Raw genomic sequence first — 87203 nt, forward strand, 5'->3', positions numbered from 1 at the left:
GGCCTGAACCAGCAGGTGCAGGCGATCAAACAGCGCGGCGGCCAGGGGTTTGCGCTTGGTGAGGTCTGGCACGCGTTGCAGGGCGATGATCGCACCCAGCACCATGCCGATCAGCAAGGTCACGAACATGTGCGCGGCGTCTTTGCCCACCAGCTGCAATTCGCTGAGGTGCTTGCTCAGCCATTCGCCGATGGCCACGCGGAACTCGGCGGCGCTGGCCGGCAGGTAGGCGTCGAGAAACGGCGGCAACTGGCCTCGCGCACGGTCAACCACGCCCATGAATTTATCGAGGGAAGCCCCCGGGTTTTCCGCTTCGTGCAACAGGAAGCTGATGGCCCCGGCAAAGATCAGGGTCAGGATGCTGACGATCAAGGTCCCCAGCAACGCCACCGCCAACCAGCGCGCACGCCGGCCTTCGATCAACCGCTGCAACTGCGGGGTGAGCATGTTGACCAGCTCATACACCAGCAATCCGGCCAGCAGGCTCGGCAGCAACTTCAACGGCAAAACCAGCAGCAGCCCGCCAAAAATAAGCACGCAACTGACCAACAACAACACGTGACGCTGAGAAAACGTTGGCATACAGCCTCAAAACGAACGGCGTTAAAGGATGCGCAGGAACGAGCATGCTCGCTCCTGCAGAGGGCTGTGTGCGAGTGTCGCAGCCTTCTATGGCACCCGGCTATTATTTCTTCAGGCAGGTGCTCATAAAGGTTTTACGCGCATCACCGGTCAGCGCCTGGGTTTTCGCCGTGGCGTTGCAGTCTTTCATCTTCTGCTGCTGTGGCGTGAGGGTCTTGGCGTCGTTGGCGGCCGGAGCGGCCTTGAGGCAAGTACTCATGAACGCCTTGCGCTCATCACCGGTTTTGCCACTGGTCTTGGCTTCGGCGTTGCACGTGGTCATTTTTTGTTGCTGAGCCGTCTGTGCGGCAGTCGCGGCAAAGCCTTGGGAACACAGCAGCAGGCCCATCATCAACAGCGGAATACGCAGCATCTTCATGGAGTTTTCTCCCTGTTACCGTGCCGAGGGGCACGGCCTCCCCAGCAGTGTAGTCAAACCCTGTTACACCTTCCTACTGCGTATATTCGTTCGGCGGTACTGCTCCGGGGTACAGCCGGCCTGGCGCTGAAACATCGCGATAAACGCCGAGGCGGTGCTGTAGCCCAGGTCAAACGCCACTTCCTGCACGCTGCGGGGGCTGTCCAGCGCCTCGATGGCCGCCAGGAATCGCAGGCGCTGGCGCCATTCGCCGAAGCTCATCCCCAGGTCACGCGCAAATTGCCGGGCCAGGGTGCGTTCGCTGACATGCACCTGCTCCGCCCATTGAGCCAGCGCGCGGTTATCGCCGGGATCGGCTTGCATGCCCTCGAGCACACTGAGCAACCCGGGGCGGCTGGCGTACGGCAGGAAACAATCATGCACCGGCGCCTGCCTGAGCTGGTCGACCAACACTTGGGCCAGCCGTACATCGGCTTCACTCTCGGGAATATTGACGTCACGGTCGGCGAAATCACTGAGGATCGCCTTGAGGATATCGCTGATGGCCAGGGTGCACGGCTGCGGCGGCAATTGCTCGCACAGCGCCGGCCCCAGGTACACCGAGCGGTAGACAATCGCCTGGGCGTTGTAGGAACTGTGTTGGGTGTTCGGGGGGATCCACACCGCGTATTGCGGCGGCGACATGAAGCGACTCCCGGCCACTTCAAAGCGCATTACGCCGCGGGCCGAGTAGTCCAGGGAACCCCAGGCATGCTGGTGCGCGCTGGCGTGGGTGTCAGCCTCGAACTCCGAATAACGGAAGTAGACCGGGGACGGCAACTGGTCGAAATCGGGTAGGTTGATGTACTTCTTGAGCATGTTGTCTGGATACAAAGGTCGGATGGCTGGATCGAAGTATAGGCTTCGATCCAGACAAAGGATAATTGCCCCTCATAGACGCAACTGGTTCTTCTCGATGCAATACGCTTATCCGTTATTGGCCATTTTTATCTGGGCCGGCAATACCGTGGTCAACAAACTGGCGGTGGGGACGATTTTCCCCGCCGAGATCGGCTTTTATCGCTGGCTGTTGGCCGGTCTGCTGTTTACCCCGTTCATGCTCAAGCCCGTCATCGCCAATTGGCCGCTGATTCGCCCAAACCTGGGCAAGATTTTCATCCTTGGCGTACTGGGCATGGCGGTGTATCAGAGCCTGGCGTATTACGCCGCGAACCTGACCTCGGCCACCAACATGGGCATCATCCTCTCGTTGATGCCGCTGATGGCCCTCACCGCCGCAATCATCAGCCTCGGCCAGCGCCTGACCTTCGGTGCCCTCACCGGTGCCGTGCTGTCGTTCGCCGGTGTGGTGGTCGTCGTGTCGGCCGGCAGCCTCAGCGCCCTGCTGCAACACGGCCTGAACCTGGGTGACGCGATGATGCTGGTGGCCACCCTTGCCTATGCGGTCTACAGCACCCTGCTGAAAAAATGGCAGCTGCGGTTGCCGCCGCTGGTATTGCTGTATTTGCAGGTGCTGGTGGCGGTCGTGGTGCTGTTTCCGCTGTTCCTGTTCTCCGACAAGGCCGGCCTTGGCTGGTCGAACATCCCGCTAGTGCTGTATGCCTGCCTGTTGGCCTCGATGCTGGCGCCGTTGGCATGGATGCATTCGGTGAAGACCCTGGGCCCGAGCCGCACCACGCTGTTTTTCAACCTGCTGCCGCTGATCACGGCGCTGATTGCGGCGGTGGTGCTGAAGGAGCAGTTGGCGATGTATCACCTGGTGGGTGGACTGCTGACGCTGGGCGGGGTGATTTTGTCGGAGCGTTGGACAACCCCGGTCAGGCCAGGCTAAACCCCGGCCTCCTTCAGGCGCCGGGCATGCTCGACAAACAGCCGGATCGGCTCGGCGCCCTTGCCCACCAGTCCCAGGGACTGGTTGACGATGTCGAAGTGGTCCAGGGCGTAGTCATCGCCAATCACTGTGCCCAGGTGCGAGCTGCAACGGCCGACCATGCCGTCGCACTGGCCCTTCTCCCGCACAAAGGTTCTGGCGAACAACCGACAACTGCGATTCGTCCCGTCCAGCAGGTTGCGCCCACGGTCCGTCTTGCCCGGTTGCAAGGTGCCGGACCAGGAGTAATAGCGCACGCCATTGACCTCCCCGGCGCCCTGCCCGCCCCAGATGTCCGGGATGCCCTGGGGATACTGGCGATTGAACAAGGCCACGCCTTCGCTCGTCAGTGACTGGTGGGACGCATGAATGTCCGCCGCAAAACGCGGGCCGCGGTAGCCGGTTTCCAGCAGGCCCATCAGCACGCCGACCAGCCGCAGCAACACACTCAGGATACGCCCCCTGGCGCTGTGCGCCGGGTAATGGGTGTGGAAGTAATCCGCCAGTTCCGAACCATGGTTGGGCCCGGCCACCGAGGTCACCGACGCCACCCAGTCCGGGCGTTTGGCCGCCGCATACCGCGCCGTCAGCGAGCCCTGGCTATGGCCGATCAGGTTGACCTTGTCGGCTCCGGTTTCCCGGCGAATCGTCTCGATCTGCGCCAGCAGCTGTTCGCCCCGCACCTCATTGGAATTGAGCGGAGCCACCTGTACCGCAAACACCTGCGCCCCGCCGGCACGCAGCGCCGGGACGATGCCGTACCAATACGGGTACAGCACCAGGCGCACAAACCCCAACATCCCCGGCACCAGCACCAGCGGATAACGTGTAGCCAATGACTGCGGCATGGAGCGAACGTCCTTGAAAGCGAGGCGATGGACCCATCCTAGACCAGCCTCCGTGACCAAGCCATGACGCTACTTGAGGCCCACCACGCCAGCGACGATCAGCCCCACCGACACCAGCTTGATCAGCGTCAGGCTCTCCCCCAGCAACGCAAACCCGAGAAACACCGTGCCCAGCGAGCCGATGGCGGTCCAGATCGGGTAGGCGACGCTCACCGGCAACTCACGCATGGCCAGGGTCAGGAAGTAGATCCCGCCCACGGCCGCGATGACGGTGATCAGCGATGGCCACAGCCGGGTGAAACCGTCGGCGTATTTCATGCTCATGGCAAAGGTCACCTCGAACCCGGCCGCAATCAGCAGGAAGAGCCAGGACACGTCAGAAGCTCCCTGCCAGGTCCCGCAACTGACCTTCGACCGCATCGCAGGAGCGGCGGAAAACGCTGGGGTCGGACTCTTCACCTTCAGCGGCAATCACCGTGACGTCTTCGATGCCGATAAACCCCAGGGCCGTTCGCAGGTGCGGGTCGGCGTGATTCATCGCCTCGTTTTCACCGCCCGGGCCAAAGCCGCTGCCGCCGCGACTGGTGATGATCAATGCCTTTTTGCCCAACAGCAAAGGCTTGTACTGGGCGATGCCCTGGCTGTCCTGGGTGATATCCACCGTCAGCCCCATACGCACGATCTGGTCGATCCAGGCCTTGAGGCCGCTGGGAATCCCGAAGTTGTACATCGGCACGGAAATCACCAGCAGTTCATGCTCGACCAACTCGCTGACCAGCTCATTGCTCAGTTGCAGATCCGCGTGCATGGCCAGGGGCATGGACTGGGGTTCGGGGTGGAAGCTGGCGGCAATAAACGCTTCGCTGACATGGGGAATCGACGCACGGCCGACTTCGCGGCGGGTCAGGTGCGCGTCCGGGTTGGCGGTGTGCCAGGCGGCCAGAAACACCTCCGCCAGGCGCCGGGAATGGGAACGTTCGCCACGGGGACTGGAATGGATCGCAAGCATTTTTTTCATCTGTAAGCCTTCACGCGCTAGACTCGGGCAACCTGAATGGCTGCCTCTCTTGCGCACAAATCTAGAGCCGGGCCGCCGGCCTCACAAATGAGCAATAGTTGCTTTGGATGAAATAATTTCATCCATGGAGCCCCACATGTTTGCCTCGCTGCCCCTGACCGCCCTGCGTGCCTTTGAATCAGCCTCGCGCCTGCTGAGCTTCAAGGCTGCCGCCCAGGAGTTGTCGGTGACGCCCACGGCGGTGTCCCACCAGATTCGCTCCCTGGAAACCTGGCTCGGCGTGCCATTGTTCGAACGCCTGCCGCGCCAGGTCCGCCTGACGGAGTGTGGCGAGCGATTGTTCCACAGCCTGCATGGCGCACTGCTGGACGTAGCGCAAAGCATCGACACCCTGCGACCGCAGCGCAGCGCCGGCCATCTCACCTTGTCCACCACGCCCGCGTTCGCCGCCTTGTGGCTGGTGCCGCGACTGGGACGCTTCTATGCCGCCCACCCGAACATCAACCTGCGCCTGGACACCAACTGCGCCGTCGTGGACTTGCAGCAAGATGCCAGCGTCGATTTGGTAATCCGCTACAGCCTGGACGACTACGCGAACCTGCATGGCTTGTGTCTGTTCGACGAGTGTTTTGCGGTGTACGGCTCTCCCGAACAGGTCGCCCTGGCCAGCCAGCGCACCCCGACCTTGATCAGCGTGCGCTGGCACAACTCCAGGCTCTACGCCCTGGGCTGGCAGGCCTGGTGCGAAAAGGCCGGGGAACACTGGCTGCAATCCGCCTCGCCATTGCGCGAATACGATGAAGAACACTATGCCCTGCAAGCGGCGATCGCCGGCCAGGGCCTGGTGTTGGCGAGCAATATCCTGGTCTCGGAAACACTCGCCAGTGGGCTGCTGGTGCCCTACCGGCCAGAGATCCGCGTCGACGGCGCCGGCTACAGCGCCCTGTGCGTACCGGGCCGCGAACGGCACCCGCCGGTCCGGGCGTTTTTTGAGTGGTTGCAGGAGGAAGCACGGCTGTCGGGGCACGCGTTGTAAAATCCGATAAAACTTTTTGCGTTGCCTGGGACTCACAACTTGGAGCGATCACGCCGGCAGAGCGTGGCGCAAAACCGGATTAGTACCAGGAGAATGAGATGACTGACTCACATTTGTCTGACGTAGCCACCTTACGTGAGCGCGCCCGCAAGAACGTCGAAAACGGTGCCGTAACCGAAGGCTATGACGCCGACCGCCAGGAAATCCTGCGCTTGCTCAACGAATCGCTGGCCACCGAGTTGGTGTGCGTGCTGCGCTACAAACGCCACTATTTCATGGCCAATGGCGTCAAGGCGCATGTCGCCGCCGAGGAATTCCTCGAACACGCCACCCAGGAAGCGGAACACGCCGACAAGCTGGCCGAGCGCATCGTGCAGCTGGGCGGCGAGCCGGAGTTCAACCCCGACCTGCTGTCGAAGAACTCCCACGCCCAGTACGTGGCCGGCAATACGCTGAAGGAAATGGTCTACGAAGACCTGGTCGCCGAACGCATCGCGGTAGACAGCTATCGCGAGATCATTCAGTACATCGGCGATAAAGACCCGACCACCCGCCGGATCTTCGAAGACATCCTGGCCCAGGAAGAAGAACACGCCGACGACATGGCGGATATTCTGCAGGACCTGTAAGCAACCGCCGCACAAAAAAATGGGAGCCAAATGGCTCCCCTTTTTTTAGCCTTTCACCGTCTTCGGTGCCTTGCCTTCCCTCATCTGTTGCAGCAACGGCGCACACTGGTTCGGCTCATCGCCGCTCGGTGCCACCAGCGCCAGCAAGCCGGCCGCCGGCCCGGCAATAACCCCCAGTGCAACCATGCCAGCGCCACGCAACATCAACGGCACGGCTTTCACCCCGGCATTGGGCTTGATAAACGGCCCGTTGACGTACAACGGCGAGCGCAGGGAGAACAGGCGGAAGCCCTTGGACTCTGGCGTGATGGTCAGGTCCAACTGCTCGCTGGCCATGTTCGCCGTGCCATCGATGTAGATGATGGCGTTCTCGGTATCGAACACAAACAGGCGAGTCGTCGCCAGGCCGGACTTGATGCCAAAGTCCGCGGCCGCGCAGTTGATCTTCACTTCCTTGTCGCCAAACAGGCGGCCGACCACGTAGTTGCCGACGTTAAGCCCGGCGATTTCCATCAGGCCGCGGCTGATGGCGCCGTCGTTGATCAACATCTTCAGATCGCCATTCGACGTTCCGAGCAACGCCGCTACAGAGTTGCCGCGCCCGGAAATGTCCGCGTCACCGTTGAGTTCACCAAAGCTGGTTTTCATCGGTTCGAAGGTTGGGAACAACTGCTTGAGCTTGAAGTTGCGCGCGGTGAGTTTGGCCTGGCCTTCCATCGGCGTGGTACGCCCGTTGAGGCGAATCTGCGCGTCTAGCTTGCCGCCCGCTACGCCGAAACGCAGGGGTTCGAGGCTCAACTGACCATCGTTCAGCACCAGGTGGGTGTAGAGGTCAGTGAACGGCAACTCGGCACTGTGGACGATGCGCTTGCCGGTGAATTCAACATCGGCATCCATGTCGCGCCAGCGCTCGGTGCGGAACTCTTCCACCGGCAGCACTTTGGTTGCCGGCTGCTTGCTTTCGCCGCCACGGGCTTTTTGCTTGGCGTTGGAATCGGCGCCAATCAATGGCGCGAGGTCAGTCATCAGCAGTTGGTTGGAGACCAACGCGCCCGTGAGCTTGGGCCGTGGCTGGCTGGCGACGTAACCGAGGTTGCCGTGGATATCACTGTTGCCGATCTTGCCGTTGAAGTTTTCATACTGGAACGACGCGCCGCTGGCTTCGTGCAGCTTGGCGATCAGGTGGCCGTCGGTGGAATAGGCCGGCGAATCCGGCAGCGTCACGCCGGTGAGCGGATACAGGTTGCCCAGGCTGCTACCCGAGAGTTTGAGGCGCAGGTCGAGGGCGCCGAGGTTCATTGGGTCGGTCAGGGTGCCGGCCAGCGCGATGCTGGTGTCGCCGATCCTGGCCTGGGCTTGCAGCGGGAACGGCTTGGCCGCGTCCTGCAATGCCAGCAGGCCACCGATCTTGCCAGTGCCATCGAGTTTCTGGCCGTGGTATTGGCCTTTGACCTTGAGCCCGAACGCGTAGTCCTGCGGCGCCGAGCCTTTTTCCAATGCTTTCTTGGCATCAGCATCGCCGACGATTTCGCCGAAGGGAATCGGCTTGCCGAGCAAATCGATCACCACGTCGAGTTGGGTCTTGAGGGTTTGATCGTCGAGGGTCACGTGGCCTTTGTCGAAGCCGATCGCGCCGATGTCCACCACCCAGCTGGACGGTTCGGCGTCGGGGTCCTTGGGGTCGAACTTGAAGGTCCAGTTGGCGCGGCCGTCGGCCAGGCGCTGCAACTGTGCACTCGGCTCGGTGAGGTCGATCCGCGGAATCACCACGCGCTGGGCCAGCAACGCCAGGGGCGAAATGCGCAGCTCCACGCGTTTGAGGGTGACCATCTGCGGGGCTTTCGACCAGTCGGGGTTGCCCAGGGTCAGGTCTTCGGCAATCACATGGGGCCACGGAACCCAGGCGCGCCAGCCGCCTTCATCGGGCTCGCGCTGCCACACCACCGCCAGGTTGCCGTTGATGGCAAAGGCGCGGTGCAGCTCTTCGGAGACCTTGGCATTGAGCGGCGGCTTGATCCGGTTCCAGTCAAAGAACACCAGGACCAACACCACGATGGCGATTAACAAAACGAAGCTGGCGCAGCTCCAGGCGAGAATTTTACGAGTGCGCGTCATTGCACAGGACTCCAGGTTACGACTGAGCGGGCGCCTTGCGGCGCACGTTTTGACTACAGCTTATATGGCTACGACTGACAAACGGCGCGGGGGTTTAACCCCATTGAAGAATTACCCGTAAAAACCGCGTTTCCTGACCGACTCGACAGTTTCTATCATCGACGGCGCACCGTTGTTACCCACGATCGTGTCGAAAATACCCATCACAGTGCAAAAGCGCGGGCTTGAGACCTGCGAGATAGAGCCCTCGCCGAGAACAATCAATTCTGTTGATTATTACCATTGTGTTTATGAACTTTTATATCGACTTATCAAGAGTAGCATTAGCCCTGTACCCAATTTATCGCCCTCCCAAGGAGCAACCCATCATGAAACGCCAATTACTCGCAAGCTTTGTACTTTCCGTCCTGGCCACCAGCGCATTTGCCCTGCCAGCTGCTGAACAGGCCACCCCACAAGTGAAAGCCGATGCCTCCCACGTTAGCCAAACCCTGGCTCGCAGCGGTGCTTCGGACAAGAACAACACCGATTACAACGGCAGCATCACTGAAAACGGTTCGGACAACGCCAACAAACGTGCCTACACCGAAGGCGTTGTAGAAAACGGCCGTAACCGCCTGGAACAGAAAGGTCTGGTTGAAGGTGGCGCTGATCGCCTGATGGAACGCAACGCTGTTGCCGAAGGTGGCCGTGATCGCCTGGAACAGAAAGGTCTGGTTGAAGACGGTTCGAGCCGTGCCAACAAACGCGCCTATGCTGACGGCGTAGCGGAAGGCGGTGCTGACCGTCTGCAAGAACTGCATCAAGCACAGAGCTAAGCCCGTGCTGGCCCTGGAAAAAAGCCCGATCACCCGATCGGGCTTTGACTTTGTGTGAACCGCAACGCCCTTCTCCCTTTTGCAGTTCGACGCTGGCAAAGCTGATTTGCTAGAGTGCGTCGCTGTCCTTGTCCACAAAGCCCGCCTGCCAATGCTGCCCCGTGCCGAACAGAAGCAACAGACCCGACTCGCCCTGATGGACGCAGCCCGCCATCTGATGGAGTGTGGCCGTGGGTTTGGCAGCCTGAGCCTGCGTGAAGTGGCCAAGACCGCCGGCATCGTGCCCACCGGTTTCTACCGTCACTTTGCCGATATGGATCAACTGGGCCTGGTATTGGTCAGTGAAGTCGGCCAGACCTTTCGCGCGACGATCCGCCTGGTGCGCCACAATGAATTCGTGATGGGCGGCATCATCGATGCCTCGGTGCGGATTTTCCTCGATGTGGTCGCCGCCAACCGTTCGCAATTCCTGTTCCTGGCCCGTGAGCAATACGGTGGCAGCCTTGCCGTTCGCCAGGCCATCGGCGCCTTGCGCGAAGACATCGCCAGCGACCTCGCCGCCGACCTGACCTTGATGCCCAAGCTCCAGCACCTGGATGCCGACGGCTTGCACGTGATGGCCGACCTGATCGTCAAGAGCGTGTTCGCCACCCTGCCCGACATCATTGACCCGCCCGCCGAAGCGCTGCCGTCCCATCTCACGCCCCAGGCGAAGATCACCCAGCAACTGCGCTTCATCTTTATCGGCCTCAAGCATTGGCAAGGCCTGGGCAGCACCGAATAACTCAGCGCACCGCGTGAAACCGCTTGGCGGTGGTGTAGTTCCTGTTCCAGTAAACGTTGGCCAGCGAATCGATGCGCACGCTTTTACCCGTACGTGGCGAGTGGATGAACTTGCCTTCGCCTATATAAAGGCCGACGTGGCTGACCTGGCCGCGCCCATTCCCCCTGAAAAACACCGCATCACCCGGTTGCAGTGCATCGCGCTTGACCGTGGCTGCCGTTGAGCGGTGCATCGCAGCGGTGGTGCGGGGCAGATGAATATTGGCTTCGGTCTTGAACAGGTACACCAGGAAACTGCTGCAATCGAAACCCTGGGCCACTGACGTCCCGCCCATCCTGTAAGGGGTGCCCAACAGAGAATGGGCGCGATCAATCACGCTGGTGATGGAAGGTGAAGCCTCCAGTGAGATCGGGCGCTGGAGGTTGGCCGAGGCGGATGAAATGGCCAACGACAGGCTGACAATCAATAAACAGAAAAATGACTTGTACATGGTGGAAACCGCTGTGGATTAAATACGGAGCGGAATCCTAATGAAGCAGCACGTAATCCAATGAACTCCGAATCCTTTAACTTCGTGGGAAAAATCCGAAACAATTCGATTTCCCTAAAGATGAAAGAAATTTCACGCGCCGCTTACTGCAATTCAACGCCGAACGCCCGAATCCAGTGCTATAAATCCCGTCACGCACCAAAATGAAACATTTTGGAATAATTTCCTGCGCCATCAGGTGGCACAAGCCGCCTGCCTACAGGGAATTCCCACTCCCCGCGTGGTTGGCAAGACCCTTGCTCTAGCTTGCTTATCGCTCATAGCTGGAAGCTTTCTGATGCTGGTGATCCACCGCCGAATCGCCCCCGAACCCGTCTGGGCCGCTGAGTTGCTGCTGAACTTCGAAGCCCGCAGCAAAAGCCGCCTGCGCTGTTTCAGTGCCGACGGAGAAGATGTCGGCCTGTTTCTGGAGCGCGGCCAACCGCCGCTGCACGACGGTGAATTCCTACAGGCCGAAGACGGACGTGTCGTACGCGTGTGTGCCCGCCCTGAACACCTGCTGCACGTCACCTGCAGCAGTGCCTTCGAACTGACCCGCGCCGCCTATCACCTGGGCAACCGCCATGTGGCCCTGCAAGTGGGTGACGGCTGGCTGCGCCTGCTCGATGACTACGTGCTCAAGGCCATGCTCGAACAGTTGGGTGCGACGACTGAAACCATCGAAGCGCCGTTCCAGCCGGAACACGGCGCCTATGGCGGCGGCCATCATCATTCCCGCCATGGCGACGAAGACTTCAACTACCCGCCCAAGCTGCACCAGTTCGGCGTACGTCTATGAACCCAGCCTGGGCGCTGTTGCGTCTGGCCAGTCCGCAGCTGCCGATTGGTGGCTACAGCTATTCCCAGGGCCTGGAAATGGCCGTGGAGCAAGCGCGTGTGACCGACCCGGCGAGTGCCGGGCGCTGGATCAGCGATCAACTGCTGTTCAATTTGTCGCGCTTCGAGGCGCCGCTGATGCTCGCCCACTGCAAGGCCGCAGCCGAAGAAGACTGGCCGCGCCTCGCGCAGTTGTGTGAAGAGCACCGCGCCAGCCGCGAAACCCGCGAGCTGTATCAGGAAAGCCGGCAGATGGGTTATTCCCTGGCGCAACTGCTCAACGGCTTGCCGGAGCTGGACGCCGCCGCTCGAGATTTTCTGGCGCAACGCGGCGAACCTCATCTCGCACTCGGCTGGGCGCTGGCCGCCCGCGCCTGGCAGATCAGCCCCGACGACGCCCTGGCCGCCTGGCTGTGGAGCTGGCTGGAAAACCAGTTGGCGGTGCTGATGAAAACCCTGCCCCTGGGCCAGCAAGCCGCCCAGCGCCTGACCAGTGAACTGCTGCCGCTGCTGCAACAGGCCCAGCAGGATGCCAGCCAACTCGACCCCAATCACTACGGCAGCGCCGCGTTCGGCCTGTCCCTGGCGTGCATGGCCCATGAGCGCCAGTACAGCCGCCTGTTCCGTTCCTAGGAGAAGCATATGAACACACAACCCCTGCGCGTCGGCATCGGCGGCCCGGTCGGCTCCGGCAAGACCGCCCTGACCCTGGCCCTGTGCCTGGCCCTGCGCGACCGCTACAACCTGGCGGTGGTCACCAACGACATTTATACCCGCGAAGACGCCGACTTCCTGGTGCGCAACCAGGCCCTGGCGCCCGAGCGCATCATCGGCGTGGAAACCGGCGGCTGCCCGCACACCGCAATTCGCGAAGACGCCTCGATCAACCTCGAGGCGGTAGACCAACTCAACCGGCGCTTTCCCGGCCTGGACCTGATCCTGGTGGAATCCGGCGGCGACAACCTGTCGGCCACCTTCAGCCCGGAACTGTCGGACCTGACCATCTACGTGATCGACGTGTCCGCCGGCGACAAACTGCCACGCAAGGGCGGCCCGGGGATCTGCAAATCCGACCTGCTGGTGATCAACAAGATCGACCTGGCACCACTGGTGGGCGCGTCCCTGGAGCTGATGAACAGCGACACCCAGCGCATGCGCGCAGGCAAACCCTTTGTCTTCAGCAATCAGAAAACCGGCGTCGGCCTGGAAGAAATCGTCGCCTTCATCGAACGCCAGGGCTTGCTGACCGCAGCCTGACCACCCCCAACAAGGAGCTTGTCCATGCGCCTCAATACACTTCTCGCTGCCGCAGCCATGCTGCTCACCCCCGCCCTCGCCTTCGCCCACCCCGGCCATGGCGACAACGGCCTGGTGGCCGGTATCAGCCACCCGCTGGGCGGCATTGACCACTTGCTGGCGATGGTCGCCGTGGGCCTGTGGGCCGCCCAGCAAAAAGGCGCGGCGCGCTGGGCGCTGCCGTGCACCTTTGTCGGCACCATGTTGATCGGCGGAATGCTGGGTTTTGAAGGCCTGGCATTGCCGGCGCTGGAAAGCGGGATTGCCGCGTCGGTGCTGGCGCTGGGCCTGGCGGTGGCGCTGGCGGTGCGTCCGCCGTTGTTCGTGGCGGTCGCAGCGACGGCGTTGTTTGCGCTGTTCCATGGCGTCGCTCACGGTTTGGAGCTGCCGGACATGTCCAGCCCTTGGGCATATGCGGTCGGGTTCGTCGGTGCGACGGCGGTTCTGCATGCGGCGGGTTATGCCGTGGTGCGCTTCCTGCCGGCGGCCGCAGCGCCGCTGGTGCGGGTGGCCGGGGCGGCTTCGGCGGCGACTGGGGTTTGGTTGCTCGCTGCCTGAGATTTACGGCGTTTCCAATGGCCTCATCGCGGGCAAGCCCGGCTCCCACAGGAGTACTCATTCAACTGTGGGAGCCGGGCTTGCCCGCGATGACGGACTCACAGCCACCACCTACCTCAAGCCTGATACCATGTCGCGCAAACACCCCTGCCGTGACGACGCCAGCCGATGCCCATCGCTCCAAGCTCCGCCCTCAAGCCTCAATTGACCGCTGTGTTGACGCACTTCCACGACCTGATCGTGCCGCTCTGGCAAGGCCCGGGCTGGAATGCCGACCTGGCGCTGCCCTATGAAGCCCTGGACGCCGATCATCGGCCTTTGCCGCCGCAACGCTATCGCGCCATGGCCTGCGCCCGGCAGTTGTACCTGTTCGCCAGCCTGATCGGCGAGCCCGGTGCCGCCTTTGCCGAGGAGCGCGCCGCCGCGCTGTTCCGGTCCCTGCAACGGCACTTCCACGACGCCGAACACGGCGGCTGGTTCTACAGCATCGACGCCCACGGCAAGCCGCTGGATAAACGCAAAGACCTCTACACCCACGCCTTCATCATCTTCGCCTGTGCCCACTATTGGGCCAAGGTGCGCGAGTCCTTGGTGGAGTCGGTACTCGATGCGGCCCTGGAAGTGGTAGCCGAACGCTTCGCCACCGGCGACGGCCTGTACGAAGCGGTGCTGGAGCGTAACTGGTCATCCCTCAAGTCCGGCCCGCTGCAAAACCCGCTGATGCACCTCGCCGAAGGCTTCCTCGCAACGCTGGCCGTGCGTGAAGACGCCGTGACGCAAGACGCATTGCTGGACCTGGCCAACGCCATGCAGAAGCGCTTCATCGACCGCCAGCACGGCGTGATGATGGAAAAACCCCTGGGCGCTGTGGATAACTGGTTTGAGCCGGGGCACCAGTTCGAATGGTTCTTCCTGCTGGAGTCTTCAGACTTGCTGCGCGGTACGCCGCTGCACGCCTCTCTGAACAAGGCGTTCACCTATGCCGAGCAGAAGGGTGTGGACAACGCGACGGGCGCGGTCAGCGGCATGCTGGCCCTGGACGGCAGCGTACGCGACGGCACCCAGCGTATCTGGGCCCAGGCCGAATACCTGCGGGCGCTGACCTTGCGGCCCAACAGTGAAGCCGTGCTGCAACGCCAATTGCTGGCGCTGCAACAGCGCTTCCTGCACGACAAAGGCTGGAATGAATGCCTGGATGCCAAGGGGCAAGTCAGCCGACGGGACATGCCGTCGACCACGCCCTACCACTTGGCCACGTGTTACCTGGGCCTTACGCAATCCATTTGCGGTCCCCGGTAAAGCTGATCGTCAGCCAGCGCGCCGCGTCAGGCTTGCCAAGCCCTGTGGATATCTCTTCGCGCAGCCCGTCCAGGGTGGCGACGTTATCCACCGGGTAATCCGCCGGCAACACCACATGAATCTCGATAAACCGCGCCCGCCCGTGCTTCTGCACGTAGGACACGTAGTCGTCGAAACCATGTTTGGCCTGGGCCGCGTCCATCACTTCGCGCACTGTGCCGTCCAGTTGGTCCGGCACAATCCCCAGCACGTCCCGTAGCGCCGGGCGCAGGATCTTGAAGGCCGGCGCCAGCATGCTCAACGCCAGCAGGATCAGGATCAACGGGTCGACATACACCGCCCACTGCCCATAGCCCTGGGACTTGAGCAACAGCGCCGCCAGGAAGCTCACCAGCAGCCCCACCGACAGCATCGCGTCCACCAGCCAGCTGATGTTGTCGAACTGGATCAGCGACGATTTGAGCGTGCGGTTGCGATAGCGCACATAGAAGAAATAGGCGAACTCGACCACGGTAAACACCGCCGCGTAGATGATCACCAGGCCCAGCTCGATATCGCGACCGCCATTGATAATGCCGAACACACCGTTGAGAAACGCGTAGATGGCGATCAACAGCAAAAAGCTGCCTTCGATCAGCAGCACCATGGGTTCCAGGTGCCAGTAGCCGAACTGGAAGCGTTCGTTGCTTTTCTTGGCGATCAGCTTGGCCGTGATCAGCATCAACACCTTGATGGCGGTGGCGATCAGCGAGAAAAAGCCGTCGAATAAAATCGATTGGGCGCCCGACACCACACCCGTGACAATCCCGGCGATCGCGACCGCGAACATCAGAATCGTCGATTGTTTGAGCAGCGACTGCTCACCTCGGTTACTCACATATCCTCCTGTCAAAACCTTAAAACCGCACAACGCGGCGGGGTTTTCAGGGGTGGAGTGTACCTTATGTCCTGTTTTGGCCGATTTGCCGCATTTTCCGGGCTGACAAAAACCCTGTGGCGAGGGAGCTTGCTCCCGCTGGGGCGCGGAGCGGCCCTGGCTTTTTTGGGGCCGCTTCGCAGCCCGGCGGGAGCAAGCTCCCTCGCCACAAAAGCTCGCCGTACTTAGCCCTTGGCGCCACGCTCAATCGCAAACCCGGCCCAGGTCTGACTCACCGGCATCAGCTCCAGGCGGTTGATGTTCACGTGCGCCGGGGTGTTCAGCACCCAGAAGATCGTGTCCGCAATGTCCTGCGGCTGGATCGGCTCGGCACCGGCATAGGTCGCGTCATAACGCGCCTGGTCACCGGCAAAGCGCACCAGGGAGAACTCGCTTTCGCACAGGCCCGGCTCGATGTTGGTCACACGCACGCCGGTGCCTTGCAGGTCGCACCGCAGGTTCAGCGAGAACTGTTTGACGAAGGCTTTGGTGCCGCCATACACGTGGCTGCCCGGGTACGGGTAGCTGCCGGCGATGGAGCCGAGGTTGATGATGCCGGCGCCACGGCCGTGGGCGATCAGGCGCGGCAACAGCAGGCTGGTGGTGGTCAGCAGGCCCTTGATGTTGGTATCGACCATGGTTTCCCAATCGTCGAGGCTGCACTTGGGCGCAGGGTCAGTGCCCACTGCCAGGCCGGCGTTGTTGATCAGCCCGCGCAACGTGGCGAAGGACGGCGGCAGGTTGGCGATCGCCTCTTCCATGGCCTTGCGGTCACGTACGTCCACCACCAGGCCGTGCACTTCGGTCTGCTTGGAAAGCTCGGCACACAGGGCGTTCAGACGCTCTGCGCGGCGGCCGGTGAGCACCAGTTTCCAACCGGCTTCGGCAAAACGCCGGGCACAGGCTTCGCCAAAACCTGAGGTCGCGCCAGTAATAAACAGCGTATTGGACATGGTGTTCTCCTTGCAGGGCTACGAGGTAAAAAATCAGCCAGCAGAATGCCCGGCTGCCGGGCTGGCGGCAACTGATACACGCTGTGGGGAGAGGTGAACGCCTCTCATGTTGTACGAAATTCAACCAATCACTTGAAACCCATACGGGCCGTGGCGTGCAGCCATGTGCGCGCACCTTATCCACAGCCCCGTCCACAGTCTTTGGGGGCAAGTGCAAAAGCTGAAAGCCGCGGTATACAAGGCTTTCAGCGCGATTCAAAAAGTTTTTTGCTTGACCTGAGCCAAGCCCTATGTAGCCCGGTTCAAAACAGTGCAACCAGGACGATGGCTCCAGGCCAGTCATTCCGGCCCCTGCGGCAGTCTTTCCAGAGTTTAGTCACAGACTTATCCACAGGATGGAATGACATATTCCGGTCATATACCTGTGTCTTTAAACAGGTTGACAAACCCTTCGGGTGGTCGCGAAAAAACCGCTGATCAAAAAACAATCACCACGCTGCAAGCCACGAAAACAAAGGCCTCCAGCCAGCTACTCCCACGTTACCCACAGCCGGTTCCACAGTGGTTGGGGACAAGTCAAAACTGTGACAAAACAGGGATTTGCGGCGGCTATATGTCGCGCTTTGACAGGTGCCTGGATTTGTTGTCCACAATTTCGGGAAAGCACTGTGGATAGCCAAAAACAAGTGTGGGAGCCGAAGCTCCCACACAGGTATTACCGCTGGATCAGCAATCAATGCCCGCCCAGATAAGCGTTACGCACCTCCTCATTCACCAGCAGCTCCTTGCCGGTGCCTGTGAGGCGAATCTCGCCGTTGACCATCACGTACGCCCGGTCCGACAAGCGTAACGCATGGTTGGCGTTCTGCTCCACCAGGAAGATGGTCATGCCGGTAGACGCCAGCTCCCGCAACGTGGCAAAGATCTGCTTCACCACAATCGGCGCCAGCCCCAGGCTCGGCTCGTCCAGCAGCAACAGCTTGGGCCGGCTCATCAGCGCACGGGCGATGGCGAGCATCTGCTGTTCACCACCGGACATGGTCATCGCCCGCTGGTTACGCCGCTCCTTGAGCCGCGGGAACAGCTCGAACATGCGCTGCATGTCCTCGGTGGCGAACTTGTCGCCAATCGGGATGGTGCCCATCAACAGGTTTTCCTCGACGGTCATGTCGGGGAACACCCGCCGGCCTTCCGGCGACTGCGCGATACCGTTGGAGGCGATGTAGTGGGACGACTTGTGGGTAATGTCCACGCCGCGGTAGATGATCTGCCCCGACTCGGCCCGTGGCTGGCCGAAGATCGACATCAGCAGCGTGGATTTACCCGCGCCGTTGGAGCCGATCAGGCTGACGGTTTCGCCTTCTTTGATGTGCAGCGAGACTTTCTTCAAGGCCTGGATCGGGCCGTAGAACACGTCCAGGTCTTTCAGTTCGAGGATTGGTTCACTCATACCAGCTCCTCTTCATCAGCGCCCAGGTAAGCCGCGATCACTTTAGGGTCGTTACGGATCGCTTCCGGGCCGCCTTCCGCAATGACGTTGCCGTGGTCCAGCACCACGATGTGGTCGGAAATACTCATCACCATGCCCATGTCGTGTTCGATCAGCACCACCGTCAGGTCGTGTTCGTCCCGCAGCAGGCGAATCATCGCGCTGAGGGCTTCGGTTTCCTGGGGGTTGAGGCCGGCAGCCGGTTCGTCGAGGCAGATGATCTGCGGCCGGGTACACATGGCGCGGGCGATTTCCAGGCGGCGTTGTTGGCCGTAGGACAGCTCGCCGGCCAGGCGGTTGGCGCAGTCCACCAGGTCCACCACTTCCAGCCAGTAGAACGCATGGTCGAGGGCGTCGCTTTCAGCCTTGCGGTAGCCCTTGGTGTTGAGGATACCCGCGAGCATGTTGCGGTTGACCCACATGTGCTGGGCCACCAGCAGGTTCTCCACCACCGACATTTCCTTGAACAGGCGAATGTTCTGGAAAGTGCGCGCCAGGCCTGCACGGTTCACCAGGTGGGTGCCGCCGAACATCTTGTAGAACACCCGGCTGAAGAAGCTTTTCGGTGAGACAAAATCGGTGGCCTTGAAGCGCTCGCCGAGTAACTGGATCACGTTGGTCTGCTTGCCGCGCACATTGAGTTCGATCTTGCCGCCGGAGGCTTTGTAAAAACCGGTCAGGCAGTTGAACACCGTGGTCTTGCCGGCACCGTTGGGGCCGATCAGGGCGAAGATCGAGTTGCGTTCGACCTTGAGGCTCACATCGCTCAAGGCCTTGATGCCACCGAAGTGCATCATCAGGTGTTCAACGGAAAGGACGACTTCCTTGCTCATGGCGCCACTCCTTTACGTGGGACGACACCGGTACGGCTGATGCGAATCAGGCCTCGTGGTCGCCAGATCATCATTACCACCATCAACACGCCAAACAGCAGCACACGGTATTCAGAGAAGCTGCGCAGCAACTCGGGCGCCACGGTCAACACGAACGCGGCAATCACCACGCCGACGGTGGAGCCCATGCCACCCAATACGACAATGGCGAGGATCAGCGCCGACTCGAAGAAAGTGAACGACGACGGGTTGACGAAGCCCTGGTAGCTGGCGAAAAACACCCCCGCCAGACCGGCAGTGGAAGCGCCAATGGTGAACGCCGAGAGCTTCACCAGCACGTGGTTGAGGCCCATGGAACGGCAGGCGATTTCATCCTCGCGCAAGGCTTCCCAGGCGCGGCCCACCGGCATGCGGGTCAGGCGGTGCTTGATGTACAGCACCAGCAGCACCACCAGGAACAGCACGATGTAGATGAACAGGAATTTGAAGTTGGCGTTGTAGTCGATGCCGAAGAACTCGTGGAACGGCACCCCGCCATCCTTCGCCTTGCGCACAAACTCCAGGCCGAAAAACGTCGGCGACGGCACCGGCATGCCGTTCGGGCCACCGGTAAACGACAGCCAGTTGTTCAGCACCAGGCGGATGATTTCACCGAAGCCCAGGGTCACGATCGCCAGGTAATCGCCGTGCATTCGCAGCACCGGGAACCCGAGTATGCACCCCGCCAGCGCGGCACAGATGGCCGCCAACGGCAGCACCGACCAGAAGCCCAGACCGAGGTATTGATAACCCAGCGCCAGCCCGTAGGCACCAATGGCGTAGAACGCCACGTAGCCCAGGTCGAGCAACCCGGCCAGGCCCACCACGATGTTCAGGCCCAGGCCCAGCAACACGTAGATCAGCCCGAGGATCACCACGGTCAGCAGGTATTTGTTGGCGAAGAACGGGAAGACGATGGCAATCACGATCAACGCCGGAATGATCCAGCGCAGGCGCGATTTGTAGTCCGGCTTGAGCACGTGCACACCGGAACCGGTGCTCTCAAATCCCTGCAGAATCCGCAGGCCCTTGGGGGTTTGCAGGAACAGGCTCATGGCGAACCGGCCGACCATCACAATGGCCACCAGGATGCCGACACGCGCCGGTTCCAGGTTGAAGCTGTAGCCGTCGAGGACCACGCCGACGATCGGACCGAACACGATCAGCGAAATCAGCCCGGCGAGTACCGCATCGACGACACTTTTCTTGATATCGATAGAGTAGGCAGCAGACATAGTTATACCTTCGCCACGAGTGGGCGACCGAGCAGGCCCTGGGGACGGAAAATCAGAATCACCACCAGCAGGGAGAAACTGAACACGTCTTTGTAGTCAGAGTTGATCAACCCCGAGAACAGCGACTCGGAAATACCCAGGATGATCCCGCCGAGCATGGCCCCAGGCAGGGAACCGATGCCGCCGAGTACCGCTGCGGTAAATGCCTTGATGCCGATGATGAAGCCGGCATAGAAGTCGAACGTGCCGTAGTTCAGGGTGATCAGCACACCGGCCAACGCGGCCATGGCGGCACCAATCACGAATACGTAGGAGATGACCCGGTCGGTGTTGATGCCGAGGATCGACGCCATCTTGCGGTCTTGCTGGGTAGCGCGGCACATGCGGCCGAGCTTGGTGTTCTTGATGATGTAGGTCAGCAGGCCCATGCCGACGAACGCGGCCACCAGGATGAACACCTTGGTGTAGGTCAACTGCACGAACCCGGTGCCGATGTCGACTCTCCAGGCGCCGGCCAGCAGCGTCGGGATGCCTTGTTGCTTGGCGCCCTGGGCGATCTGCGCGTAGTTCTGCAGGATCAGCGAGATACCGATGGCGCTGATCAGCGGTGCCAGTCGGGTGGAATTGCGCAGCGGTTTGTAGGCGACACGCTCAATGACCCAACCGTAAACGCCAGTGACGACGACGGTGAAGATCAGGGTGCCAAGAATGAGCAGCGGGAAGGATTCGATGCCGAAGTAAGCCAGCAGTGCCAGACTGATCGCCGCGAGGTAAGCGGAAATCATATAAACCTCGCCGTGGGCGAAGTTGATCATGCCAATGATGCCATAGACCATTGTGTAGCCGATGGCGATCAAGCCATAGACCGACCCGAGGGTCAGCCCATTGACCAGTTGCTGCAGGAATATACCATCCATAACGCAATCTCACGCAGTGAGAGCCTGCACACCTGTGGGTGTGCGGATCTTCTAGGAGGAAAAAACAGACACAAAAGGGGCTGGCAACCAAGTCCCCGTGTGGGAGCTGGCTTGTGTGGGAGCCGGGCTTGCCCGCGATGCAGACACCTCGCAATGTCAGTCAAACCGAGGTGACGCTATCGCAGGCAAGCCAGCTCCCACAAAAGCCCGGCTCCTACAGGGTCAAGTGGCGTCTAACCAATCGCGCTAACTATTACTTCTGCTTTTCCAGCTGGTGATACTTGCCGTCCTTGTCCCACTGGTAAACCACATAGTCGGAGACTTTCAGGTCGCCCTTGGCGTCCCAATTCTTCTCGCCCATGACGGTTTTGACCGGGTGGGCTTTGAGCCACTTGGCCGCGTCTTCGCCTTTGTTGGACTTGGCGCCGTTGAAGCCGGCGGCCAGGGCCTGGATCGAAGCGTAGGCGTACAGGGTGTAGCCTTCAGGCTCGGTACCGGCCTTGCGGAACTGCTCCACGACGGCCTTGCTGTCTGGCAGCAGGCGCGGGTCGGCGCCGAAGGTCATGTACACGCCATCCACGTACTGCGCACCACCGGCGGTCGCCACCAGTTCATCGGTGACCACACCGTCATCGGACATGAACTTGACGTCTTTCAGGCCGGCTTCACGAATCTGGCGAACCAGTGGACCGGCTTCCGGGTGCAGGCCGCCGAAGTACACGACGTCAGCACCGGTGGAGCGGATCTTGGTGACCAGGGCGCTGAAATCTTTCTCGCCACGGGTCAGGCCTTCTTCCAGCACCGGCTTCACGCCGCGCTTGGTCAACTGCTGTGCAGTGGCGTCCGCCAGGCCTTTGCCGTAGGTGTCCTTGTCGTTGATAACGGCAACTTTCTTGCCCTTGAGCACGTCGACGATGTAGTCGCCGGCCACGATGCCTTGCTGGTCGTCACGACCACACATACGGAACACCGCCGACAGGCCGCGCTCGGTGACCTGCGGGTTGGTTGAGCCCGGGGTGATCATGATGATGCCCGCTTCGTCGTACACCTCGGACGCCGGGATAGTGTTGGACGAGCAGAAGTGCCCGACCACGCCGATCACTTTTTCCTGGTCTGCCAGACGGTTGGCCACGGCCACAGCCTGCTTGGGTTCGCAGGCGTCGTCGCCGGCCACCAGTTTGATCTGCTCGCCGTTGATGCCGCCGGCCTTGTTGATGACATCGGCTGCCGCCTGGGCACCTTTCATGTACTGCTCACCAAATGCCGCGTTGGCGCCGGTCATCGGCCCCGCTACGCCAATCTTCACATCAGCTTGAGCAAACGCAGAAACACCCAGCGCAGCAGCAACTGCGAGGGCTAGAAAACCTTTCTTGTAAAACGTCTGGGACATGAGTGGTGCTCCGAGGTTTTTGTTGAATTGGCACTGCAGCTTCACTTCAAAAACTTTCAGCGAAAGCCCAGAGCAAGCGGCGTGCCATTACGTTTTTATTATTCAAAAAGACACGGTGTCATTGTTATTGCAGGTTTTTGGGCGCCTTTTGATTGGACGTGCAACCGTCTATCTCAATCGGGTGCAACCATTGGATCCATAAAGTGCAACCTGATGGATCCAACACTGCAACCCGGCCATTAAAGGGCCACCCTTGAACCTGTAACAGCGTGCGTAACGGAAGTGCACATTTACAGTGCGTTACTGCTACGACTCGCACCAATACAGATTAGTAGCCGGCTAAGAAAATGCAGGCTTCTGAGCGGTATTTCGTTGATCAGATCACGATCCGCAGGCATTGGCCCGCGTGATACAGCGAGAAGCCCGCCTCATACAGACAGCTGCGCAGGCCCACGCCGGCCAAGGGCTGCATCGGCGCGAACGGGATCGGCAGCGCCTGTGGATCCTGGTGACACAGGTAATCGGCAAACGCCTTGCCCACCACACTGCCAGTAGTCACCCCACGCCCGTTGTAACCGGTGACCGCCACCAGCCCGGGCGCCGGCTCGAACAAACGCATCAAGTGGTCCGGGGTGAAAGCGATACAGCCGGTCCAGGTGCATTCCCACTGCACCGGTTTGAGGTACGGGAAGTAGTGCTGTTGCACCCGATCGGCCCAGGCCTTGAGGAACCACGCGGGTTTCTGGTTGCCATTGCCCAGGCTGCCGAGCAACAGGCGGCCTTCGGCGTCGCGGCGAATGCTGCTGAGTACCTGGCGGGTGTCCCAGGAGCCCTGGCCGCCGGGGAGGATTTGTTGCGCGGCGTCGTCGGTCAGCGGGGCCGACGCGACCTGATAGTAATAACCGGGGAAAAAGTTGCGGCGCAGCTCGGTCCATTCGCCCTCGGTGTAGGCGTTGGAGGCGATCACCACTTGTTCGGCCTGCACCGAGCCCTGGGCAGTTTGCACAGACCAGTGCTGGCCCTGGCGTTCCAGTTGAGTGACCGGGGAATGGTCGAACAACTGCCCGCCCAGCCCGACGGCGGCATTGGCCAAACCGCTGGTGTAGGCCATCGGGTTCAGGGTACCCGCACGCCGGTCCAGCAAGGCGGCGGCGATCTTTTTGGTACCGGTGGCTTGCTCGCATGCCGCACCGGTCAACAGCTCCACCGGGGCGCCACGACGCTTCCACTGCTCTTCACGACTGCGTAAATCCGCCTCGCCCCGGGCGTTGTGCGCCATGTGCAAGGTGCCCTCGCGGCGCAGTTGGCAGTCGATGTTGTATTTGTCGATCAGGCTGAACACCAGGGACGGTGCCGCGCCGAGCATGCGGTTGAGCTGGCTGCCCACCGCAGTGCCAAAACCGGCTTCGATCTCGTCCGGCGGAATCCACATCCCGGCATTCACCAGGCCTACGTTGCGCCCCGAACCACCGTGGCCGGTACGATGGGCTTCGAGGACGGCGACGCTTTTACCTTGTTCCAGCAAGTGAATGGCTGCCGACAAACCGGTGATACCGGCACCGATCACGCACACATCCACGTTGACCTCGCCCTTGAGCGCAGCACGATCCGGCCGGCCAGGCGTCAGTTGTTCCCACAAACATGCTTCGCGTAATGCCATTGCCAGACTCCGATGAGACCTAACAAACCACTATTTTGATGTGCGAACCCGATCAACTGTGGGAGCCAGCTCCCACATTGACCTCACTTCGAGCAGAGACTCAGTCGAAGGTGATGCCCTGGGCCAGCGGCAACTCCAGCGAGTAGTTCACGGTGTTGGTCTGGCGACGCATGTAGCCGCGCCATGCATCCGAACCCGACTCACGCCCGCCACCGGTCTCTTTCTCACCGCCAAACGCGCCACCAATCTCCGCGCCACTTGGGCCGATGTTGACGTTGGCAATCCCGCAGTCGCTGCCCACGGCCGACATGAACTGCTCGGCTTCACGCACGTCGGTGGTAAAGATGCACGACGACAGGCCTTGAGGCACGGCGTTGTTGAGGCGCAGCGCTTCAGCGAAATCGGTGTAGCCCACCACGTACAGAATCGGCGCGAAAGTCTCGGTGCACACCACGTCACTCTGCTCCGGCATTTCCACGATCGCCGGCGACACGTAGTAAGCGTTGGGGAATTTGTCTTCCAACTGACGCTTGCCGCCAAACACCCGGCCGCCTTCGCTCAAGGCCTGTTCCAGGGCGTCCTGCATGTTTTCGAAGCTGTGTTTGTCGATCAGCGGGCCGATCAGGTTGCCTTCCAGTGGATGGCCGATGCGCACCTTGGCATACGCGGCCTTGAGGCGGGTGACGATTTCCTCTTTCACCGACTCATGGGCGATCAACCGGCGCAGGCTGGTGCAGCGCTGGCCGGCGGTGCCGACGGCGCTGAACAGGATGGCGCGCACGGCCATGTCCAGGTCGGCGCTTGGGCCGAGGATCATGGCGTTGTTACCGCCCAGTTCGAGAATGCTGCGGGCAAAACGCGCGGCGACTTTCGGCGCCACTTCGCGGCCCATGCGGGTGCTGCCAGTGGCGCTGATCAGCGCCACACGCGGGTCATCCACCAGTGCGGCACCGGCATCACGACCACCGATGATCACTTGGCTCAGGTACTCGGGGGCGCCGTCGAATTTCTTCAGCACGCGCTCGAACAACGCCTGGCAGGCCAGGGCAGTGAGCGGGGTTTTTTCCGAGGGTTTCCAGATCACCGCGTTGCCGCACACCAGTGCCAGCGCGGTGTTCCACGCCCACACCGCCACCGGGAAGTTAAAGGCGCTGATCACGCCGACCACCCCCAGCGGGTGCCAGGTTTCACGCATATGGTGGCCCGGGCGCTCGGAGGCGATGGTCAAGCCATACAGTTGGCGCGACAGGCCGACGGCGAAGTCGCAGATGTCGATCATTTCCTGCACTTCACCCAGGCCTTCCTGGGTGATCTTGCCGGCTTCCCACGACACCAGCTCACCGAGGTCGGCCTTGTATTCGCGCAACACGTCGCCGAACTGGCGCACCAGCTCACCACGGCGGGGTGCCGGCACCTTGCGCCAGGCGTCGAATGCATGCTCGGCGCGACTGACCTGCTGCTCCACCTCGGCGGCACCTTCCCAGTGCACACTGGCAATCCGGCTGCCATCGATGGGCGAATGCACGGGCTGTTTGCCCGACTGGTACAGCGCCGGGTTTACCCCGAGACGATCAAGCAATGCGGCAACCATGGGTCACTCCTTCAATCTACAAACAGAAATTTGCGCCGCCAGCTGTCGCGGCGATCCAGACCTTATTTGTAGCCGGCCCAAGACTTGCCAACAAACGACGATTAGGCGAGATATCATTCCGTTTATTCATGCTAAGAACAAAAAGAGGCGTGCCGTGCTGAATAAAAGACATTTGCCCTCGATCACCGCCTTGCAGTGTTTCGAAGCGGTCACCCGCCACCTGAGTTTTACCCGCGCCGCCGAGGAGCTGAACCTCACCCAGAGCGCCGTCAGCAAACAGGTCGCGCAGCTGGAAGAACTGCTGCAGCACCTGCTGTTTCGCCGGGTACGCCGCCGCTTGCAGATGACCCCGGCGGGCGATTTGTACCTGGTGGAGGTACGCAAGATCCTCACCCAGGTGGAGATGTCCACCCACTACCTGCGTTCCTACGGCGGCGAGACTGAAGTGCTGCGGGTGTCCACGCCCTACACCTTCGGCGCTCGCTGGCTGGTGCCGCGCCTCAAGGGCTGGCGGCTGCGCCATCCGCAGATTCACCTGGACCTGTGCAACGAACAGGAACCGGACGAGTTGCTGCAAGGCAAGGCCGACCTGGCCTTCTATTTCGGCCAGGGCTCACGGCCCGGCACCGAGAGCCTCAAGCTGTTCAGTGAAGAACTGGTGCCCGTGTGCTCGCCCGACAGCCTGCCCGCACAACCCTTTACCGACCCCACGCAGCTCAGTGAACTGGTGCTGCTGCAAAACGCCTCGCGCCCCCAGGGCTGGCACGACTGGTTCGCGGCCCAGGGCTTTCACACCGAGCACAGCTACCACGGGCCGCGCTTCGAGACCTTTTATATGTGCATCCGCGCCGCGCAAGTGGGCTGTGGTGTGGCGCTGCTGCCACGGTTCCTGGTGGAAGAAGAATTGGCCGAAGGCAAGCTGGTGATCCCCTGGCAGCACGCGATGCCGAGCCAGGATGCGTATTACCTGGCGTATCCCGAGCACTCGGCGGAAGTGCCCAAGGTGCGGGATTTTGTGAAGTGGATGATGGAGCAAGTCGAGTCAGTTTGATTTTTTTGGCCTGCAATACCGCTATCGCAGGCAAGCCAGCTCCCACCTTTTGGAATGCATTCACCTGTGGGAGCGGGCTTGCCTGCGATGGCGTCAGTGGTCCCACCGAAAAAACTGCTGGCAAAACAGCACAGGTCTATGCGCCACTAGCGCCATTCCTTAATTGTGCGTAAAGGTCGGCGCCCATCGCCGACCCGTCTGGAGATTCCCGTTATGAGCGAGAGTGTGTTTGCCGATCGCATCGTGCAGAACCTGCTCGACACCGACTTCTACAAGCTGACCATGATGCAGGCGGTGCTGCACAACTACCCGAACGTGGAAGTTGAATGGGAGTTTCGTTGCCGTAACAGTGAAGACCTGCGCCCGTACCTGGCGGAGATCCGCTACCAGATCGAGCGCCTGGCCGAGCTGAGCCTGAGCCCCGACCAACTGGGCTTCCTGGAACGCATCAGCTTCATGAAGCCGGATTTCCTGCGTTTCCTCGGGCTGTTTCGCTTCAACCTGCGCTACGTGCACACCGGCATCGAAAACGGCGAGTTGTTTATCCGCCTGCGCGGGCCGTGGCTGCATGTGATCCTGTTTGAAGTGCCGATGCTGGCGATCGTCAGCGAGGTGCGTAACCGTTATCGCTACCAGACCGTCATCCTCGAACAGGCCCGCGAGCAGCTGTATCGCAAGTTCGACTGGCTGACGGCCAACGCCAGCGTCGAAGAACTGTCCGAATTGCAGGTGGCGGATTTCGGCACGCGCCGGCGCTTCTCCTACCGTGTGCAGGAAGAAGTGGTGACGGTGCTCAAGCACGACTTCCCCGGGCGGTTTGTCGGCACCAGCAACGTGCACCTGGCCCGTGAGCTGGACATGAAGCCCCTGGGCACCATGGCCCACGAGTGGATCATGGCCCACCAGCAACTCGGCCCGCGGCTGATCGACAGCCAGATCGCCGCCCTCGACTGCTGGGTGCGCGAGTACCGTGGCCTGCTGGGCATCGCCTTGACCGATTGCATCACCACCGACGCGTTCCTCGGCGATTTCGACCTGTACTTCGCCAAGCTGTTCGACGGCCTGCGCCACGACTCCGGCGACCCGGTGCAGTGGGCCGAAAAGGCCATCGCCCACTATCACAAGCTGGGCATCGAGCCGATGAGCAAGACCCTGGTGTTCTCCGACAGCCTGTCGCTGCCCAAGGCATTGGAGATTTTCCGCGCGCTGCGGGGTCGGATCAATGTGAGCTTTGGCATCGGCACCAACCTGACCTGTGATATTCCAGGTGTGGAACCGATGAGCATCGTGCTTAAAATGACCGCCTGTAATGGCCAGCCCGTCGCGAAGATTTCCGATGAAGCGGGCAAGACCCACTGCACCGATCCGAATTTCGTCGCCTATTTGCGCCACGTTTTTAAAGTACCTGCCCTACCCAGCAAGGAGTGAATCATGCAAGCCGTACAGCGCGAGATTGCTGAACAGCTCAAGGTCCAACCGCCCTTTAAGGACCAGGCCGCCCTTGAGGCGGAGGTCGCCCGGCGCGTTACCTTTATCCAGGACTGCCTGCTCAATTCAGGCCTCAAGACGTTGGTGCTGGGCATCAGCGGCGGCGTCGACTCCCTGACCGCCGGCCTGCTGGCCCAACGCGCGATGGAAGAGTTGCGGGCCGCCAAGGGTGACGAGGCCTACCGCTTTATCGCGGTGCGCCTGCCCTACGAAACCCAGTTCGACGAACACGACGCCCAGGCGTCCGTGGACTTTATCGAGCCCGACGAGCGCCACACGGTGAACATCGGTCCGGCGGTGAAATCCCTGGCCAATGAAGTGGCCGCGTTTGAAGGCAAGGCCGCGGTCTCCCGGGACTTCGTGCTGGGCAACACCAAGGCGCGCATGCGCATGGTGGCGCAGTACACCATCGCCGGCGCGGCCGGCGGCCTGGTGATCGGTACCGACCATGCGGCGGAAGCGGTGATGGGCTTTTTCACCAAATTCGGTGATGGCGCCTGCGACCTGGCCCCGTTGAGCGGTCTGGTGAAAAACCAGGTGCGCGCGATTGCCCGGCACTTTGGTGCCCCGGAATCGCTGGTGGAGAAAATCCCGACGGCCGACCTCGAAGACCTGTCCCCGGGCAAGCCGGATGAAGCGTCCCACGGCGTGACCTATGCCGAGATCGACGCCTTCCTGCACGGCGAGCCGGTGCGCGAGGAAGCGTTCCGGATCATCTGCGATACCTATCGCAAGACCGAGCACAAACGGGTGATGCCGTTTGCACCATAAGCCGACGCGCAGTTCATTGTGGCAAAAGCAGCTCAAAAAAAAGCGCCCCGAAGGGCGCTTTTTTTTGCCTGAAGAATGATTACTTCAGGGTCACAGTGCCTTTCATCATAGAGATGTGGCCTGGGAAGGAGCAGAAGAACGAGTAGTCAGTACCTGCCGCCAGCTTCGACACATCGAAGGTCACGGAGTCTTTCTCGCCGGCACCGATGATCTTGGTGTGGGCAATGATGCGGGCGTCGCCGTCTTTCAGGTAGTTCTTGTCGATACCGGCAGCCATGCCGTCGCTGGCGATGCCAGGCATGTCGGCGGTGGAACTCAGCACCCAGTTATGGCCCATGACGTTTTTCGGCAAGCTGCCGGAGTGGGTCAACTCTACGGTGAACGTCTTGCAGCTCTTGTCGATTTCGACGGCCTTGGTGTTGAAGGACATCTGGTCAGTGGAGTCGACAGTGACCTTGCACTCTGCAGCAAGCAACTGGCCGCTAGCCAGAGTCAGCAGGGAAACAGCAACGAGTTTGGCAAACATGTGAATCTCCAGGGCAGGGTTTAAAAAACGCATATTGCGACAAGGGTGCCTGAGTCAGGCAGGACTTCATATGATCTGTATCAACAGATTGTATACAACTTTAGGCTATCAGACTCATCGAAACAATCTACCGGCCAAACTCGCACCGCCGGCCTATGATCGGCTCATCTTCCTTCTGGAGTCCGAGCCATGCACCTCAATAGCCTGTTCCGCAGCCTGCTTGCCGCCTATGCCTGTGGCGCCAGCGGCACCTACGAAACACCTCAACGCGAGGTTTAATCCTTTGAGAGACGCAAGCCAGCCTTTACTCTTTAGCCACAACTGAGTGGAGTCAGGTATGTCCTTGAAGTCTGTTTGTGTATTTTGCGGTGCCAGCAGCGGCACCAACCCGGCCTACCACGAAGCGGCCGTTGCCCTCGGGCGTGCGCTGGCCGAGCGCAAGCTCACCCTGGTGTATGGCGGCGGCGCCGTGGGCCTGATGGGTATCGTCGCGGATGCGGCCCTGGAAGCCGGTGGCGAGGTGATCGGGATTATTCCCGAAAGCCTGAAAGTCCTGGAAATCGGTCACAAAGGCCTGACCCGCCTGGAAGTGGTCGACGGCATGCACGCCCGCAAGGCGCGCATGGCCGAGCTGAGCGACGCGTTCATTGCGCTGCCGGGCGGCCTGGGCACCCTGGAAGAACTGTTCGAAGTCTGGACCTGGGGCCAGCTCGGCTACCACGGCAAACCGCTGGGTTTGCTCGAAGTGAACGGTTTTTACCGCAAGTTGACCGATTTTCTTGATCATATCGTCGGCGAAGGTTTCGTCCGCGCACCGCATCGTGCCATGCTGCAAATGAGCGAATCGCCGGCTGAGCTGCTTGACGCATTGGATGCCTGGCAACCGCTGGTCCTGCCCAAATGGGTGGATCAAAAACCCGATTAACCCTTGGGACGCGATTAAAGGCAGAATACGCGCCGCTCAACCTCACCTTCGACCCCAGAGGATCGCCCATGGCAAAACCTAATTACTCCTTCGCCAAACGTCAGAGAGACTTGGCCAAAGAGCAGAAGAAAGAGGAAAAGCTGCAGCGCAAGAAATTGGCAGCCGATGAAGAAGCCGGTGCACTGAACCCGGATGCTGAAGGTACAGTGGCTACAGACGAAACCGAAGCACCGAAAGATCAGGCGCCGGACGCCTGAGAACCACTGGATTTATGTAGGAGCCGGCTTGCCGGCGATCGGGCCGAATGATCACCAGAGATCTCAAGGTCGCCATCGCCGGCAAGCCGGCTCCTACAGTGGATCTGCACTATTCCAGCGGCATCACCGTCACCCGCACTTCCGGGTCATGGCTCCCTCCTCCCAGAATCACCCCCCGCAACGGCGAAACATCGGAAAAATCCCGGCCCCAGGCCAGGGTGATGTGTTCCAGTGCCGGCTGCACATTGTTGGTCGGATCAAAATCCACCCAACCCGACACCGGGCAAAACACCGACACCCACGCGTGGGACGCATCCGCGCCGATCAACCGTGGCTGGCCGGGCGGTGGCTGGGTCAGCAGGTAACCGCTGATATACCGCGCCGCCAGGCCCCGGGAGCGCAGGCACGCGAGCATCAGGTGGGCGAAGTCCTGGCACACGCCGCGCCGGCGCTCCAGCACTTCCACCAGCGGCGTGGCAACCTGGGTGGCTTCGGCATCGAAGGTGAACTCGCTGAAGATCTTTTGCATCAGCGCCTGCACACCCAACAGCAATGGGCGACCGGCCGGGAAGCAGTCTTCAGAGAACTCGACGAAGCTTTTCTTCAAATGCACATAGGGCGATTCAAATCGATAGCGACACGCCTCGATCACCTCGGCGGATAACGGCTGGCTGCTGTAGGTCAGGCCGTTGCGGGTCTGGTCCCAGGCCGGCGACAGGCTGAAATCCAGCACCGGGCGCGCCAGCACTTCCACCGTCAGCCCGGCGTTCACCAGCAGCTCATCGTGGGGCCGCTCGAACGCCAGCCGGGTGATCGGGTTACCAAACACATCAAGCTCGTCCCGGCGCGAGGTCGGCTCGGGGCTGATCTCCAGTTGCTGCGAGCTGCAGCGCTGCCAGGCACACGGCCGCGGCCACAGGTGCGCCAGTTGCTGGGCCAGGGACACCGGGCTGTCGTAGTGGTAATGGGTATCGTGGAAAATCTGGTAGCGGGCACTCATCACACAGACACCGTTTGCTGGCTGACATCGTCCACATGGGCAAAATGGCGCAAGGCCAGGCGGTCGGAGACTTGCCCGCTTTCATCGGCCACCGCTTGCAGCAGGTCGGCCAGGCCGTCCAGCGCGGCACGCACGCTGGACTCGCCGAACAGCGGGTTCTCCAGGCAACCCAGGTCAAAGCGCGCCAGGCGCTCCACCAACGGCGCGAGCCCGGTTTCCCGGGGCACGCCAAAATCATCATTCAGCCGACGCAGGGTGCGGCTCACCAGTTTCAGCTGGAACAGCACCGCGTGGGGGTTTTGCTCATCCAGCAGCAACAGGTCCAGCACCGGGATCAATTGCGGCACCGCGAGGTAACGCGAGCGATAGGTGATGCTGCTGTTGCCCAGTTCCAGCAACCACTCCAGCCCGGCCTGATCAAACACCGCCACGCCCCGCAGGAAGGCCGCCAGGCTGCTGCTGAGGAACTGCAGGCGCTCGATGCGCCGCCCCATCATCAGGAAGCGCCAGCCTTCGTCGCGAGTCATGTCGTCGAGGGCAAAACCCGACAGCGCCGCCAGGGACATCACTAGGCGGTTGAGGAAGTCCAGCAGCTCGCCAAAGTCCGGCTCTTCGCTTTCCAGCTCCAGGGCTTCGCGTTGCAATTCCACCAGCGCCTGCCAGTTTTCACGGGACAGCTTGCCGCGCACCTGGGACGCCGCCCACTGCAAACGCTGCAGGTTGGCCCGCAGGCTCGACGGCCAGTCATCACCGAGCAAGGCCGCCTGAAGCCGCTCAGGCAATTCGCCCTCCTCCGGCAACAGTCGCAGGTTCTCGCCCAGCTCGACCGCCGCCTGCAACGCCAGGGGGTCGTCTCCATCGACATAGCGGGCGAGGACGATCCGCAGCCAGCGCGCACTGTCATCACAGCGCTCGCAATAACGGCCAAACCAGAACAGGTTCTCCACCACCCGCGACGGCAGGTACGGGTCACGCCGCACCAGGTCGTGGGCGCCGATTGCCCGTTGGGCGCGCCACTGTTCGGTGCCGTGGGCACGCTCGCCGAGCACCCAGGTGTCCTTGCTCGCACCGCCGCGTTGCATCGACACCACTTCGGCATCGGCTTCGGCGGCCACGCGGGTCAGGCCGCCGGGCAGTACCCGGTAACCGTCGGCGCTGGCCACGGCGTAAACGCGCATGCCGATGGCACGGTGTTGCAGGTGATCGTCGACGGTGTGCCAGACCGGCGCTTGCGACAACTGCGCGAGTTCCTGGGCGACGTAGGCGTAGGGTCGCGCCTGCATGCGCTCGGCCAGGGCCTGTCGTTGCTCGTCGTTCAAATCGCGGCCAAACACCGGGGTGAAGCTTTGCGACGGAAAGGCCGGCTTGATCAGCAGCTCCGGGAGTTTTTCCAGGGCTTCGGCCAGCACCGGCGCCTCACCGCACCACCAGGTGGCGATGGACGGCAGGATCAGTTCTTCGCCAAACAGGAATTGATTGATCTTCGGCAAAAAGCCCAGCAAACCCGGGGACTCCAGCACGCCACTGCCCAAGGCGTTGGCCACCAGCACATTGCCCTGGCGTACGGCGTCCAGCAGGCCGGGCACGCCCAGGGCCGAGTCGGTGCGCAGCTCCAGCGGGTCGCAGAAGTCATCGTCCAGGCGGCGCATGATCGCGTGCACCCGGCGCAGCCCGCTGAGGGTTTTGAGGTACACCGTGGCGTCGCGCACGGTCAGGTCGCCGCCCTCCACCAGCGGGTAGCCGAGTTGGCGGGCGAGGTATAGGTGCTCAAAATAGCTTTCGTTGAAACGGCCCGGGGTCAGCAGCACGATCAGCGGCGGCTGGTCGTCGCTCGGCGCCTGGCGGGCCAGGGTTTCCTGCAAGGTGCGGAAGAAACCGGTGAGGTGCTGCACCTGCAAGTCGCGGTACAGGTCCGGGAATGCACGGGACACGATGGTGCGATTTTCCAGGGCATAACCGGCACCGGACGGAGCCTGGGTACGGTCGGCGGTCACCCACCAGCGGCCATCCGGCGTGCGCGCCAGGTCCACCGCGTACAGGTGCAGAAAGGCGCCGTCGGGCGGCTGGATGCCCTGGCACGGCCACAGGAAATTGTTATGGCCAAACACCAGCTCTGCCGGCAGCAAGCCTTCGGCAATCAAGCGCTGCGGGCCGTAGAGGTCGGCCAGTACCGCATTCAGCAGGCGCGCACGCTGGGCGATGCCGGCGGAAAGCTGCTTCCATTCATCGGCGGCCAGCACGTGGGGCAACAGGTCCAGCTCCCACGGGCGATCGGCGCCCTTGGGGTCGGCGTAGACGTTATAGGTCACGCCGTTTTCCTGGATCTGCCGGGTCAGCAAGGCCTGGCGCTGGGCCAGTTGCGCCGGGGTACTGCGTTGCAGGTGATCGAGCAGGCGCTGCCAATGGGCGCGAACCGCGCCGCTGTCGTCCAGCAGTTCGTGATAAGTGCCCGCGGTCAGCGGGTAACGGTCGAGCAAGTCGGGCATGGAACGCTCGGCAGAGGCAAGGGAAGTCAGTATGTAGGAGCCGGGCTTGCCCGCGATGCAGGCACCTCGGTGCATCTGGTGTACCGAGGTGATGCTATCGCAGGCAAGCCAGCTCCCACATTAGAGATTTGTCGCTTTCGGGATTATGTACATTCAATCCTCTGTTTTTTTTGCAAAGCGCCGCAAATCCAGGGTCATCGGCAATTCATCATTGATCACCACGCTCGGCACCGGCAATTTCCCCGGGCTGTGCCCCAGGCGGAAAAACCGCGCCATCCGCCGGCTTTCTGCTTCGTTGGCATTCACCGGCAGGCTGTCGTAATTACGCCCGCCCGGATGGGCGACATGGTACTGGCAACCACCCAGCGAGCGCTGCATCCACGTGTCCAAAAGATCAAATACCAGCGGCGCATGCACCGGGATGGTCGGTTGCAAACAGTTGGCCGGTTGCCAGGCGCGATAGCGCACACCGGCGACAAACTCGCCGACGCGTCCGGTGGGTTGCAGCGGCACCGGGATGCCGTTGCAGGTCAGCAGGTAACGCTGGGGCGGCAGGCCGCTCAACTTGACCTGCAAGCGCTCCAGGGACGAATCCACGTAGCGCACCGTGCCGCCCACGGCGCCCTCCTCACCCAGTACATGCCAGGGCTCCAGGGCCTGGCGCAGTTCCAGTTCGATACCGCTGACGGCGTAGTCGCCGACCTTGGGAAAACGGAATTCCAGGTGCGCGGCAAACCATTCGGCCCGCAGCGGATAGCCGGCGTCGTTCAACTCGACGATCACGTCGGCAAAATCCTGCTCGATGAAGTGCGGCAGCAGGAAGCGGTCGTGCAGTTCCGTGCCCCAGCGCGCCAGCTTCGGCGGCGCATAGGGTTCACGCCAGAAACGCGCCACCAGCGCCCGCAGCAGCAGTTGCTGGGTCAGACTCATGCGCGCGTGGGGAGGCATCTCAAAGGCGCGCAATTCCAGCAGGCCGAGGCGCCCGGTGGCACCGTCCGGCGAATAAAGCTTGTCGATGCAGAACTCGGCGCGGTGGGTGTTACCGGTGACGTCGATCAGCAGGTTGCGCAGCAGGCGGTCCACTAACCATGGCGGGCATTCCTCGCCCACGTCGGGCATCTGGGCGAAGGCGATTTCCAGTTCGTACAACGCATCGTTGCGCGCTTCGTCGACCCGTGGCGCCTGGGAAGTCGGGCCGATGAACAGGCCGGAAAACAGGTAGGACAGCGACGGGTGGTTATGCCAGTAGCTGATCAGGCTGCGCAGCAGATCGGGGCGCCGCAGGAACGGCGAGTCCTTGGGCGTAGCACCACCGAGCACAAAGTGGTTACCGCCGCCGGTGCCTGTGTGGCGGCCGTCGATCATGAATTTTTCAGTGGTGAGGCGGGTTTGCCGGGCTTCTTCGTAGAGAAACTCAGTGCGCTCCACCAACTCGTCCCAGGTGGCGGACGGCTGCACGTTAACCTCGATCACACCCGGGTCCGGCGTCACCCGGAAGTTGCTCAGGCGCGGGTCGCTCGGCGGCTCGTAGCCTTCCAGCAGCACCGGGCAACGCAGTTCTTCGGCGGTGGCTTCGATGGCCGCCACCAGTTCCAGATAATCCTCGACCCGTTCCAGCGGCGGCATGAACAGGTACAACCGGCCTTCCCGCGCTTCGGCGCACAGGGCGGTGCGGGTCAGCCAGTCGGCAGACTCGTCGATCTTCGGGACCCGGTCTGGGCCGGTGGCCGCCTCGCCATGGCTTTGCAGTTGTGAGGTGGTCGGCAGCTCAGCCAAATCCTGGTTGGGATCGACGGGATGCACGAACGGATAATCCGCCGCCGTCACCCACGGCTGTGAGGCGAGTGGCAGGCGATAACCCAGGGGAGAATCACCCGGCACCAGGCGGCAGTGGTTGTCCCGCAGGTACCAGCGCCCGCTCTGCCAGCGGTCATTGGCCGCCGTGCGCGCCAGGGGCAGCACCTGGCCGATGACTTTATCCAGGCCCTGACTGAAGACCTTGCGCAGGCGGTCGCGCTCAAGTTTGTCGTCCAGGCGCGGATCTTCGGCGCTGACGTTTTGCGGCAAGGCGCCTTCGCGCCACAGGTAATAGAAATTGTCTTCGTAGGCCGGGAATACAAAATGCGTAGGCAGCTTCAGGCGTTCGGCGACGCTGGCCAGAAACCGCCCGGCCATCACGCCGTCGGCGCCGTAGCTTTCCTGCTCATCGGCGATCAGCGCGCTGTTGTGCCAGATCGGCACCCCGTCGCGGCGCCAGTAGCAGTTGAGGGACCAGCGCGGCAGTTGCTCGCCCGGGTACCACTTGCCCTGGCCGAAGTGCACCAGCCCCTTGGGCGCGTAGTGCTTGCGCATGCGCTGGAACAGCTCGGCGGACAATCGGCGTTTGTCCGGGCCCAGGGCGGCGGTGTTCCATTCGGCGCCGTCAGGGTCGTCGATGGAGACAAAAGTCGGTTCGCCGCCCATGGTCAGGCGTACGTCGTCCTTGAGCAGGTCGCCATCAATCTGCCGGCCCAGCGCCTGAATCGCCAGCCATTGCTCTTCGGTGTAGGGCTTGGTAACCCGTGGGGCTTCCCAAATCCGTTCTACGGACATCTCGTGGGTAAATTCGCACTCGCACGGCTCCACCAGACCACTGATGGGCGCCGCGGAAGACGGATCAGGACTGCAGGCCAACGGGATGTGGCCTTCACCGGCGAACAAGCCGGAGGTGGCATCGAGGCCGATCCAGCCGGCGCCGGGCAAATACACTTCGCACCAGGCGTGCAGGTCGGTGAAGTCCACTTCGGTGCCGGACGGGCCGTCGAGGGCTTTGACGTCGGCGGTCAGCTGGATCAGATAGCCGGACACAAACCGCGCCGCCAGCCCCAGGTTACGCAGCAGTTGCACCAGCAGCCACGCCGAGTCGCGGCACGAGCCGGAGGCATTTTCCAGGGTGAATTCCGGGGTTTGCACGCCCGGCTCCATGCGGATCAGGTAGCCAATATCCGCCGCCAGACGCTGATTGAGCCCTACGAGGAAATCCACGGCCGGCAATGGCGTACGGTCGATACCCGCCAGATACGCGGCAAATCTCGGGGTCAGCGGCAAGGTTTCCAGGTACGGCGCCAGCTCGCGCTGCTCATCGGCGGCATAGCTGAAGGGGATTTTTTCGGCGTAGGGCTCAAGGAAAAAATCGAACGGGTTGAACACCGCCATCTCGGCGACCAGGTCGACCTCGATGCGCAACTCGTCGGTCTTTTCCGGGAATACCAGACGCGCCAGGTAATTGCCCTGGGGGTCTTGCTGCCAATTGATGAAGTGCTGCTCCGGCAGCACTTTCAGCGCGTAGGACAAAATCCGCGTGCGGCTATGGGCCGCCGGACGCAGACGAACAATCTGTGGGCCGAGTTCGACCGCGCGGTCGTAGCGGTAATGCGTAACGTGGTGCAACGCGACATGAATCGACACGGCGGCCTCCTGCGAGCCAGGGCATGGAAACAAAGCGCGCAAGACTTATGCCAGAGCAGCGGTCATTGCGCTTTATCGTGAGACCCGGTGCAGTACAGCACCAAAACGGCGCGATGGCCGCCGTCGTGGTGCGAGGGTTGCACATATTTGTGGCGGGAGTGTGAGGATGGGTGGTGAATCTACCCAGTCAGGCCGCTTTAGCCGCCTCACGCAGCCGCCGCACTTCAGCCAGTTTCTTCACCATCGACCGATAGCCCTTGCTGTTGATCAGCAACAACCCGAGCAATGGCCAGAACAGGCATTCGCTGTAGATAAACCAGTGCGGACGGTATTGCAGCGTCGGCAATACCACCAGCAGGCACACCACAAAAAACACCACCATGCCCCACACAGCCCACGTGTGCCCGCGCACAACCAGGAAGTTGCTGTTGGTCACGAACAGCGCAGCGAACATCACCACGAACCAGGACACGGTTGCATTGGTGGCCATGGGGACGTCGGCAAAATAGGTACTCGCCGCCAGGGAAATTGCGCCGGAACCGCCGAGACAGCCAGCGAGAATCACACCGATGAACGACGGGAAATGTTCAAGCAAAAACGGCTTTAACGATGGGACGCCACTCATCACTCGGTTTCCTCGTACAAGCCAATCGCAAAAGTTTTGGCCTGCTTGTAGTTGTCTGAGCGCTTCAGCCCCCAAACGCCTAACCCGGCACTGAAAGCATCGCCGATCTGAACGATGGTGGCGTGCTTGAGCTGGGTCGGAGTGAAGCGCTTGGGCAGCTCACCACTCAGTTGCAAGAGCTTGCGCATCTTGGTCGACATCTGCGGGTCGGCGATTTTCAGCAGTTCTTTGGTCAACTTTTCCCGCTCATGACCATTGAGACCTTTAAGCACCTGGCGCAGGCTTTTGCCGGTGGCTGCACGGGTGACATTGATCAGTTTTACAGTGGTCAGGGTCGATGCCCCCACGCCCACCAAAGCGGCGCCATCCATGATTTTTGTGGCGTACTGGTACCACTCTTCGTTATCCAGGTAGTCATTCATGCCCGGGTTGACGATTTCATTGCGGGTACGAAACGCGCCTACCAGGCAGGATGCGGTACTGGCAGTGGCGCTGGCATAGCCGATGACGGTCATGACCGAACTCGCACCCGCAGTAAACGGCACGGCAATGGTGCCGCTCAATACCACCAGCCAGCCAATGATCGCGCCACCACAGGACAGGGTGGTGTTGATGGCTTCGCCAATCAGTCGCCCTTCTCGCGGGTTGTTTATGACCTGATCGGCGAACTGGGCCGGAGCGATGTATCGCTGCGCCTCGCGCACGATGATCCGCTTAGGTTGGATGCTGCAGATCGGCTTGAATTCGCGCAGGGTGATGACGTTGAAATCCGCGTCGATATACACCACGCCCGCGCCAACAATGCCAGGGTCGGCGTCAATGGCGGCAAATATCCGGGGCAGGTTGATTTCACTTTCGATGCGCTGGCGCGCCATGAACTGGGAGCGGTTGGAATCCATGCCAATGCCAAGCAGGGGGCTGCTCATGGGGTGTTCTTCCTTGAAATAATGCTGAGCTGACTGACCCCATCGCGGGCAAGCCCGGCTCCCACATTTGGAATGCATTCTCCTGTGGGAGCCGGGCTTGCCCGCGATGGCGATTTGATGGGCGCCACCTTAACAAACAGGCTACCCACCCGCTAGAAAGCAAAACGCCAGCACGAGGCTGGCGTTTTGCGATTCAGGCGGCGATCAACGCGGCACGACCGGCTTGCGGGCTGGCTTCTTGCCTTTGCCCTTGGCCGCGTCGGTGCGTTCCTTGGCGGCCTGCTTGTTGCGCGCCATGGCCGCGGCCTTGGCTTGCTCGCGCTTGTCCCACGGGTTGCTGCCGTCACTGCCACGCGGCGGCAAGCCGGTGTGCTGGGTGAGGATCTTGGTGGTGGTTTCCTTCGCCACCTTGTGGCTGCCAGCCGGCGTCGAGTTCTTGCGACGGGCGCTCTGGTAGCTGTCGGTGGACGGCTGGTGCAACGGAATCAGTTGCTCCTTGCCCGGCCCGATCAGGTCGGCCCGGCCCATGCGGGTCAAGGCTTCACGCAGCATCGGCCAGCCTTTCGGGTCGTGGTAGCGCAGGAAGGCCTTGTGCAGGCGGCGCTGTTCTTCGCTCTTGACGATGGTCACCGCGTCGCTCTTGTAGGTGACCTTGCGCAGCGGGTTCTTGCCCGAGTGGTACATCGCCGTGGCGGTGGCCATTGGCGAGGGGTAGAACGCCTGCACCTGGTCGGCGCGGAAGCCGTTGCCCTTGAGCCACAGGGCCAGGTTCATCATGTCTTCATCGGTGGTGCCCGGGTGGGCGGCGATGAAGTAAGGAATCAGGTACTGCTCCTTGCCCGCTTCCTTGGTGTACTTCTCGAACATGCGCTTGAACTTGTCATAGCTGCCAATGCCCGGTTTCATCATCTGGTTGAGCGGACCTTCCTCGGTGTGTTCCGGGGCGATCTTCAGGTAGCCACCAACGTGGTGGGTCACCAGCTCTTTGACGTACTCCGGCGACTCGACCGCGAGGTCGTAGCGCAAGCCGGAAGCGATCAGAATCTTCTTCACGCCCGGCAATGCACGGGCGCTGCGGTACAGCTGAATCAGCGACGAGTGGTCGGTGTTCAGGTTCGGGCAGATACCCGGGAACACGCAGGATGGCTTGCGGCACGCAGATTCGATTTCCGGGCTCTTGCAGGCAATGCGGTACATGTTCGCGGTCGGGCCGCCGAGGTCGGAGATGACGCCGGTGAAGCCGGGCACCTTGTCGCGGATCTCTTCGATTTCGCGAATGATCGACTCTTCGGAACGGTTCTGGATGATCCGGCCTTCGTGCTCGGTGATCGAGCAGAAGGTGCAGCCGCCAAAGCAGCCACGCATGATGTTCACCGAGAAACGGATCATGTCGTAGGCCGGGATCTTTTCCTTGCCGTACGCCGGGTGCGGAATACGGGCGTAAGGCATGCCGAACACGTAGTCCATTTCTTCGGTGGTCATGGGAATGGGCGGCGGGTTGAACCACACGTCCACTTCACCATGCTTCTGCACCAGGGCGCGGGCGTTGCCCGGGTTGGTTTCCAGGTGCAACACGCGGTTCGCGTGAGCGTACAAAACCGAGTCACCACGGACTTTTTCCACGGACGGCAGACGGATAACCGTCTTGTCGCGGGTCATGCGCGGGCTGGCCAGGATCTGTACAACCTTGGCTTCTTCCGGGTCTTCCACCGGGCCCTTTTCCTGCTCGATGGCGCAGGCCTGGGTGTCCTGGGTGTTCACGTACGGGTTGATGATCTTGTCGATCTTGCCCGGGCGATCGATACGGGTGGAGTCCACTTCGTACCAGCCTTCAGGCGTGTCACGGCGAATGAACGCGGTGCCGCGCACGTCGGTGATGTCTTCAATCTTGTGGCCCCACGACAGGCGCTGGGCAACTTCGACGATGGCCCGCTCGGCGTTGCCGTACAGCAGGATGTCGGCGCAGGCGTCGATCAGGATCGAGTTGCGTACACGGTCCTGCCAGTAGTCGTAGTGGGCGATGCGGCGCAGGGAGGCCTCGATGCCGCCGAGTACGATCGGCACATGCTTGTAGGCTTCCTTGCAGCGCTGGCTGTAGACCAGGCTGGCGCGGTCCGGACGTTTGCCGGCCATGCCACCTGGGGTGTAGGCGTCATCGGAACGGATTTTCTTGTCGGCGGTGTAGCGGTTGATCATCGAGTCCATGTTGCCGGCCGCGACGCCGAAGAACAGGTTCGGCTCGCCGAGCTTCATGAAGTCGTCTTTGGACTGCCAGTTGGGCTGGGCAATGATCCCGACGCGAAAGCCCTGGGACTCCAGCAGCCGGCCGATGATTGCCATGCCGAACGACGGATGGTCCACGTACGCGTCACCGGTGACGATGATGATGTCGCATGAATCCCAGCCAAGCTGATCCATCTCCTCCCTGCTCATCGGCAGGAATGGCGCAGGACCGAAACATTCGGCCCAGTACTTGGGATAGTCAAATAACGGCTTGGCTGTTTGCATGACGGTGACCGGTGTTGAGATGAAAAATCGCGGGCGCGGAATATAGCACAAAATTTGACCAATTCCGACCTTTGCAGTCGGAATTGGTGGGACGACTATTTACTCGTCTTCGAAGTTATAGCTGCCCGGCGCCAGGTTTTCGAAGCGGGTGTATTTACCGATAAAGGCCAGGCGCGTGGTGCCGATCGGGCCGTTACGCTGCTTGCCGATAATGATTTCGGCGATGCCTTTATGCTCGGTTTCCGGGTGGTACACCTCGTCCCGGTAAACGAACATGATCACGTCAGCATCCTGCTCGATCGCTCCGGATTCCCGCAAGTCGGAGTTGATCGGGCGCTTGTTGGGACGTTGCTCCAGGGACCGGTTGAGCTGCGACAGGGCAACCACCGGGCAGTTGAATTCCTTGGCCAGGGCTTTCAACGAGCGGGAAATCTCGGAAATCTCGTTGGTCCGGCTGTCACCGCTGGAGCCCGGGATCTGCATCAGCTGCAGGTAGTCGATCATGATCAGGGCGATGTCGCCGTGCTCACGCACCAGGCGTCGGGTACGTGCGCGCATTTCCGACGGGCTGATGCCCGCGGTGTCATCGATGAACAGCTTGCGGTCGTTGAGCAGGTTGACCGCCGAGGTCAGGCGCGGCCAATCGTCGTCTTCCAGGCGACCGGCACGCACCTTGGTCTGGTCGATGCGGCCCAGGGACGACAACATACGCATGATCAGCGATTCACCTGGCATCTCCAGGGAATAAACCAGTACGGCCTTGTCGCTGCGCAACACGGCGTTTTCCACCAGGTTCATGGCGAAGGTGGTTTTACCCATGGACGGACGGCCGGCGACGATGATCAAGTCCGCGGGCTGCAAGCCGCTGGTCATGCCATCCAGGTCGGTGTAGCCGGTGGACAGGCCGGTGATGGCGTTGTCGGTGTTGAACAGGGTATCGATACGGTCGATCGCCTTGGTCAGCAGGTCGTTGACGCTGACCGGGCCGCCGGTTTTCGGCCGGGCTTCGGCGATCTGGAAGATCTGCCGTTCGGCCTCGTCGAGGATCTCTTCAGCGGTGCGGCCTTCGGGGTTGAAGGCGCTGTCGGCGATCTCGGTGGCGATGCCGATCAACTGGCGCAACGTGGCCCGCGCACGGACGATCTGCGCATAGGCCTTGATGTTGGCGACCGATGGCGTGTTCTTCGCCAGCTCACCCAGGTAACCCAGGCCGCCCACTTGGGACGTCTGGCCTTCCTTGTCCAGTTGCTCGGCCAGGGTCACCACGTCGATCGGTGAGTTCTGGTCAGCCAGCTTGGCAATGGCGCGGAAGATCAGGCGGTGGTCATGACGGTAGAAATCGCCGTCCGAGACTTGATCCAGCACGCGCTCCCAGGCGTTGTTGTCCAGCATCAAGCCACCGAGCACGGCCTGTTCGGCCTCGATGGAATGCGGCGGCACCTTCAGGGCAGCGGTTTGCAGATCATATTGCTCAGGAGCGGAGATATCGTTCATGGCCACTTGGAATAGTTGGAGAATCAGGGGCTACAGAAAAACAAAAGGCACGACCTGTAAACAGGATCGTGCCCGATGTTAACCGCCCGGCACGCGAGGTGCCAGTCAGTTAGGTACTGCTTAAGCAGCTACCACAACAACGCGTACGGTTGCTTCGACTTCAGCGTGCAGGTGCACGGCTACATCGAATTCGCCAACGTTGCGGATGGTGCCGTTCGGCAGACGAACTTCGCTCTTCTGCACTTCAACGCCGGAGGCGGTCAGTGCATCAGCGATGTCGTGGGTGCCGATCGAACCGAACAGCTTGCCTTCGTCACCGGCGGTGGCAGTGATAGTCACTTCCAGCTCAGCCAGTTGGGCAGCGCGAGTTTCGGCCGAAGCTTTTTTGTCTGCTGCTGCTTTTTCCAGCTCGGCACGACGCTCTTCAAACGCAGCCAGGTTGGCAGCGGTTGCAGCGGTGGCTTTGCCGTATGGCAGCAGGTAGTTACGACCGTAGCCGGCCTTAACGTTCACTTTGTCGCCCAGGTTGCCCAGGTTGGCGACTTTTTCCAGAAGGATCAGTTGCATGTGAAAATCCTCTAACTTTTAACCTTCACCGTTCGCGTTATCGGCGTCTTTCGGCGCCAGACGACCGCGAAAATCAATCAGGCCGTCGACAATGGCCAGGACCACGAGTAACGGATAGATCAGCTGCATGAACAGCAACAGCGTTACGTACAACCCCACCAGCCAGAATCTGCCCAGTCGCTTTTGCGCCACCAGCCCATGAATCAGGGACAGGCCGGCGAATACCAGCGGTACGCTGCACAACGGCACCAACAGCGCCAGGCCAAACGTCGGCCCGACCACCATGAACGCCAGCAGCAACATCGCGGGTCCTGCGGGGATTCTGATACTGCGAAACTCGCGACCAAAACCGCCCGGGTTATACAACAACGCCTGCCAGTAACGCCCAAGAATCAGGCTCAGCACGCTGACGATCTGCAACAAGGCCGCAATCAGGCCGGTAAGCATCGGTGCAATCACTGACGCGAGACGCGCTCGCTCCTCTACCGATAACTGCTGGTAGAGATCCCCGAGGGCCAGCGGCAGGATCTTTATGATCTCCTGCGCCAGCGCCTCGATTTGCGGGCGGAAAGCCGCGCCAAGCGCCAGTGAATACACCAACCCCAATGCCACGCTGACCAGCAGCGTACGGACCCAGGACTCACTTGCGCGTAAAACCAACGCAAGGGTCGATGAACCGAGCAGTACCAGAAGTACCCGTGGATCATCGAATTTCAACCACCAGACCAAGGCCGGCAGTATTCCCAGGGCAAGAACGCCAAGGGCGTCCTTCAAACCGCGCCGCAGGAGCACAAGGCAACCTGCAGCAGCACCCAACCAATACAACAACGGCAATGCTGCACATCCAGCCACTACCAGAGTGGCCTGCACACGACCGCGCATGATGAACTCAGCTAAGGCGCGCATGCATTCAATCCCTTACTACTTGTCGACTGCCCGGTCTCAGCGGCCGTGGCTGTCGGTGTAGGCCAGCAGGGCCAGGAAGCGGGCGCGCTTGATAGCGGTGGCCAGCTGACGCTGATAACGAGCTTTAGTACCGGTGATGCGGCTTGGAACAATTTTGCCGGTCTCGGATACGTAGGCTTTCAGAGTGTTGAGATCTTTGTAATCGATCTCCTTCACGTCTTCAGCGGTGAAGCGGCAGAATTTACGACGACGGAAGAAACGTGCCATTTGATAGGCTCCTTAAAAGGTCCGTGGATTACTCGTCAGCGTTATCGCTGTTGTCGCTGTCATCACTGTCAGCGCTTTCAGCGCCTTCGTGCTCAGGACGGTCGCGACGCTCACGGCGCTCACTGCGGTTTTCTTCAGCCTTGAGCATCTCGGATTGGCCGGTAACGGCTTCTTCGCGACGGATGACCAGGTTACGGATCACTGCATCGTTGTAGCGGAAGTTGTCTTCCAGCTCGGCCAGGGCCTTGCCAGTGCACTCAACGTTCAGCATCACGTAGTGAGCCTTGTGAACATTGTTGATTGCGTAGGCCAGTTGACGACGGCCCCAATCTTCCAGACGGTGGATTTTGCCGCCGTCTTCTTCGATCAGCTTGGTGTAACGCTCTACCATGCCGCCGACTTGCTCGCTTTGATCCGGGTGGACCAAAAAGATGATTTCGTAATGACGCATGAATGCTCCTTACGGGTTGTAGCCTGCCGCTCAAAAACGGTCAGACAAGGAGTGAATGACACTTATGGATCTTGCCGAAGGGAGGCACATGCGTGCCTGCCATGAAGGCAAGGGGCGCAATTGTAGAGAAGGGGGAGAAAGGGCGCAAGGTGATTGGTGATTATTTGAACAGTCACCCCACCCCACAAAAACAAATGTGGGAGCTGGCCTGCCTGCGATGACAATGGCACAGGCAACATCTCTGCTGACTGACACACCGCCATCGCGGGCAAGCCCGGCTCCCACAGGGTCCTGCGTCGTTCTTAAGCCTTATTTCTTGGCTTTGGCCTTGGCGCCACGCTGGCGCTGGGCTTCGAACAGGCAGACGCCCGTTGCGACTGAAACGTTGAGGCTGCTGACGCTACCGGCCATCGGCAGGTGCACCAGGTAGTCGCAATGTTCACGGGTCAGGCGACGCATGCCTTTGCCTTCGGCGCCCATGATCAGGATGGTCGGGCCGGTGAGGTCCTGGTCATAAATGCTGACCTCGGCCTCTCCCGCCGTACCCACGACCCACAAGCCGCGCTGCTGGAGTTTCTCCAGGGTACGCGCCAGGTTGGTCACCGCCACCAGCGGAATCACTTCTGCCGCACCGCAGGCGACTTTACGCACCACCGGCGTCAAGGTGGCCGACTTGTCTTTAGGCACGATCACCGCCAGTGCGCCGGCAGCATCGGCCGAACGCAGGCAGGCACCCAGGTTGTGCGGATCGGTCACGCCGTCGAGCACCAGCAGCAGCGGCGCGCCTTCGGTGCGATCGAGCAGCTCGTCGAGCATCGCCTCGCCCCAGACCTGGCTCGGACTTACGTCCGCGACCACGCCCTGGTGAACGCCTTCGACCCAGACGTCCATTTCACGACGCTCGGCCTGGCCGATAGCAACCTTGTTTTGATTGGCCAACTCGACCAGCGCTTGTACACGCGGCTCACTACGGCCTTCTGCCAACCACACCTGCTTGACGCGTTTCGGGTGGTGACGCAGCAACGCTTCTACGGCGTGAACGCCGTAGATTTTTTCCAGACTCATGACTTGGCCTTAGGTTTGCGCGACCCGCCGCTTTTCGCGGGGGCCGAACCCGCTTTTGGCGGGCCTTTACGGTGTTTACTCGGCTTGCTCGACGGCTTTTCCGCCTCGCGGGACTTTCCCCCAGACGCCGCTTTACCACCGCTTTTGGCTTCGTTGAGCAACTGCTGCTTCAACTCGCGGCTCTTGCGCAGCTCGGCGTTTTTCGCCGCGGCATCGCTAGGGCGGTAGGCTTCGGGGGCCTTGTCCTTGGCAGACGAGCGACGAGCAGGCTTGGCTGGCGCAGGCTCGGCGACCGCTGCTTTCGCAGGAGCCCCTTTGCCTTTGGCGGCCGGCGTTGCAGTTTCGCTGCCACGTTTTTTACGGCCCGTCGGTTCGACAGGCTTGTCTGGCATGCCGAAGTCGATCTTGCGCTCGTCGAGGTCGACGCGCATGACCTGCACTTCCACGGTGTCGCCCAAACGGAAGCTGCGACCGGTGCGCTCGCCCGCCAGGCGGTGATGCACAGGGTCGAAGTGGTAGTAGTCACCCGGCAAGGCGGTGACGTGCACCAGGCCCTCGACGTAGATATCGGTCAGCTCGACGAACAGGCCAAAACCGGTCACCGCGGTGATCACACCCGGGAACGACTCGCCCACGCGGTCTTTCATGAACTCGCACTTGAGCCAGTTCACCACGTCGCGGGTGGCTTCGTCGGCACGGCGTTCGCTCATGGAGCACTGCTCGCCCAGCTGTTCCAGGGCCGCTTCGTCGTACGGATAGATCCGTGCCTTCGGAATGGTCATGGCACCGGCGCGCTTGACGTGCGGGGTGTTCTGCTTGGAATGGATCACGCTGCGGATCGCCCGATGCGTGAGCAAGTCCGGGTAACGGCGAATCGGCGAGGTGAAGTGGGTGTACGCCTCATAATTCAGGCCGAAGTGGCCCTGGTTATCAGCGCTGTACACCGCCTGGCTCAGCGAGCGCAGCATGACGGTCTGGATCACGTGGTAATCCGGACGGTCCTTGATGCTCGCGAGCAAGGCCTGATAGTCCTTCGGCGTCGGGCCATCCTTGCCTTTGTGCAGGGACAGGCCGAGTTCACCGAGGAACGCGCGCAGCTTCTCCAGACGCTCCGGCGGCGGGCCGTCGTGCACCCGGTACAACGCAGGAATCTCGTGCTTCTTCAGGAATTCTGCGGTGGCCACGTTGGCGGCCAGCATGCATTCCTCGATCAGCTTGTGAGCATCGTTACGCGTGGTCGGAGTGATCGCGGCGATCTTGCGCTCGGAACCGAAGACAATCCGGGTTTCCTGGGTTTCGAAGTCGATCGCGCCACGCACGTGACGAGCGCCCAGCAGCACCTTGTACAGCGCATAGAGCTGCTTGAGGTGCGGCACGACATGGCCGTACTCACCGCGCAAGGCTTTGGCTTCGCTGGTTTTCGGCTGCTCCAGGATGGTGCTGACCTTGTTGTAGGTCAGGCGGGCCTGGGAGTGGATCACCGCTTCGTAGAACTGGTAGTCGGTCATTTCGCCGGTTTTCGAGATGGTCATCTCGCACACCATGGCCAAACGGTCGACTTTCGGGTTCAGGGAGCACAAACCGTTCGACAGCTGCTCAGGCAGCATCGGGATCACGCGCTCGGGGAAGTACACCGAGTTGCCGCGCACCTGGGCTTCGTTGTCCAGGGCCGAACCGATCTTCACGTAGCTGGACACGTCGGCAATGGCGACGAACAACTTCCAGCCGCCGGAGAACAGGCGCAGTTTGCCGGGCTTGGCTTCGCAGTAGACCGCATCGTCGAAGTCGCGGGCATCTTCGCCGTCAATGGTGACGAACGGCAGATGGCGCAGGTCGATGCGTTTCTCTTTGTCTTTTTCTTCAACTTCAGGCTTGAGCTTGGAGGCTTCTTTCAGCACCGCCTCAGGCCAGACGTGGGGGATATCGTAGGTGCGCAGCGCAACATCGATTTCCATGCCCGGCGCCATGTAGTTGCCGACCACTTCGACGATATCGCCCTGTGGCTGGAAGCGCGCAGTTGGCCAGTGGGTGATTTTCACCTCGACGAACTGACCGACCTTGGCGGCGCCATTGCGGCCCGGGGTGATCAGCACTTCCTGCTGGACCTTCGGGTTATCCGGCACGACAAAGCCGATGCCGCCTTCTTCGAAGTAACGGCCAACGATGGACTCGTGAGCACGGGACACCACTTCGACGATCACGCCTTCGCGGCGACCGCGACGGTCGAGGCCGGAAACGCGCGCCAGGGCACGGTCGCCATCGAACACCAGGCGCATTTGCGCCGGGCTCATGAACAGGTCGTCGCTGCCATCATCCGGGATCAGGAAGCCGAAACCGTCACGGTGACCGGCGATGCGACCGAGGATCAGGTCGAGCTTGTCCACAGGCGCGTACGTGCCACGGCGGGTGTAGATCAACTGGGCATCGCGCTCCATGGCGCGCAGGCGGCGACGCAGGGCTTCGAGTTGGTCTTCGGTGGTCAGACCGAATTCTTCAACCAGCTGCTCGCGGCTAGCAGGCGAACCCCGATCGGCGAGGTGCGCCAGGATCAGTTCGCGGCTAGGAATAGGGTTTTCATATTTTTCCGCTTCACGAGCGGCCTCGGGATCGAGGGACTGCCAATCGGCCATTAGAGAGTTTTCACCTTGTCTATATGCGGGTTAGTTTGGCATACGCGTATTGAAACGGGAAATTTCAGGTGTCAACAAGCCCGTAAAAGCACTTTGTAGCCCTTGGAATGCACCTTGCGCGACCGCCCACGAAATATTCCAGACTTTTTTCATGGCAGGGCTTTACAGCAGAAAATAGCCTCCGTATAGTGCGCGCCATCGACGACGGCAACGTTGTTGATGCTGCCCAGGTGGTGAAATTGGTAGACACGCCAGCTTCAGGTGCTGGTGATCGCAAGGTCGTGGAAGTTCGAGTCTTCTCCTGGGCACCAATTTCAAACTCAAGGTTCTTCCTCGAGTCTCCAAAAACCCGCGAAAGCGGGTTTTTGCGTTTCAGGCCTTTGATTTTTAACGAGAATCTTGATTTATATTTTTGAATCAGGGGTTTACAGATCAAAAAGCCCTCCGTATAGTTCGCTCCATCAACAGCGCAAGCGTTGATAATGCCCAGGTGGTGAAATTGGTAGACACGCCAGCTTCAGGTGCTGGTGATCGCAAGGTCGTGGAAGTTCGAGTCTTCTCCTGGGCACCAAATTCAGATCAAACCCGCGAAAGCGGGTTTTTTCGTTTCCGAGGTTTGAAAACCTGCCCGCTGATTTCCCCCCTCGCCCGCACTTGAGAAGTTTTATCGTTTATCCTTGTAAGGATTTGTTGCACTCAAGTGAGGAAAACCCCGGATGATGATCCGCGATACCCGTCTCAAGACATCCCTTCTGCGTGGCCTGACCATCACTCTGCTCGGCCTGACCCTGCTCTCGCCCGCCGCCTATTCTGCCGACAACGTCGCCCTGACCCTGTACAACGGCCAACACAAGGAGGTCGGCGATGAACTTGCCAAGGCCTTCGAAGCCAAGACCGGCATCCACGTCAATGTGCGCAAAGGCAGCAGCAACCAGCTGGCCAGCCAGGTCGTCGAAGAAGGCGACCGCTCCCCTGCCGACGTGATCTATACCGAAGAATCGCCGCCGCTGAATAAACTCGGCGAGCAAGGCCTGCTCGCGACCATTGACGCCAGCACCCTCGATGTTTTGCCCAAGGAATATGTAGCCGCCAACGGCGCCTGGATGGGCGTGACCGCACGCACCCGCGTCGTGGCGTTCAACCCGAAACTGATCGCCGAAAAAGACCTGCCCAAGTCGGTACTGGATTTCGCCGGTCCTGAATGGCAAGGCAAGGTCGGTTTCGTACCGACCAGCGGCGCGTTCCAGGAACAGGCCGTAGCGATCATCAAGCTGCACGGTCGCGAAGCGGCTGAAGAATGGCTGACCGGCCTGCGGGCGTTCGGCAAGGTCTACAGCAACAACATGGTTGCGCTCAAAGCCGTGGAAAATGGCGAAGTAGCCACCGTACTGGTGAACAACTACTACTGGTTCGCCCTGAAGAAAGAAAAAACCAATCTGGATTCCCAACTGCACTACTTCACCAACGGTGATGCGGGCGGCCTGATCACCGTGTCTGCCGCAGCTGCACTGAAATCCAGCAAGCACCCAAAAGAAGCCCAGCAACTGCTGGCTTTCATGGCCAGCGAAGAAGGCCAACGGGTCATCACCAACACCTCTGCCGAATACCCGCTGCGCAAGGGCATGGAATCCAACCGTGGCCTCAAGCCTTTCAGCGAGCTGCAACCGCCGAAAGTCACCCCTGCCGACCTGGGCAACGCCGAAGAAGCCTTGGAAATGGAACGTGACGTTGGCTTGAACTGATGAACCCATCGCTCCCCACCCCCGCTTTGCGCGGGGGTTTTACGCCAAGACGCAAGCGCCCTTCGATCGGGTTGCTGCTGCCGGTCCTGCTGCTGGTGGGGCTGAGCCTGTTGCCGCTGGTGTATGTCGGCCTCAAGGCCTGGCAAGCGGGCTGGGCCGAGGCCGTGCACTTGCTGTGGCGGCCTTATGTGTTCGGGTTGCTGCGCAACACCTTGGCGCTGATGGTCGGCGTGACCGTGGCCTGCGGCGTGATCGGCCTGTCGCTGGCCTGGCTGCTGGAACGCAGCAACCTGCCGGGCCGGCGTATCTGGGGAGTGATTCTGTGCCTACCGTTTGCGGTGCCGGCGTTTGTCAGCAGCTTTACCTGGGTTTCGTTAAGCGCCAACTTTGAAGGGTTGGGCGGAGCGATCCTGGTGATGACCCTTTCTAAATACCCACTGGTGTTTCTGCCGGTGGCGGCAACTCTGCGCAATCTTGATCCATCCCTGGAAGAATCGGCCCGCACCCTTGGCCTGAATCGCTGGAGCGTGTTCTTTCGCATCACCTTGCCTTTACTGTGGCCATCACTGCTGGCCGGGGCACTGTTGATTGCCCTGCATATGCTGGTGGAGTTCGGCGCACTGTCGATCATCGGCTTGCAGACATTTACCACCGCGATCTATCAGCAATTCGAGCTGGAGTTCAGCAATGCCAATGCGGCGATGCTGTCGGCCGTTCTGCTGGTGATGTGCCTGACGCTGCTTTGGCTGGAACTGCGGGTACGCGGCAAAGGCCGGCATGTGCGCACCGGGCAGGGCGCGGCACGACACGCCGAACAGGTTCGACTCGGTAAATGGGCGCCTCTGGGGCAGCTGTATTGCCTGCTCCTGGCGATTATTGGGAGCGGCATTCCACTGGGCATGCTCGGTTATTGGCTGGCCGTGGGCAGCTCAGCGGCGTTTCCGGTCGCCGAGATCAGCGAGGCACTGCTTTCCTCATTGGCACTCTCCCTAGGTGGCGCCGCGCTGTGCCTGTTGTTTGCAGTACCGGTGGGCCTGCTGGTGGTGCGCTACAAGGGCCGGCTCGCCCTGTGGGCCGAACGCCTGCCGTACTTGCTGCACGCCCTGCCCGGCCTGGTGATTGCGCTGACGCTGGTGTATTTCGCACTGCATTACGTGCCGGCGCTGTATCAGACGTCGGCGTTGTTGCTGATTGCTTATGCATTGCTGTTTTTGCCGCTGGCCCAGGCGCCGATCCGCACGGCGCTGAACAAGGCGGCACCGCAGCTGGAGGAGGCGGCGAGAACCCTGGGCGCGTCGTCGTTCAGTGCGTTTTGCCGGGTGACGGTGCCGATTATTTTCCCGGCATTGGGTGCGGCGTTTGCGCTGGTATTCCTGGATGCGATGAAGGAATTGACGGCGACGTTACTGCTTAGTCCTACCGGGCTGAACACCTTGGCGACTGCCGTGTGGGCGCACACCTCGAATGTGGAATTCGCGGCAGCGGCGCCCTATGCAGCATTGTTGATTTTGGTGTCGGGGCTGCCGGTGTATTTGCTTACGACGCGGATGTATCTGAGCCGCTGAAGCCGCCATCGCAGGCAAGCCAGCCCCCACACTTGACCGTATTCCAAAACCTGAATTCGATCGAGTGTGGGAGCTGGCTTGCCTGCGATGAGGCCGAAACAGGCGACATCAAGCCCGGAACTGCCCCAGGCTCGCCTTCAACTGCGCCGCCAGCCCATCCAGCACCTTGCCACTGGCGGTAGTCTCCACCACCGCCTGAGCGGCCCGCTCTGCCTGGGCATGGATGATTTCCACCCGCCCACGCACCGCATGCGCGCCTTGCGCCTGATGCTCAGCCGCACGGGTCGCCAGGCCAATCGCCGCATGCACCTGCTCTACCGAGGCCTGCACCGACTGTTGCAGGCGCACGCTGTCGCGCAACACCAGCAAACCTTCGCTGGCCTGGCGCCCGGCCTTGCCGATGGTCTCCACCGCCTCACGGGCGCCTTGCTGCAACGCCACGATGTGGGCCTGGATATCACCGGTAGAACTCTGGGTTTTACTGGCCAGGGCACGTACCTCGTCCGCCACCACCGCAAAACCGCGACCGGTCTCACCAGCCCGGGCCGCTTCGATCGCCGCATTGAGCGCCAGCAGGTTGGTTTGCTCGGCAATCCCGTGGATCACCGTCAAGACCACCTCGATCTGCTCGCTCTGCTGAGCCAGCCGTTCGATCACCCTGGACCCAGCCTGCACCTGCCCCGCCAACGCCTCGATCAGGCTGCCGACTTCGGCAGAAGTACGTGAGTTCTCATCAGTCGCCTGGCGAATATCCACCACCTGCTGCAACGCCGCCTGCATCGCATGGCTTTCCGCCTGGGCCTCATCCGCCATTTGCGACAGCGCCCGCAGGCTCTCCGCAACTTCATCACGCTGCAAGCCGGCGGCCGCGTCGGCACCGGCATTGCGCAAGGTCATCGCACCGATTTCCACGCCGGTACGCTGGGCCACATCGCCCGCCTCACGCACGATCGGCTGCAACTTATCCACAAAGCGATTGACCGCCGAGGCCATGTCGCCGATTTCGTCCTGGCTGTTGATCTGCACGCGCTTGGTCAGGTCGCCCTCTCCCGCGGCCAGATCGTCCATCGCTGCAATCAACAACTTCAGGCGATTGACCACGCGACGCCCGAGCACCACGGCAATCAGCAGCAGCACGCCAAAGCCGACCACCGCCAGGCCCATGCCGATGCGCCAGCGCAACGTGCCCGCCGCTTCTTGCACGGTATGGGTGGTATTGGCGGTCATCTGGGTGGCAGTGGCTTGCGCCGACTGCAAGCGCGCGCCCATGGCCGAAGCGCTGTCAGCTGCGGCCCCCTTGAGGCTGTCGCCCACCAGTTGATCACTGCTGGCAATCAGCGCGGCAAAACGCTTATCCAGTGCGGCCAGGTCGACGTCCACCGAAGCAGTTGAAACCCCCATGATGACCTTGCCGATCTCCACGCCGTTGGGGCTGATGGACGCCTCAAGGTAGTAAACCGACGGATCGTTTTTCGCCGCATCCAGCACCTTGTCCAAAGCACGCTCGCCCTGCCCTTTCTCCAGCAGCGCCGCATTAATCGGGTTTTCCCGGTTCAGGTAGCGGGTGAGATGCTGGCCAGTGGCGTCGTCGTAGACCACGAACAACACATTGGGATTGCGCTGGGCACGCCGGGCGAATTCCGACAGGGTCGGCACGTCGCTGTCCCACATGGCGCGGGGCGCCACGGAAGCCAGCAGCTGCGCCATATCATTGGCGGAGTCCTTCAGGTCTTTTTCCAGGGTCGCACGCAGCTGCTTCTGCTCGTCCTGCAGACGCGTGGAAAGCCCTGCCGTCAGACGCTGGCGGGTGCTGGAGGACAGGCTGTCCAGACTGGAGGTGACTTCCTTGCCAGCCTGGGCCAGTTCGCCGGAGAGTTTCTGACTGTCGACACCCAGGCGATTACCTAAATCAGCTTCCAGCGCGGTGACCGTGCTCCGAGTCAGCGCGACCGCCACCAGCACTTGCACCAAAAGAGCGATACCTAGGGTAACGAACACCGGCCGCAACAGTCGGCTTTGTAACAATGAGAGAACGGCAGACATCGTGAATCCCTCCACCTGGGGTGCCATTAAATTGATAGCACCACGAAAGAGAGAAACACAGCAAGGGTCGTGCCGTATAGCAAACAGAAACGACAAAGGGCCCCCGAAGGGACCCTTTGTGTTTTACATCAACAGCTTATTAAGCGAACGGGTGACGCAGAACGATGGTCTCGTTGCGGTCCGGGCCCGTCGAAATAATGTCGATTGGCGCACCGATCAACTCTTCAACACGCTTGATGTAAGCGCGGGCGTTGGCCGGCAGCTCTTCCAGGGTCTTGGCGCCCACGGTCGACTCGGTCCAGCCCGGCACTTCTTCGTACACAGGCTGCAGGCCCACGTAGCTGTCAGCGTCGGTTGGGGCAACGTCCTTGCCTTGCGCATCTTTGTAGCCGATGCAGATGTTGATGGTTTCCAGGCCGTCGAGTACGTCCAGCTTGGTCAGGCAGATGCCCGAGATGCTGTTCACATCGATAGCGCGACGCAGGATAACGGCGTCAAACCAGCCACAACGACGGGCACGACCGGTAGTGGCGCCGAACTCGTGACCTTGTTTGGCCAGGTGCGCACCGACGTCGTCGAACAGCTCAGTCGGGAACGGACCCGAACCTACGCGCGTGGTGTAGGCCTTGGTGATGCCGAGGATGTAGTCCAGGAACATCGGGCCGACGCCCGAACCCGTCGCAACGCCGCCAGCGGTGGTGTTGGAACTGGTGACGTACGGGTAAGTGCCGTGGTCGATGTCCAGCAACGAACCCTGGGCGCCTTCGAACATGATGTCTTTGCCAGCGCGACGCAGGTCGTGCAGCTCGGCAGTCACGTCCAGCATCAGCGGCTTGAGCAGCTCAGCGTATTCCTTGCACTCGGCCAGGGTCTTTTCAAATTCGATGGCCGGCTCTTTGTAGTAACCCACCAGCATGAAGTTGTGGTAATCCACCAGTTCACGCAGCTTGTCTTCAAAGCGCGGCATGTTGAGCAGGTCGCCCACACGCAGGCCACGACGTGCAACCTTGTCTTCGTAGGCCGGGCCGATGCCACGACCGGTCGTACCGATCTTCAGCTCGCCACGGGCCTTTTCACGGGCCTGGTCCAGCGCAACGTGGAAGGACAGGATCAGCGGGCAGGAGGGGCTGATACGCAGGCGCTCACGCACAGGTACGCCTTTCTCTTCCAGCTTGGTGATCTCGCGCAGCAGGGCGTCAGGTGCAACCACCACGCCGTTGCCGATCAGGCACTGTACGCCTTCGCGCAACACACCCGACGGGATCAGGTGCAAGACGGTTTTTTCGCCATCGATGACCAGGGTGTGGCCAGCGTTGTGGCCACCTTGGTAGCGCACTACGGCGGCAGCATGTTCGGTCAGCAGATCAACGATCTTGCCTTTGCCCTCATCACCCCATTGGGTGCCCAGGACTACGACATTCTTACCCATAACACTTGTCCTCATTCGCGCAAACTTGGTGCCGGCAGTGGCCGGCAGGAAAACTCAAGAAGCCAGTGGCGATACTTGCCAAAGCCCGTTCTGCAGAATCAATTGCCGGTCGCAGTCCGCTTCACGGGCGGCGGCCAATGGCTGCCCAGGCAAGGCCTGGACCACACGTTGACCCTCACTGCGCAACTGGCAAACCTGCTGCCAGAGTGCTGCGTCCGTACTGTCGGGCATCCAGATACCGCCAGACGGCAGCTCGACCTCAGCACGCCCCAGGGTCACCAGGGTTTTCAAATCGGTGGAAAAACCGGTCGCCGGACGGGCACGACCGAAGTCGGCGCCGATATCGTCATAACGACCGCCCTGGGCGATGGCCTGGCCAACACCCGGGACAAACACCGCGAACACCACACCGGTGTGGTAGTGGTAGCCGCGCAACTCACCCAAATCAAAATACAGCGGCAACTGCGGGAAGCGCGCCGACAACTGCTCGGCAATCGCCAGCACGTCGTCCAGGGCTGACAAAACGTCAGCCGGCGCATTCGCCAGGCGATCACGGGCGGCGGTCAATACTTCACGGCCGCCACACAGGTCTACCAGCGCACGCAGCATGCCGGCCAGGTCGGCAGGCACGCCCGCCGTCAGGGCGATCACTTCATCGATGGCCTTGCGTTGCAGGGCATCGAACAACTGTTGTTCCACTTCACCCGACAAGCCGGCCGCACGGGCCAGGCCGCGGTAGATGCCGACATGCCCGAGGTCCATGTGCACATCCGGCACATCGGCCAGTTGCAGCATGGCCAGCATCAGGCTGATGACTTCCACGTCGCTGCTCGGGCTGGCATCGCCATACAACTCGGCGCCCAGCTGGATCGGGCTACGGGAAGACGACAAGGCACGCGGTTGAGCATGCAGCACGCTGCCGGCGTAGCACAGGCGGCTTGGCCCTTCGCGACGCAGGGTGTGCGCATCAATGCGCGCCACTTGCGGCGTGATGTCGGCACGAAAGCCCATTTGCCGGCCCGATTGCGGGTCGATGACCTTGAAGGTGCGCAGATCCAGGTCCTGGCCCGCGCCGGTCAGCAGGGATTCCAGGTACTCGATATGGGGGGTCACGACAAACTCGTAACCCCAGCTCTGGAACAGATCCAACACCTGGCGGCGCGCGATTTCAATGCGCGCAGCTTCTGGTGGCAGTACTTCTTCGATGCCATCTGGCAGCAGCCAGCGGTCTACCGTTGCCATTACGCCATTCCCCTATGATCCGGGCGGCCAGCCCTCGGGCGAGCCTTGAGTGAAGCAGAAAATACCCGGCCCCTGCATAAACCACGCGCAAGAGCGACGTGACGAACGACCAACAATCGGCCTCGTCGGGCACTTTCCTCGAAAAACCTGTGGCGTCTGCGGCGCAAAACCACAATCAAACATGCAGACGCAAAAAAGCCGGGAATTTCCCGGCTGCCGCATCATACACCCGTTTTCTGAAAGGATCACCCCGCCCGGCATTTTAGCCGCCCGACGGAGTGATTATCAGACTACATGAGGGTTACTTGGACTTTTCCAGGTAGCGGAAGAAATCGCTACTTGGGTCCAGCACCATGACGTCGGTTTTGTTCGCAAAGCTTTCACGGTAGGCACGCAGGCTACGGTAGAACGCGTAGAACTCCTGGTCCTGGCCGTACGCCTTGGCGTAGATCGAAGCGGCCTGAGCATCACCATCACCACGGGCCTCTTCAGACTCGCGATAGGCTTCAGCCAACAGTACGCGACGCTGACGGTCGGCATCCGCACGGATCCCTTCTGCCAGTTCGTTACCCTTGGCGCGGTGCTCACGAGCCTCGCGCTCACGCTCGGTGCTCATACGCTCGAACACGCTGCGGTTCACTTCCTTCGGAAGGTCGATGGCCTTGACCCGAACATCGATCACTTCGATGCCCAGCTCTTTTTCCGCCATCGCGTTCAACGAACGCGTGATGTCCGCCATCAGCGCGTCACGTTCACCGGATACCACCTCGTGCAGGGTGCGCTTACCAAACTGGTCACGCAGGCCCGATTCCAGACGGCGCGACAAACGCTCGTCAGCAATCTGCTTGAGGCCGGAAGTCGCGGTGTAGAAGCGCTCGGCATCCTTGACGCGCCACTTGGCGTAGGCGTCAACCATCACAGCTTTCTTTTCCAGGGTCAGGAAGCGTTGTGTCGGTGCATCCAGGGTCATCAGGCGGCCGTCGAACTTGCGCACCTGGTTGACGTAGGGGACTTTCACATGCAGGCCCGGCTGGACATCCGCCTGGACCACGCGACCGAATTGCAGCAACACCGCGCGCTCGGTCTGAGACACGATATAGAAGCAGTTCCAGGCAGCGATGACCACGACGACGCCCACAATCAGGGCGGTCAGCGATTTATTGCTCATCAACGACTCTCCCTGGTACGTGTTTGCTGTTGCAGCAAGTCAGCGGCCGCACGGGCACTGGCTTCATTGGCAGCAGCATTGGAACCGGTGGACGGTGCGCTGGTGCTGCTACGACCACCTTCGATCATCTTGTCCAGCGGCAGGTACAGCAGATTGTTCTGCCCGCCCTTGCTGCCGGTCACGAGAACCTTGCTGGTGTTGCTGAAGACTTCCTGCATGGTGTCCAGGTACAGACGCTCACGGGTGACTTCCGGTGCCTTGCGGTACTCGGCCACCAGCTTGGTGAAGCGGTCTGCCTCACCCTTGGCGCGGGAAACCACTTCGTCGCGGTAACCGTTGGCATCTTCAAGGATGCGCTGGGCCTGACCACGGGCTTCCGGCACGACGCCGTTGGCGTAGGTTTCAGCCTGGTTGCGCGAACGCTGCTCGTCTTCACGGGCGCGGATCACGTCATCGAAGGCTTCCTGCACTTCACGCGGTGCCGCTGCGCTCTGTACGTTGACCTGGGTCACGGTGATACCGGTGCGATAGGTGTCGAGGAACCGTTGCAGGCGCTCCTTGATTTCGCTGGCCATCAATTCACGACCTTCGGTCAGCACCTGGTCCATTGCGGTGGAACCCACCACGTGGCGCAGGGCGCTTTCGGTCGCATGTTGCAGGCTGATTTCCGGCTGATCGACGTTCAGCACGAAGTCCTGCAGGTTGCTGATCTTGTACTGCACGGTCAGCGGCACTTCGACGATGTTCTCGTCTTCGGTCAGCATCTGGCCCTGCTTGGTGTAGGCACGCTCACGCGTGACGTTTTCCATGTACTTTTTATCGATCGGCGGGAAGTAGATGTTCAGGCCCGGGCCAACGGTCTCGTAGTACTTGCCGAAGCGCAGCACCACGGCTTGCTCCTGCTCGTCCACCACATAGACCGCGCTGTACAGCCAAACAGCCGCCAGCACGACGAGGCCGATGCCGAGCAGGCCGTAACCACCGCCCTTGCTCGTACGACCGCCTTCGTCACCACCACGTTTTTTCCCACCACCGAACAACCCATTCAGGCTTTCCTGCAGCTTTCGGAAGGCCTCGTCGAGATCTGGTGGCCCCTTGCGGTCGCCATTATTGCGGCGTTTACCACCCCAAGGATCCTGATTATTCGAGTTGCCACCCGGCTCATTCCAAGCCATAGCGCTCTCCATCTGATAAAGCAAAGACGCACCCACGGCGCGCCGACCAATGCTACAGAATGCCTGTCACAGCGGCACAACCGCTTTCTCAGGCTTTTATTGCAAAGTGTGTTGTTCGATGAACTCCGTCGGCACAACGCCTTCACGGCTGACCAGCCGATTCAGCTCCGAGCGCGGCAATCGAACGGCCAGCAAGCTGACGCCTTCTTCGTCGTGTTCTTCTTTCTGTACCGCGCCCAGCTCGAAAAACTGTGCACGCAGTCGAGCAAAACGCTGAGGCAAGCGCAAGGTGCCGACAAACAAATCGCTGCCCAACAACTCGGCAATGGCCTGTTCAAGCAATTCCAGGCCACTGCCATCACGCGCCGACAGCCAGACCCGCTGGGGCTTGCCGTTCTCGTCGCGCTGGATTTGTGGCTCAACGCCTTCAAGCAAATCGAGTTTGTTATAGACCTCGAGGATCGGCAAGTCCTGGGCACCAATCTCGCCCAGCACCACCATGACCTGTTCAATCTGCAACATGCGATCCGGTTCGGCCGCATCGATCACGTGCAACAGCAGGTCGGAATTGCTCGACTCTTCGAGCGTAGACCGAAATGCTTCGACCAGCTTGTGGGGCAGGTGACGAATGAAACCCACGGTATCGGCCAGGACAATCGGCCCCAGGTCGTCCAGCTCCAGACGGCGCAAGGTCGGGTCGAGGGTCGCAAACAGTTGGTCGGCCGCGTACACGTCCGATTTCGTCACGTTATTGAAGAGTGTGGATTTGCCGGCGTTGGTATAGCCCACCAGGGAAACGGTAGGGATATCCGCACGCATGCGGCCACGGCGCGATTGTTCGCGCTGGCTGCGCACCTTTTCCAGGCGGCCCTTGATCTGTCGCAGGCGCACCCGCAGCAGGCGCCGGTCGGTTTCCAGCTGGGTTTCACCCGGGCCACGCATGCCGATACCGCCACCCTGACGCTCAAGGTGAGTCCAGCCACGAACCAGCCGGGTGCTCATGTGGTCAAGCTGGGCCAGTTCTACCTGGAGCTTGCCTTCATGGGTACGGGCGCGTTGGGCAAAAATATCGAGAATCAGACCCGTGCGGTCGATCACGCGACACTCGAAGACACGTTCGAGGTTACGTTCCTGACTGGGCGTGAGGATGTGATTGAAAATCACCAGATCGGCCTTCTCGGCATGAACCAGGTCGCGCAATTCCTCGACCTTGCCGCTGCCAATCAGGAATTTGGCGGTTGGCCGATGACGCGGCACGTTAAAAAACGCGACGGTCTCGGCGCCGGCCGAATTTGCCAACTCCTGAAACTCCTGCGGATCTTCGCGCGCCTCAGGGTCCTGTCCATCCAAGTGAACGAGGATTACTCGCTCACCACCACCGTGGCGCTCAAAGAACAAAGGAGACTCCTATCAGGCGTTACCCGGTGCAGGCTCGGCGTCACCCTGTTCTTCGGTTGCGCTAGGCAGACGAATTGGACGAACCGGCACTACGGTCGAGATAGCGTGCTTGTAAACCATTTGGCTTACGGTGTTTTTCAGCAGGATCACGAACTGGTCGAACGACTCGATCGTACCTTGCAGCTTGATACCGTTGACCAGATAGATGGAAACCCCAACTTTCTCTTTACGTAAAGTATTCAAGTAAGGGTCTTGTAGCGAATGCCCTTTTGACATGTGCCGCACTCCTTTAAGGATCAATAATAAAAAATCGGAAAATAGATAGCTTATGGCCGTCACACCCCCAAGGATAGACGGCAATTGCAAGGACTCAGCTCAATATGGAGACCGTTCCCAAGTATTTCAAGGCGCGTGACAGATTGTCGCAATCCAGACTGTCCAGCCAGTGCAAATCAGTCCAGTTGCGCAGCCATGTGAACTGGCGCTTCGCCAATTGGCGCGTGGCAATGATGCCGCGCTCCTGCATTTCGGCTGACGTCAGCTTGCCATCCAGATGATCCCAGACTTGGCGGTAGCCTACAGCACGTATCGAAGGCAGCCCGGGATGCAGGTCACCTCTTGAACGCAGTGCTACGACCTCGTCCACAAACCCCTGTTCCAACATAATTGTGAATCTTTGTGCAATTCGTTCATGCAGCACCTGGCGATCCGCCGGAGCGATGGCCAGATTCGCCACAGTATAGGGCAATTGTGACTGTCCCGAAGCGCCTGCTTCAGTACTTTGCGCAGTTTGTTTCAGCCTGTGTTCAGTCATGGTCTGGCCGCTGACCCGCCAGACTTCCAGGGCCCGTGTCAGGCGCTGGGGGTCATTGGGGTGAATCCGCGCGGCGGAAACTGGATCCACAACCGCCAGTTGGTCGTGCAAGGCTTGCCAGCCAAGGCGTGCAGCCTCTTCTTCAAGTTCGGCGCGCACTTGCGGGTCGGCGGGCGGCATGTCGGCCAGGCCTTCCTGCAACGCCTTGTAGTAGAGCATCGTGCCGCCCACCAGCAGCGGAATCTTGCCCCGCGCGGTGATATCGGCCATGGCCGCCAGGGCATCGGTGCGAAAATCCGCCGCCGAATAGCTCTCGCTGGGATCGATAATGTCGATCAACCGGTGCGGATACTGGGCCAACAGCTCTTTTGAAGGTTTGGCGGTGCCGATGTCCATGTCCCGGTAAACCAGTGCAGAGTCGACACTGATCAGCTCGCACGGCAAGACCTTGGTCAGCTCGATGGCCAGGTCGGTCTTGCCGGCGGCCGTCGGGCCCATCAGGAAAATGGCGGGGGGCAAGGCACTCATCAACGGCCGCGCAAGAACAGTTTGTCCAGGTCGTCCAGGCCCATTTGGGTCCAGGTCGGTCGGCCATGGTTGCACTGGCCGCTGCGTTCGGTGTTTTCCATGTCCCGCAGCAGGCCATTCATTTCCGGCAGGGCCAGGCGGCGGTTGGCGCGGATGGCGCCGTGGCAGGCCATGGTGCCGAGCAGTTCGTTGATGTGCGCCTGGATGCGGTCGCTGGTGCCATATTCCATCAGGTCCGCCAGCACATCGGCCACCAGCCGGTTGGCCTCGGCCTGCTTGAGCAAAGCGGGAATCTGCCGGATAGCCAGGGTTTCCGGGCCCAGGCGCTGCAGCTCAAAGCCCAGCTTCTGGAACACGCTGAGGTGCTCTTCGGCGCAATCCGCCTCGCGCTGGCTGACCGCCAGGGATTCCGGCACCAGCAGCGGCTGGCCGCTCAAGCCTTCGCTGGCCATGGCGATTTTCAGGCGCTCGTACATGATCCGCTCGTGAGCGGCGTGCATGTCCACCAGCACCAGGCCATGGGCATTTTCAGCAAGGATGTAGATGCCCTTGAGCTGAGCCAATGCGTAACCCAACGGCGGCACATCGCCCTGGCCTTCCGGCAAGGCCGCAGCACCCGACTCGGCACCGGGCAGCGGCGCAAAAAACTCGCGATAGGCTGCCTGCGCCTCGGCCACCGGCACCGCCGATTGCGGGCGCGGTGTGTATTGGTACTGATAACCGGCGCCAGCTCCTGAGCCAGGCGCTGTATAGCTCGGCTGGGCTTGCGGCGATTGCAGCAGGTTGGCTGCCAGGCTCATTTCGCCCTGAGGCCCGAATTCACCGGCTTCCGGTCCCGAAGGACGGACAATCGCCGTGACAATCGGCGCCGACAGTTGATCATCCGGGCGCACATCGCCCAGGGCGCGGTGCAGGGTGCCGTAGAGGAAGTCGTGAACCATGCGCCCGTCACGGAAGCGTACTTCGTGTTTGGTCGGGTGCACGTTAACGTCCACCACCGATGGGTCGACTTCAAAAAACAGCACAAATGTCGGGTGCCGCCCGTTGAACAGCACGTCGCGATACGCCTGGCGCACCGCGTGGGCCACCAGCTTGTCGCGCACCGCCCGGCCATTCACAAAGAAATACTGCAAGTCAGCCTGGCTGCGGGAAAAGGTCGGCAACCCTACCCAACCCCACAGGCGCAAGCCATTGCGCTCAATCTCGATCGGCAGCGCCTGTTCCAGGAACCCGCCGCCGCAGATGGCCGAGACACGCCGCGCACGGGCCGCATCATCATGGGCCTCGTGCAGGCTGAGGATGGTCTTGCCGTTGTGACGCAGATGAAAAGCCACATCAAAGCGGGCCAGCGCCAGACGCTTGATGACTTCCTGCAGGTGATCGAATTCGGTTTTTTCGGCCTTGAGGAATTTACGCCGGGCCGGGGTGTTGAAGAACAGGTCGCGCACTTCCACCGAAGTGCCTACCGGGTGCGCAGCCGGCTGGACCCGGGGCGCCATGTCGCGGCCTTCGGTTTCCACCTGCCAGGCCTGGTCGGCGTCGCGGGTGCGAGACGTCAGGGTCAGACGGGCCACGGAGCTGATGGACGCCAGGGCCTCACCGCGAAACCCGAGGCTCATCACCCGCTCCAGGTCTTCCAGGTCGCGAATCTTGCTGGTGGCGTGACGGGCCAAGGCCAGCGGCAGGTCGTCGGAGGAGATCCCGCTGCCGTCGTCGCGTACCCGCAGCAGCTTGACGCCGCCCTGTTCCACGTCGACATCGATGCGCTTGGCGCCGGAGTCGATGCTGTTTTCCAGCAACTCCTTGATCACCGAAGCCGGCCGCTCGACCACCTCGCCCGCCGCAATCTGGTTCGCCAGGCGCGGGCTTAGCAGTTCAATGCGCGAGGTGTTGCTCAAGACTGTTTCGCTCATTATTGCGCCGCCAGTTCAGTGCCAGGGATGGTCAACACCTGGCCGACCTTCAGTTCATCGGTCTTCAGGTTGTTGGCACTGCGCAAGGTCGCCGCAGACACCTGGAAGCGCACCGCCAGCATCGCCAGGGTGTCGCCGGGCTGGACGCGATGGTCACGCGGGCCCTGGGCGATCTTGCCGGAGTCACGCAGCCAGGCGATATAAGTGCCCGGCGGCGGGTTCTGCTGGAAGAACTGGCGAACACCGGCGCTGATGGACCGCGCCAGCGCCTGCTGGTGGCTGGCGGAGGCCAGTTTCGAGGCTTCATTGGAGTTGGAGATAAACCCGGTTTCCACCAGGATCGACGGAATATCCGGCGACTTGAGCACCATAAACCCGGCCTGCTCCACGCGCTGTTTGTGCAGCGAGGTGACACGGCCAATGTTGCTCAGGACTTTTTGCCCGACGTTCAGGCTGGAGGTCAGCGAGGCGGTCATCGACAGGTCGAGCAATACGCCAGCGAGCATCTTGTCCTTGTCATCAAGGGACACGTTGCCGGCCCCGCCGATCAAGTCGGAACGGTTTTCACTGTCCGCCAGCCAACGGGCGGTCTCGGACGTAGCGCCGCGATCAGACAGGGCAAACACCGAGGCACCAAACGCAGCCGCCGAAGGCGCGGCGTCGGCGTGGATCGAGACGAACAGGTCGGCGCCCTTCTTGCGGGCGATTTCGGTACGGCCACGCAGCGGGATGAAGTAGTCACCGGTACGGGTCAACTCCGCGCGATAGCCTTTCATGCCATTGATCTGGCGCTGCAGTTCGCGGGCGATGGCCAGTACCACGTCTTTTTCATGCTGGCCGCGCGAACCGGAGGCGCCCGGGTCTTCCCCGCCGTGACCGGCATCGATGACCACGATGATGTCGCGTTTGCCCGCCGGTGCAGGTGGCGGCGGCGGCAATTTGACCTGGGGTTGCGACTGGGTGACCGGCACCGCCGGTATCGTCGCGACGCTTGGGGTTGGCGCAGGCGGCGGCGCAGCATCGGCGGCGTTGTCGAACAGGTCGACCACCAGCCGGTTGCCATATTGCGCGTTGGGCGCCAGTACGAAGCTTTTCGGGGTTACGGCCTTTTTCAGGTCGATGACCACTCGCAGGTCGGTCGGCGTACGTTGAGCCGAGCGCATCGCGGTAATCGGGGTATTGGCCATGGCGACTTTCAACGGCGCGGCGAGGGTCGCACCGTTGATATCAATCACCAGGCGATCGGGCGCCGTGAGGGTGAAGACGCTGTGCTGAACCGGGCCAGACAGGTCGAATACCAGTCGCGTGTTATCCGGTGCCCGCCACAGGCGAACACTTTTCACCTGTGAGGCCGCCAGTGCATTGAAAGTCATTGCCGCAAGCAACACCCCTACGACAGTAACCAACGCGCGAAAGCGCATACCTAACCCCATCAATTATTTGAATTCCAATGCCAAGGCGGCGCACCACGACTCGCCGCGCGCGCTCTGGGACAACAACTTCAGCTGACGTCCTTGCTTATGCGGGGTAATGGTAATGGTCAGGTCCGGCTTTGGCAAAAAGCCTGTGCCTTTATCTGGCCACTCGATCAGGCACAACGCGTCTTCATCGAAGTAATCGCGGATGCCCATGTATTCCAACTCTTCCGGGTCCACCAGCCGATACAGATCGAAATGGAAGGCCCGCACCGAGCCAATCTCGTAGGGCTCCACCAGGGTAAACGTAGGACTCTTCACAGCACCTTCATGCCCCAACCCGCGAATGATGCCCCGGGACAAGGTGGTTTTTCCGGCGCCCAAATCACCCTCCAGAAAGATCAGGCCCGAGCCTTGAGTCGCCTTGGCAATACGATTGCCAAGCGCGACCATGGCGTCTTCATCGGCCAGGAAAAGAATTACTTCAGACACGGTGATTGCTCCTCCAGCAACTGACGAATGGCGGGAATCAAGTCGCTGGCGGCCAGCCCGCGACCAAAGGTGCCCTGCCGGTCGCCGGCAGTGGCATGTAACCAGACGGCCAGGCAGGCGGCGTCGAATGTCGGCATGCCTTGGGCCAGTAAAGCACCGACCAGGCCAGCCAACACGTCACCCAGGCCGGCTGTCGCCATCGCCGGGTGGCCCTGGTCACAGCGGGCAACGCGACCGTCCGGGCTGGCGATCAAACTGCCGGCGCCCTTGAGGATCGCCACCGCGTTGAATTTCTGACTCAACGCGCGCGCCACGTTAAGGCGATCGGCCTGAACCTCGGCTGTCGAAATCCCCATAAAACGAGCCGCTTCGCCAGGATGCGGGGTGATCACGCAATTGTCGGGCAGGCTGACCTTGCCCGCGGCCAGCAGGTTCAAGGCATCGGCGTCCCAGACTTGCGGCTGCGTGGCATTGGCCGCCACCGACAACAGGCTTTTGCCCCAGGAAGCCTCGCCCAGGCCCGGGCCGATGACGATCACGGAAATCTTTTCCAGCAGGCCCATCAATTGATTGGCCGAGTGCACGCCTACCGTCATCACCTCCGGCAACCGGGCCAGCGCCGCCGCTACGTGCTCGCTGCGGGTCGCGAGGGAAACCATGCCGGCACCGCTGCGCAGGGCGCTTTCGGCGCTGAGCAAGGCCGCGCCGCCAAAACCCCGGTCGCCACCGATCAGCAATACATGGCCGAACTGGCCTTTATGGGCGTCCGGGGAACGCGCAGCGAGTTGCGGCAATTGGCCGGGCAACAGGTGCTGAACGTCGGGTATTTCGTGTTTTGTCTGCGGCATGCGTCTTCAAGCTCCGATGTCTGGCAGAATTATACGCATCTAACCTGCGGTTTCTCTTGTTCATGCCTGCTATTACCTACGACCTGCCCGCCCTCGCCCAATCGATCAAAGACTGGGGCCGCGAGCTGGGCTTTCAACAAGTGGGCATCAGCGGCCTCGACCTCGCCGAGCATGAACAGCACCTGCAACGCTGGCTCGACGCCGGCTATCACGGCGAAATGGACTACATGGGCGCCCACGGCAGCAAGCGCTCACACCCGGAAGAACTGGTGCCCGGCACCTTGCGCGTGGTGTCCCTGCGCATGGATTACCTGCCCGGCGACACACAAATGGCCCAACTGCTGGCCAAACCCGAAAAAGCCTACATCTCCCGTTATGCCCTGGGCCGCGACTACCACAAGCTGATCCGCAAACGCGTGCAGCAACTGGCCGACCGGATTCAGGCACAGATCGGCCCGTTCGGCTTTCGTGCCTTTGTCGACAGCGCCCCGGTGCTGGAAAAAGCCATCGCCGAAAAAGCCGGGCTGGGCTGGATCGGCAAAAACACCCTGGTACTCAATCGCAAGGCCGGCAGCTACTTTTTCCTGAGTGAGTTGTTTGTCGACCTGCCGTTGCCGGTCGACCCACCCCACACCACCGAACACTGTGGCCGCTGCACCGCCTGCCTGGACATCTGTCCTACCAACGCGTTCGTCGGGCCTTACGTACTGGACGCCCGGCGCTGCATTTCCTACCTGACCATCGAACTGAAAAGCGCGATTCCGGAGGAGCTGCGCCCACTGATCGGTAACCGGGTATTCGGCTGCGATGACTGTCAGATCGTTTGCCCGTGGAATCGTTTCGCCCGGCCTACCACCGAAAGCGATTTCAAGCCCCGGCACAATCTGGATAACGCCGAGCTGGCCGAATTATTCATGTGGGACGAGGACAAGTTCCTCAGCAGCACCGAAGGCTCGCCGTTACGCCGCGCCGGCTATGAGCGCTGGCTGCGCAACCTGGCCGTGGGCCTGGGCAACGCGCCGTCGAGCATTCCGGTGCTGGAAGCGTTGAAGGCGCGCCGGGAGTATCCGTCGGAGCTGGTGCGCGAACACGTGGAGTGGGCGCTGAACCAGCACGCCGAGCGTCAGTGCACGTCGTCGTTGTAGACGAACTTGGGCATTTCCCAGTGAAAGCGGATCGCCAACAGGCGCAGTAGAAAGCCGCTGAACAGTGTCAGCAGGATGGATTGCTCGCTGGGCAGTTCAAGGTAGAGGCACAGCATGTAGAACCAGGCGGCGAGGAACGACACGCTGGCGTACAGCTCGCGGCGGAAGATCAGCGGGATGTCGTTGCAGAAGATGTCTCGCAGGATGCCGCCGAACACCCCGGTGATCACACCACTGACCGACGCCACCAGCATGCCATGCCCCATTTCCAGGGCGGTCATGCAGCCGATCAAGGTAAAGGCCACCAGGCCCACGGCGTCCAGCGCGAGGAACAGCGAGCGCAGATGGCGCATCAGTGGCGCGATGAAGATCGTCACCAGGGCCGCGATGGAGGTCAGCACCAGGTATTCCGGGTGCTTGACCCAGGTCAGCGGGTAGTGGCCGAGCAACACGTCACGCACCGAACCGCCGCCCAGCGCCGTCACGCAGGCGATCAGCACCACACCAAACCAATCCATCCCACGCCGCCCGGCGGACAAGGCGCCAGTCATGGCTTCGGCGGTGATGGCGATGAGGTAGAGCATCAACAGCATGATGGCGATCCTTGCAAAGTTGTGGCGAGGGGGCTTGTCCCCCGTTGGGGTGCGAAGCAGCCCCTTTTAAAGGCAACGGAGTTTTTCAGGTAGGCCGGGGTGCCAGATTTTAGGGCCGCTTCGCAGCCCAGCGGGGGACAAGCCCCCTCACCACGACTCAAGTCAGAACTTGATGAAATGCTTGCGGTAATGCTGCAGCTCGGCAATCGATTCGCGAATATCGTCCAGCGCCAGGTGGGTGCTGCCCTTGTGGAAGCTGTCTTTGACTTCCGGCGCCCAGCGTGCGGCCAGCTCTTTCAAGGTCGACACATCCAGGTTGCGGTAGTGGAAGTAGCTTTCCAGCGCCTTCATGTGGGTATAAAGAAAGCGGCGGTCCTGGCAAATGCTGTTGCCGCAGATCGGCGACTTGCCCTTGGGCACCCACTTTTCCAGGAAGGCGATGGTTTCAGCTTCAGCCTCGGCCATGCTCACGCGGCTGTCACGCACGCGCTGGGTCAGGCCCGAGTTGCCGTGGGTGCGGGTGTTCCACTCGTCCATGGTGGCCAGCACCGCGTCGCTGTGATGAATGGCGATCACCGGACCTTCGGCCAAGGTGTTGAGGTTGCTGTCGGTGACAATGGTGGCCATCTCGATGATGACGTCGGTGTCAGGGTTCAGACCGGTCATTTCCAGATCGATCCAAATCAGGTTCTGTGGGTTTTGCATGTCGTGGTTCCTTGGCACCTTGGCGTAGCTGCGCAGTTTAGCAGGCAGGGCGTGCTAGACTCGCGACCGTTTTACCTAACCTTTGCATTATCGACACGGAACACCAATGGCCAAACGCCAGCTCAACCGTCGCCAAAACTGGCGCATCGAAAAGATTCAGGGTGAACGCGCTGCCCGCGCCGCCAAACGTGAATCCTCCGCCGTGGAAGCGCTTGAGGGCGGCGACCTGGGCCCCGAGCAAACCGGCCTGGTGATCGCGCACTTCGGTGTGCAGGTCGAGGTCGAGGCCACAGAAGGCGACTCCGCAGGCCAGGTGTTCCGTTGCCACTTGCGCGCCAACCTGCCTGCGCTGGTCACCGGCGACCGGGTGGTGTGGCGTGCCGGCAACCAGGGCATCGGCGTCATCGTCGCCCAGTTGCCGCGCACCACCGAACTGCGGCGGCCCGACAGCCGTGGCCAGCTCAAGCCGGTGGCGGCCAACGTCGACATGATCGTCATCGTCTTCGCGCCGCTGCCCGAGCCCCATGCCAACCTGATCGACCGCTACCTGGTAGCGGCCGAGCACGCCGGCATTCGCCCACTGTTGCTGCTGAACAAGTTCGACCTGATCGACGAGCAGAACGCTCCGGCGCTCAACGCGCTGCTGGCGGTGTACCGCACCCTCGGCTATCCGGTGCTGGAAGTCTCGGCACATCACGGCAACGGCATGGAGCAGTTGCAGACCGAGCTCGACGGACGCATCAGCGTGTTCGTCGGCCAATCGGGCGTGGGCAAGTCGTCCCTGGTCAACAGCCTGTTGCCGGAAGTCGAAACCCGTGTGGGGCCATTGTCGGAGCTGTCCGGCCAGGGCACCCACACCACCACCACCGCCCGGTTGTTCCACTTCCCGGGCGGCGGTGAACTGATCGACTCCCCCGGGATTCGTGAATTCGGCCTGGGCCACGTGAGCCGCGCCGATGTTGAAGCGGGCTTTATCGAGTTCAACGACTTGATCGGCACCTGCCGCTTCCGCGACTGCAAACATGACCGCGAGCCGGGTTGCGCCCTGCTCAAGGCCCTGGAAGACGGCCGCGTGCAGCAGCAGCGGATGAACAGCTATCGCTCGATCATCGCCAGCTTGCCCGAGACCAGTTACTAAGCAGCGAATCGGTGCCGTGCCATGCCTTGAAACACATAAGGCAGGGCACGGAACCCCCAACCCCATTGATTAAATCGGGTCAGCCATCAAGAATCCGCTGCAACTGGGCGGCCCATGATGCAAGCCAGCTTGAATTCGATTTTCCCTATGCTCATAATCGCTCCGTCACCAGCGCAAGCTGGCAGGAGTCTGGATCCTTTTCGGGGTTGATCCAGCGGCGCAGAAGGGGCGAAGCAAGCTCCACTGCGTGTCGAATGAAGCCGCCTTCGGGCGGCTTTGCTTTTTCCGGGGAATCGACGATTGCCTCTCTACTACCATCCCAAACAAGGCGATGTACTTCTATGCGACTTCACGCGGGGCTTTGTGGCACCTGAAATGTTGAAGATCCGCAAAGTCGTCGTCATATCACCTACTGCCACACACAATCGAAAACTGTGCACAGTGGTCCCGATCTCCTCCACTGCCCCTGACATTCAGCACGATTGGCACCATTTATTGCGGGCCAACCCACTGCACACCGATGGCTATAAAGCGCTATGGGTGAAATGCGACATGATCTACACCGTCAGTTTCGAGCGACTGGATAAATTGCACAGAAAGACCAGGACCACAGGGCGAGAGTATTTCGTGCCGCGCCTGGGCACAGAGGATATGCGGGGCGTGATTGATGGCGTGAAAGCCTATCTCCCCCTCTGATACATCAATCAAAAAAAATGCCCCGAGAGTTCGGGGCATTTTTTAATCGTCCAAGCAACGGCTTGAGTCTGCCTGACTTACGAGCCAGTCGCGGGCTGAGTCGGGTCCTTCACCCCGCCATCGTCAAACAAGTTCAGCTTCTGCCGTAGCTCGTGAGCCGGCAACGGCTCCTGCCCGGGCGGCAGTGCATTCGGGTCCGCCGGCACTTCACCCGGCGCGCCCTCACCCTGGGTCGGTACCGGTGGCGTTGCGGGCGGGTCACCTTCAATCGCACGCTGGGCCTTTTTGGTCAGCACGACGATATCGATGCGTCGGTTGATCGGGTTGAACGGATCCTTGGGATCAAACAGCTGCGAGGAAGCAAACCCCACCACCCGCGCCACTTGCGGGTCCGGGTAGCTGCCGGCGACCAGTGCACGACGCGCGGCATTGGCCCGGTTGGCCGAGAGTTCCCAGTTGCCGAAATCGCCCTGGCCCGCATACGGCTTGGCATCGGTGTGGCCGCTGATGCTGATCTTGTTCGGCACCGCCTTGATGGTGTCGGCCATGGCCAGCAGGATGTCTTCAAAGTATGGCTTCAACCGCGCACTGCCCGAGTCGAACATCGGCCGGTTGGCCGCGTCCGTGATCTGAATGCGCAGGCCATCCGGGGTGATCTCGAAGGAAATCTGGTCCTTGAACTTCAGCAGTTGCGGGTTTTCCTCAACCTTGGTTTGCAGTTCCTGCAGCAACAGCTCCAGGCGCTCCTGCTCGACCTGCTCAGCCATGGCCTCGACGGTATCGCGCTCGATCGGAATTTTTTCCTGGGGCGAGTCGGTCTTGATTTCCGGGTTGATGGTGCGCTCGGGCGCCAGCTGCGGCGAACCACCGAGGTCGATCACAAAAGGCGTACCGCTCTCGGAAAACCCGATGGGGTCCTTGAAGTAACCGGCAATGGCGATCTTCTGTTCCGGCGTGGCGGTGGACATCAGCCACAGCACCAGGAAGAACGCCATCATCGCCGTCGCAAAGTCGGCGAAGGCGATTTTCCAGGCGCCGCCATGGTGCCCCGCAGCGAAGCGCTTGACGCGCTTGATGATGATCGGCTGGTTGTTTTCCATGGCTTAGCGACCGCGAACCGCTTGTTCCAGCTCAGCGAAGCTTGGACGGTGCTTCGGATACAGAACCTTGCGCCCGAACTCCACCGCCAGCGACGGCGGCATACCGGAAGCCGAAGCCACCAGGCAGGCCTTGATGGCTTCGTACAAATTCACTTCTTCCTTGGCGTCGTGGGCCAGGGAGGTGGCCAGCGGACCAAAGAAACCGTAGGCCGCGAGAATACCGAAGAAGGTACCTACCAGTGCCGCACCTACGTGCATGCCGATCGCCTTCTGGTCGCCTTCACCGAGGGAAGCCATGGTGACCACGATCCCGAGAACCGCAGCCACAATACCGAAACCGGGCATACCGTCGGCGATGCCGGTCACCGCGTGAGAAGGGTGTTCCAGCTCTTCCTTGAGGCTGAACAGTTCCATGTCGAACAGGCCTTCCAGCTCATGGGGTGCCATGTTGCCGGACGACATGATGCGCAGGTAATCGCAGATGTAGGCGGTCATGCGTTCGTCTTTGAGCACCGCCGGGTACTTGGCGAAAATCGGGCTCGCCGCAGCGTCCTCGATATCACCTTCAATAGCCATCATGCCTTCGCGACGGCTCTTGTTGAGGATCTCGTAGATCAGCCCCAGCACTTCCAGATAGAAGGTGTGGGAGAAGCGCGAGCTGAACATGCCCAGCGACTTCTTGATCACGTGCATGGTCATGTAGCCGGGGTTGGCTTGCAGGAATGCGCCGAACGCTGCACCGCCGATAATCAGCACTTCGAAGGGCTGGATCAGCGCTGCAATCTTGCCGTGGGACAAGACGTATCCGCCGAGCACGCTCGCGATGACGACGATGATGCCGATAATTTTAGCCATAGGGGATGGGTACTTGCGCCGTCGGGTTCAGGGTCATATTCGCAAGAGTTGAAAACTCTTGTTCTACTTATCGGCAAATCTGCGCCAGACTATAGCCCGTTATGGCGAAAAACCAGTTCGGCCCGTCCCGGGCGTGTTGACCGCAAGTGATGATCGCGCCCCAATCATGGCAAATGAAACGACAGTCCCAACTCAAAAACCGACCACACTGGCCGCCTGGATAAAGCGTCTGGACGACGTGCTATTGCCCGTTCCACAGGCGAGCCACGACCGGGTCTGCAAGGCCATCAGCGACAACCGCAGTTCGTTGCGGGATATTGCAGAGTTGATGCAGAACAGCCCGGCGTTGGTGCTCAGCGTGATGCGCGAGGCCAACGACCAGGCCCACGGCAGCCTCGCAGAGCCCGCGGAAAACCTCGAAGTGGCGATCAATCGCCTCGGCCTGAAGCGTACCGAGGAATTACTGGCGCGCCTGCCTTCAGTGCCACTGAATGAAATCCCCGTGGCCCTGCGCCAATTGCAGATGATCAGCCAGCACGCGTCGCAACAGGCCAGCGGGCTGTTCGCCAGCCGCCTGGCGCGGCTGTGGCAGGACATTCACTGGGGCAGCCTGCTGTTCCTCTCGCCGCTTTGGCCGATGGCGATTGCCTATCCCAAGCTGCTGGAAGAATGGGAACTGCGGGTGATTCACAAGGGCGAATCAGCGCATACGGTCGAGCAGGAAGTGTTCGGCGTGCGCCTGCTGGACCTGTGCCTGGGATTGACCGAGGCCTGGCGCCTGCCGATCTGGGTATCCCAGGGTTATACCTTGCTGCTGACAGAGCAGCGTTTGCTGGTCAAGGCACTGCGCATTGCCCGTGAAGACGAGCCCTTGCGCCAACAGCAGTTGCTGGATGCCGACCCGAACCTGCGCCGCTGGCTGAACCAGCCGGCCAATACCGTGTTGCTGGCCAACGGCCTGGCACTGGCGGCGCAGGAGTCCTGGACCTGCCCCCACACCCAGCGCTGGCAGTACCTGACGGCGCTTTACCTGCAACAACCGCTGGCCGAGGTGCAACAACAGTCTCACCAACACGCGGCGATCAGCGCCCGCAATACCCTGATGCGTGACCTGTGGCACCCGGCGTTGTCGCTGATCTGGCCCTGGGACGTACAACGGGTGCATCACGGCTTGCTGCCGGCACCACCGCCCACCGCCGAAGCCCTGGCGATCTGGCGCAAGCGTTGCACCGAATTGCTGGTGGAGCCCAGCCGCTTTGCCAACGCCATGCACCTGACCACCTGCGCCAAGGAGGCCCTGGTGGCCTGCGGCATGCAGCGGGTGATGTTGCTGATGGCGGACAAAACCCTGAGCACCTTGCGCGTGCATCAAGTTGACGGCCTGCCCAAGGACGCCGACCACCTGAGCCTCGACGCCACGCAAAGTACGCTGCTGCAACGCCTGCTGACCAAGTCTGCCCAGGTACGCCTCACGCCCGACAACCACGCCCAGTTCTCGGCATTGCTGCCACCGGAACTGCGCCGCCTGTTCAAGGGCGAACACCTGCTTCTGCGCTCCCTGAGTTGCAATGGCCGGGTGGTGATGCTGATGGTGGCCGACCAGGGCGGCGGGCCGTTCTCGGAAACCACCGTACAGGCCTTCGGTAAAACCGCTCAATGCATCGAAAAAGCCCTGCACAGCTTTACCAACCGCAGCGCCTGATGCTTGCGCTACAATCGCCCTCCTTTAGCGCCCAACTTTTATGCCCAGGAGACCTCACATGCCTGACTTCTCTGGCTTGCCGCTGGTCATCGAGGCCAGTGACCTGCTCGGTCGCCTCGATGCCGAACATCTGATTCTGGTGGACCTCACCAGCGCCGCGCGTTACGCCGAGGGGCATATCCCCGGTGCACGTTTCGTCGACCCCAAGCGCACCCAACTGGGGCAGGCGCCGGCACCGGGCCTGCTGCCGAACAAAGCCGATCTTGAAAAGCTGTTCGGCGAACTGGGCCACACCCCGGACGCCACCTACGTAGTGTACGACGACGAAGGCGGTGGCTGGGCCGGTCGATTCATCTGGATGCTTGATGTGATCGGCCACAAGAAATACCACTACCTCGACGGCGGCCTGCTGGCGTGGCTGGAAGAACAACACCCCGTGTCCACCGAGATCCCGGCCAGCGCCGGCGGCCCGGTCAGCCTGACGCTGCATGAAGAACCCACCGCGACCCGCGAGTACCTGCAAAGCCGCCTCGGCGCTGCCGACCTGGGTATCTGGGACGCCCGCGGCCCGCTGGAATACTCCGGGGAGAAAGTCCTCGCGGCCAAGGGTGGACACATCCCGGGCGCTGTGAACTTCGAATGGACTGCCGGCATGGACAAGGCACGCCAACTGCGTATTCGCCGCGACATGCCGAAGATCCTCGAAGACCTGGGGCTGACCCGCGACAAAGAAATCATCACCCACTGCCAGACTCACCACCGTTCTGGCTTCACCTACCTGGTGGCCAAGGCGCTCGGTTATCCGCGAGTCAAAGGTTATGCCGGTTCCTGGGGCGAATGGGGCAACCACCCCGACACCCCCGTCGAGATTTAAGGTTTAAGGACAGTTAATGAAAAAGCAGTTGTTCATCCTCAGCCAGTACTTGCTGCCCCACCACCTGCTGTCGCGGTTGGCCGGCTGCATTGCCGAATGCCGCGTGCGCTGGTTCAAGAACGCCTTCACCACCTGGTTCGCCAAGCGTTATCAAGTGGACATGTCCCAGGCCCTGGTTGAAGACGTGACGGCTTACGAGCACTTCAACGCCTTCTTCACCCGCGCCCTGAAAGATGGGGCCCGGCCGCTGGACCAAACCCCGGGTGCAGTGTTGAGCCCGGCCGATGGCGCCGTCAGCCAGTTGGGCCCGATTGAGCACGGCCGGGTGTTCCAGGCCAAGGGTCACAGCTTCAGCGTACTGGAATTGCTCGGCGGTGACTCGGCGGTGGCTGCGCCGTTCATGGGCGGTGATTTCGCCACCATCTACCTGTCGCCAAAGGACTACCACCGGGTGCACATGCCACTGGCCGGTACCCTGCGGGAAATGGTCTACATCCCGGGCCGCATCTTCTCGGTAAACCAGACCACAGCCGAAAACGTGCCGGAGTTGTTTGCACGTAACGAACGTGTTGCCTGCATTTTCGATACTGAACGCGGCCCGATGGCCGTGGTACTGGTGGGCGCGATGATCGTGGCGTCGATCGAGACGGTCTGGGCTGGCCTGGTAACGCCGCCGAAGCGCGAGCTGAAAACCTTCCGCTACGACGAAGCCGCCCGTGGCCCGATCCACCTGGAAAAAGGTGCGGAACTGGGGCGCTTCAAGCTGGGTTCGACGGCGATCGTGCTGTTTGGGCCGGACCAGGTGAAATGGTCGGAAGAACTGCTGGCGGGCACGCCGGTGCAGATGGGCCAGGGCATGGGATTACCGAAAGCCTGACGACGACCTCTGTAGGAGCCGGCTTGCCGGCGATGCGATCTTGAGGACGCCATCGCCGGCAAGCCGGCTCCTACAAAGTGTGTGTGTACTAGAGCTGACCGTCGCGGTCGCGGAAGCCCAACAGGTACAACACCCCATCCAGCCCCAGGGTCGAAATCGCCTGCTTGGCCGATTGCTTGACCAGAGGCTTGGCGCGAAACGCCACACCCAACCCGGCAATCGCCAGCATCGGCAAGTCATTCGCCCCGTCGCCGACCGCAATGGTCTGCTCCAGACGCAACCCTTCCTTGTGTGCCAATTCCCGCAGCAAATCAGCTTTACGCTGCGCATCGACAATCGGCTCAACGGCGACGCCCGTCACCTTGCCGTCTACCACTTCCAGCTCATTGGCGAACACATAGTCGATACCCAGCTTGGCCTGCAATTGCTTGGCGAAGTAGGTGAAACCACCCGACAGAATCGCGGTTTTGTAGCCCAGGCGCTTGAGTTCAGCGAACAGGGTTTCGGCGCCTTCAGTCAGGCGCAGCGAGGCGCCGATGGAGTCCAGCACGCTCACATCCAGGCCTTTGAGCAAGGCCAGGCGCTCCTTGAAGCTCGCCCGGAAATCCAGCTCGCCCGCCATGGCCCGCTCGGTGATTTCCGAGACTTGCTCACCCACGCCGGCAGCCTTGGCCAATTCGTCGATGACTTCGGCCTCGATCAGCGTCGAGTCCATGTCGAACACCGCCAGGCGGCGATTACGGCGGAACAGCGAATCTTCCTGGAAGGCGATATCGACGTTCAGCTCCTGGGCAACGCTCAGGAATTCGGCGCGCAACGCCTGGGGATCTGCCGGCTCACCGCGCACGGAGAACTCGATGCAGCCCTTGCCCTTGTCCGCGGGGGTGTCCAGCGGCATACGACCCGACAGACGGTCAATATGGTCGATATTCAAACCGTACTGGGCGGTAATCGAACTGACACGCTGCAATTGTTCCGCCGTCACCTTGCGGGTCAACAGCGTCACGATGTGGCGTTTTTTGCCCTGGCCGGCGACCCAGCTCTGGTAATCCTCTTCGGACACCGGGGTGAAACGCACCTGCTGATCCAGCTTATACGCCGTAAACAGGATGTCCTTGAGCACGGACGAGGCTTGCTCGGTGCTTGGAATTTCCACCAGGATGCCGAACGACAGCGTGTCGTGAATCACCGCCTGGCCGATGTCGAGAATGTTCACACCACCCTGGGCCAGAACACCGGTAATGGCTGCGGTAAGGCCCGGACGGTCCTCACCGGTGATGTTAATCAGGACAATTTCGCGCAAAGCGCACCCCCGAGCTGGAAAAAAACCGCATTCTACCCACTTTCAGTGACCATCGGGCACAGCCAGCGCTTTGCCGGTCTTGGGCCTGTCGCTATACTGCGCGTCAACTTCACGGACTAAAGAGCCGAGCTTAAGTGAACCGGCCCACGCCAGTAAAAACCGATAACTTCTTCCTGCTGATCTTCCGGGCACTGCGCCACCGCCGTGTACCGATCGCATTACGCATCGCCAGCCATAACGTGATCCTGGTCGCTCTGGCCCTGGTCATCTACGCCTGCGTGATGGGTTTGCAGTTCAAACAGGCCATGCACGAGCAAGCCGACGCCCTGGGCGAGAGCCTGACCACCCAGACCGCCACCTCGGCGACTGAGTTGTTGGTGTCCAACGACATCCTCAGCCTCAACGTGCTGCTCAACAACCTGACCAAGAACCCGCTGGTGGCCCACGCCGCTATCTATAGCGTGGACAACCGGATCATGGCCGAAGCCGGGCAACGCCCGAAAAACGGCCTGCTGGGTGAAGCCGAGGGTCTGTACCAGAGCAATATCACGTTCCAGGACGTGAAAGCCGGCCAACTGCGCATCAGCCTGGACATGCAACAGTTCCAGCAGCCGATGACCATCAGCCTGCAAAGCATGGGCATCCTGAGTGCGATCCTGCTGGCGCTTTCGCTGGCCTTGAGCCTGCGCCTGGGTCGGCATATCTCCACGCCACTGATGCAACTGCGCATCTGGCTGCGGGATATCGACGAACACACCCCGGCCACCGACCGCCAGGATGAAATCGGCGACCTCGCCCGCCAGTTGCACACCAGCTTTGCTCCGGAGCCCGTGGTGCCCGAGGTTGAACCCGAGCCCGAGTTCGACGACACCGAGTACGAAGACGACGAACCCGAGTTTGAAGTGCGCAACCTGCGCGACCCGAGCTTCGATGAGTCTGCGCCGGTGGCAGGCCTCAAGCCGGCCACCCGGCAGGTGATCAAGGCAGAAGAAGACGAACTGGACGAAGAAGACCCGTTCGCCGACCTTCGCGACAACTCCGCGCCAACTGCTACCGCTGCGCCGCAGCCGGCTCCAGTGCGAAATACCCAGCCCCAGCACAGCGCTGTATTGGCTGTGCAGCTGGGCGCACAGGATCAGTTGCGCCGCTTGCCGCGCGCACGCCTGACCGAGTTGCTGGAACGTTATCGTGATTGCCTCGACCAGGCGGCCTCGCTGTATCAGAGCGAACTGCACACCCTGAACGATGGCAGCACGTTGATGCTGTTCCACAGCGAAGACAGCGGCGAAGACTACCTGACCAACGCCATCTGCTGCGGTGAGTTGCTGCGGGCCCTCGGCCATGCGCTGCAAATCGAAGTGGCTGACAGCGGCATCACGCTGCAACTGCAACTGGGCCTGACGGTGGGCGACGATCTGTATGGCATGAGCCAGATTGATCTGCTGCTGACCGAGATTGCCCAGGACGCCCTCGCCTTGTCGCAACACAGCCGCAACCTGCTGCTGGTGGAACGCAAGATCAGTGACGACGTGCTGATTCGCCAACGTGCGCGGATCCGCCCGATTGCCAGCCCTGAAGGTGCGTGCTGTGTAGAGCGGTTGATGGAGCCTTACCCGTCGATGCTGGAGCGCCAACTCGCGCGGATGCATGAGACGCGGGCAAAGAACTAAAGAACAACGCTCCCACATTTGATCTAGGCAACGACTCACATCCCGCACAAACAAAAGGCCCGCTCATCAGCGGGCCTTTTTTGTGGGGCTGTATTCAGGTCAGAACCTGAACACTTCCATGTCGGTACGAATCGGCACGGCCATCGGCATCTTCGGCTTCTCCGGTGCGGCCGGCTTGGCAGCGGCCGGAGCCTGTTTACGTGGAGCCTCAGCAACCGCCGGCTGATTGGCCAATGGCTTGAGCGCCACGGACAACTGCTGTGCCAGGTTCTGCAACAGCACGCCCTGGGCCTGAACCTGGGACGCCGTGGTACCGGAGTGTTGTTCCTGCAAATGCACGATGCGGTTATCCCGCACCTGGCCGCGACGGTCGATCAGGCGCCACTGGGCATCCAGGATCGCCGGCTGGGAAACACCGGAGTCCAGCCGCGTGATGGTCAGCAACACCTGCACGTCCGGGGTGAAACCCGTCGGTGCCGGCGCCAGTACCACACGCTGGCTGTCCAGATGGCCAGCCACCTGGCGCAACATCAACTGATTGATGTCGGACGACAGGCTACCGGCCCAGCGACCATCGGTGGAACCTTGCAGGCTGCCGTCGTTCTGACGTTGCAGCAGGGTTTCGCGTTGCAGGTAGTCGGCCACCACCACCGGGCCAAGCAATACGGCCATGCCGGCACTTTGTGCAGGCTGAGCCGGACTTCCACTGTCCAGCTGATACAGCGACACAGGTTGATGTGTGCTGCAACCCGCCAGGCCCAAAAGGCCAGCGAGCAACAAAAATAAAGGAAGGCGCGGAGCAGTCATCATCCCATCCAGGTGGCTGCCACAAGGCGAACCACAATGTAATACTCAAAAATAACCTGTACGCGCTCAGCCACGCCGGCGCTGGAAAGGCCATATCATCCGTGAATATGCGCCGTGACTCCAGCGCGAAAGCGTCGATCTACGGGTTAAATCGTAGATCGGGCGCTCTATATCGCGTTAAACGGGCGTTTCCACCAGTAATGCGTCCACTCGCTGGAAGCCGCGCGGCAGTTTGTTGCCGCGACGACCCCGCTCACCCTTGTAGTGCTCGAGGTCGTCAGGGCGCAGCGACAACGTGCGCTTGCCGGCCTGCAGCACCAGGGTCGAGCCTTCCGGGATCACTGCGATGTCGGTCACGTACTCTTCGCGACTGGCCACCCGCTCCCCGGGAATACCAATAATCTTGTTGCCCTTGCCTTTGCCCAACTGCGGCAAGTCACTGATCTTGAACACCAACAGACGACCTTCAGTGGTCACCGATGCAAGCCAATTGCCTTCACGGTCTTCCACCGTACGCGGCAGGATCACCTTGGCGTTGTTCGGCAGGCTCAGCAACGCCTTGCCCGCCTTGTTCTTGGCCTGCAGGTCTTCACCCTTGACCACGAACCCGTAGCCGGCATCGGAGGCGATGACGTACAGCGAATCATCGTCCGGCAGCAGCACGCATTCAAAATTCGCCCCCGGTGGCGGTGTCAGGCGCCCGGTCAACGGTTCGCCCTGCCCCCGTGCCGACGGCAAGGTGTGCGCCGGTACCGAATAGCTGCGACCGGTGGAGTCGATAAACACTGCAAACTGGTTGGAGCGCCCGGCCGCGGAGGTTTTAAAACCATCGCCGGCCTTGTACGACAAGCCAGTGGCGTCAATATCATGCCCTTTGGCTGAGCGAACCCAACCCTTTTCCGACAGAACGACGGTAATTTTCTCGTTGGGCAGCAGCTCGGTTTCGGTCAGGGCCTTGGCTTCGGCGCGCTCGACAATCGGCGAACGGCGGTCGTCGCCATAGGTTTCGGCGTCCTTGATCAGTTCGGTGCGTACCAGCTTCTTCAGCTTGGCCTCGCTGCCCAGCAGGGCCTGGAGCTTGGCTTGCTCTTTCAGCAGCGCGTCCTGTTCGTCGCGCAGCTTCATTTCTTCCAGTCGCGCCAACTGACGCAGACGGGTGTCGAGGATGTAGTCAGCCTGGATTTCGCTGAGCTCAAAGCGCGCGATAAGCTCGGCCTTCGGGTGCTCGGCGGTACGGATGATATGGATCACTTCATCCAGATTGAGGTAGGCAATCAGCAAACCGTCCAACAGGTGCAGGCGGCGCTCGACCTTGTCCAGGCGAAATTGCAGGCGGCGGCGCACGGTCTGCACCCGGAACTCCAGCCATTCCACCAGCAATGCGCGCAGGTTCTTCAACTGCGGCTTGCCGTCCAGGCCAATGATGTTGATGTTGACCCGATAGCTGGATTCCAGCTCGGTGCTGGCGAACAAGTGCTGCATCAGCACTTCATGGTCGACCCGGCTGTTGGTCGGGATGATCACGATGCGGCATGGGTTCTCGTGGTCAGACTCGTCACGCAGGTCGGCCACTTGCGGCAGCTTCGACGGCTTGGCCTGCATCAGCGCGGCAATCTGCTCCAGCACCTTGGCACCGGACACCTGGTGCGGCAGCGCGGTGACGATGATGTCGCCGTCTTCGATGTGGTACACGGCGCGCATGCGCACCGAGCCTTTACCGGTCTGGTAGATTTTCAGCAGGTCGGCACGAGGCGTGATGATTTCCGCCTCGGTCGGGTAATCCGGGCCCTGGATATGCTCGCACAACTGCTCGACCGTCGCCTTCGGCTCGTCCAGCAAACGTACGCACGCAGTGGCCACTTCCCGCAGGTTGTGAGGCGGTACGTCAGTGGCCATGCCCACGGCGATGCCGGTGGTGCCATTGAGCAGGATGTTCGGCAAACGTGCCGGCAACACCAGCGGTTCGTCGAGGGTGCCGTCGAAGTTCGGCCCCCAGTTAGCCGTGCCCTGGCCCAGCTCACTGAGCAGTACTTCCGAATACCGCGACAGGCGCGCTTCGGTGTAACGCATGGCGGCGAAGGACTTGGGATCATCCGGCGCACCCCAGTTACCCTGGCCGTCCACCAGCGTGTAGCGGTAGCTGAACGGCTGGGCCATCAGCACCATGGCTTCGTAGCACGCCGAGTCGCCATGGGGGTGGAACTTGCCGAGCACGTCACCGACGGTACGTGCCGACTTCTTGTGCTTGGAGTCAGCGTCCAGGCCCAACTCACTCATCGCATAGATAATGCGCCGCTGTACGGGTTTCAGGCCGTCGCCGATATGCGGCAAGGCACGGTCCATGATCACGTACATGGAGTAGTTGAGGTAGGCATTTTCGGTGAAGTCAGCCAGCGACCGGCGTTCAACGCCGTCTAAGCTGTCTGCAAGGATGTCACTCATGCGGGCCTCATCATTGTTTGGTCTGGCGCAGCAGCAAGGTGCCGCTGCGCTGGGTAAATTCAAGTTGTTTCAATGCACTCATGCCCAGCAATACCTGGTCATCGCCCAGCCCCGGTACCACCAGGGCACGCACGTCCTGCAGGACGATATCGCCCAGTTGCAGGCGGCCCAGTTCGGTCCGAAAACCCTGGGTTCGCCCGTTGGCAGTGCTCACGCCAACCGGCATGCCGCGCTTAAGCCCGAGGCGGTCAGCCAATTCGGCCGGAACCGCCACGTCGGTGGCCCCGGTGTCGAGCATGAACTCCACCGGCTGACCGTTGATCTGGCCAGTGGCTACAAAATGCCCTTGGCCGTTGCCCAGCAGTTTTACTTCGATATAACCCTCGTGTTGCTCCGAGGTCACCACGGCATTGGGGTTTTCCTGATGCTTTTCCCACTGCCCAAAAAACCGTGTCGCCAAAAACAATCCGGCGCCCCAGGCCACGAACATCAACACACGCCCGGCGCGCTTGCCGGGTGCCTGGCTGCTCATGGCTTGGCACTCCAGCCGCCCGCGGGGGCGGCGAAACGATAGACTATCGGCCGTTTTTCGCCATCGGCGCGGGCGCCGAAGTTATTGTCCAGGCCGATCCACGCGCCATCGGCCTCCATCACCAACGCTTCCGCCAGGCCGTAGGGCTGGTTGTATTGGCGTTGCGGCGCGAGCATTTCATCGGCGTAGGACCAGCATTGTTCGACCTTCGCCGTCACGGGGTCACGACGGCACAACTGAAACTGGCTGCTTTCGAGGGTAAACAGCTTGCCTTCGAACAGCGCGACGTCAGAGAAATTGCGCGAAACCGCCTTGGCCTTGGGCATCTGGGCCGGCTGCATCTCGGTGCCCGCCTCGCTCAACAACACACAGGGACCGTCGCAATCCCAGAGGGTTTGCGGGCGCTTGATGGAAATCAACCCACGCCGCTCGCGCTCGGCGGCCAGCCAGATCTGATTGCCCTCGGGGTTCACCGCCAAACCTTCAAACAACGCATTGAAATGCAGCAGCAGGCCACTGGCCCGGGCTTCACGAACCATGCCCGGGGCGATCTTCAACCACTCGGGCTCACCCGTCACCGGCACCTGCAGCACCGCCGCGTGGGCTTCACTGACGATGTAGCGGTTGCCCGCCGCGTCGCAGCTGATGCCTTCAAAATCCAGGTCACCACCCCGAATCAACGAAGCCGCCTTGGTGCGCGAACGCAAACCAAAGGGCAGCCCGGACTCCGGTACCGGCGGCACATCGATCTTCACCGTTTCGGCCTGCCAGGTATCGGCACTGATATCGAGCCGGTAGATCTGGTCGTCGTCGCGATCGGAAACCGTCCACAACTCTTTGCCACACAGGGCCAGGCCCGACAGGTTGCCGCCACGCATGCCGTCAACCGGGTGTTCAGAGATCAATTTGAGTTCAGCCGCAGGCGCCGCGACCACCGAGGTGGCCGCCAACCCGCTCAACAACAGAATCGCCAGGGCGAAACCGCTGCGCATCAGCCCAGAACCTCGGCCAGGTTGCCCTTGGACTCCAGCCAGTTCTTGCGGTCCGGCGCACGCTTCTTCGCCAGCAACATGTCCATCATTTCCGACGTGGCGGCGAAATCTTCCAGGGTCAACTGCACCAGGCGCCGGGTGTTCGGGTCCATGGTGGTTTCCCGCAGCTGCGGCGGATTCATCTCACCCAGGCCTTTGAATCGGGTGACCTGAGGCTTGCCGCGTTTCTTCTCGGCCACCAGGCGGTCGAGAATGCCATCGCGCTCGGCTTCGTCCAGGGCGTAGAAAATCTCTTTGCCGAGGTCGATACGGTACAGCGGCGGCATGGCGACGTAGACGTGACCGGCATCCACCAACGGGCGGAAGTGCTGGACGAACAGTGCGCAAAGCAAGGTCGCAATGTGCAAGCCGTCGGAGTCGGCGTCGGCGAGGATGCAGATCTTGCCGTAGCGCAGCTGGCTCATGTCGGCCGCGCCCGGGTCGACACCGATGGCCACGGCAATGTTGTGCACTTCCTGGCTCGCCAGCACTTCGCTGCCGTCGACTTCCCAGGTGTTGAGGATCTTGCCGCGCAGCGGCAGGATCGCCTGGAACTCCTTGTCCCGCGCTTGCTTGGCGGAACCGCCGGCGGAATCACCTTCCACCAGGAACAGCTCGGAACGCATCGGGTCTTGCCCGGCGCAGTCCGCCAGCTTGCCCGGCAGCGCCGGGCCCTGGGTGATGCGCTTGCGCTCGACTTTCTTGCTGGCCTTCAGGCGGCGGCCGGCGTTGTTGATTGCCAGTTCTGCCAGGGCCAGGCCCAATTCAGGGTGCTCGTTGAGCCACAGGCTGAAGGCATCCTTGACCACACCGGAGACAAACGCAGCGGCCTCACGGGACGACAGGCGTTCCTTGGTCTGGCCGGAGAATTGCGGCTCCTGCATCTTCATCGACAGGACGAAAGCAATGCGTTCCCAGACGTCTTCCGGCGCCAGCTTCACGCCGCGCGGCAGCAGGCTGCGGTATTCGCAGAACTCGCGCATGGCATCCAGCAAGCCCTGGCGCAAACCGTTGACGTGGGTACCGCCCTGGGCAGTCGGGATCAGGTTGACGTAGCTTTCCTGAACGCTGTCGCCGCCTTCCGGCAACCACAGCAAGGCCCAGTCCACGGCTTCTTTATTACCGGCCAGGCTGCCGCAGAACGGCTCGTTGGGCAGACGCTCGAATTCGCTGACGGAGTCTTCCAGGTAGGAGCGCAGGCCGTCTTCGTAGTGCCACTCGACCTTCTCGCCGGTGCCTTTGTCTTCAAAACTGACCAGCAGGCCCGGGCACAGCACAGCCTTGGCCTTGAGCACGTGCTTGAGGCGGCTGATGGAGAATTTGGGTGAATCGAAATATTTCGGGTCCGGCGCGAAATACACGCTGGTACCGGTGTTGCGCTTGCCGACGGTGCCGATCACTTCCAGGTCGGTGGCCTTGTAGCCATCGGCGAAGGTCATCTGGTACTCGTTGCCGTCACGCTTGACCTTGACCCGCACGTGGTTCGACAAGGCGTTGACCACGGAAATACCCACACCGTGCAAGCCACCGGAGAACTGGTAGTTCTTGTTGGAGAACTTGCCGCCGGCGTGCAGCTTGGTGAGGATCAGCTCGACGCCCGACACACCCTCTTCCGGGTGAATGTCCACCGGCATGCCGCGACCGTCGTCGGACACTTCCAGGGAATGGTCGGCGTGAAGGATGACTTGTACCGACTTGGCGTGCCCGGCCAAGGCTTCGTCGACGCTGTTGTCGATGACTTCCTGGGCAAGGTGGTTCGGCCGACTGGTGTCGGTGTACATGCCGGGGCGTTTGCGCACCGGGTCGAGGCCCGAGAGGACTTCGATGGCGTCGGCGTTATAAGAGCTAGCGCTGGGAGTGGCCATGGGGTCTCGTCGTGAGTCGTTCGATTAAAAAGTAACCTGCGGTTTCACAATGCTGCGAAATCGAAGGATTGGTACTGATCTGCGCCAATGCCGGCAAAACTCAACAGCGCCGGTAACTGTTGGGCGAACCCCTGGTAACCATGGTCGCCACCGGCCTGGATACGCAAGGCACAGGCCCGGTAATACTGCTGGGCGAGCCGATAATCCAGTGTTTCGTCACCGGTCTGCAACCACACCTGATAACGCTGGGCGTCCTGGGGCGCCGGCACTTCCAGCTCGGCCAGGGCCGCGACGTGGTCGTGGGTCAATTCCCAGGTCTCATCGGTGTAGAGGTTCTTCTGGGTGCCCAGGTAACCGTCGAACATCCGATGAGGGCTGACCGCCGGATTGACCAGCAAGGCGTTGAGGCCATGGCGTTCGGCAAGATGGGTTGCATAGTAGCCGCCGAGTGAGCTGCCTACCAGCAGTGGCCTTCCGAGGTCACGGATCGCCGCCTCCAACTGGGGGATCGCCTGCCGGGGATGGTGATGCAGGGCCGGCACGCGCAGTTGGTCGGCCAGACCGAGGCTGTCCATCACGGTGATCAGTTGGCTGGCCTTGTTGGAGGCGGGCGCGCTGTTGAAACCGTGGATATACAAGATCGATGCGGACATTCCGGGTCCTCTGGGGGCGGCTTAAAGAGGGGCAGTTTACAGGGAACTGGGGGGCTAGGCTCTAGCCGGGTTTCTGTGTGTATATCCGTTGCTTCGGTAACGGCGGCTTAGGGTTCCGCTCTTACAGCGGGCCACTTTTGAAAAGCGTGTACGGACCGGACACATGGTGGACACATGTACGGGGACATGGTTGACACATTATGAACCGTAATCAGGCTGCTTCACGTCGATCGTTCGCAAAAAGTGATGGCAGAAATAGACATCAAACAGCCCGTCACTTTCAGTGTTCGGACGTAGTGCAACGTGATGTCCAGCCAGGCCTTTGGCGATCCTGAAGTAGCGCTTCTGAAACTTAAATCGACTGTGATAAACCTTGGCCTTTAAATCGTCCGG

Annotated in this window: 78 protein-coding genes, 2 tRNA genes and 1 pseudogene (1 of these 81 only partly in view); 26 read left to right on the forward strand and 55 right to left on the reverse strand. The window is 61.2% G+C overall.

Going from position 1 to position 87203, the window contains the following annotated elements; all coding sequences use genetic code 11:
- The 3 genes from P3C29_RS16365 to P3C29_RS16375 form a co-directional block, all read right to left on the reverse strand.
- Positions 1-582: the 5' portion of an AI-2E family transporter gene (locus P3C29_RS16365; RefSeq protein ID WP_003217402.1), read on the reverse strand. Its footprint begins 432 nt before the window's first position; only the first 582 of its 1014 coding nucleotides appear in the window; it begins with the start codon at positions 580-582; the stop codon falls past the left edge of the window.
- 103 nt (positions 583-685) lie between these two features.
- The gene (locus P3C29_RS16370; protein ID WP_010173948.1) at positions 686-1000 is read right to left on the reverse strand and encodes a PsiF family protein; all 315 of its coding nucleotides are present in this window, start codon (positions 998-1000) and stop codon (positions 686-688) included.
- Between the two features lie 63 nt (positions 1001-1063).
- On the reverse strand, positions 1064-1858 hold the full coding sequence (locus P3C29_RS16375) for a helix-turn-helix transcriptional regulator (RefSeq protein WP_201126037.1): 795 nt from the start codon (positions 1856-1858) through the stop codon (positions 1064-1066).
- A 97-nt stretch (positions 1859-1955) separates the two neighbouring features.
- On the opposite strand from P3C29_RS16375, the gene P3C29_RS16380 reads away from it, so the two are divergent.
- Positions 1956-2831 carry a DMT family transporter gene (locus P3C29_RS16380; RefSeq protein ID WP_010173945.1) on the forward strand — a complete coding sequence of 292 codons (876 nt, stop codon included), beginning with the start codon at positions 1956-1958 and terminating at the stop codon, positions 2829-2831.
- Here P3C29_RS16380 and P3C29_RS16385 read toward each other — a convergent pair.
- The 3 genes from P3C29_RS16385 to P3C29_RS16395 form a co-directional block, all read right to left on the reverse strand.
- The gene (locus P3C29_RS16385) at positions 2828-3718 is read right to left on the reverse strand and encodes a triacylglycerol lipase (RefSeq protein WP_275964928.1); all 891 of its coding nucleotides are present in this window, start codon (positions 3716-3718) and stop codon (positions 2828-2830) included. The two genes, P3C29_RS16380 and P3C29_RS16385, sit on opposite strands and share 4 nt — an antisense overlap.
- Before the next feature lie 69 nt (positions 3719-3787).
- The gene (locus tag P3C29_RS16390) at positions 3788-4093 is read right to left on the reverse strand and encodes a multidrug efflux SMR transporter (protein WP_010173940.1); all 306 of its coding nucleotides are present in this window, start codon (positions 4091-4093) and stop codon (positions 3788-3790) included.
- Between the two features lies 1 nt (position 4094).
- Positions 4095-4736 carry an NAD(P)H-dependent oxidoreductase gene (locus P3C29_RS16395; protein WP_201126036.1) on the reverse strand — a complete coding sequence of 214 codons (642 nt, stop codon included), beginning with the start codon at positions 4734-4736 and terminating at the stop codon, positions 4095-4097.
- A gap of 124 nt (positions 4737-4860) precedes the next feature.
- On the opposite strand from P3C29_RS16395, the gene P3C29_RS16400 reads away from it, so the two are divergent.
- Positions 4861-5772, forward strand: a complete 912-nt coding sequence (locus tag P3C29_RS16400; protein ID WP_201126035.1) for a LysR substrate-binding domain-containing protein — start codon at positions 4861-4863, stop codon at positions 5770-5772.
- A gap of 98 nt (positions 5773-5870) precedes the next feature.
- Entirely contained in the window at positions 5871-6401 is a 531-nt protein-coding gene (locus tag P3C29_RS16405) for a ferritin-like domain-containing protein (RefSeq protein WP_010173935.1), read from the forward strand.
- Between the two features lie 45 nt (positions 6402-6446).
- Here P3C29_RS16405 and P3C29_RS16410 read toward each other — a convergent pair whose 3' ends face one another.
- Positions 6447-8516 carry an AsmA family protein gene (locus P3C29_RS16410; protein WP_275964929.1) on the reverse strand — a complete coding sequence of 690 codons (2070 nt, stop codon included), beginning with the start codon at positions 8514-8516 and terminating at the stop codon, positions 6447-6449.
- 368 nt (positions 8517-8884) lie between these two features.
- Between P3C29_RS16410 and P3C29_RS16415 the strand changes: the two genes are divergently transcribed.
- Both P3C29_RS16415 and P3C29_RS16420 read left to right on the forward strand, forming a co-directional pair.
- Positions 8885-9334 carry a hypothetical protein gene (locus P3C29_RS16415; RefSeq protein WP_275964930.1) on the forward strand — a complete coding sequence of 150 codons (450 nt, stop codon included), beginning with the start codon at positions 8885-8887 and terminating at the stop codon, positions 9332-9334.
- 151 nt (positions 9335-9485) lie between these two features.
- Positions 9486-10118 (forward strand): TetR family transcriptional regulator, encoded by a 633-nt coding sequence (locus tag P3C29_RS16420; RefSeq protein ID WP_010173930.1) that lies wholly within the window; start codon positions 9486-9488, stop codon positions 10116-10118.
- 1 nt (position 10119) lies between these two features.
- Here P3C29_RS16420 and P3C29_RS16425 read toward each other — a convergent pair whose 3' ends face one another.
- Positions 10120-10608 (reverse strand): C40 family peptidase, encoded by a 489-nt coding sequence (locus tag P3C29_RS16425; protein WP_201126032.1) that lies wholly within the window; start codon positions 10606-10608, stop codon positions 10120-10122.
- Between the two features lie 337 nt (positions 10609-10945).
- Here P3C29_RS16425 and ureE point away from each other — a divergent pair, with 337 nt between their 5' ends.
- The 5 genes from ureE to P3C29_RS16450 all read left to right on the forward strand — a co-directional run bounded on the left by ureE (position 10946) and on the right by P3C29_RS16450 (position 14637).
- Positions 10946-11446: an urease accessory protein UreE gene (gene ureE / locus P3C29_RS16430; protein WP_010173926.1), complete on the forward strand. Its 501-nt coding sequence runs from the start codon at positions 10946-10948 to the stop codon at positions 11444-11446.
- The gene (locus P3C29_RS16435; RefSeq protein ID WP_201126031.1) at positions 11443-12117 is read left to right on the forward strand and encodes an urease accessory protein UreF; all 675 of its coding nucleotides are present in this window, start codon (positions 11443-11445) and stop codon (positions 12115-12117) included. Before ureE ends, P3C29_RS16435 begins: the two co-directional genes overlap by 4 nt.
- A 9-nt stretch (positions 12118-12126) precedes the next feature.
- Positions 12127-12741 (forward strand): urease accessory protein UreG, encoded by a 615-nt coding sequence (gene ureG, locus P3C29_RS16440; protein WP_010173923.1) that lies wholly within the window; start codon positions 12127-12129, stop codon positions 12739-12741.
- Between the two features lie 24 nt (positions 12742-12765).
- The gene (locus tag P3C29_RS16445; protein WP_275964931.1) at positions 12766-13338 is read left to right on the forward strand and encodes a HupE/UreJ family protein; all 573 of its coding nucleotides are present in this window, start codon (positions 12766-12768) and stop codon (positions 13336-13338) included.
- Between the two features lie 168 nt (positions 13339-13506).
- Positions 13507-14637: an AGE family epimerase/isomerase gene (locus tag P3C29_RS16450; protein ID WP_201126030.1), complete on the forward strand. Its 1131-nt coding sequence runs from the start codon at positions 13507-13509 to the stop codon at positions 14635-14637.
- On the opposite strand, the gene P3C29_RS16455 is transcribed toward P3C29_RS16450, so the two are convergent.
- From P3C29_RS16455 to P3C29_RS16495, 9 genes are all read right to left on the reverse strand, one after another.
- Positions 14609-15514 carry a cation transporter gene (locus P3C29_RS16455; protein WP_010173916.1) on the reverse strand — a complete coding sequence of 302 codons (906 nt, stop codon included), beginning with the start codon at positions 15512-15514 and terminating at the stop codon, positions 14609-14611. The genes P3C29_RS16450 and P3C29_RS16455 overlap by 29 nt on opposite strands.
- Positions 15515-15738: 224 nt before the next feature.
- The gene (locus P3C29_RS16460; protein WP_010173913.1) at positions 15739-16506 is read right to left on the reverse strand and encodes an SDR family oxidoreductase; all 768 of its coding nucleotides are present in this window, start codon (positions 16504-16506) and stop codon (positions 15739-15741) included.
- A 733-nt stretch (positions 16507-17239) separates the two neighbouring features.
- Positions 17240-17956, reverse strand: coding sequence for an ABC transporter ATP-binding protein (locus P3C29_RS16465; protein WP_275964932.1), 717 nt, complete (start codon positions 17954-17956; stop codon positions 17240-17242).
- Positions 17953-18828, reverse strand: a complete 876-nt coding sequence (locus tag P3C29_RS16470) for an ATP-binding cassette domain-containing protein (RefSeq protein ID WP_010173909.1) — start codon at positions 18826-18828, stop codon at positions 17953-17955. The genes P3C29_RS16465 and P3C29_RS16470 overlap by 4 nt, the downstream gene beginning before the upstream one ends.
- A complete protein-coding gene (livM, locus tag P3C29_RS16475; protein ID WP_010173907.1) occupies positions 18825-20102 on the reverse strand; it encodes a high-affinity branched-chain amino acid ABC transporter permease LivM in 1278 nt (425 codons plus the stop codon). Before livM ends, P3C29_RS16470 begins: the two co-directional genes overlap by 4 nt.
- Positions 20103-20104: 2 nt before the next feature.
- A complete protein-coding gene (locus P3C29_RS16480) occupies positions 20105-21019 on the reverse strand; it encodes a branched-chain amino acid ABC transporter permease LivH (RefSeq protein WP_201126029.1) in 915 nt (304 codons plus the stop codon).
- Between the two features lie 253 nt (positions 21020-21272).
- Positions 21273-22409, reverse strand: coding sequence for a branched-chain amino acid ABC transporter substrate-binding protein (locus P3C29_RS16485; RefSeq protein WP_201126028.1), 1137 nt, complete (start codon positions 22407-22409; stop codon positions 21273-21275).
- Between the two features lie 376 nt (positions 22410-22785).
- On the reverse strand, positions 22786-24069 hold the full coding sequence (locus tag P3C29_RS16490) for an FAD-binding oxidoreductase (RefSeq protein WP_010173902.1): 1284 nt from the start codon (positions 24067-24069) through the stop codon (positions 22786-22788).
- A 100-nt stretch (positions 24070-24169) separates the two neighbouring features.
- Entirely contained in the window at positions 24170-25660 is a 1491-nt protein-coding gene (locus tag P3C29_RS16495) for an aldehyde dehydrogenase family protein (RefSeq protein ID WP_010173900.1), read from the reverse strand.
- Between the two features lie 154 nt (positions 25661-25814).
- Here P3C29_RS16495 and P3C29_RS16500 point away from each other — a divergent pair, with 154 nt between their 5' ends.
- The 3 genes from P3C29_RS16500 to nadE all read left to right on the forward strand — a co-directional run bounded on the left by P3C29_RS16500 (position 25815) and on the right by nadE (position 28970).
- Entirely contained in the window at positions 25815-26711 is an 897-nt protein-coding gene (locus tag P3C29_RS16500) for a LysR substrate-binding domain-containing protein (RefSeq protein ID WP_201126026.1), read from the forward strand.
- Positions 26712-26924: 213 nt separating this feature from the next.
- Positions 26925-28139, forward strand: coding sequence for a nicotinate phosphoribosyltransferase (gene pncB, locus P3C29_RS16505; RefSeq protein ID WP_010173896.1), 1215 nt, complete (start codon positions 26925-26927; stop codon positions 28137-28139).
- A 3-nt stretch (positions 28140-28142) separates the two neighbouring features.
- Positions 28143-28970: an ammonia-dependent NAD(+) synthetase gene (gene nadE / locus P3C29_RS16510; protein ID WP_201126025.1), complete on the forward strand. Its 828-nt coding sequence runs from the start codon at positions 28143-28145 to the stop codon at positions 28968-28970.
- 79 nt (positions 28971-29049) lie between these two features.
- On the opposite strand, the gene azu is transcribed toward nadE, so the two are convergent.
- Complete coding sequence (azu, locus tag P3C29_RS16515; RefSeq protein ID WP_010173890.1) at positions 29050-29496, reverse strand: azurin; 447 nt, start codon at positions 29494-29496, stop codon at positions 29050-29052.
- Positions 29497-29833: 337 nt separating this feature from the next.
- Here azu and P3C29_RS16520 point away from each other — a divergent pair, with 337 nt between their 5' ends.
- Together P3C29_RS16520 and P3C29_RS16525 are read left to right on the forward strand one after the other, a co-directional pair.
- Complete coding sequence (locus tag P3C29_RS16520; RefSeq protein ID WP_275964933.1) at positions 29834-30421, forward strand: TIGR00730 family Rossman fold protein; 588 nt, start codon at positions 29834-29836, stop codon at positions 30419-30421.
- Between the two features lie 68 nt (positions 30422-30489).
- Positions 30490-30678, forward strand: a complete 189-nt coding sequence (locus P3C29_RS16525; protein WP_010173886.1) for a hypothetical protein — start codon at positions 30490-30492, stop codon at positions 30676-30678.
- Between the two features lie 109 nt (positions 30679-30787).
- On the opposite strand, the gene P3C29_RS16530 is transcribed toward P3C29_RS16525, so the two are convergent.
- The 13 genes from P3C29_RS16530 to rnr all read right to left on the reverse strand — a co-directional run bounded on the left by P3C29_RS16530 (position 30788) and on the right by rnr (position 49050).
- Positions 30788-31678 carry a transglutaminase family protein gene (locus P3C29_RS16530; protein WP_010173884.1) on the reverse strand — a complete coding sequence of 297 codons (891 nt, stop codon included), beginning with the start codon at positions 31676-31678 and terminating at the stop codon, positions 30788-30790.
- Positions 31678-34164, reverse strand: a complete 2487-nt coding sequence (locus P3C29_RS16535; protein WP_010173882.1) for a circularly permuted type 2 ATP-grasp protein — start codon at positions 34162-34164, stop codon at positions 31678-31680. The genes P3C29_RS16530 and P3C29_RS16535 overlap by 1 nt, the downstream gene beginning before the upstream one ends.
- A 153-nt stretch (positions 34165-34317) precedes the next feature.
- A complete protein-coding gene (locus P3C29_RS16540; protein WP_275964934.1) occupies positions 34318-37611 on the reverse strand; it encodes a transglutaminase family protein in 3294 nt (1097 codons plus the stop codon).
- Positions 37612-37798: 187 nt separating this feature from the next.
- The gene (locus P3C29_RS16545; protein ID WP_010173878.1) at positions 37799-38236 is read right to left on the reverse strand and encodes a hypothetical protein; all 438 of its coding nucleotides are present in this window, start codon (positions 38234-38236) and stop codon (positions 37799-37801) included.
- Positions 38236-39162, reverse strand: coding sequence for an NAD synthetase (locus tag P3C29_RS16550; protein ID WP_275964935.1), 927 nt, complete (start codon positions 39160-39162; stop codon positions 38236-38238). The genes P3C29_RS16545 and P3C29_RS16550 overlap by 1 nt, the downstream gene beginning before the upstream one ends.
- Positions 39163-39366: 204 nt before the next feature.
- Entirely contained in the window at positions 39367-41670 is a 2304-nt protein-coding gene (locus P3C29_RS16555; RefSeq protein WP_169386502.1) for a YgiQ family radical SAM protein, read from the reverse strand.
- A gap of 99 nt (positions 41671-41769) precedes the next feature.
- Positions 41770-43164: a replicative DNA helicase gene (gene dnaB, locus P3C29_RS16560; RefSeq protein WP_003217484.1), complete on the reverse strand. Its 1395-nt coding sequence runs from the start codon at positions 43162-43164 to the stop codon at positions 41770-41772.
- 120 nt (positions 43165-43284) lie between these two features.
- Positions 43285-43731, reverse strand: a complete 447-nt coding sequence (gene rplI / locus P3C29_RS16565; protein WP_003171376.1) for a 50S ribosomal protein L9 — start codon at positions 43729-43731, stop codon at positions 43285-43287.
- An 18-nt stretch (positions 43732-43749) separates the two neighbouring features.
- Positions 43750-44637 (reverse strand): hypothetical protein, encoded by an 888-nt coding sequence (locus tag P3C29_RS16570; protein WP_010173874.1) that lies wholly within the window; start codon positions 44635-44637, stop codon positions 43750-43752.
- Positions 44638-44673: 36 nt separating this feature from the next.
- On the reverse strand, positions 44674-44904 hold the full coding sequence (rpsR, locus tag P3C29_RS16575) for a 30S ribosomal protein S18 (protein ID WP_002551829.1): 231 nt from the start codon (positions 44902-44904) through the stop codon (positions 44674-44676).
- A 28-nt stretch (positions 44905-44932) separates the two neighbouring features.
- Positions 44933-45355, reverse strand: coding sequence for a 30S ribosomal protein S6 (rpsF, locus tag P3C29_RS16580; RefSeq protein ID WP_003217491.1), 423 nt, complete (start codon positions 45353-45355; stop codon positions 44933-44935).
- Between the two features lie 309 nt (positions 45356-45664).
- Positions 45665-46420, reverse strand: coding sequence for a 23S rRNA (guanosine(2251)-2'-O)-methyltransferase RlmB (rlmB, locus tag P3C29_RS16585; protein ID WP_003217493.1), 756 nt, complete (start codon positions 46418-46420; stop codon positions 45665-45667).
- Positions 46417-49050 carry a ribonuclease R gene (rnr, locus tag P3C29_RS16590; RefSeq protein ID WP_275964936.1) on the reverse strand — a complete coding sequence of 878 codons (2634 nt, stop codon included), beginning with the start codon at positions 49048-49050 and terminating at the stop codon, positions 46417-46419. The genes rlmB and rnr overlap by 4 nt, the downstream gene beginning before the upstream one ends.
- 224 nt (positions 49051-49274) lie before the next feature.
- Between rnr and P3C29_RS16595 the strand changes: the two genes are divergently transcribed.
- The 4 genes from P3C29_RS16595 (at position 49275) to P3C29_RS16610 (ending at position 52357) form a co-directional block, all read left to right on the forward strand.
- Positions 49275-49361 (forward strand) — tRNA-Leu (locus tag P3C29_RS16595).
- A 173-nt stretch (positions 49362-49534) separates the two neighbouring features.
- Positions 49535-49621 (forward strand) — tRNA-Leu (locus tag P3C29_RS16600).
- 145 nt (positions 49622-49766) lie between these two features.
- Positions 49767-50792 (forward strand): extracellular solute-binding protein, encoded by a 1026-nt coding sequence (locus P3C29_RS16605; protein ID WP_275964937.1) that lies wholly within the window; start codon positions 49767-49769, stop codon positions 50790-50792.
- Positions 50792-52357 carry an iron ABC transporter permease gene (locus tag P3C29_RS16610; protein WP_275964938.1) on the forward strand — a complete coding sequence of 522 codons (1566 nt, stop codon included), beginning with the start codon at positions 50792-50794 and terminating at the stop codon, positions 52355-52357. Before P3C29_RS16605 ends, P3C29_RS16610 begins: the two co-directional genes overlap by 1 nt.
- Before the next feature lie 108 nt (positions 52358-52465).
- Here P3C29_RS16610 and P3C29_RS16615 read toward each other — a convergent pair whose 3' ends face one another.
- The 12 genes from P3C29_RS16615 to P3C29_RS16670 all read right to left on the reverse strand — a co-directional run bounded on the left by P3C29_RS16615 (position 52466) and on the right by P3C29_RS16670 (position 66822).
- A complete protein-coding gene (locus P3C29_RS16615; RefSeq protein WP_201126017.1) occupies positions 52466-54400 on the reverse strand; it encodes a methyl-accepting chemotaxis protein in 1935 nt (644 codons plus the stop codon).
- A gap of 139 nt (positions 54401-54539) precedes the next feature.
- Positions 54540-55829, reverse strand: coding sequence for an adenylosuccinate synthase (locus tag P3C29_RS16620; RefSeq protein ID WP_078469554.1), 1290 nt, complete (start codon positions 55827-55829; stop codon positions 54540-54542).
- A 54-nt stretch (positions 55830-55883) separates the two neighbouring features.
- Positions 55884-57071, reverse strand: a complete 1188-nt coding sequence (locus P3C29_RS16625) for an ATP phosphoribosyltransferase regulatory subunit (RefSeq protein WP_201126016.1) — start codon at positions 57069-57071, stop codon at positions 55884-55886.
- Positions 57072-57372: 301 nt separating this feature from the next.
- Positions 57373-58239, reverse strand: a complete 867-nt coding sequence (hflC, locus tag P3C29_RS16630) for a protease modulator HflC (protein WP_003217510.1) — start codon at positions 58237-58239, stop codon at positions 57373-57375.
- Positions 58239-59414, reverse strand: coding sequence for an FtsH protease activity modulator HflK (gene hflK / locus P3C29_RS16635; RefSeq protein ID WP_201126015.1), 1176 nt, complete (start codon positions 59412-59414; stop codon positions 58239-58241). Before hflK ends, hflC begins: the two co-directional genes overlap by 1 nt.
- A 96-nt stretch (positions 59415-59510) precedes the next feature.
- Positions 59511-60812: a ribosome rescue GTPase HflX gene (hflX, locus tag P3C29_RS16640; RefSeq protein WP_003217514.1), complete on the reverse strand. Its 1302-nt coding sequence runs from the start codon at positions 60810-60812 to the stop codon at positions 59511-59513.
- Between the two features lie 12 nt (positions 60813-60824).
- Positions 60825-61088 carry an RNA chaperone Hfq gene (gene hfq / locus P3C29_RS16645; RefSeq protein WP_003217515.1) on the reverse strand — a complete coding sequence of 88 codons (264 nt, stop codon included), beginning with the start codon at positions 61086-61088 and terminating at the stop codon, positions 60825-60827.
- Positions 61089-61182: 94 nt separating this feature from the next.
- Positions 61183-62154 (reverse strand): tRNA (adenosine(37)-N6)-dimethylallyltransferase MiaA, encoded by a 972-nt coding sequence (gene miaA / locus P3C29_RS16650; protein WP_275964946.1) that lies wholly within the window; start codon positions 62152-62154, stop codon positions 61183-61185.
- Complete coding sequence (mutL, locus tag P3C29_RS16655) at positions 62154-64052, reverse strand: DNA mismatch repair endonuclease MutL (RefSeq protein WP_275964947.1); 1899 nt, start codon at positions 64050-64052, stop codon at positions 62154-62156. The genes miaA and mutL overlap by 1 nt, the downstream gene beginning before the upstream one ends.
- A gap of 14 nt (positions 64053-64066) precedes the next feature.
- A complete protein-coding gene (locus P3C29_RS16660) occupies positions 64067-65500 on the reverse strand; it encodes an N-acetylmuramoyl-L-alanine amidase (protein WP_201126014.1) in 1434 nt (477 codons plus the stop codon).
- 3 nt (positions 65501-65503) lie between these two features.
- On the reverse strand, positions 65504-65974 hold the full coding sequence (gene tsaE / locus P3C29_RS16665) for a tRNA (adenosine(37)-N6)-threonylcarbamoyltransferase complex ATPase subunit type 1 TsaE (RefSeq protein ID WP_010173790.1): 471 nt from the start codon (positions 65972-65974) through the stop codon (positions 65504-65506).
- The gene (locus P3C29_RS16670; RefSeq protein ID WP_275964939.1) at positions 65962-66822 is read right to left on the reverse strand and encodes an NAD(P)H-hydrate dehydratase; all 861 of its coding nucleotides are present in this window, start codon (positions 66820-66822) and stop codon (positions 65962-65964) included. Before P3C29_RS16670 ends, tsaE begins: the two co-directional genes overlap by 13 nt.
- Before the next feature lie 62 nt (positions 66823-66884).
- Between P3C29_RS16670 and queG the strand changes: the two genes are divergently transcribed.
- Positions 66885-67967, forward strand: a complete 1083-nt coding sequence (gene queG / locus P3C29_RS16675; RefSeq protein WP_275964940.1) for a tRNA epoxyqueuosine(34) reductase QueG — start codon at positions 66885-66887, stop codon at positions 67965-67967.
- Here queG and P3C29_RS16680 read toward each other — a convergent pair.
- Positions 67946-68563: a trimeric intracellular cation channel family protein gene (locus tag P3C29_RS16680; protein ID WP_176159752.1), complete on the reverse strand. Its 618-nt coding sequence runs from the start codon at positions 68561-68563 to the stop codon at positions 67946-67948. The two genes, queG and P3C29_RS16680, sit on opposite strands and share 22 nt — an antisense overlap.
- Positions 68564-68722: 159 nt before the next feature.
- Positions 68723-69265: an oligoribonuclease gene (orn, locus tag P3C29_RS16685; protein WP_003217529.1), complete on the reverse strand. Its 543-nt coding sequence runs from the start codon at positions 69263-69265 to the stop codon at positions 68723-68725.
- Positions 69266-69371: 106 nt separating this feature from the next.
- Here orn and rsgA point away from each other — a divergent pair, with 106 nt between their 5' ends.
- A complete protein-coding gene (rsgA, locus tag P3C29_RS16690) occupies positions 69372-70403 on the forward strand; it encodes a small ribosomal subunit biogenesis GTPase RsgA (protein ID WP_275964941.1) in 1032 nt (343 codons plus the stop codon).
- Between the two features lie 300 nt (positions 70404-70703).
- A complete protein-coding gene (locus P3C29_RS16695; protein ID WP_201126011.1) occupies positions 70704-71099 on the forward strand; it encodes a type II toxin-antitoxin system PemK/MazF family toxin in 396 nt (131 codons plus the stop codon).
- A 77-nt stretch (positions 71100-71176) separates the two neighbouring features.
- On the opposite strand, the gene motB is transcribed toward P3C29_RS16695, so the two are convergent.
- Positions 71177-72199 (reverse strand): flagellar motor protein MotB, encoded by a 1023-nt coding sequence (motB, locus tag P3C29_RS16700; protein WP_010173776.1) that lies wholly within the window; start codon positions 72197-72199, stop codon positions 71177-71179.
- A 3-nt stretch (positions 72200-72202) separates the two neighbouring features.
- On the reverse strand, positions 72203-73054 hold the full coding sequence (gene motA, locus P3C29_RS16705) for a flagellar motor stator protein MotA (RefSeq protein WP_003217532.1): 852 nt from the start codon (positions 73052-73054) through the stop codon (positions 72203-72205).
- A gap of 166 nt (positions 73055-73220) precedes the next feature.
- Between motA and P3C29_RS16710 the strand changes: the two genes are divergently transcribed.
- From P3C29_RS16710 to asd, 3 genes are read left to right on the forward strand one after another with little or no spacing between them, the layout of a single operon-like run.
- Positions 73221-74756 (forward strand): HDOD domain-containing protein, encoded by a 1536-nt coding sequence (locus P3C29_RS16710; RefSeq protein ID WP_010173774.1) that lies wholly within the window; start codon positions 73221-73223, stop codon positions 74754-74756.
- A 58-nt stretch (positions 74757-74814) separates the two neighbouring features.
- Positions 74815-75630, forward strand: a complete 816-nt coding sequence (locus P3C29_RS16715) for a rhodanese-like domain-containing protein (RefSeq protein ID WP_275964942.1) — start codon at positions 74815-74817, stop codon at positions 75628-75630.
- A gap of 16 nt (positions 75631-75646) precedes the next feature.
- The gene (gene asd, locus P3C29_RS16720; protein WP_010173770.1) at positions 75647-76507 is read left to right on the forward strand and encodes an archaetidylserine decarboxylase; all 861 of its coding nucleotides are present in this window, start codon (positions 75647-75649) and stop codon (positions 76505-76507) included.
- An 88-nt stretch (positions 76508-76595) separates the two neighbouring features.
- Here the strand turns inward: asd and serB are convergent, their stop codons facing one another.
- Positions 76596-77810: a phosphoserine phosphatase SerB gene (gene serB / locus P3C29_RS16725; protein ID WP_003217536.1), complete on the reverse strand. Its 1215-nt coding sequence runs from the start codon at positions 77808-77810 to the stop codon at positions 76596-76598.
- 134 nt (positions 77811-77944) lie between these two features.
- Between serB and P3C29_RS16730 the strand changes: the two genes are divergently transcribed.
- Entirely contained in the window at positions 77945-79480 is a 1536-nt protein-coding gene (locus P3C29_RS16730) for an AhpA/YtjB family protein (RefSeq protein ID WP_010173767.1), read from the forward strand.
- 99 nt (positions 79481-79579) lie between these two features.
- On the opposite strand, the gene P3C29_RS16735 is transcribed toward P3C29_RS16730, so the two are convergent.
- The 7 genes and pseudogenes from P3C29_RS16735 to P3C29_RS16765 all read right to left on the reverse strand — a co-directional run.
- Positions 79580-80287 (reverse strand): ABC-type transport auxiliary lipoprotein family protein, encoded by a 708-nt coding sequence (locus P3C29_RS16735; protein ID WP_029616037.1) that lies wholly within the window; start codon positions 80285-80287, stop codon positions 79580-79582.
- Positions 80288-80464: 177 nt separating this feature from the next.
- Positions 80465-82729, reverse strand: coding sequence for a DNA topoisomerase IV subunit A (gene parC, locus P3C29_RS16740; RefSeq protein WP_169386512.1), 2265 nt, complete (start codon positions 82727-82729; stop codon positions 80465-80467).
- A 10-nt stretch (positions 82730-82739) separates the two neighbouring features.
- Complete coding sequence (locus P3C29_RS16745; RefSeq protein ID WP_201126009.1) at positions 82740-83261, reverse strand: TIGR02281 family clan AA aspartic protease; 522 nt, start codon at positions 83259-83261, stop codon at positions 82740-82742.
- Positions 83258-84253: an esterase-like activity of phytase family protein gene (locus tag P3C29_RS16750; RefSeq protein WP_275964943.1), complete on the reverse strand. Its 996-nt coding sequence runs from the start codon at positions 84251-84253 to the stop codon at positions 83258-83260. The genes P3C29_RS16745 and P3C29_RS16750 overlap by 4 nt, the downstream gene beginning before the upstream one ends.
- Entirely contained in the window at positions 84253-86157 is a 1905-nt protein-coding gene (gene parE / locus P3C29_RS16755; protein ID WP_003209518.1) for a DNA topoisomerase IV subunit B, read from the reverse strand. The genes P3C29_RS16750 and parE overlap by 1 nt, the downstream gene beginning before the upstream one ends.
- 44 nt (positions 86158-86201) lie before the next feature.
- Positions 86202-86810: a YqiA/YcfP family alpha/beta fold hydrolase gene (locus P3C29_RS16760; protein ID WP_010173754.1), complete on the reverse strand. Its 609-nt coding sequence runs from the start codon at positions 86808-86810 to the stop codon at positions 86202-86204.
- A 198-nt stretch (positions 86811-87008) separates the two neighbouring features.
- Positions 87009-87203, reverse strand: a pseudogene (locus tag P3C29_RS16765) (IS481 family transposase); the annotation flags it as partial.

It is taken from the genome of Pseudomonas sp. 1912-s, assembly GCF_029269205.1.
GTDB lineage: Bacteria > Pseudomonadota > Gammaproteobacteria > Pseudomonadales > Pseudomonadaceae > Aquipseudomonas.

What these genes read in the sequence shown, in the direction of transcription:
- P3C29_RS16520 (WP_275964933.1), top strand. Translation starts at nt 29,834, where the DNA reads ATGTCCTTGAAGTCTGTTTGTGTATTTTGCGGTGCCAGCAGCGGCACC.
- P3C29_RS16490 (WP_010173902.1), bottom strand. Translation starts at nt 24,069, where the DNA reads ATGGCATTACGCGAAGCATGTTTGTGGGAACAACTGACGCCTGGCCGG.
- rlmB (WP_003217493.1), bottom strand. Translation starts at nt 46,420, where the DNA reads ATGAGTCTGGAAAAAATCTACGGCGTTCACGCCGTAGAAGCGTTGCTG.
- P3C29_RS16375 (WP_201126037.1), bottom strand. Translation starts at nt 1,858, where the DNA reads ATGCTCAAGAAGTACATCAACCTACCCGATTTCGACCAGTTGCCGTCC.
- miaA (WP_275964946.1), bottom strand. Translation starts at nt 62,154, where the DNA reads ATGAGTGCCTTGCCCCCCGCCATTTTCCTGATGGGCCCGACGGCCGCC.
- motA (WP_003217532.1), bottom strand. Translation starts at nt 73,054, where the DNA reads ATGGCTAAAATTATCGGCATCATCGTCGTCATCGCGAGCGTGCTCGGC.
- P3C29_RS16425 (WP_201126032.1), bottom strand. Translation starts at nt 10,608, where the DNA reads ATGTACAAGTCATTTTTCTGTTTATTGATTGTCAGCCTGTCGTTGGCC.
- P3C29_RS16570 (WP_010173874.1), bottom strand. Translation starts at nt 44,637, where the DNA reads ATGCGCGCCTTAGCTGAGTTCATCATGCGCGGTCGTGTGCAGGCCACT.
- P3C29_RS16605 (WP_275964937.1), top strand. Translation starts at nt 49,767, where the DNA reads ATGATGATCCGCGATACCCGTCTCAAGACATCCCTTCTGCGTGGCCTG.
- P3C29_RS16435 (WP_201126031.1), top strand. Translation starts at nt 11,443, where the DNA reads ATGAACCCAGCCTGGGCGCTGTTGCGTCTGGCCAGTCCGCAGCTGCCG.
- P3C29_RS16395 (WP_201126036.1), bottom strand. Translation starts at nt 4,736, where the DNA reads ATGAAAAAAATGCTTGCGATCCATTCCAGTCCCCGTGGCGAACGTTCC.
- rsgA (WP_275964941.1), top strand. Translation starts at nt 69,372, where the DNA reads ATGGCCAAACGCCAGCTCAACCGTCGCCAAAACTGGCGCATCGAAAAG.
- P3C29_RS16450 (WP_201126030.1), top strand. Translation starts at nt 13,507, where the DNA reads ATGCCCATCGCTCCAAGCTCCGCCCTCAAGCCTCAATTGACCGCTGTG.
- P3C29_RS16400 (WP_201126035.1), top strand. Translation starts at nt 4,861, where the DNA reads ATGGAGCCCCACATGTTTGCCTCGCTGCCCCTGACCGCCCTGCGTGCC.
- P3C29_RS16415 (WP_275964930.1), top strand. Translation starts at nt 8,885, where the DNA reads ATGAAACGCCAATTACTCGCAAGCTTTGTACTTTCCGTCCTGGCCACC.
- P3C29_RS16625 (WP_201126016.1), bottom strand. Translation starts at nt 57,071, where the DNA reads ATGGCAACGGTAGACCGCTGGCTGCTGCCAGATGGCATCGAAGAAGTA.
- nadE (WP_201126025.1), top strand. Translation starts at nt 28,143, where the DNA reads ATGCAAGCCGTACAGCGCGAGATTGCTGAACAGCTCAAGGTCCAACCG.
- queG (WP_275964940.1), top strand. Translation starts at nt 66,885, where the DNA reads ATGCCTGCTATTACCTACGACCTGCCCGCCCTCGCCCAATCGATCAAA.
- P3C29_RS16445 (WP_275964931.1), top strand. Translation starts at nt 12,766, where the DNA reads ATGCGCCTCAATACACTTCTCGCTGCCGCAGCCATGCTGCTCACCCCC.
- livM (WP_010173907.1), bottom strand. Translation starts at nt 20,102, where the DNA reads ATGTCTGCTGCCTACTCTATCGATATCAAGAAAAGTGTCGTCGATGCG.
- P3C29_RS16420 (WP_010173930.1), top strand. Translation starts at nt 9,486, where the DNA reads ATGCTGCCCCGTGCCGAACAGAAGCAACAGACCCGACTCGCCCTGATG.
- azu (WP_010173890.1), bottom strand. Translation starts at nt 29,496, where the DNA reads ATGTTTGCCAAACTCGTTGCTGTTTCCCTGCTGACTCTGGCTAGCGGC.
- ureE (WP_010173926.1), top strand. Translation starts at nt 10,946, where the DNA reads ATGCTGGTGATCCACCGCCGAATCGCCCCCGAACCCGTCTGGGCCGCT.
- ureG (WP_010173923.1), top strand. Translation starts at nt 12,127, where the DNA reads ATGAACACACAACCCCTGCGCGTCGGCATCGGCGGCCCGGTCGGCTCC.
- P3C29_RS16470 (WP_010173909.1), bottom strand. Translation starts at nt 18,828, where the DNA reads ATGAGCAAGGAAGTCGTCCTTTCCGTTGAACACCTGATGATGCACTTC.
- P3C29_RS16545 (WP_010173878.1), bottom strand. Translation starts at nt 38,236, where the DNA reads ATGAGTGGCGTCCCATCGTTAAAGCCGTTTTTGCTTGAACATTTCCCG.
- dnaB (WP_003217484.1), bottom strand. Translation starts at nt 43,164, where the DNA reads ATGAACGATATCTCCGCTCCTGAGCAATATGATCTGCAAACCGCTGCC.
- asd (WP_010173770.1), top strand. Translation starts at nt 75,647, where the DNA reads ATGAAAAAGCAGTTGTTCATCCTCAGCCAGTACTTGCTGCCCCACCAC.
- P3C29_RS16380 (WP_010173945.1), top strand. Translation starts at nt 1,956, where the DNA reads ATGCAATACGCTTATCCGTTATTGGCCATTTTTATCTGGGCCGGCAAT.
- P3C29_RS16710 (WP_010173774.1), top strand. Translation starts at nt 73,221, where the DNA reads ATGGCAAATGAAACGACAGTCCCAACTCAAAAACCGACCACACTGGCC.
- P3C29_RS16735 (WP_029616037.1), bottom strand. Translation starts at nt 80,287, where the DNA reads ATGACTGCTCCGCGCCTTCCTTTATTTTTGTTGCTCGCTGGCCTTTTG.
- rpsR (WP_002551829.1), bottom strand. Translation starts at nt 44,904, where the DNA reads ATGGCACGTTTCTTCCGTCGTCGTAAATTCTGCCGCTTCACCGCTGAA.
- parE (WP_003209518.1), bottom strand. Translation starts at nt 86,157, where the DNA reads ATGGCCACTCCCAGCGCTAGCTCTTATAACGCCGACGCCATCGAAGTC.
- P3C29_RS16750 (WP_275964943.1), bottom strand. Translation starts at nt 84,253, where the DNA reads ATGCGCAGCGGTTTCGCCCTGGCGATTCTGTTGTTGAGCGGGTTGGCG.
- P3C29_RS16410 (WP_275964929.1), bottom strand. Translation starts at nt 8,516, where the DNA reads ATGACGCGCACTCGTAAAATTCTCGCCTGGAGCTGCGCCAGCTTCGTT.
- rpsF (WP_003217491.1), bottom strand. Translation starts at nt 45,355, where the DNA reads ATGCGTCATTACGAAATCATCTTTTTGGTCCACCCGGATCAAAGCGAG.
- P3C29_RS16370 (WP_010173948.1), bottom strand. Translation starts at nt 1,000, where the DNA reads ATGAAGATGCTGCGTATTCCGCTGTTGATGATGGGCCTGCTGCTGTGT.
- P3C29_RS16610 (WP_275964938.1), top strand. Translation starts at nt 50,792, where the DNA reads ATGAACCCATCGCTCCCCACCCCCGCTTTGCGCGGGGGTTTTACGCCA.
- P3C29_RS16530 (WP_010173884.1), bottom strand. Translation starts at nt 31,678, where the DNA reads ATGAGTGCCCGCTACCAGATTTTCCACGATACCCATTACCACTACGAC.
- P3C29_RS16660 (WP_201126014.1), bottom strand. Translation starts at nt 65,500, where the DNA reads ATGGGGTTAGGTATGCGCTTTCGCGCGTTGGTTACTGTCGTAGGGGTG.
- P3C29_RS16535 (WP_010173882.1), bottom strand. Translation starts at nt 34,164, where the DNA reads ATGCCCGACTTGCTCGACCGTTACCCGCTGACCGCGGGCACTTATCAC.
- P3C29_RS16615 (WP_201126017.1), bottom strand. Translation starts at nt 54,400, where the DNA reads ATGTCTGCCGTTCTCTCATTGTTACAAAGCCGACTGTTGCGGCCGGTG.
- P3C29_RS16460 (WP_010173913.1), bottom strand. Translation starts at nt 16,506, where the DNA reads ATGTCCAATACGCTGTTTATTACTGGCGCGACCTCAGGTTTTGGCGAA.
- P3C29_RS16405 (WP_010173935.1), top strand. Translation starts at nt 5,871, where the DNA reads ATGACTGACTCACATTTGTCTGACGTAGCCACCTTACGTGAGCGCGCC.
- P3C29_RS16525 (WP_010173886.1), top strand. Translation starts at nt 30,490, where the DNA reads ATGGCAAAACCTAATTACTCCTTCGCCAAACGTCAGAGAGACTTGGCC.
- P3C29_RS16670 (WP_275964939.1), bottom strand. Translation starts at nt 66,822, where the DNA reads ATGCCGCAGACAAAACACGAAATACCCGACGTTCAGCACCTGTTGCCC.
- P3C29_RS16745 (WP_201126009.1), bottom strand. Translation starts at nt 83,261, where the DNA reads ATGAGCAGCCAGGCACCCGGCAAGCGCGCCGGGCGTGTGTTGATGTTC.
- orn (WP_003217529.1), bottom strand. Translation starts at nt 69,265, where the DNA reads ATGCAAAACCCACAGAACCTGATTTGGATCGATCTGGAAATGACCGGT.
- P3C29_RS16495 (WP_010173900.1), bottom strand. Translation starts at nt 25,660, where the DNA reads ATGGTTGCCGCATTGCTTGATCGTCTCGGGGTAAACCCGGCGCTGTAC.
- P3C29_RS16620 (WP_078469554.1), bottom strand. Translation starts at nt 55,829, where the DNA reads ATGGGTAAGAATGTCGTAGTCCTGGGCACCCAATGGGGTGATGAGGGC.
- P3C29_RS16485 (WP_201126028.1), bottom strand. Translation starts at nt 22,409, where the DNA reads ATGTCCCAGACGTTTTACAAGAAAGGTTTTCTAGCCCTCGCAGTTGCT.
- P3C29_RS16385 (WP_275964928.1), bottom strand. Translation starts at nt 3,718, where the DNA reads ATGCCGCAGTCATTGGCTACACGTTATCCGCTGGTGCTGGTGCCGGGG.
- P3C29_RS16480 (WP_201126029.1), bottom strand. Translation starts at nt 21,019, where the DNA reads ATGGATGGTATATTCCTGCAGCAACTGGTCAATGGGCTGACCCTCGGG.
- rplI (WP_003171376.1), bottom strand. Translation starts at nt 43,731, where the DNA reads ATGCAACTGATCCTTCTGGAAAAAGTCGCCAACCTGGGCAACCTGGGC.
- hflC (WP_003217510.1), bottom strand. Translation starts at nt 58,239, where the DNA reads ATGAGCAATAAATCGCTGACCGCCCTGATTGTGGGCGTCGTCGTGGTC.
- P3C29_RS16715 (WP_275964942.1), top strand. Translation starts at nt 74,815, where the DNA reads ATGCCTGACTTCTCTGGCTTGCCGCTGGTCATCGAGGCCAGTGACCTG.
- pncB (WP_010173896.1), top strand. Translation starts at nt 26,925, where the DNA reads ATGAGCGAGAGTGTGTTTGCCGATCGCATCGTGCAGAACCTGCTCGAC.
- P3C29_RS16465 (WP_275964932.1), bottom strand. Translation starts at nt 17,956, where the DNA reads ATGAGTGAACCAATCCTCGAACTGAAAGACCTGGACGTGTTCTACGGC.
- parC (WP_169386512.1), bottom strand. Translation starts at nt 82,729, where the DNA reads ATGAGTGACATCCTTGCAGACAGCTTAGACGGCGTTGAACGCCGGTCG.
- P3C29_RS16550 (WP_275964935.1), bottom strand. Translation starts at nt 39,162, where the DNA reads ATGAGCAGCCCCCTGCTTGGCATTGGCATGGATTCCAACCGCTCCCAG.
- motB (WP_010173776.1), bottom strand. Translation starts at nt 72,199, where the DNA reads ATGGAAAACAACCAGCCGATCATCATCAAGCGCGTCAAGCGCTTCGCT.
- P3C29_RS16760 (WP_010173754.1), bottom strand. Translation starts at nt 86,810, where the DNA reads ATGTCCGCATCGATCTTGTATATCCACGGTTTCAACAGCGCGCCCGCC.
- hflK (WP_201126015.1), bottom strand. Translation starts at nt 59,414, where the DNA reads ATGGCTTGGAATGAGCCGGGTGGCAACTCGAATAATCAGGATCCTTGG.
- rnr (WP_275964936.1), bottom strand. Translation starts at nt 49,050, where the DNA reads ATGGCCGATTGGCAGTCCCTCGATCCCGAGGCCGCTCGTGAAGCGGAA.
- hfq (WP_003217515.1), bottom strand. Translation starts at nt 61,088, where the DNA reads ATGTCAAAAGGGCATTCGCTACAAGACCCTTACTTGAATACTTTACGT.
- P3C29_RS16555 (WP_169386502.1), bottom strand. Translation starts at nt 41,670, where the DNA reads ATGCAAACAGCCAAGCCGTTATTTGACTATCCCAAGTACTGGGCCGAA.